A 107,685-nucleotide genomic window follows, 5' to 3' on the forward strand; every position below is an offset into this window, starting at 1 on the left:
TCTTCAAGTGCGGCGACCCGTGGCACAGCCAGACCAACGAGGTGCAGTTCGTGCACAATCCGGGCTGGCGCGTCGCGGTCCCGTCCAACGCCGAGGATGCGGTCGGGCTGCTGCGCATGGCGCTGCGCGGCAACGATCCCACCATCTTCTTCGAACATCGCGCGATGCTCGACGACAGCTGGGCACGGCGGCCCTATCCGGGGGACGGCTATGTGCTGCCCTTCGGCAAGGCGAAGAAGACGATGCAGGGCGACCGGATCACCATCGTGACCTGGGGCGCGATGGTGCCGCGCTGCGAGGCAGCCGCGAAGGACATGGGCGCCGACGTCATCGACCTGCGCACGCTGCAGCCGTGGGACAAGGACATGGTGCTCGAAAGCGTCGCCAAGACGCACCGCTGCCTGATCGTCCACGAGGACCTGCGCACCGGCGGCTTCGGGGCGGAGATCGCCGCGGTGGTCGCCGACGAGGCGTTCCTCGACCTCGACGCGCCGGTCGAGCGGGTGACGATGCCCGACATTCCCTCGCCGCATCACCCAAAGTTGCTCGAAGCCGCGGTCCCCTCGGTCGAGGATATCCGCGCCAAGATCACCGAGATGCTGGAGTTCTGATGATCGACGTTCTCGTTCCCGAGGAACAGGAAGGCACCAAGGCGGTCGTGCGCGGCTGGCTCAAGCAGGTGGGCGAGCGGGTCGAGGAAAACGACCCGCTGGTCGAGCTCGAGACCGACAAGGTGACGCAGGAAGTGCCCGCGCCCGCGAGTGGCGTGCTCACCGAGATCCTGCTCGACAGCGATGCCGAGGCCGAGCCCGGTGCGCTGCTCGCGCGGATCGACGCGGCGGGCGAGGCGAGCGAGCCGGCCGCGAAGCCCGAGGCCGCGACGACACCCCAGCCGCAGGCGCCCGCATCCAAGCCGGCCGCCAAGGCGGAGGTCTTGCGCGAGACGCGCTTGTCGCCCGCGGTCAAGCGCGCGGTCCTGCAACATGGCATCGACCCCGCGCATATCGAGGGCACGGGCCGCGACGGGCGCGTCACGCTCGAGGACGTCGACAAGGCGGTGGCGTCGGCCACGGTCAGCCATGTTGGCGCCCCCAAGACCGCGCAGCCGCGCGTCGTCGAGGGCTTCGATTCGGCCGACATCCCGCACGACCGGATGCGCCGGACGATCGCGCAGAACATGGTCAAGGCGGTCTCGCAGGCGCCGCATGTCACCGCGCTGTTCGAAGCCGATTTCTCCGCGATCGCGGCGCACAAGGCGGCGATGAAGGCGAAGGGGGTCAAGCTCAGCTACACCGCCTACATCGTCAAGGCTGCGGCGGAGGCGATGGCGGTGGCGCCCGCGATCAACGGGCGCTGGGAAGAGGACCGCATCGCCATTTCCGACACGATCGACATCGGCGTCGGCACCGCGCTTGGCGACAAGGGGCTGGTCGTGCCCGTGGTGCGCGATTGCGGCGGCGCGAGCCTCGAGGAGATCGGCAGGCAGCTCGGCGAACTCACCGACAAGGCGCGCGCGGGCAAGCTCGATCGCAAGGACGTGTCGGGGGGCAGCTTCACCATCTCCAACCATGGCGTGTCGGGCAGCCTGCTCGCCGCGCCGATCATCCTGCACCAGGGGCAGGCGGCGATCCTCGGCGTCGGCAAGCTGGAAAAGCGGGTCGTCGTGCGCGAGCTCGACGGGCAGGACGTCATGGTCATCCGCCCGATGGCCTATGTCACGCTGACGATCGACCATCGCGTCGTCGACGGGCACCAGACCAACGGCTGGCTGGCCCGCTTCGTCGAGATCCTCGAGCAGTGGCCGCCCGCTTGAGGCGGTGATCGAACGCCCCCCGCGAAAACCGGCTTAAACCGCGCAAAACCGCCGCTTTTCTGGTGCCTTTTCGCCGCACCCGGGAAGATTATGCCGAATTGTGACAAATCGCCACGCGGCTGTCACATTTCGCGGTTACCGGCCCGGCTGAGCGTCGCTGCGGCTTAGGAGGCGGTGGCGCTTGTAAGTCTTTTTTGCGGGGATCAATCACAATGAAGAAACTTTCCGTCCTGTTGGCGGCGAGTGCGCTCACGACCACTGCCATGGTCGTGGCCACGCCTGCCGCTGCGCAGCAGACCACTTCGGGCATCGAGGGGACCGTGCGTGCCGACACCGGCGCCGCGATCGAGAATGCGACCGTGGTCATCACCGACACGCGCACCGGCGCCACCAGCACCCAGATGACGGGGGCCGACGGCCGCTTCAACACCACCGGCCTGCCGACCGGCGGTCCGTATATGGTCGCGGTCAATGCGCCCGGCTATCAGGGCCAGGTCGTCGAAAACGTCTTCATCAACCTGACCGGTTCGACCAGCTTCAGCTTCGACCTCGCGTCGGCCTCGGACACGGTCACCGAAGAAGCGATCGTCATCACCGGCAGCCGCGCCGGCGAGACCCAGCGCGCGCTCGGCCCGGGCCAGTCGATCAGCCAGGAAGTCCTCGAGACCCTGCCGACCATCAGCCGCGACGTCCGCGACTTCATCCGCATCGACCCGCGCGTCGCGATCGAGACCTCGGGCGACGACGTCGATCGCATCAGCTGCCTCGGCGGCAACGATCGCACCAACGTCTTCACTGTCGACGGCATCGCGCAGGCCGACCTCTTCGGTCTCAACAACACCCCGTTCGCGGGCCGCAACTCGGGCCCGATCCCGTTCGACGCGATCAAGGAAACCGCGGTCGAATTCGCGCCCTTCGACGTCGAATATGGTGCCTTCACGGGCTGCGCGATCAACGCGGTGACCAAGTCGGGTACCAACGAATTCCACGGTAGCGCCTTCTTCGAATATCGCGACCAGGACATGCGCGGCGACACCGCCGGCGGCGAAACCTTCGAAAAGGGCGTGTTCGACGAGAAGCGCTTCGGCGCCACCCTCGGCGGCCCGATCCTCAAGGACCGCCTGTTCTTCTTCGCGGGCTATGAGGAACTCGACGCCGCCAGCGCGATCGACCGTGGCCCCAAGGGCATGGGCTTCGCCAACGAAGTCGACTTCGTCACCGAAGACCAGTTCAACACCTATTCGGACATCCTGAGCCGCGTCTACGGCTACGACATCGGCCCGATTGTCCGCTCGGCGCCCAATACGAACCAGAAGTATTTCGGTCGTATCGACGCCTACATCACCGATGATCACCGCCTCGAGGCGACCTACCAGCACTTCAACGAAGATCGCGTCGAAAGCGACTTCGGTGGCGGTTCCTACGGCGGCCTCAACAGCTACGAGAACGAAGGCACCAACTCGGATTACTATTCGGCGCGCCTGTTCTCGCAGTGGACCGATCGCCTGTCGACCGAAGTGCGCTACAGCCGCTCGGAAATCAGCGACAAGCAGGGCCCCGTCGGTGGCGGCGAGGCGCAGGAAGACAACCCGATCGTCCGTCTCGTCGTCGGCGTGCTCGAAGAGGGCTGCACCGTCCCCGCGGGCCAGACCCTCGAGGACGTGATCGGCACCTCGGGCTGCGAAGCCGGCACGCTCAACTCGGGCCCCGGCATTTTCCGCTCGGCCAACCAGCTCGACTACACCGTCGACCAGGCCAAGGCGCTCGCCAACTATGAAGCGGGCGACCACTTCATCACCGTGGGCGGCGAGATGAACCATCTCGACATCTACAACCTGTTCATCATCAACGCGACGGGCACGCTCTACTTCGAGAACTTCGCGGATCTCGAGGAAGGCCTGCTCGCGGGTGGCCGCGGCTTCTTCCCCGACGGCGAGGACCTCGTCCTCGGTGACGGCTGGGGCGCCGACATCAACGCGACCCCGACGGGTGATCCCAACGAGGCCGCCGCGGAATGGAACCGCACGATCTGGTCGGCCTACGTCCAGGACGACTGGACCGTTACCGACCAGCTCAACGTGCTGTTCGGGCTGCGCGCCGAATTCTACTCGGGCAGCACCCCGCGCGAGAACCCGAACTTCCTCGAACGCTACGGCTTTGCCAACAACCCCTCGTTCGACAATCTCGACCCGCTGGTGATGCCGCGTGTGGCCTTCGCCTACGAGCTCGACAACAACGGGTTCTTCTACAACAGCAAGGTGACCGGCGGGATCGGCCTATTCTCGGGCGGTGATCCGGCGGTGTGGCTGTCGAATGCCTTCTCGAACAATGGCTTCATCGGCAACAGCTCGACCCGCTTCGCGAACTGCTCGGGCGAGAACATGACCAACGGTCAGATCGACGTCGTCGTGAACGGCCAGTTCACCGGGTTCATCGACTGCGTCTTCGACGCGGCGCGTGACCAGGCGGCGCGCGGTCTCGGCGACACCCAGTCGACCGACCAGGATCTCAAGCTGGCCACGGTGACCCGTGCCAACCTCGGCTTCGGGACCCGCTTCGGTGACGGTTCGGGCGGGCTGCTCGACGATTGGAACCTCAACGTCGACTACATCTACTCGCGCTACAACAACCCGTACAACTTCGTCGATCTGATCATGGCTCCCGACCTTGATCGCCTCGCGGCGACGCGCGGGTTCGCGGTCGATGGTCGCCCGATCTACTCGCCGATCGACCCGACCCGTTCGAGCTGCAACGCCGAACTGGTCAAGGTTGACGGCCAGTATCAGTGGACCAACCTGTCGCCGAGCTGCTTCGGCACGGGTCGTGACGATGAAATCCAGCTGACCAACGCCGAGGGCTATGCCAGCCACACCGTTTCGGCGGTGCTGCGCAAGAACTGGCGCGGTGGTCTCGTCACCTCGGGTGGCGGCGGCTACTTCAACTTCGGTTACGCCTTCACCGATGCGTACGAGCGTCGCACCAACGACAACTCGACCGCGACCTCGGGCTACGACCGGACCGCCGCGTTCGATCGCTGGTATCCCGAAGTGCGTCAGTCGAGCTACGTGTCCGAGCATAACTTCTCGGTCTCGGTCGGGCTGCGCGAGGAATTCGTCGAGGACTATCAGACCTCGCTCGGCGTGTTCTTCCGTGCCACCTCGGGTCGTCCCTACAGCCTCGTCTACGGCGAAGGCGCGGACCGCGACTTCGGCTTCCAGGACAGCTCGTCGGGTGACTTCAACGCGCTCGCTTACATCCCCACGGGTGTGAACGATCCGAACCTGTCGCCCTTCTCGGATCCGGCGGCGGTGACCGATTTCCTCGCCTTCGTCGAGGAGAGCAACTGCGAGTATATCGCCGGGCTCTCGATCCTCGCCAACACCTGCCGCAACCCGTGGTACTTCGACATGGACCTGCGCATCGCGCAGGAACTGCCGGGGCCGGGGAACCTGTTCGGTGTCGACGATCGAATCGAACTGTTCGCCACGATGGACAACTTCCTGAACTTCATCGACGGCGACTGGAACGCGCTGCGGACCTACGGGACCACCCGCGGGATGATCGAGGGCGGCGTCGACGATGACGGCCTCTATGTCATCGAGCGGTTCAACAGCTTCCGCGACGAGCCGGCCGACGTTCGCACGAACGCCTCGACCTGGCGCCTCAAGATCGGTGCCCGCTACGAGTTCTAGTCGCTCGTAGGGCTCCGGCCAGAAACGCCCCCGTCCGGTTCGTCCGGGCGGGGGTTTTTCGTTGCGCCGAGCCCGCGCGTGCCGACCCGAGCCGCGTGCCGCCACCCCGCGCGCTGGCGCGCGGCGGTGCGGGAGTCGGAGACATTGAGGGAGGCAAGTTGGCACGCGGGCGCGCGGACGCTGCCAGTACCGGCAGCGCGCGGGGGTCAAGCCCGGATGCGAGGAACCGGCGGCTGGCGCACCCAAGAGGATTCGAACCTCTGGCCTCTGCCTTCGGAGGGCAGCGCTCTATCCAGCTGAGCTATGGGTGCTTTGCCGGCCGGTCCATGGCGCCTAGCCGAGCGGGGGGCCGGGTTCAAGTCCCTACCAACGCACGAGCCTCGCGAGTACGAGCCGCCCGATCAGCGCCCAGGCCGCGACGATCCCGACGTGGAAGAAGGCGAGGTGCGCGAAGGACGACCCCCCGCATTCGAGCGTGATCGCCACCGCGCCCACCGCGCCCGCCGCCAACCCGGTGCACAGCCCCGCCGCCTCGGGCAGGACGGGCGCGCCGCGGCGCAGGTGGCGCACGATCACCGCGGCGGTGAACAGGCTCGCGCCGACCCCGTTGAGGAGGCACATCAGCCCGATCTGCGCCTGCGCATCGGCAGGGCGCCCGACCAGATGCTCGACGAGCGCGATCGCGGGGAACAGGAGCATCGCGACGAACAGCCACAGCGCGCCCCCGCGCGGCGCGCCGACCGCGGGCTGCGCCATGCGGATCGCGCTCAGCCCCGCGGCGAGCGCGAGCAGCGCGAACAGCGCGGTGGTGACGAGGACGAGCGCGTCGGCGACCCCGTTGACCAGCTGCGGGCGCAGCCCGAGCAGCCCGATCACCAGCGCGATGGTGACGAGCGCGGCGGCGAGCGCGGCGCGACGCCCGTCGCGCTCGCGCACCGCGGGCTGCGGCGCCAGCTCGGCGGCAAGGTCGTCGATCATCATGTCGAGGCGTTCGGTCATCGGTTTCTCATTCGCTTTCCACGAGGGCGGCCAGCTTGCGCAGGCCGCGATGGACATTGACCTTCACCGCGCTTTCGCTCTGCCCGGTGAGGCGGGCGGTCTCGGCCACGCTGCGCCCCTCGACCTTGGTCAGGGTGATCGCGCGCGCCTGCGGGGCGGGCAGGTGGCCGATCAGCTGGTCGAGGCTGAGCCGCGCGAGCACCGGTTCCTCGGGCGAGGCGACCGGCGGCTCGGCCTCGAGGCTGGTCTCGGGGCGGCGCGCGCGCGCGCGCAGCGCGTCGATCCAGCGATAGCGCGCGATCGCGGCGACCCAAGGAAAAAACGGGCGGTCGGGATCGTAACTGCTGCGCTTGCGATGCACGCTGAGCAGCGTCTCCTGGACGAGGTCGTCGACCTGCGCGGGAGCGATCCGGCGCGCGAAATAGCCGCCGAGCCAGTCGGCCAGCGCGGCCAGCGCGGCGCGATAGGCGGCACGGTCGCCGCCCTGTGCGGCGCGCATCAGCGTGCGCAAGTCTTGGTCGCTGTGGCGCATCATCTCCTGTCTAGCAGGAAATCGGCGCTGAGGCGCCCCGGCCCCTGCGTGACGAGCACCAGCCCGAGCGCGACCCAGCCCATGTGCGGCACCCACCAGGCGGCGGGATAGACGAACAGTTGGATGACCAGCGTCATCGCCACCAGTCCCGCCGCGGCGAGCCGCGTCGCAAGCCCGAGCGCGAGGAGCAGCGGCAGCAGGTGCTCGGCCACGGTGGCCGCCACCGCCGCCACCGCGGAGGGAAGCAACGGCACCCCCGAATAGTCGTTGGCGAACAGGAAGAAGGTGGTGTCGCTGATGGCGAACAGGCTGCCGTCCTCGACCTTGGTGCGCCCCGACTGCCAGAAGATGGCGCCAAGCCCGATCCGCACGAACAGCAGCACGAGGTCGGTGACGAGCGGGTGGCCGGCGAGGCGGCGAAGGGCGGCGGGCCGGATCATGATGCCGCCGCCGCGCCATCGGGGTCGGTCGCCGGCGCCAGCCCGCCGGCCTCGACCAGCAGCGTTGTCGCCGCGGCATCGCGCTCGAGCAGCGCCGCCATCGGCCGCGGGCGCTCCAGCAGTGCGAGCAGCGCGGCGACCCCGGCGCTCGCAAAATGGTGGCGGCAGCGCGCCTCGGGGCGCGTGAAGAGGAGGTAGCGCGCCGCGCCCGCGGCTTCCCCCTCCCAGCGGAACCGCGAAGGCTCCTCGAGGCGGAGGAGCCGCAGCGCGGGGTGGACCGTCGCCCGCAGCGCGAGCAGCGCCGCCGGGGTCAGCCCGGCGATCGCCGCGAGGTCGAGCGCGGGCGTGTCGGGCGCGCCATGCGCCTCGAGGAACAGCCATTCGGCGCGGGCGAGGTCGCGCTCGTGCGCGCGGGCGAGCTGCTCGGCAAAGCCGGCGCCGATCGCGCGCAACGCCCGGCGGCGCGGCGGCGGGGTCGCGAGAAAGGCGTCGGCGGCGGCATGGAACGCCGCCTTGCCCATCGCCGCGCGGGTGCGCGCATAGCTATCCTCGAGCGCCACGAACCGGGCGTGGCGGATCGTATTGGCATAGGCCTTGAGCCCGCGCAGCTGGGCGCCCCGCGGCCCCGCGAGCAACCCTCCGGGCAGCGCCGCGGGGCCCTGCTCGAGCACGGTGGCGAAGGCGATCTGGGGATCAGGCCGCATGCGACAGCGCTCCCTCGAGCAGCCGTTCGGCGCGCGCCGCCTCGGCGGCGAGGGTGGCGAAGGCGGGCACGTCATTGTCGCGCTCGACCAGTACCGGTCGCGGCCCGCACCGTTCGAGCAGGGCCGCCAGCAGCGCCCAGCATTCCTCGCTGACGGGCGAGCCATGGTCGTCGATCGCGAGCAGCGCGCCCCCCGGGTGGCGCTCGAGCGCATGGCCGGCGACGTGGATCTCGCCGATCGCCTCGAGCGGCAGCGCGTCGAGATAGGCGTGGGGGTCGATGCCGACATTTGTGCGCGCGACGAGGATGTTGTTGACATCGACCAGTAGCCCGCAGCCCGACCGGCGGACCAGCTCGGCGAGGAATTCGGCCTCGTCGTAGCTGTCCTCGGCGAAGGCGACCATCCGGCTCGGGTTCTCGATCAGGATCGGGCGCGCGAGCCGATCCTGGATGCGCCCCACCTCGGTCACGAAATGCGCCAGCGAGGCGGCGGTCATCGGCAGCGGGAGGAGGTCGGGCAGCCGTTCGCCGCCGAGGCTCGACCAACTGAGGTGATCGGACACCATCGCCGGCGCGTAGCGCTCGCACAGCGCGGCGAGCCGTTCGAGCTCGTCGCGGTCGCAGCCGTCGGGGTCGCCGATCGACAGCCCGACCGAATGGAAACTGACCGGCACTGCCGCACGCACCGCGCCGAGCCAGCGGTGCGAGGGGCCGCCCGCCATCATGTAATTTTGCGGATGCACCTCGATCCAGCCCGGACCCTGCCCGCGCTCGCGCGCCTCGAGGAAGGGCGCGAAATGCTGCGGCTTGAGCCCGATGCCGGCGCGGGGCGGCAGCGGGGAGGGGGCGGGTCGGTCGCGGTGGCGGTGGCGGGTCATGCGGCGGTTCCTCGTCGGGACGCAACGGCACCCCGCCCGCCGCGCGTCGCGGGACAGCGGGCGGCGGGGCGGGGCGCCACGATCCGGGCCCTAGGCGGGCAGGCCCGGATCGTTATTGTCCTGCTCGGTCAGCGTGCCGCCCATGGCGTTGCAGCCTTCTTCGCCGCCCTCGACATATTTCCAGGCGTTGCCCTGGTAGTCGACGGTCGAGGTGCCCGCGCAGCTGGTGCCGGGGCCGGCGGCGCAGTCGTTCTTGCCGGCGAGCGCGACGCCGTAGCATTTGACCTTCTCGGCGCTGGCCTCGCTGGTCTGCGCGCCGCGCACCTCGGCGCTCTGGGCATTGCCCTCGGCGGCGGGGGCGGCGGGCTGGTTGCCGCAGGCGGCGAGCGCGAGCAGCGCGGTGGCGGCAGCGGTAGTCTTGGCAAGATCGGTCATCTCTGGCTCCCTTTGTGGCGCGGGAGCGCGTCGTGGTCCCGCACCCCCCTGTTCGTCCAATCCGCGCACGGGGTTACAGCGGGGCGCATTTTGTGCGGCGATTGCTGCACCCGTTGCTGCACGCGCTGCGCTTTTGTTGCAGCGCCACAAGGGCCGGTGCTAGAAGGGCGCCAACAGCGATCATGAAGGAGCGACGATGCCCAAGGTCGTCATCAAGAAATATGCCAACCGCCGCCTCTACGACACCGAACGCTCGAGCTATATCACGCTCGATGACCTGTCGCGGATGATCCGCGAGGGGCGCGAGGTCGAGGTGATCGACGCCAAGTCGGGCGACGACATCACCCACCAGGTGCTCACCCAAATCATCGTCGAGGAGGAAGCCGATGGCGGCGGGATGCTGCCCGTCTCCTTCCTGCGCGAGCTGATCAGCATGTACGGCGGCGCGATGCAGGGCGCGGTGCCGACCTATCTCGAAGCCGCGATGGCCGCGTTTCGCGAGCAGCAGAAGGCGATGGGCGGGGCCTTCGACCCCTCGGTGATGACCGAGATGGCGCGGCGCAACATGGAGATGTTCCAGTCCGCCGCCTCGGCGTTCACCCCCGGCGCGAGCGCGGGCGCGGGCAAGGAGGGCAAGGACGAGGTCGAGAAGCTGCGCGCCGAACTGGCCGCGCTCAAGGCCAAGGTCGACAAGCTCTAGGAACCCTTTCCCCGGCCCGACCGTCTCTTGTCGAAGATTGGCAACGGAGGGAATTGATGGCTGGCAAGGACAAGACCGACCGCAAGGCGCAGGCCGAGAAATTCGCCCGCGCGGCGATGAGCCCCGAGATGATCGCCGCCGGGCTCGCTGCGGCGGCCGCCGCGATCGCGGCCAGCCCGACCGCGCGCCGCAAGATCCAGGAGGCCACGCTCGAGGCCGCCGACAAGGCCAATCGCGCGGCGGCCGAGACGATGACCACCGCCACCCGGATGGGGGCGATGATCGTCGAGGGGCTCGCCGATGCCGCGCAGCGGATGCTGTCGGGCGACTGGGAAGACGCGGTCGCGCCGCGCCAGCCCACCAAGGCGCCGAAAGCGCACCCGGCGGGCGAGCCGGCGCCCGCCGCGAAGGCGCCGGGCAAGCCCGCTGCCGCCAAGAAACCGGCTGCCAAGAAAAGCGCCGCCAAGAAGACCGCGGCCAAGAAAACTGCCGCCAAGCCCAAGTCCTCGGGCAAGCCGAAATCCTCGGCCAAGACCGGGCCTCGAACCGCCAAGGCCAAGGCCGCCGCCGCGGGCGCGGCGCGGGTCAAGACCGCGGCGCGCCGCGCCCCCGCGACCAGCGCCGCGGCGGCCAAGACGGGCGCCGCCGGCAAGGCTGCCCCCAAGAAAAACACGGCGGCCAAGCCCGAGCGCGCGACGCCCCCGGGTGGGAAGGCGAAAAAGTAGGCCGCGAGCGGCTTAAGAGTCTGGAACTTTTAACCTCTTCATGCCATCGGGCGCGGCCATGAACCAGTCTCCCGCCATCATCGTCCTCGCCGCGGGCAAGGGCACGCGCATGAAATCCGCGCTGCACAAGGTGCTCCACCCGATCGCCGGCCGCCCGATGATCGAACACCTGCTCGGCAGCGTCGACCAATTGTCGGCCAGCCGCACGGTGGTCGTCGTCGGCCAGTGGAAGGAACAGCTCGAGGCGGCGCTGGACGGGCGCGGCCTGACCTTCGCCGAACAGACCGAGCAACTGGGAACCGGGCATGCCGTGCAACAGGCGCAGGCGGCGCTGGCGGGGCATGTCGGGCCGGTCATCCTGCTGTTCGGCGATGTCCCGATGGTCCGCGCCGAGACGATGCGCGCGATGGTCGAGCGGCTCGAGGCCGACGACAAGCCCGGGATCGTGGCGCTCGGCTTCGAGCCCGAGGATACCAAGGCCTATGGCCGGATCATCACCATGGGCGACGACCGGATCGACAAGATGGTCGAGCACAAGGACGCCAGCCCCGAGGAGCGTCGCTGCCGGATGTGCAATTCGGGCATGATGGCGGTCGAGGGCGCGAGCCTGTTCGACTGGCTCGCCGAGGTCGACAACGACAATGCGGCGGGCGAATATTATCTTCCCGACATCGTTAACATCGCCAAGCGCGAGGGGCGCCGCCCGGTGGTCGTCAAGGGCGAGGAGCGCGAGGTCACCGGCATCAACAGCCGCGCCGAAATGGCGCAGGCCGAGGCGCAGTGGCAGGCCTTCAAGCGCGAGGAAGCGATGGCCGCGGGGGTGACGCTGCGCGCCCCCGAGACCGTGTTCTTCAGCTGGGATACCGAGCTCGGGGCCGACGTCACGATTGAGCCCTTCGTGCAGTTCGGCCCCGGCGTCCGGGTCGCCGACGGGGCGACCATCCGCGCGCATTCGCACCTCGAGGGGTGCGACGTCGGCGAGGGCTGCGAGGTCGGCCCCTATGCCCGGCTGCGCCCCGGCGCGCGGCTCGAACGCGGCGCCAAGGTCGGCAATTTCGTCGAGATCAAGAATGCGGTGCTCGGCGCGGGCGCCAAGGCCAACCACCTGACCTATGTCGGCGACGCCGCGATCGGCCCGCGCGCCAACCTCGGGGCGGGCACCATCACCTGCAATTATGACGGCTTCAACAAGTGGCCGACCATCGTCGGCGCCGACGCCTTCGTCGGCTCGAACAGCGCGCTCGTCGCCCCCGTGGTGATCGGCGAGCGCGCGATCGTCGGCGCGGGCTCGGTCGTCACCAAGGACGTCACCGCCGACGCGATCGCGATCGCGCGCGGGCAACAGAAGGAACTGGCCGGCGCGGCGAAAAGCTTCCGCGACAAGGCCGGCGAACAGAAGAAAGCGGGCGTGGGCAAGCGGCAGGTCGCCGCCGCGCTCGAAAGCAAAGAGGACCAGAAGTAATGTGTGGAATCGTCGCCATCGTCGGCAAGGAATCCGTCGCCGACCGCCTGTTCGACGGGCTCAAGCGGCTTGAGTATCGCGGCTATGATTCGGCCGGCATCTGCACGCTCGAGGGGGGCGACTTCCAGCGTCGCCGCGCCGAGGGCAAGCTGCAGAACCTCGCCGCGGTGCTCGCCGAACGGCCGCTCGCGGGGGACATCGGCATCGCGCATACCCGCTGGGCCACCCACGGCGCGCCGGTCGAAAAGAACGCGCACCCGCATATCGCGGGCGACGTCGCGATCATCCACAACGGCATCATCGAGAACTTCAAGCCGCTGCGCGAGGAGCTCGTCGCCGACGGCTATGTGATGGAAAGCGATACCGACAGCGAGGTGGTCGGGCATCTCGTCGCGCGCGAACTCAAGCGCGGCAAGACCCCGCAGGAAGCGGTCGGCGCGATCCTCTCGCGGCTCCACGGCGCCTTCGCGATGGGCTTCCTGTTCCGCCAGCATCCCGACATCGTCATCGGCGCGCGGCGCGGCAGCCCGCTCACCATCGGCTATGGCGAGGGCGAGAACTATCTCGGCTCGGACGCCATCGCGCTCGCCCCCTGGACCCAGCGCATCGCCTATCTCGACGATGGCGACTGGGCAGTGCTGACGCGCGACGCGGTGCAGATCTTCGATGCCGACAACCAGCCGGTCGAGCGCGAGATCGTCATCTCGGGCGCCTCGGCGGCGAGCGTGGAGAAGGGCAATTATCGCCACTTCATGCAAAAGGAGATCTTCGAGCAGCCGATCGTCGTCGCGCAGACGCTGCAGAGCTACCTGCGTCCCTATGACGGCGAAGTGGCGCTGCCCGACAGCAGCCTCGACCTGTCGACCATCAACCGCATCACCATCGTCGCCTGCGGGACCAGCTTCTATGCCGGCATGGTCGCCAAATATTGGATCGAGCATTTCGCGCGCATCCCGGTCGACATCGATGTCGCCTCCGAGTTCCGCTACCGCGATCCGATCCTCAAGGAGGGCGAACTGTCGCTCTTCATCTCGCAGTCAGGCGAGACCGCCGACACGCTGGCCGCGCTGCGTCACGCCAAGGAGGAGGGGCAGGTCATCGCCGCGGTGATCAACGTGCCGACCTCGACCATGGCGCGCGAGGCCGATCTCATCCTGCCGACCCACGCGGGTCCCGAGATCGGGGTCGCCTCGACCAAGGCCTTCACCTGCCAGCTCGCGGTGCTTGCCGCCTTCGCCGCCAACCTCGCGCGCGCCAAGGGCAAGATCGACGCCGCCGAGGAGGCCGACATCGTCGCGCACCTCCAGGAGGTGCCCGAGGCAATGCGGCGCGCGCTGGAGCATGACGAGGACATCGCCTCGATGGCGCATCTCGTCAGCCCCGCGCGCGACGTGCTCTACCTCGGCCGCGGGCCCGACTATCCGCTGGCGATGGAAGGGGCGCTCAAGCTCAAGGAAATCAGCTATATCCACGCCGAGGGCTATGCCGCGGGCGAGATGAAGCACGGGCCGATCGCGCTGATCGACGAAAAGGTCCCGGTGATCGTGCTCGCCCCCTCGGGGCCGCTGTTCGACAAGACCGTCTCGAACATGCAGGAAGTGCGCGCGCGTGGCGGGCAGATCATCTTCGTGTCCGACGCCAAGGGGCTCGAGGAGGCCGGCGATGGCTGCATCGCTACCATCGAGATGCCGACCGCGCACCCGCTGATCCAGCCGATCGTCTACGCCATCCCGGTGCAGCTGCTCGCCTATCATGTCGCGGTCGCCAAGGGCACCGACGTCGACCAGCCGCGCAACCTCGCCAAGTCGGTGACCGTCGAGTAGCGGCTCAGCGAAGGCCGAGCCGGGCGGCGCGGCGCACCAGCGCGTCGCCGAAATAGGTCATCGCCGCGCCGATGTGCGGCGACTGGCGGGTGCGCTCGTGGGTGACGATCCACAGCGCCCGCCGCACCGGCCCCGAGGCGAAGCAGGGCTCGAGCGCGGGGTCATCGGCGACCGCGAGGCACGGCAGTGCGGCGAGCCCGAGCCCGGCGCGGACCGCGGCGAGCAGCCCGGTCGAACTGTCGTAGAGCGTCACCGGCTCGAGCCCCGGCGCGTGGTGCGCCAGCCAGCGACCGTAGATGTCCCACACCCCGGGGCCGCCGCCGCCGACCAGCGGATGGTCGGCGAGCGCGTCGATGTCCCGCGGCTTGCCGTTGGCGGCGGCGTAGGCGGCGCTGCAATAAAAGGTCCAGCGATCCTCGCCGATCCGCCGCGCGATCAGCGCATCGCCCTCGATGCGGGTGGCGACCCGCAGCGCGATATCGGCCTCGCCGCGCCCGAGGTCGCGGGTCTCGTGGGCATGGTCGAGCTCGAGCCGGACCTGCGGGTGCGCCGCCTTGAACCCCGCGAGGAGCGGGGTCAGCATCATTTCCGAATAGATCTCGTTAACGGTGAGCCGCACCGTCCCGCTGAGCGCGCGGCGCGCGGCCGCGGCCTCGGCGGCGAAGGCGGACGCCGCCGCCGCGACGGGGCGTGCGTGCGCGAGCAGCCGCTGCCCGACCTCGGTCAGCCGATAGCCCGCGCGCCCGCGCTCGAACAGCTGGTGCCCGAGCGCGCGCTCGAGCGCGGCGATCCGGCGCGCGACCGTCGTCTGGTTGGCGCCGAGCCGGGCGGCGGCCTTGAGCGTGCTGCCCGCGTCGGCGACGCCGACAAAGTAGCGCAGGTCGTCCCAGTCGAACATCGTCACATTCTACGCCGCGCGGGCCGGGGCTGCAAAAATGCAGGACAGGTCGGCGAACTGGTGGCTGCCGCGCCGTGGCGCGCCGGGGTAGAAGCCAAGCCATCGGGCCGCTCGCCGGTCCGCCACCCAGAGGGAGAAGCACCATGACCCGCCTGTTCGCCGCCATCTTCGCCATCGCCCTGTCGAGCACGCTGCTCGCGCCCCATGTCGCGGCCGGACCGGTCGCCGCGGTGGCCGTGGCGCTCGCCTGACCCGCGCCCCGACGCGAACGAAAGGGTGTCGCCCCGCGGCACCCTTTGCCGTACGGGCCGTTGAGAGGGGCAAAGGAGCAGCATGCACGCGACCGAGACCTTCAGCTTCACCGGGGCGGGCGGCCATCGCCTCGACGGCCGCCTCGAGCGCCCGCGTTATGTCACCCCGCGCGCCGTGGCGATCTTCGCGCATTGCTTCACCTGCGGGAAGGACAGCCGCGGCGCGACCCTGATCGCCCGCGCGCTCGCCGCCGAGGGGTTCGCGGTGCTGCGGTTCGATTTTGCCGGGCTCGGCGGCTCCGAAGGCGATTTCGCCGGCTTCGCCACGCAGGTCGCCGACCTCGAGGCGGCCGCCGACGCGTTGCGTGCCGCCGGGCTCGCCCCGGGGCTGCTGGTCGGCCACAGCCTCGGCGGCGCGGCGGTGATCGCCGCGGCCGCGCGGATCGAGGGGATCGGCGCGGTCGCCACCATCGGGGCGCCCTCCGACACCGACCATGTGCTGCGCCATCTCGGCGACCGGATCGAGGAGATCGAGGTCGACGGCGAGGCGGTGGTGCGGATCGGCGGGCGCGACTTTTGCGTCAAGAAGCAGTTCATCGAGGAAACCCGCGGCGCACTCCAGGCCGACCGGCTCGAGCGCTTCGACCATCCGCTGCTCGTGATGCACGCCCCGACCGACCAGCTGGTCGGCATCGAGCATGCCCGCGCGATCTTCGAGGCGGCGCACCACCCCAAGAGCTTCGTCTCGCTCGACGATGCCGACCACCTGCTCACCCGCGACACCGACGCGCGCTATGCCGCGGGCATCATCGCGGCGTGGGCGGCGCGCTATGCCCCGCCGCGCGCCGCCGAGCCCGCGGCGGCGCTGACCGGGACGGTGCGGGTGGAGACGGCGGGGGGCAAGTTCGCGCAGTGGATGATCACCCCGACCCACCGGCTCCTGCTCGACGAGCCCGTCTCCTATGGCGGCAACGATGATGGTCCCACCCCCTATGACCTGCTCCTCGGCGCGCTCGGCAGTTGCACCTCGATGACCATCGCCATGTATGCGCGGCACAAGGGGATCGACCTGCGCCATGTCACGATCGATCTCGAGCACAGCCGCGACCACCATGCCGACACCCGTTCGGACGTCGACGACGAGGGGGCCGAGCGGATCGAGGCGATCGACCGGCACATCCGGCTCGAGGGCAACTTTACCGAGGCACAGCGCCGCCGCATGATCGAGATCGCCGAGCGCTGCCCGGTCCATCGCACGCTGGAGGGCGAGCTGCACATCCACACGACGAGCGCGCCGTGAAGACCCTCGGTGGCTGCCATTGCGGCGTGGTCCGCTGGGAGGCCGAGCTTCCCGACCCGCCGCTCGAGGCGCTGGCGTGCAACTGTTCGATCTGTCGCAAGACCGGGCACCTCCACGTGTTCGTGCCGCACGCGCGCTTCACGCTGCTGCGCGGCGCCGATGCGCTGACCACCTACCGCTTCGGGACGGGCAGCGCAGCGCACCTCGTCTGCCGCTTCTGCGGGGTCAAGAGCTGCTACCAGCCGCGCAGCCACCCTGGCGACTGGAGCCTCAACGCGCATTGCTTCGACGAGGAGGTGGCGCTCGAGTGCCGCGATTTCGACGGCGCCAACTGGGACCTCGCCAAGGCGACCCTCGACGGCACGCCCGAGGGCGGCTAGCGCTGGCCTGATGGTCCACCGCCCGCTTCGCCTGCGCCTGTCGCGCCAAGCCCTCGCCGACAATTGGCGCTTCTTCGCCGCGCGCGGCGGGGTGGAGACGGGCGCGGCGATCAAGGCCGACGGCTACGGGCTCGGTGCCCGCGCGGTGCTCGACACGCTCTACGCCGCGGGGGCGCGCGACTTCTTCGTCGCCACCTGGAGCGAGGCGGCGGCGCTCGGCGAACTGCCCGAAGGGGCGCGGCTGGCGGTCCTGCACGGGCTCGGCCCCGACGACGGGCAGGCCGCGAGCGCCTCGCCCGCGCGCCCGGTGCTTTGTTCGCTCGGGCAGGTCCGCCGCTGGCGCGCCGCATTCGGCGAGCGCCCCTGCGACGTGATGGTCGACAGCGGGATGAACCGGCTCGGGGTGGGGGGCGACGAACTCGACGCGCTCGAGGGGCTCGACATCGACACGCTGCACAGCCATTTGGCCTGCGCCGATGATCCCGCGCATCCGCTCAACGCGGCGCAGCGCGAGCGCTTCGCCGCCGCGCGCGCGCGGGTGCGCGCGCGACGCTACAGCCTCGCCAATTCGGCCGGGATCCTGCTCGGCCCCGACTATGCCTTCGACCTCACCCGCCCCGGCATCGGCCTCTACGGCGGCGCCCCGGCGCCGGGCGCCGAGGCCTTTCTCTCCCCCGTCGTCACGGTCGAGACGCAGGTGCTCCAGCGGCGCGTGGTGCGCGCGGGCGAGGCGATCGGCTATGGCGCGACCTTCGTGGCCGAGCGCGATACCCCGGTCGCGATCCTCAACATCGGCTATGCCGACGGCTATCCGCGCAACATGAGCGGGCAGGGGCACGCGCGCTGGGGCGGCACGCTGCTGCCGCTGCTGGGCCGCGTGTCGATGGACCTCGTCGCCGCCGACGTCACCCGCGCCGACGAGGTGCGCGAGGGCGACTGGCTGGGGCTCGACTTCGATGTCGACGCGATCGCCCGGGCGAGCGGGATCAGCGCCTACGAGGTGCTGACGGGGCTCGGGTCGCGCTTTGCGCGGGACTGGACCGACTAGCGACTAGGACGAGGCGGCGGCGCGGCGCGCGCGCGGCTTGGGCGCGGGGGTCTTCTTCTTGAAGCGGCACAGGTCGGCGACGCGGCAGCGCCAGCATTCGGGGGTGCGCGCCTTGCAGGTGTAGCGCCCGTGCAGGATCAGCCAGTGGTGCGCGTTGAGGAGGAAGGGCTCGGGGGTGACCTTCTCGAGCTTCTTCTCGACCGCGAGCACGGTCTTGCCCGGCGCGAGCCCGGTGCGGTTGGCGACGCGGAAGATATGCGTGTCGACCGCGATCGCGGGGTGGCCGAAGGCGGTGTTGAGCACGACATTGGCGGTCTTGCGCCCGACCCCGGGCAGCCGTTCGAGCGCCTCGCGGTCCTCGGGCACCGCGCCGCCATGCTCCTCGACGAGGATCTGCGCGGCCTTGATGACGTTCTTGGCCTTCTGGTTGAACAGCCCGATCGTCTTGATGTGCTCCTTGAGGCCCTCTTCGCCGAGGTCGAGCATGGCCTGCGGCGTCTTCACCTTCTCGAACAGTGCGCGCGTGGCCTTGTTGACCCCGACATCGGTCGCCTGCGCCGACAAGGCGACGGCGACCAGCAGCTGGTAGGGATTGCCATAGGCCAGCTCGGTCTCGGGGGCGGGGTTGTCCTCGGCGAGGCGCGCGTAGAATTCGAAGATGTCGGCTTTTTTCACGAACAGTCCCAGGTGAAGAGCAGGCGGTCGAACTGGCGCGCGAGCAGGTCGTCGCGGCGGTCGAGGAAACTCGACTCGCCGACGTCGCTGCATACGACTTGCTCGTCGCAGGCCAGCCGGAGAAGGATGCGGCCGAACAGCTGCGGGGTCATTCGGCGGCGATCACGTCGGCCATCGTGTAGAGGCCGGGATCGCGGCCGTGGAGGAATTTGGCGGCGGTCAGCGCGCCGCGCGCGAAGATCGCGCGGCTCTCGGCGCGGTGCGAGAGGATGAGCCGCTCGTCGGGACCGAGGAAGAGCACGTCATGGTCGCCCGCCACCGTCCCGCCGCGCACCGCGGCATAACCGATCTCGCCGGTCTCGCGCGACAGCCCGGTGCCGCAGCGCCCGAGTTCGTCATGCGCGTCCTCGCCGCGCCCGCGTTCGGCGGCGAGCCCGAGGTGGAGCGCGGTGCCCGAGGGCGCGTCGGCCTTGTGGCGATGGTGCGCCTCGACGATCTCGATGTCCCACTCGTCGGGACCGAGGATCCGCGCCGCGCGGGTCACGAGGTCGGCGAGCAGCGCCACCCCGAGCGAGGTGTTGGGCGCCCTGAGGACGGCGATGTCGGCGCTGGCGTCGGCGAGCAGCTGGTCGTGCCCCTCGTCGAGCCCGGTGGTCCCGACCAGCAGCGGCACATTCTCGCTCAACGCGCGATCGATCGAGCCGCGCAGCGCCTGTGGCGCGCTGAAATCGACGAGGACATCGGCGCCGGTGTCGACGATCTCGATGCCCGCCGCAGCGGCGGACTCGGTGATGGCGCGGCCCATCCGGCCGTCGGGAGCGATGAGCGCGATCTTCATGGGCGCCTTGTGCCCGCCCCGGCGGCTCCGCGCAAGCGAGGCCGCGCCGGGGCGGGGCGCTCGATCCTATTTGAAGACCATGTCGCGCAGCAGCACCGTGCTGCCGACGTGGCGGAAGGTGGCGCGCTGCCCGCTTTCCTGCTGCAGCTGCGCGGCGGTCCGCTCCATATGCTGCTGGAACGCCTTGCGGCGGCGCTCGCCTTCCTCGGGCGAGACCATGTCGTCGAAGATGGTCACGATATAGATGTCGGGCTCGTCGTGGCGGGCATGGACATTGTTGAGGATGTGATAGCCCTTGATCCAGCCCTGCTGCTTGGCGAACTCCTGCCCGCGTTTCCAGCTCGAGGCGAGCCAGTTGGCATAGTCGAGCATGTGCCCGTCATCGATGTCAATTCCGGTCACTTCCCAGTAGCTGCCCGGCGTCATCGGCCAGTCCTGCGCGGCGGCGGGCGTCGCCCACATGGTGGCGGCGGCAAGGCCTGCCGCAAGCATCAGTCGTTTCATGATGATCGTCCCCTCTTGGTGCCGACCCCCCACGGACCGGCTTTCGAGCAAGAGAACGGCGGGGCCCGCAGCGCGGGCGGTCGAGCCCGCCCCATGACGCCCCGAGCCAGCGTCGTTCTCGCGACGATGGTTAACGCAAGTTTAACAAAAAAGCTAGTCCGGGCAGCGCGGGGGCGCTAGCGCTCGAGAAACCGCGCAGCGACGTCCTTGGCCAGCCGCGCAGGGCGCTGGCTCACGGCATCGAGGCAGCACCAGACGCTCTTGACCTCGGCGATCGTCTCCTCGCCGCGCTTGATCACCGTGGTGAAGAAGGCGCGCGCGCCCGACACCTTCTCGGCGATCACGTCGGCGACGACGACATCGTCGAGGAAGGTCGGGCGGCGATAGCTGATCTCATGCTTGAGCGCGACCCACAGGTGGCGCGCCACCGCGTCCGGCGGGGCGACCTTCGACCAATAGTCGACGACCGCGTCCTGTACCCATTTGAGATAGACCGAATTGTTGACGTGACCCATATGGTCGATGTCGGCGGGTTCGATCCCGATCGGATGGTGGAAGGCATGCTCGGACATGCCCCCCATGTTGGCGTTATTGACACAAGTGTCAATGGCGAAGCGCGCATCGTCCGCCCCGCGCACGGGTGGCGGTAGGCAAGATCCGCGCGGCGTTGCGCGCGGGCCACGCCCGGCGCGCGCAGCGGGGGCTTTGCAGCGCTGCGTCGGCGCGGCATGGTGGGGGCGATGGATATGCTGCTGTCGCTCCTCGTGCGCCACGACCGCCTGTTCGCGGCGATCGGCTGGACCTGCTTTGCCCTGTCCTGCGCGATCCACGCGCGCTTCGTCTCGCTGCCCGACTGGGCGGCGATCCCCTTCTGGGTCGGGGTCGGGTTGATGGTGGCGCGCTGGGCGATGCTCGAACCGATGCGCGAGCGGCTGCTCGCGCGCGCGAAGGCCGACGGCGATGGCCGCTGACGCCGATGGATAATATCGTCGTCCTCACCGGCGCGGGGATCAGCGCCGAAAGCGGGCTGGCGACCTTTCGCGGTCCCGAGGGCCTGTGGGAAGGGCACCGGGTCGAGGATGTCGCCACCCCCGAGGCCTTCGCGCGCGATCCCGAACTGGTGCACCGCTTCTACGACGCGCGCCGCGCGCAGCTGGCGCAGGCGCAGCCCAACCGCGCGCACGAGGCGCTGGCCTATCTCGACGCCGAATGGGACGGCGAATTGCTGATCGTGACGCAGAATGTCGACGACCTGCACGAGCGCGCGGGCGCGCGGCGGCTGCTGCACATGCATGGCGAACTGACCAACGCGCTGTGCCTCAACTGCGCCGAGCGCTCGCCGGTCGCGGGCGACCTTGCCGACACCCCGCCCTGTCCGTGGTGCCGCGCCCCCGAACTGCGTCCCGACATCGTCTGGTTCGGCGAGATGCCCTACGGGCTCGACCGGATCGAGGAGGCGCTCATGCGCGCCGACCTGTTCGTGTCGATCGGCACCTCGGGCGCGGTCTATCCCGCCGCCGGTTTCGTGCAGTCGGCGCGCTATCGCGGCGCGCATTGCGTCGAGCTCAACCTCGAGCCGAGCCAGGGGTCGAGCTTCTTCCACGACAGCCGGCAGGGGGCGGCGAGCGACCTCGTGCCCGCCTTCGTCGACGAGCTGCTCGACACGCAGGCGTAGCCGCCGCTAGCGCGCGCGATACATGACGGGACGATCGTTGACGAACCCGCGCACCCGGCCGTTGGGGCGGGCGAGCAGCTCGAACCGCAACCCGTCGTCGACCCGTTCGCCCTCGATCCGGCGGCCCGCGGCCTCGTCGGTCACCTGGTAACGATAGGTCATCCCGTCATGCTCGAAGCTGCGCAGCGGGCGCGCGGCGATGACCGTGACGGGTTCGGACTGGAACAGGACCGCGACCGGGAGCGGGGCCGGCTCGGCGGCGAGGAGCATGAGCAGCGTAGGGGCGAACATGGGGCTTCTCCTTGGCAAAGGGAACGCGCATCGCCGCTCGCAGAGTCGATCCACGACCCAAGCGCCCTTCATAGCATGATTCGGGGTCCGAGGCGACGTTTTCGCCTGTCTTTTCAAGGCCTAGTGTCAAGCCGGGGCGTGCCGCCGGGGCGCGCGATCAGGCCTTCCAGTCGAGCCCGACCTCGTCATAGACCTCGCGGTCCTCGTCCCACTTGGGATCGACCTTGACGTGAAGGAAGAGGTGTACCTTGCGCCCGAGATGCTCGGCGATCTCGGCGCGCGCCTTCTCGCCGATCGCCTTGAGCTTGGCGCCGCCCTTGCCCAGCACGATGCCCTTCTGGCTGTCGCGCGCGATGCGGATCTGCTGGTGGATGGCGGTCGAGCCGTCCTTGCGCTCCTCCCACTTCTCGGTGACCACGGTCGAGGCGTAGGGCAGCTCCTGGTGGAGCTGGTTGTAGAGCTGTTCGCGGGTCAGTTCGGCGGCGATCATGCGGTCGGTGGCATCGGACAATTGGTCCTCGGGGAAATGCCAGGGGCCCTCGGGCATGGCCTCGGCGAGATGCTGCTTGAGGTCGCTCACCCCGTCGCCGCTGGTGGCCGAGACGAAGAACACCGCCTCGGGCGCCAGCCGCTCGGACAGCGTCTGCGCCAGTTCGAGCAACTTGGATTTCTTCACGAGGTCGACCTTGTTGAGCACGAGGATGCGCGGTTCCTTGCGCTCGCACACACCCTCGATCAGCATCTCGACGCGCTTGCCGATGCCCGCGGCGGCATCGACGATGACGACCAGCCGGTCGGCGTCCTCGGCGCCGTCCCACGCGGCCTTGACCATCGCCCGGTCGAGCCGCCGCCCGGGGGCGAAGATGCCCGGCGTGTCGAGCAGCAGGATCTGCGCCTCTTCGTGGATCGCGATCCCCATCAGCCGGGCGCGGGTGGTCTGCGCCTTGGGGCTGGTGATCGCGACCTTCTGGCCGACGAGCGCGTTGACGAGGGTCGACTTGCCCGCGTTTGGGGCGCCGAGCACGGCGACGAGACCGCAAGTGGTCATGATGGCTTAAGTTCCTTCAAGAGCGCCTTGGCCGCGGCGGTTTCGGCCTCCTGCTTGGAGGCGCCTTCGGCCTCGGCGACATGGTCGCGCAGCGTGACGCGGACGGTGAAGACGGGATTGTGCGGGGGGCCCTTGGTGCCCGTCCGCTCGTAGCTCGGGGTGCCGAGCTTGCGCGCCGCCGCCAGTTCCTGGAGCGCCGACTTGGGGTGGACGGGGGCCTTGCGCTGGCCCTCGAGCCACGGCGCCCAGTGGGTGCGCACGAAGGTGGCGCACGGCGCGAGCCCCGCCTCGAGGTAGAGCGCGCCGATCAGCGCCTCGACCACGTCGCCGATGACATTGTCGCTCTCCTGCGCCTTGTCGTCGCGCGCCTGTCGCCCGAGGCGGATATGGTCGGGCAGCCCGAGCGAGCGGCCGACCACCGCGCAGGTCTCGCGCGCGACGAGCGCGTTGTAGCGCCGCGCGATCTTGCCTTCCTCTTCCTTGGGGAAGCGCGCGTAGAGCCATTCGGCGACGACCAGCCCGAGCACCCGGTCGCCGAGGAATTCGAGCCGCTCGTAGCTCGCCTCGCCGCGCTGGGTGCCAGCATGGCTGCCGTGGGTCAGCGCAGCCACGAACAGCGCCCGGTCGGCGGGCTCGTGGTCGAACAGCTCGCGCGCGAGCGCGGCGGCGGCGGCGGCGGGATCAGTCGCCATAGCCGACCCCGATCCGGCCGGGTCGCAGCGCGGTCAGCCAGGTCCATGGCAGGAACCAGCTCGCCGACCCGTCGGTCGACCAGAAATTGCCCAGCGCGCGCCCGACGAGGTTCTGCTGCGGCACCAGCCCGACCCCGCCGACCGCGGGAGGGAAGCGCGAATCGAGGCTGTCGTCGCGATTGTCCCCCATCAGGAAATAATGCCCCGCGGGCACGGTCAGCGGTGCGCGGTCGTCGCCGATCGAGGCGCGGCGCTGGTCAAGCACCGTATAGCTGCGCCCCGACGGCAGCGTTTCGCGAAAGGCGGGGTAGTGGCAGCGATCGACTCCGTCGGCCCCGGGCTGGACGAAGCGCTCGCCGCCCTCGACCACCTTGCACGGGCTGTTGGGGGAGATCGGCAGCGCGAAATCGCGCCCCAGCCGCTGCCGCTCGATCGGCGTGCCGTTGAGCACGACGACCCCGTCGCGCAGTTCGATACGGTCGCCCGGCAGCCCGATCACCCGCTTGACATAGTCGGTGTCCTCCTGCCCCGGCGGGCGGAAGACGACGATGTCGCCGCGCTCGGGATCATCGGCGAGGATGCGTCCCTCGATCGGCGGGATGCCGAGCGGGAAGCTGTACTTGGAATAGCCGTAGGGCCACTTGCCGACGAACAGATAGTCGCCGATCCACATCGTCGGCAGCATCGAGCCCGAGGGAATCGAGAAGGGCGCGACGACGAGGCTGCGCAATATCCAGGCGAACAGCGCCAGCCCGAGCAGGAAGCGGGTCATTGAGCCGAGCGTCTCGGGCTTCTTGTCGGGGGCGGTCTTGTCGGTCTTGGCCATATGCGCTGTCCCTTCGACCGCCGCGTGGCCGAGGTCAAGCGGGGATGGCATTCGCCGCCGCCTTCGCTATGGGTGCCCTCGATGACGAACAGCACCGACAACCGCGCCGCCGCCCTCGACCCCATCTTCAATTACGAGGGGCCGCCGATCGGCGCGCTGTTCGATGCCGAACCCGACCGGCTCGAGCGGCTGGTGATCGAGGATTGCGGCATCCGCTTCGACTTTTCCAAGACCCATCTCGATGTCGACCTCGTCGGGATGTTCGAGGAACTGGCGCAGGCGAGCGGGCTCGAAGACGCGCGCAAGGCGCTGTTCGCGGGCGCGGTCGTCAACCCGACCGAGAACCGCGCCGCCACCCATGTCGCCGAGCGCGGCGAGGGGGGCAATGACGACAATGAGCTCGCCGCCGCGATGCGCCGCCGCATGCGCCAGCTGATCGACGCGATCGAGGCCGACGCCTTCGGCGAGATCGAGGCGGTGCTGCATATCGGCATCGGCGGTTCGGTGCTGGGGCCTGCGCTGGTGGTCGACGCATTGGGGCGCGAGGGGCAGAATGTCGACCTGCGCTTCGTCGCCAATATCGACGGCGAGGCGATGGACGAGGCGCTGATCGGGCTCGACCCCGAGACCACGCTGGTCGTCGCCGTGTCCAAGAGCTGGTCGACGATGGAGACGCTGACCAACCTCGACGCCGCGATCGACTGGCTCGAGGGCGCGGGGATGGAAGATCCCTATGGCCGCGTCATCGCCGTCACCGCGAGCCCCGACAAGGCGATCGCGAGCGGTATCGACGAGACGCGCATCCTGCCCTTCGCCGAGAGCGTGGGCGGGCGCTATTCGCTGTGGAGCGCGGTCGGCGTGTCGATCGCGCTGGCGCTCGGCTACGAGAAGTTCGAGGAGCTGCTCGAGGGGGCGGCGGCGATGGACCGCCATTTCAAGCTGCGCCCGCTCGTAAAGAACGCCCCCGTGCTCGCCGCCTTCAGCGACCTCTATTACACGCAGAACCGCGGCGCCGAGACGCGCGCGGTCTTCGCCTATGACGAACGGCTGCGGCTGCTCGCCCCCTATCTCCAGCAGTTGGTGATGGAATCGAACGGCAAGGGGGTGACCGCCGACGGCACCCCGCTCGACCGCCCGACCAGCGCGATCTTGTGGGGCGGGGTGGGGACCGACGGCCAGCACGCGGTCTTCCAACTGCTCCATCAGGGCAGCCACCTCGTGCCGGTCGAATTCGTCGCGGTGATCGAGAATGAGGACAGCCAGGACCCGCGCCAGCACCGCCAGCTCCTCCTCAACGCCTTCGCGCAGGGCGCGGCGCTGATGGCGGGGCGCGCCAATGAAGAGGATGCCGCGCGCGCCTATCCGGGCGACCGTCCCTCGGCGACGCTGTTGCTCGACCGACTCGATGCGCAGACGCTGGGCGCGCTCATCGCCTTCTACGAGCATCGCACCTTCGCCGAGGCGGTGATGCTCGGCATCAACCCGTTCGACCAATATGGCGTCGAACTGGGCAAGGAGATGGCGCGCGCGATCGACGATCCCGAAACCCGCGAGGAGTTCGATCCCTCGACCAAGGCGCTCATCGGAAAGGCCGGGCTGTGAGCAATTACGACTACGACCTGTTCGTGATCGGTGCGGGCTCGGGCGGGGTGCGCGCCGCGCGCATCGCCGCGAGCCACGGGGCCAAGGTCGGGATCGCCGAGGAATATCGCGTCGGCGGGACCTGCGTCATCCGCGGCTGCGTGCCCAAGAAGCTGCTCGTCTACGGGGCGCATTTCGCCGAGGATCTCGAGGATTGCGCGCGCTTCGGCTGGGAGGTGGAGGGCAAGAGCTTCGACTGGGGCAAGCTCAGGGACAACGTCGCCCACGAGGTCGACCGGCTCGAAGGCCTCTATCGCAACACGCTCGGTAGCAACGACGTCACCATCCACGATTGCCGCGCGTCACTCGGCGGCGGGCACGAGGTAACGCTGTCCGACGGCAGCAGCGTCACCGCCAAATATATTCTGATCGCGGTGGGTGCGCGGCCGCATGTCCCCGAGATCGAGGGCTGTCAGGAGCACGCCATCGTCTCGAACGACGTGTTCAAGCTCGACACGCTGCCCAAGCGCATCGCCATCGCCGGGGGCGGCTATATCGCCAACGAATTCGCGGGCATCTTCAACGAGTTCGGCTCGACCGTGACCATCGTCAATCGCGGCGACCGGATCCTGCGCGGCTATGATCACCAGGTGCGCGACCGGCTGCTCCAGATCTCGATGACCAAGGGCATCCGCTTCATCTTCAATTCGACCTTCGACAAGGTCGAGAAGCAGGGTGACGGCTCGCTCCGCCTGACCATGAACGGCTGCGAGGACATGGAGGTCGACGCACTGCTCTTCGCCACCGGGCGCGTGCCCAATGTCGAGGGGCTGGGGCTCGAAGAGGCAGGGGTGACGATGGGCGAGCGCGGCGCGATCTGCGTCGATGACCATAGCCGCACCAGCGTCGATCACATCTATGCGGTGGGCGATGTCACCGACCGTATCCAGCTCACCCCGGTGGCGATCCGCGAGGGGCATGCGGTCGCCGACAACCTCTTCGACGGGCAGGATCGCACGGTCGATTACGCCAATATCCCGAGCGCGGTGTTCAGCCACCCGCCGATCGCGGCGGTCGGGCTGACCGAGAGCGAGGCGCGCGAGCAGCTAGGCGGGGCCTACAAGACCTACACCAGCGATTTTCGCGCGATGAAGAACGTGCTCGCGGGGCGCAACGAGCGCTCGCTCTACAAGCTGGTCGTCGATGCCAATACCGACGTGGTGGTCGGCATCCACATGATCGGCCCCGAGGCGCCCGAGGTGATGCAGGCGGCCGCGATCGCGGTGAAGGCGGGGCTGACCAAGCAGGCGTTCGACGACACCATCGCGCTGCATCCCACGATGGCGGAAGAACTGGTGCTGATGCGCTGATGCACGACGCGGTCGTCATCGGGGCGGGGCACAACGGGCTGACCTGCGCCTTCTACCTTGCCAAGAAGGGGCTCGACGTGCTCGTCGTCGAGGCGGCCGATACCGTCGGCGGCGCGGCGGTGACCGACGAGTTTCACGAGGGATTCCGCAACTCGGCCGCCAGCTACACGGTCAGCCTGCTCCAGCCGCGGATCATTCGCGACATGGAGCTGCACCGTCACGGGCTCGAAGTGGTGCTGCGCAAGCTCGACAATTTCCTGCCGACGCGCGGGGGCGACTACCTGCTCGCCGGGCGCGGCGGGCGGACCCGCGCCGAGCTGGTGCGCCACCACAAGGCCGACGGGCCGGCCTATGACGCTTATGAAACCGAGCTGCAGGGGCTCGTCGCGCTGGTGCGCCGGTGGATGCTCAAGGCCCCCCCGGTGGCGGCCAAGCGCGTCTCGGGGCTCGGCGACTGGCTGCGGCTGGCGCGCGACGTCGTCGGGATGGACCGCGCCGAGGTCGACGCGCTCGCCGCCTTTTTCCTCAAGAGCGCGGGCGACGTGCTCGACGCGCGCTTCGAGGGCGAGCTGGCCAAGGCGCTGTTCGGTTTCGACGGCATCGTCGGCCATTTCGCCTCGCCCTACGAACCGGGCACCGCCTACGTCCTCCTCCACCACCTGCTGGGCGAGGCCAACGGGGTGCAGGGGGCGTGGGGGCATGCGATCGGCGGGATGGGCGCGATCACGCAGGCGATGGCGCGCAGCGTGCGCGAGGCGGGGGGCGACATCCGCTTGGGCGTGCCGGTCGAGCAAGTGATCGTCGAGGGCGGGCGCGCCTGCGGCGTCGTCGTCGGCGGCAAGGCGATCCGCGCGAAAGTGGTCGTGTCCAACGCCAACCCGCGGCTGCTGGCCGACCAACTCCTGCCCGAGGGCGCGCTCCCCGAGGACGCGGCGGCGCATTATGCCGGCTGGGCCTGCGAGAGCGCGACCTTCCGGATGAACGTCGCGCTCAAGCGGCTGCCGAGCTTCACCAGCCTGCCGGGGCGCGGCGATCACCTGACCGCGGGGATCATCATGGCGCCGAGCCTCGATCACATGGCGCGCGCGCATGCCAGCGCGGTGCTCGACGGCTGGAGCCGGGACCCGGTGATCGAGATGCTCCTGCCCTCGACGCTCGACGATACACTCGCGCCCAGGCACAGCCACGTCGCCAGCCTCTTCTGCCAACATTTCCGCTACAAGCTGCCGGGCAAGCGGACGTGGGCCGAGGAGCGCGAGGCGGCGGCCGACCAAATCATCCGGACCGTCGACAGCTATGCGCCCGGTTTCGCCGACAGCGTCATCGCGCGGCAGGTCCATTCGCCCGCCGACCTCGAGAGCCGCTTCGGGCTGGTCGGGGGCGATATCTTCCATGGCAAGATGACGCTCGACCAGATCTTCTCGGCCCGCCCTCGGCTCGGCGACCAGAGCTATCGGATGCCGCTCGACGGGCTCTATCTGTGCGGCTCGGGCGCGCATCCGGGAGGCGGGGTGACCGGCGCGCCGGGGCATAATGCGGCGAAAACCATCTTGTCGGACAAGCGCAAATGGAGGAACGCGGCATGAGTGCGGCGCCGCTCAAGGGACTCAAGGTGCTCGATCTCAGCCGCGTGCTGGCGGGGCCGTGGTGCACCCAGTTGCTCGCCGACCTCGGCGCTGAGGTGATCAAGGTGGAAAAGCCCGGCGCGGGCGACGACACGCGCCACTGGGGGCCGCCGTGGCACGAGCATGAGGGCGAGCGGGTCGCCGCCTATTTCCTCGCCGCCAACCGCGGCAAGAAGAGCGTGGCGCTCGACTTTTCGACGCCGGAGGGGGCGGACGTGGTGCGCCAGATGGCCGCCGGCGTCGATGTGCTGGTCGAGAATTACAAGGTCGGCGGGCTCGCCAGATATGGCCTCGACGCCGCCAGCCTGCGCGCCGCCAACCCGAGGCTCGTCTACGCCTCGGTCACCGGTTTCGGGCAGGACGGGCCCTATGCTTCCCGCGCGGGCTACGACTATATCATCCAGGCGATGGGGGGCATGATGAGCCTCACCGGGCTGCCCGACGAGATGGAAAATGGGGGCCCCTTACGCGTCGGCGTCGCCATCGCCGACATCTTCACCGGCATGTACACCGCCTCCGCGATCCTCGCCGCGCTGCACGAGCGCGAGCGCACGGGGCAGGGCGCGCACATCGACATGGCGCTGTTCGACACCCAGCTCGCGGTGCTCGCCAACCAGGCTTCCAACGCGCTGGTCTCGGGGCGCGACCCCGTGCGACAGGGCAACAGCCACCCCAATATCGTGCCCTACCAGCCCTTCATGGCGAGCGACCAGCCGCTGATCATCGCGGTCGGTAACGATCGGCAGTTCGCGCGGCTCGCCGCGCTTTGCGGCCACCCCGAATGGGCCGAGGACGAGCGCTTCGCCACCAACGCCGCGCGCGTCGCCCACCGCGAGGCGATCGTCGCCAAGGTCGGCGCGGTGATCGCCGACGCCCCCGCCGATCACTGGATGGAAAAGCTTCTCGAGGCGGGCATCCCCGCGGGGCCGATCAATTCCGTGAGCCAGGCGCTCGCCGACCCGCAGGCCGCGCATCGCGGCGCCGCGCAGCAGCGCGGGGCAGGCGCGCTCGGCGAGGTGCCGATGGTCGGTTCGCCGATCCGCCTCGATGGCGCGCGTGCCGATGCCGCGCTCGCCCCGCCCGCGCTGGGCGAACATAGCGAGGAAGTGCTCGCCGAACTGCTCGGCGCCGATCGCCTCGCGGCGCTGCGCGGGGCGGGGATCGTGGGCTAGCCCTCTTCCTTCGCCGCCGCTGGCGCGACCCCGCCGGCCCGGCGCATCGGCGCCTAGCGGTCGAACTCGCTCTTCTTCTCGCCGTAGCGGTTCTTGAGGAAGCGGCCATGGCTCTCGAGCGCGTGGACGTCCTTGCGGGCCAGGCTCTCGCCCAGTTCCTCGAGCGCCTCGCGCCCCGAGCGCAGCCCGTCGGCGAGCCGCTGGTTGGCGGTCAGCCCCTCGTTGTCGCGGGTCAGCCGATAGCTTTCGGGGACCTGCTCGTAGCGCTCGATCAGGAGCGGGAGGTGCTGGCTCATCAGCCGCCGCGCGTCGGCCACCTGCGGGTCGCCCGCATCGGCATTGTCGAGCAGCCGCGCCATCGCCTTGGCGCGCGCGCGCAGCGCATCGAGTTCGGCGCGGGCCACGGTGGGCAGGTCGCGGCGCGCCGCCGCGAGGAAGCGATCGAACCGCGCGACGAGGTCGGCATTGCCGATCCGCGCGCTGATCTCGCCCATCGTCACCGCCGCCCGGCGGGGGAAGAAGGCGACGATCGCGGCAAGCCCGATGGCGATGCCGACCGCGGCGAGGAAGCCGAACAGCCCGATCGGCACGACCATGCCGACGCCGATGGTCAGCAGGCTGACCACCCCGATCGCCAGCCCGGCGCGCACCAGCGCGTTGGTGAGGTCGCGCCCCATCTGCTCGAGGTCGCGGCGCCGCGTCGGGCTGTCGATCCCGCCGAGCACCCGGTCGGCGCGATCGAGCGCGGCGTTGGTGCGCTCCTGGACCGCGGGTAGCCGCTCCATCTCGCGCGCCTGCCGTTCAACCGCGGCAATTCCCTCCTCGATGCTCATCGCCGGTCCCGTCCTATTCGAGCGCCTCGAAGGGCGATTTCTGCGCCTCGAGCTTGGCCTGCTCGACCCCTTCGGCGCGCGCGATATAGCCCTTCGACTTCTCGACCTCGCCCTCGAGCACGTCGACCGTCTGCTTCATGTTGCCGAGCGCGGTCAGCTTGAACTGGTCGATCTGGTCCATCGTGTCGTAGATGTTCTGGAAGGCGCGTTGGAGCGTCTCGAGCGGGATCGTCGAGCTGGCCGCCTGTTCGTGGATCGCGGCGGTGTTCGACTTGAGCAGTTCGCCGGTCGAATCGATCATCCCCGCGGTGGTCTGGTTGAGCGCGGTGATCTGGCCGAGCACCAGCTTCTGGTTGCTCATCGCCTGCGCCACCGTGACCGCGGTGCGTAGCGCGGCGACCGTGGTGGTGGAGGCGCGGTCGACCCCCTTCACCAGCTCGACATTGTTCTTCTTGACGAGGTCGAGCGCGAGATAGCCCTGCACCGTGACCGCCATCTGCGTGAGCAGGTCCTGCGTGCGCTGGCGGGTATAGAAGAGCGCGCTCTCGCGGATCGCCTTGGCCTTGGCGGGATCGGTCGCGTCGAGTTCGTTGGCCTTGGCCTCGAGCGCGGCATCGAGCTGCTTGGAGATGTGGATCATCTGCTCGAGCTTGTGCATCGTCTTCCACAGTCCGGCGCGCTCAGTATCGATCGCGGCATTGTCCATCAGCAGCTCGTCCTTGCCGTTGCCGAGCCGCTCGAGGATCGCGCTGATGTGGCTCTGCGCGGAGCGATACTTGTCGAAATAGCGGTTCACCCGCTTGCCGAAGGGGATGATGCCGAGGAGCTTGCGGCTGGTGAACATCTTCGAATTTTCGGACGGGTCGAGTTCCTCGACCGTCTGCCGCAGCTTGGTGAGGTCGGCGCCGATCCCGGTGTCGGCGTCGATCGCCTTGACCGGGCGGTCGAGGAAGCGCGAGGAGGCGCCCGCCGCCTCGGCGATCTCGCGGCGTCCCATCGCGGTCAACTGGTCGACCTTCTTGCCGAACTCGGGGCTGTTGGCATCGAGCGCGGCAAGCTCCTCGACAAAGCTGTCCACCTTGCTGTCGAGCTGGGTGCGCTCCTCGTCCTTGAGCGGGACCAGCCCCGCCGCCTGCTGGGTGCTCAGCGGCTGCAACGCCTCGGGCGGGTCGAGGTTGATCTTGGTCGGCGTCTGCGTTTCGGTCTGGGTGGCCATGAAATCCCTCTTTTGCGGCGCTTGCCTGGTGTCGTCGGCGAAGGTGACCCATGCGGGCCGGACAAGGCAAGCCATAAAGACTGTATTATTCATGTAGGACGCTCGGGCCCGCGCGGCAAGGGCGCCCCCGCGGGGCGATGGGGGTTACGCGGCGTTAACCATGTCATTCAAGGCTTCGCTCACCATCCGCTTGCTATGGGGTGATCCGATTGGGACACGGCCGGGAGGCGACGGGCATGCGCAAGCTGCTGAACAGAGTATGGAATGACGAGCGCGGCAACGTGCTCGTGGTGATGGGGGCGACGCTGCCGCTGTTCATCGGCGCGGCGGGGCTGGCCACCGACACGATCCAGTGGACGCTGTGGAAGCGCCAGTTGCAGCGCGCGGCGGATTCGGCGGCGATCGCCGGGGTCTACGAGCGCGTCCAGGTCAAGGACGACAAGGACAAGGTTGAGGCCGCGGTCGACAAGGACCTCGCGCTCAACCACCACACGGGGATCCCGCTGTCGTCGGGCTATCCCGAGGTCGACCTGCTGGCCGACGATGGCGACCAGACGCTGCGCGTCTACGTCAAGCTGTCGGTCGCGCGGCCGCTGTCGTTCAGCGGCATGTTCATGAGCGACCCGCCCGAGATCCAGGCCGAATCTATCGCCGCCTCGGTGCCGGGCACCGACGATTATTGCGTCATCAGCCTCGAGGACACCTCGACCACCGGGATTACCGGGTCGGGCAATGCCGGGGTCGAGATGGACTGCGGGATGATCACCAACTCGACCGCCGCCAACTCGGCGATCGCGAAGGGCAATGTGACGATGAGGGCGAGCGTCATCGCCAGCGTCGGTGGCATCCAGGAATCGGACAATTGGGTGGTCGACAAATATGACCCCTATGTCTCGAAGATGAAGGACCCCTATGGCGACGTGAACCCCGATCCCAACGACATGAACTGCACCGCGCAGAAAGTCGTCGTCCAAGGGGGGAAGAACACCACGACCACCGCCGCGCCGGTACTCAACGCCAGCTTCGACTTCGTCAATTCTAAGACCAGCGGCGGCGACCCGATCAACTGTTTCTCGTCGATCGACGTGCAGCCGGGCGACACCATCAACCTGCCGCCCGGTGTCTATTATGTCGACGGCGGAAACGCGAGGGTGCAGGGCAAGCTCACCGGCAAGGATGTCACCATCGTCCTGACCAATTCGAACACGTCGACGACCGCGCCGATCGGTACCTTCGACATGAACGCGGGGGCGGAAATGACGCTGTCGGCGCCGAGCAGCGGCGACTGGGCGGGGCTCGCGATCTTCCAGGACCGGCGGGCGGTCAACAAGAACAAGCTCAACCCCAACAAGATCAACGGCGGCTCGACCGGGATCATCGAGGGGGTGCTCTACTTCCCCAACCAGGGGCTGGCCTACAACGGCAACGGCACGAGCAGCTTCATCTGCACCCGGATCGTCGCGCGCCGCGTCGAATTCTCGGGCAACAACTCGACCGGCAACACCAACAAGTTCGAGAAGGACTGCGCGCACATGGGGATCCCCACCTTCGAAGGCGGACGGCTGATCCGACTGGTAGCCTGACATGATCCACAAGATCCACGCGATGCTCGCCGACAGGCGCGGTTCGGCCACCATCGAGCTGGCGCTGTGCGCGCCGGTGATGGCGCTGATGGTGGTCGGCGTCGTCGACCTGTCGATGGCCTACAGCCGCAAGCTGGCGATCGAGCAGGGCGCGCAGCGCGCGATCGAAAAGGTGATGCAGACCACCACCACCGAGACCGTCCACGGCACGCTCGGCAAGGAGGCCGCCGCCGCCGCGCAGGTGCCCGAGGACCAGGTGACGGTCAGCTACGTACGCGAATGCGACGGCACCGACAGCGACATCAGCGCCGCCGTGGCCGCGGTGCAGGCGCAGCTCGACGCCGGCAAGGCGTGGTCGGAAATCGACACCTCGGCGATGGATTGCCCGAGCGGCACCTCGCTCGAGCGCCGCTATCTCACCGTGACCATCGTCGACGATTTCGAACCGGTCATCAATCCCAGCTACGTCGGCATCGCCTCGAAGGACGGCAAGTTCCCGATCACCGTTGAAACAGGGATCCGCACGCAATGATCAAGCGCTTCATCAAGCGGCTCGGCCGACGCGAAGAGGGTGCCGCGGCGATCGAACTCGCCTTCGCGCTGCCGATCTTCATCATCCTCCTGTGGATGGTGGTGCAGATGGGGCTGGTCATGCGCGCGGTCGCGGGGATGCAGCACGCGCTCGGCGAGGGCGCGCGGCTGGCGACCATCTATCCGACCCCGACCAAGACCGACATCACCAACGAGATCAACCGCCGCGTCTACGGCATCGGCCCCGGCAATTTCACCATTGCCGAGCCGACCTACAACAACATCGGCGGCTATGTGGACCTCGAGGTGACCTACAACCAGAAGACCGACCTGCTGTTTCTGCCCGGCCCCGATATCTCGCTGTCGCGCAACAAGCGGGTCTATGTCGCCAACTAGCCGCGGCTAGGAGCGGTCGCCGCCACCCCCGTCGCCGCCGCCGCTGCGCGCGGCGAAGAAGGCGGCGATGGCGCCCTTGAGTTCATCGGAGGCGAGGCGTTCGGCGAACTTGCCGTTCTCGAGGTCCATCCGCTGCAGGAGCGCCTCGCGGTCGGCGCGCCGCAGCAGCGCCTGCGTGAGCCGCACCGCCTCGGGCGGGCGCGACAGCAAGAGCGCCGCCACCTTCTCGCCCATCGCCTCGAGTTCATCCGCCGGGGCGACATGGCTCGCCAGCCCGATCGCCTTGGCCTCGGCCGCCGAGAAACCCTCGCCCAGCAGCAGGTAGCGCGCCGCCGCGCGCCGCCCCGCCAGTTCGGGCAGGAGCAGGCTCGAGGCCGCCTCGGGCACCAGCCCAAGCTCGGTGAAGGGCATCTTGAAGCGCGCCGCCTCGCTCACCACCACGAGGTCGCAGTGGAACAGCATGGTCGTGCCGATCCCGATCGCATTGCCCTGCACCCGGGCGAGGATCGGCACCACATTGTTGGCGAGCGCGCGCAGGAAGCGCCACACCGGCACGTCGCTGTGGCTGCCCGGCTGCGGCATTTCCTGGAGGAAATCCATCAGGTCGTTGCCCGCGGTGAAGTCCTCGCCCTCGCCCGACAGGGTGATGAGGCGGGTCGCCGCTTCCTCCGCGTTGGCCGCCTCGATCGCGTCCGCCATCGCGTCATACATGGCGATCGTGATGGCGTTGCGCCGCTCGGGACGCGCCAGCCGGATGTCGAGCCGACCGTCCTGCTTGCTGATCCTGATATGCTCGCTCATCATTTTCCTTTCTGGCCGGGTGACGGCGCGTGTCGCTTTGGCTATCGGATAGCCGAAACCTGCGCCACCCCGAGGGAGCCATTGCCATGAAATTCTTCGCCGACACCGCCGACATCGACGCGATCAAGGAGTTGGCCGACACCGGCCTGCTCGACGGCGTCACCACCAACCCCTCGCTGATCAAGAAGTCGGGGCGCGACATCATCGAGGTGACCAGGGAAATCTGCACGCTGACCGACGGTCCGGTCTCGGCCGAAGTGGTCGCCACCGAGCATGGCGAGATGATGCGCGAGGCCGAGGTGCTGCGCAAGATCGCCGACAATATCGCGATCAAGGTGCCGCTGACGCGCGATGGGTTGAAGACCTGCAAGGCGCTCACCGGCGACGGCACGATGGTCAACGTGACGCTGTGCTTCTCGGCCAACCAGGCGCTGCTCGCGGCCAAGGCGGGGGCCAGCTTCATCTCCCCCTTCGTCGGGCGGCATGACGACGTCGGCTATCCGGGTATCGAACTCATCGCCGACATCCGGCTCATCTACGACAATTACGATTTCGACACCGAGATCCTCGTCGCGAGCGTGCGCAACCCGGTGCATATCCACGATTCGGCCAAGCTCGGCGCCGACGTCATGACCGCCCCCCCCGAGGTGATCTGGAAGATGTTCAACCATCCGCTTACCGACAAGGGGCTGGCCGCCTTCCTCAAGGACTGGGAAGCGACCGGGCAGACGATCGGCTGAGCATGGCGGGGGCGCCAAGCGGTGAAAAATCGCGCCGCCCTATCTCGCTCTTAACCCTTCTGGGGTAGAAGGGGCCCATGGCAGAAGTGATTCGCTTCGAGGATCGGGCGCTGAAGAGCCTGCGCGACCGTCTCGGCGCCGCCGAGGTGGCGCGCGACGACGCGATCGCGTTCGCGCGCGGCCATGCCGGCGCGACCGCCTCGATCCACCATGCCGCGCTGTCGCTGATGCGGTGCGAGACAGTGCCCGCGCTGTTCGATACCATCGTCCACGACTGGGCACGGCTGCTCGAGGTCGACCATGCCGCGGTCGCACTCAAAGCGGGCGGCAAGGCCTATCGCATCGATCATGCGGGCAACCACCGGCTCGAGCCCGCGTGGATCACCCGCGCGATGGGGCTGGGCAAGGTGCAGATGCGCGCCACCAACCATGGCGACCCGCTGTTCGGCCGCGCCGCGGCGGCGATCCGCACCGAGGCGCTCATTCCCTTCGAGGCCGAGAAGGGCCGCCTCGCCGGGCTCATCCTCCTCGGGCAGGAAGACAGGCTGCCGCTCGACGGGGCGCATGGCGCCAAGCTCCTCGCCTTTCTCGGCGAGACCCTCGGCGCGATGCTGGTGCGGTGCAGCCGGGGCTGAACGCCCACCCCGCGCGCGCGACCGTCGTGCGCTGGGCCACGCATCTCGAGAACGACCGCCGCCTGAGCGCGCACACGGTGCGCGCCTATCGCGCTACCGGCTTTCGCTTCGTCGACTTTCTCGGGCGCCATCGCGGCGAGGAGATCGGCAAGTTCGCGCTGCTCTCGCTCGCGGCGGTCGACCTGCGGGCCTTCCTTGCACAGCGGCGCAGCGAGGGCCTCGGTGCCGCCTCGGCGGCGCGCGAGCTGTCGGCGGTGCGCAATTTCCTCAAATGGGTCGCGATCGAGGCGGGCGAGCCGCCGCGCGTGCCCACCACCCGCGCGCCCAAGCGACCGCGCACGCTGCCGCGCCCCTCGAGCCCGGCCGACGTCGAGGCGCTCGGGCAGAGCGCCCGCGCGGCCGCCTCGGCGCCGTGGGTGGGCAAGCGCGATCTCGCGATCCTGCTTCTCCTCTATGGCGCGGGGCTGCGAATCGCCGAGGCGATGGCGCTCGACGCGGCGCAGCTGCCGGTGGGCGAGACGATCCGCGTGACCGGCAAGGGGGGCAAGCCGCGCGTGGTGCCGATCGTGCCCGCGGTGGCCGAGGCGATCGCCGACTATGCGCGCGCCTGTCCGTGGCCGCTGGGCGCGGGCGACCCGCTGTTTCGCGGGGTGCGCGGGGGGCGGCTGTCGGCCGACCTCGTGCGCCGCGCGGTGCGCAACGCGCGCGCCGAGCTGGGGTTGCCCGACAGCCTCACGCCGCACGCGCTGCGGCACAGCTTTGCCAGCCACCTGCTCGCCGCCGGGACCGACCTGCGTTCGCTGCAGGAACTGCTCGGCCATGCCAGCCTGTCCTCGACCCAGATCTACACCAGCGTCGATGCCGCGCGGCTGCTCGACGTCTATCGCCACGCGCATCCGCGCGGGCGCTGAGCGTGCCGCTCACTCGGTCGCCATCTGCAGCAGCTCGATCTCGCGGCGCAACCGCTGCAACTCCATCTCGTAGAGCCGCGAACAGTCGAGTCGCCGTGGCTGCCGCCCGAGCGGGAGGGTCATGCGGACATAGCCCGTGACCTGGTCCTCGCGCCCGTCGACGCGGTGGTTCCACGGCCCGACATAGGGGTCGCGGTAATTGCCCGTCGAGCCGACCGCCCCGACATCGAGATAGGCGCCGTTGGCGTTCATGCTCTGGCGGCACCGGGTGCCGTTCTGGGTCTCGATCACGTCTTCCCCGCCGGGACCGCGCGGCGGCGCGGGCAGGTAGACATGTTGCGCCGCGAGCGGCTCAGCCGCCACGAGCGCGACGAGGCAGGCGACGCGCGACAAGCGTCGAGCAGATGCGAGCATAGAGGCTCTCCTCGGGTTGGGGGGCACGCGCTGCGCAGACGCGAACGCGGCGCGTCTCGCCGGGCGCGAGGCCGTCGACGATGACCAGCACGCGGCGCTGGCGCCCGCCGCCGAGCCGGGTGGTCGCGGGCAGGATGGCGAGCCGCGCCGCCGGGGTCACCCCGTCGGCCTCATAGCCGTGCAGTTCGAAGGTCTGGGCGGTGCGATAGGCATTGCGCAGCTGGAGGTAGAACCCCTTGCGCGGCCCGTCGGTCACCCCGGTCTTGGCGAGCGGGCCGAACGAGGTCGCGGCACCCGGCGCGGCGATTGCCGCCAGTGCGAGGGCGAACAGGAGCGCGCGCATCGGCTCAGCCCTGCGAACAGGTGACGACGGTGCGCAGCACATAGTCGCCCGAGGCGAACCCCTCGCTCGCCACGATCCGGCCGTGGACCACGAAGCTGTCGGACAGCGCGCCGACCGCGTGGCTCGTTTCCTGGTCGGTATAGGCCTGGTTGGCGCCCCCGCTCGAGGTATAGGCGATGCCGAGGCTCGGGGTCGCGCTCCAGCCGACCGGCGAGGTGGCCAGGCTCGGCGCCCCGAAGGTGACGGTGGGATTGCTGCCGGTCGCGTTGACGACGAGCGAGGCGGGGCTGCCCCCCGGCTCCTCGGTGCCGAGAGTGGTGCCCTCGGTGCTGACCGCCATCGTCCCGTTGGCGGGCACGGTCATCGTGCAACTGTCGGCGACGGTGGCGTCGAAGTCGATCTGCTGCGCGCCGGCCGCCGCCCTGAACGGGAACGGCGAGGCCAGGGCGAGCGCGAACAGGCGGAAACGGTGCGTCATGTGTCTCTCCCTCGTGACGCGAGCGAGCAACACGGCCAGTCGTTAACGCGGCGGTAAAGCTCCGGATCGGCGCAGTGGCAAATGCCGCAAATCCGCGCCCCGATGATCCTAAACGGAGCCTTTACCAACCTTGCGATGGGTCCACAGCCGCCAGACATAGGCAATCAGGAGGGTGGCCACGATCGCGGTCGAGATCGGCCCGAGGAAGTCGTCGATCTCCTCGAAGTTGGATCCCAGCTGGTAGCCCGCGACCGCGAGGAGCGCGGTCCAGCCGGCGGTCCCCAGCGTCGAGGCGATGAGGAAGCTGCGCCAGCGCATCTTGAGCATCCCCGCGGGGATCGAGACGAGGCTGCGCACGGTCGGCAGCATCCGCCCGAGGAAGACGAAGAAGGTCCCGTAGCGCGCGAACCACTTGCGCCCGCGCTCGACCTCGGGCCAGGTGATGGTGAGCCAGCGGCCCCAGCGGTCGATGATCGGCTTGAACCGCTCGATGCCGAGCCAGCGGGCGATGACGTACCAGAACACATTGCCCGCCATCGCCCCCGCGGTGCCGGCGACGATGATCGCGGTCAGCGACATCTGCCCCTGGCCCGCGCGGATGCCCGCGAGGCTCATGATGAGTTCGGACGGGATCGGCGGGAACACCGTCTCGAGGAACATCAGGAGGAAAACGGCGAGTTCGCCGCCCTTGTCGATGAGATCGACCACCCAGTCGGTCATTTGAGGCGCTCCTCGACCGCGTCCCAGATCAGCCCGGCGCTGTTGATCCCGTCGAACCGGTCGAGCGCGACGAGTCCCGTCGGGCTGGTGACGTTGATCTCGGTGAGCAGGCCGCCGATCACGTCGATGCCCGTGAACAGCAGCCCGCGCCGTTTCAGCTCGGGGCCCAAGGCGGCGCAGATCTCGCGCTCGCGGGGCGTGAGGCCGACCTTGGCCGCCGTGCCGCCGGCGACGAGGTTGGAGCGAAACTCGCCTTGCGCCGGGATGCGGTTGATCGCGCCGATCGGCTCGCCGTCGACGAGGATGATGCGCTTGTCGCCCTCGCTGACCGCGGGGAGGAAGGCCTGCGCGATGAAGGGCTCCTTCATCTCCTGCGCGAAGAAGTCGACGAGGCTCGACAGGTTGCGCGCGTCCGGACCGATGCGGAACACGCCTTCGCCACCCTTGCCGTGGAGCGGCTTGACGACGATCTCGCCATGATCGGCGAGGAAGGCGCGGATTTCCGCCTCCGAGCGCGTGATCAGCGTCGGCGGCATGAAGCGCGCGAAGTCGAGCACGAAGAGCTTTTCGGGGGCCGAGCGGATCGCCTCGGGATCGTTGAGGACGAGGCTCTCGCCGGTCACGCGCTCGAGCAGATGCGCGGCGGTGACATAGGCGATGTCGAAGGGCGGGTCCTGCCGCACCCAGACGACGTCGGTGTCGCGGCCGAGATCGAGATGGCGATAGTCGCCCGCGCGGAAATGACCGCCTTCCTCGCGCTGCACCGTGACCGGGCGCGCCCATGCGCGCACGCGGCCGTCGAGATAGGACAGGGCGCCGGGCTGGTATTCGTAGAGCGCATAGCCGCGCGCCTGGGCCTCGAGCATGAGCGCGAAGGTGCTGTCGCCGGCGATGGAAATGTCCTCGAGCGGGTCCATCTGGAAGGCAATGGTACGGGTCATGGGAGAGCCCCCTAGGATCAATGGGTTAACTTGTCACCAACCCTGCCAGACATTTTCGAGGTGGAGCGGCCGGCGCCCGGGCGCGCAGAGCACCGCGTCGATGCGCACGTCATGGCCCTGCGCGACATAGATCGGCGCGAGCGCCTCGGCGGCGGCGATGACGCGGCGCAGGGTGCGCGGCTCGAGGAAGCCCTGCGCCTCCTCGATGGTCGGGCGGGTCTTGACCTCGACGAAGGCCACGACATTGCCCTTGCGCGCGACGAGGTCGATCTCGCCCACCCCGGTGCGCACGCGCCGCTCGAGGATGCGCCAGCCCTTGAGCCGCAGCCACCAGGCGGCGACGCGCTCGCCCTGCCGCCTGCGCGCCTCGGCCTGCTGCCGGTTCAGCTGGCCACCCTTTGCTGCACGCGCGCATAGACGTCGTTCTTCTTCAAGCCGAAGCGGGTCGCCACCTCCTTGGCGGCGCGGCTCGGGCTGAGGCTTTCGAGCGCTTCGTCGATGGCGGCGTCGATGGCGGCATCGTCGGGCGCCTCGTCCTCGCCCGGCGGGCCGATGACGAGCACGATCTCGCCCTTGGGCGGGGTGTCGGCATAGCGTTGGCCAAGCTCCTCGAGCGTCCCGGTGGCGACTTCCTCGAACATCTTGGTCAGCTCGCGCGCGACCGCGGCGGGGCGGTTGCCGAGCACCTCGGCGGCGGCGGCAAGGCTCTTGGCGAGCCGCGGGCCGGTCTCGAAGAAGACCAGCGTGGCGCGCAGCCCGGCCAGTTCCTCGAACAGGTCGGCGCGCGCCTTGTCCTTGCTCGGGATGAAGCCCGCGAAGAGATAGCGATCGGTCGGCAGCCCCGACAAGGTCAGCGCCATCGTCGGCGCGCTCGGTCCGGGCACCGCGCCGACGGGCAGTCCGCGTGCCCGCGCCGCATGGACCAGCTTGTAGCCGGGGTCGGAGATGAGCGGGGTGCCGGCGTCGGAGACCAGCACCACGACCTTGTCGGCCAGCATCGCGAGGATCGCCTCGCGATCGGCTTCCTTGCTATGGTCGTGATAGGGTCGCATCGGTTTCTTGAGCCCGAGGTGCGCGAGCAGCTTGCCAGTCACGCGGCTGTCCTCGACCAGCAGCAGGTCGGCGGCCGCGATCGTCGCGCCCGCGCGCGCGCTGAGATCGGAAAGATTGCCGATCGGGGTCGCGACGATATAGAGGCCGGGCGAGATTTCGAGATTCTTCATGAGGGACATGAGCCATGATTGACGCAGGCGCGCAAGCGCGAGCCCCCTTCCAGTCCGGCGCGCTGGGCATCGCGGCGTTGTTGCTCGCCGGCTGCCAGGCCACCCCGCGGGTCGAGCCCCCGACCGCGCCGCCGCCCGCCGAGACCGCCGCGCCGCGACCCGACGCGCCCGCGCCCGAGCAGGAGAAGAACCGCGTCGCCGTGCTGGTGCCGTTGAGCGGCGACAATGCCGCGATCGGCCGTTCGATCGCGCAGGCCGCGACGATGGCGCTCACCGACACCAAGGAAGAGACGATCCGGCTGTCGATCTACGACACCGCCGGCGCGGGCGGGGCCGAGGCCGCGGCGCGCACCGCGCTGGCCGAGGGCAACCGGCTCTTCCTCGGCCCGCTGCGGGGCGAGAATGTCCGCCTCGTCGCGCCGCTCGCCGATGCCGCCGACGTCCCCGTCCTCGCCTTCTCCAACGACGAGGGGGTGGCCGGCGACGGGGTCTATATCATGGGGTTCACGCCGACCCAGTCGATCGACCGGATCGTCGACTATGCCGCCAGCCAGGGCGCCGAGGTCTATGCCGGGATGAGCTCGACCGGCGTCTACGGCCAGCGCGCGATCCAGGCCTTCCTCACCGCGGTCGACCGCAGCGGCGGTCGCGTCGCCCGGCTCGAGACCTACGAGCGCAGCCGCGCCGACGTCGAGCGCGCCGCGCGCGCGATCGCGGGGACCGAGGGGGTCGACATGGTGCTGATCGCCGATTCGGGGCGGATCGCGCAGATCGCCGCCCCCTCGCTCCAGCTGTCGGGCACGCTGATGGGGACCGAATTGTGGGCCGCCGACCAAGGGCTCGGCCGCGTGGCGCCGATGCGCGGCGCGGTGTTCGCGGCGGTGCCCGATGCGCGCTTCGACCAGCTCGTCACCCGGTACCGCGCGACCTATGAAAGCGCCCCCTACCGGCTCGCCAGCCTCGGCTATGACGCCACGCTCCTCGTCGTCCGGCTCGCGCGCGACTGGCAGGTCGGGGACGATTTTCCCGAGGCGCGGCTGGTCGATCGCGACGGGTTCGCCGGGGTCGACGGCATCTTCCGCTTCGGTTCCGACGGCATCGCCGAGCGCGCGCTCGAGGTGCGTCGCGTGACCGCGAGCGGCACCGAGGTGGTGAGCCCGGCCTCGACCCGCTTCGACGACTAGAGCGCGATCTCGGCGAGGATCGCGTCGTTGAGGAGGCGACCGGCGGGGCTCAGCCGCAGCCGCTCGTCCCACATGAGCAGCCCCTGGTCGACCAGCCGCCGCGCCGCGTCCTCGTCGATCGCGGGGACCCCGAAGCGCGCCGCCATCGCCGCGGGGTCGATGCCCTCGGCGAGCCGCAGCCCCATGACCAGCGCCTCGCGCGCCGCCTGGCGCGGGGCGAGCGGTGCCTCCTCGCGCAGCCCGTGGCCGTTGCGCGCCACCGCGGCGAGGAAATTCTCGGGCTTGCGGTGCCGGAAGGTGCGCAGCCCGCCGCGGCGTCCGTGCGCCCCGGGGCCGATGCCGGCATAGTCGCGGTAGCGCCAGTAGGCGAGGTTGTGGCGGCTCTCGGCGCCCGGGCGGGCGTGGTTGGAAATCTCGTAAGGGGGCAGCCCCGCCGCGCTCATGCGCGCGCTCGTCAGCTCGAACAGTTCGGCCCCCAGGTCCTCGTCGATCGGCGTGAAGGCGCCCTTGCGCACCATCGTCTCGAACCGCGTCCCCGGCTCGATCGTCAGCTGGTAGAGCGAGACATGCTCGGTGCCCAGCCCGATGGCGCGGTCGAGCACCTTGTCGAAGCGCTCGGGCGTATCGCCGGGCAACGCGGTGATGAGGTCGAAGCTCACCCGCTCCACCGCCGCCTGCGCCGCCTCCAAGGCGCGCAGCCCCTCGGCGGCGCTGTGCAGCCGCCCGAGAAAGGCGAGGCTGGCATCGTCGAACCGCTGCAGCCCGAGGCTGAGCCGGTTGACCCCGGCGCTCGCCAGCGCCCTGAACCCGGCGGCCTCGGCGCTCTGCGGGTTGGCCTCGAGCGTGACCTCGAGGTCCTCGGCGCAAGCCCAGTGGCGAGCGGCCGCATCGATCACCGCCGCCACCGTCTCTGGCGGCATCAGGCTCGGCGTGCCGCCGCCGAAGAAGATGCTGGTCAGCCGGTGGCCGGGGGTCAGCGCGGCCTCATGCGCGAGGTCGGCCAGCAGCGCGGCGCGCCACGCCGCCTGGTCGACCGCCTCGCGCACATGGCTGTTGAAATCGCAATAGGGGCATTTCTTCGCGCAGAAGGGCCAGTGGACATAGAGCGCGAGCGGCGGCGCGTCCGCCGCGGGTCTCGACGGGGCGGGGGCGGGGGCGGTCATGGCGGTGGTCTTGCGGCTTTAGTCGATGAAGCGAAAGCGGTCGTAGGCGAGGATCGCCACCCCGACCAGCGTGAGATAGGCGATCGACAGGCGATCGGGCGCGCCCTCGAGCCCGCACAGGTGCCATGCGGCGCCGATCAGCGCGAGCAGCAGCACCGCCGCGCCGACGCCCGAGTAGATGCTCAGGCGCCGCGTCATTGCCGGGCGTCCAGCCAGGCGAGCAGCTGGGCGAAGGCATCGGCGCGATGGCTCATGCCATGCTTCTTCGCCGGCTCCATCTCGCCGAAGGTCAGCGCGTGGCCGGTCGGCACGAACATGGGGTCGTAGCCGAAGCCGTTGTCGCCGCGCGGGGGCCAGACCAGTTCGCCATGCACCTTGCCCTCGAAGGTCTCGGTGCGCCCGTCGGGCCAGGCGAGCGAGAGCGCGCAGGTGAAATGCGCGTCGCGGCTGACGTCGTCGCCCAACGCCTGCAGCGCGGTCTCGACCTTCTCCATCGCGCGGAAGAAGTCGCGGTTGCCCTCCGCGTCCTCGGCCCAGCGCGCCGAGCGCACGCCCGGATCGCCGTTCAGCGCCTCGACGCACAGCCCGCTGTCGTCGGCGAGCGCGGGTAGCCCCGACAGGTCGGCCGCCTGCCGCGCCTTCAGTTCGGCATTGTCGATGAAGGTGACGCCGGTTTCCTCGGGCTCGGGGAGCCCCGCTTCCTCGGCGCCGACGACCTCGATCCCGAAGCGCGCGACGAGATCGGCGATCTCCTCGAGCTTGCCCTTGTTGTGGGTGGCGAGGACGAGCTTGGGGCCGATCGGCTTCATTTGCCCGCCGCCTGCAGCTGCGCCGCGAAGATCTCCTTGCAGCCGATCTCGGCGAGCCGCATCAGCCGCAGGAGCCCTTCCTGGTCGAAGGTCTCGCCCTCGGCGCTGATCTGCGCCTCGACGATATTGCCGTCGCTGGTCAGGACGAAATTGCCGTCCGAGCCCGCCGAGCTGTCCTCGGGATAATCGAGGTCGAGCACCGGGGTGCCATTATAGACGCCGCAGCTCACCGCCGCGACCTGCGCGAGGATCGGGTCTTCCTCGAGCTTGCCCTCGGCGAGCAGCTTGTCGACCGCGATGCGCAGCGCCACCCAGGCGCCCGAGATGCTCGTCGTGCGCGTCCCGCCGTCTGCCTGGATGACGTCGCAGTCGAGGGTGATCTGGCGTTCGCCGAGCTTTTCGAGGTCGACCACCGCGCGCAGGCTGCGTCCGATCAGCCGCTGGATTTCCTGCGTCCGGCCCGACTGCTTGCCCCGTGCCGCCTCGCGGTTGCCGCGGGTATGGGTGGCGCGGGGCAGCATGCCATATTCGCCCGTGACCCAGCCCTTGCCCTTGCCGCGCAGCCACGGCGGCAGGTTGGACTCGACGCTGGCGGTGACCAGCACCTTGGTGTCGCCGAAGCTGGCGAGCACGCTGCCTTCGGCGTGGCGGGTGAAGCCCGCCTCGAAACTGATGGGGCGCAATTCGTCGGGCGCGCGGCCGGATGGGCGCATGGGGACTCTCTCCTTGTGTTCGCGATCGCCCTAGCCCAAGCTGGGCGCGCCTGAAAGGGGAGGGTGACATGCGGCGAATGGGGCTATTGATGATGGGGTTGGCGCTGGCCGGGTGCGCGAGCCTGCAAAAGCGCCCCGAACCGCTCGCCATCACCTACGAGACCACCCCCTGCCTGGGGAGCTGCGCGGTCTATCGGCTCGGGGTCAACGCCGACGGCATCGCGGTCTGGGAGGGCGGCGAGCACGTCAAGCTGGTGGGGCAGCGCATGTTCGTCGTCAGCCCCGCCGAGTTCGAGCGCTTCCGCGCCGCGCTCGAACCCTATCGCCCCGAGGGGGTGCGCAGCCTCGCGACCCCCGGCGAATGCAACGACCGCTGGACGAGCGACGCGCCCGGGGTCATCGTCAGCTGGACCGAGGACAAGCAGACCGACCGGCTGGTGATCAATTACGGCTGCGACCTCGAGATGAACCGGGCGATGTTCCAGGCGCTGGCCGACGCGCCCGACGTGCTGCCGCTCGATATCTATCTCGACCGTTGAGGATCCGCGCGCGGCGCCCTACATCGCCCCCATGAGCGAGAAGCTGGGCGATCTGACCGAACGCATGCGCGAAATCTTCGGGCAGGTCGTGTCGACCTATCTCGAACAGGGCGCGCCCGTCGGCTCGAAAGCGCTGACCGAGCGGGTGGCGCTGTCGCCCGCCTCGATTCGCGGGGTGATGGCCGAACTCGAGGCGCGCGGGCTGCTCGCCAGCCCGTATACCAGCGCGGGGCGGGTGCCCACCGAGACCGGGCTGCGGCTGTTCGTCGACGGCATGATGCAGGCGCGCAAGGCCCCCGCCGGCGCGCGCCGCGCGATCGAGGAGGAACTCGAGGGCAAGCCCGTCGACCAGGCGATCGCCGCCGCCACCCAGCGACTCTCGGGGCTGAGCGCCTGCGCCGGCATCGTCACCGCGCCCAAGCGCGAGGCGCGGCTGAAACAGCTCGCCTTCATGGCGCTCGACGAGGGGCGCGCGCTCGCGGTGATGGTCGGCGATGACGGCTCGGTCGAGAACCGCATCGTCCCGCTGCCCCCCGGGACCAGCCCGATCGCCTTGAACGAGATCGCCAACTATGTGTCCTCGCGGCTCGCCGGGCGCACGCTCGCCGAGGCCGAGCAGCAATTGCGCCGCGACATCGCCGAACGTCGCGAGGCGCTGGACGATCGCGCCGCCGACCTCGTCGCCGCGGGGCTCGCCGAATGGGGCCGCGACCAGGCCAGCCGCGAGGTGCTGATCGTGCGCGGGCGCGCCAACCTGCTCGACGACCAGACCGCCGAGGACCTCGAGCGCGTCAAGCAACTGTTCGAGGAACTCGAGAACCGCAACGAGATCGCCAAGCTGCTCCACCGCGTGCGCGAGGGGGAGGGCGTGCGCATCTTCATCGGATCGGAAAACCGCATGTTCGCGTTGTCGGGTTCGAGCGTCATCGCCGCGCCCTATCGCGACGCCGATGACAAGGTGGTCGGGGTGATCGGCGTGATCGGCCCGACGCGGTTGAACTATGCGCGGGTCGTCCCGATGGTGGACTTCACCGCCGAAGCGCTTACGAGACGGATGCCATGACCGAAGAGAATCACACCGAGGCCGAAGAGCTTCGCGAGGAAACCGCCGAGGAAAGCCCCGAACTGCAGGAGCATGACCGGCTCGCTACGCTCGAGGCCGAGCTCGAGGAAACCAAGCAGAAGGCGCTCTACGCCGCCGCCGAGGTGCAGAACGTGCGCCGCCGGCTCGAGCAGGAAAAGCAGGACGCGACCAAGTTCGCGGTGTCCAACTTTGCGCGCGACATGCTCAGCGTGAAGGACCACCTCGAGCGCGCGCTCGACCATGTCCCCGACGAGGCGCGCGAGGGGCGTGCCGCCAAGTTCATCGAGGGGATCGAGGCGACGCTGCGCGAGATGGACGCGATCTTCACCCGGCAGGGGATCGAACGCATCGCCGCCAAGGGGCTCGAACTCGACCCCAACGTCCACCAGGCGATGATCGAGATCCCCTCCGACGAGGCGGAACCCGGCACCATCGTCGAGGAAATGCAGCCCGGCTACACGCTCAAGGGCCGCCTCCTGCGTCCCGCCATGGTCGGGGTCGCGAAGAAGCCGTGAGGCCCCGCCTCGCCCTCGTCCTCGCGCTCGCCGCGCTGGCGGGCTGCGGGGACCGGGGCGACCGCGACCCGGCCGCAGGCGCGATCGTGTCCCAGCCGCCCGCGCCCGCCGACCGGCTGCCCCACCTCATCCTCTACAAGCGCGCCGCCGAGGGTGGTCCCGACGTCTTCATGGAAGCGCGGATCGGCGGCACGCTGGTGCTCGGCGGTCCCTGCGTCGGGCTCTACGCCAGCCGCGACGGGCCGCATGCCATCGTCACCACCGCGGGCACGCTCGGGCAGGACGGGGAGGGGATTTTCCTCGACGTCGGCCCGCACCGGTTTCGCGACGGCGACCGCATCGTGAGCGGCGGCGGCTTCATCGGCGAGGCCCCCGCGCGCGCCGACCTGCTCGCCGCGCCGATCCCCGAGGCTTGCGAGGGCATGCCGCTGGTCGAACTCAGCATGATCTATCCCGCCCCGCCCGAGGGACCGCGGCAGGTCCCCGACGCGCCGCCACCGCCGCCGTCGGCGAGCCTGAGCTGATGGACGCCGCCTTCGCCGCACTGGCCGCCGCGATGGAGGAGGCGCGCGAGCCCTGGTGGGTGATCGGTTCGGCCGCGCTCGTCCTCCATGGCATCGACCCCGGCGGTATCGAGGATATCGACCTCCTCTGCTCCAAGCGCGATGGCGAGCGGCTGCTTGCGCGCTGGGGGCTGGCGCACGCCGATCGCCCGCACGCGCGCTATCGCTCGTGCCCCTATGCCCGCTGGTGCGGCGTCTCGCCGCCGATCGAGATCATGGGCGGGCTCGAGCGCTGCGTGGAGGGCGCGTGGACGCCGCTGCGCTTCGCCACGCGCGTCGCGGTCGAGCGCGCGGGCGTGACCCTTTACACCCCCGCGCTCGAGGAGCAGGCGGCGTTGCTGCGCTGGTTCGGGCGCGACAAGGATTTAGGCCGGCTCGCCCGCATTGCCGCCGCTAAAGGGCAATAAAGCGCGCGGGGGGATGGTCTTGGGCTTGCCGCCCTTGTCGGCGAGGAAGCGGTGGCGCACGATCTCGGCCTGCTGCTCGATCCCGTAGCGCAGGAAGGGGCGCCCCTCCTCGAGTTCATAGCCATAGCGGCAGAAGGGGTGACGGATCAGCGGCAGGAACCACTTGCCCCCGCGCTGGGTCTGCCAGACATGCGTCATTTCGTGGATGAACAGCCCCTGCAGCGTAAGCTTCTCCTTGGAAAAGTCGTCCGAATAGCGCTCGCTCCTCGGGTGGAAATGGATGTTGCCGGTGGGCGCCATCACCACCCCCACGGGCTGGAAGAAGATCCATTTCTTGCGGACGATCTCGACCGCCGCATAATCGATCTGCGCCCCGAACATCTCGCGCGCCATCTCGATTTCGCCGGGGGTGAGGGGGCGGCGGCTCAAACCGGCTCGTCCTCGAAGGCGTAATATTTGAGCTGCCGGTTGAAACGATGTTCCTGCCCGGGCGCGAGAATCTCCGGGTCGAGCGCATAAAGCGGGATCGTTTGCGCGCCATCGCGGATGAGCAACGAGGCCAGCGCGCGCGCCGCTTCCGAGGCCAGTGGCGTGATAATGATGACGCAATTGGAGCGCTCGGCCAGCACCCCGGTTCGCATGCTCCCGTCACTGCGGGAAAAGAGTGCGAAGGGGTGGCCGCCCAGATGCTTGTTCTTCGCGCCAACCTTGAGTTCGAGCGCCCCATCGCCGTCCTCCACCGTGCCCGGCACGATCGGCGAGACCTGCCAGGCATGAACCGAAATCCGGGCATAGAAACCCCTTGCGAAGGCATCGTCCTCGCGTAGCCGCGCATGCGCCTCGGCAAGCTTGGCATATAGCCGCGCGTCATAATCGGCGAAGCGCTCATGCTGCTCGAAGTTTCGCGTCAATTCCTTGAGCCGATCGACCGAGGGAAAATGCTGGCGCGGGGTCCAGTCGAATCCCAGCAATTCCTCGAGCCGAGCATGGCGACCGTTGCCGAGCGGCTTGTCGTAATATTTCATCCGCAGCGCTCCCGATGCGCCTCGAGCGCGAGCGCGGTGGCAGCGAAGCGCGGGGGCTGGGCGATGAGCTCGTCATAATCGCTTTTCTCGCCCGCCGAATGCAGCGCGACCGTGTCGAACGGTTGCAACAGTCGGCGTCCCTCCTCGAGGTGCGACTCATGACGCAAGGCGGCGAAGAGCAGGTCGGCGAGGGCGCGATAATGCGCTTCTTCGAGGTTGAGAGCGCGCGGGCCGATCGACAGCGTGCGCCCGAGCAACGGGTCGTCATGCACGTGATACCAGAAGCGCCGCCCGGCGAAATCGAGGCTGCTCGTGCCGCCGCAGTTGGACACGTCTTGCGCCTTGGAGATGCGGAAGTGTTCGTTGCGTGTCGGATCGGTGAAGGTCGCCCAGACGGCCGCGCGGGCGCCGCCGGTCTGTCGGTCGATCCTGTCGGGGTCGATCGCCGCGCGGTCAGTGAAGGCGATATCGTGCAGCGCGCCATGGAGCCACAATGGTGCCCCGCCGATGAGCCGCTCCTCAGTGGCGTAAAGCTGCTCGAACGCTTCTTCCTCGATCCGCATCCGCGCCGCTGCAGCGCGCAGCTTGTCCTGCGCCTTGCGACCGGCGATCACTGCCTCGGCGCGCTGTGCGATATGATCGGTATATTGACGCTGTTCGCCACCGCCAGCGCCCGACTTGGCGCGAGAGCTTTTGCCGTGCCTCTTCCCATTCGTGCCGAAGACCTGTTCGCTGGCATGTTTGGCGAAGAGGCCCGCGACGATCGCGGCCCCGGCGGCGAGGATCTGGGCCGCACCGGGGTCGGGCCCCTTGAAACGCTTGGTCATGCTTGCGGCTCCTCACGCAGACTTTGCCGCCCCACCATATCTCGCGAGCCCCCGAATTCCATGAATAACGACGAATTGGCCGTCATCATCGGTCTTGGTTGAGCTGGCGACCTTCTATCGGCATGTCGGGCGGAGCGGCGAGCAAGCGCCTTTCGGGCAGCGAGGAAGATGGGCGAACGCTAGGGAAACGCGGATCGGCTGTCGACACTCTTGCCCAACGCCCCGGCCCACGCTAGGGCATCCTCCGAATTCTAATGAAAGGGAATATTTCATGAGCGATACTGCCGATCGGGTGAAGAAGATCGTCGTCGAGCATCTCGGTGTTGACGCCGAAAAGGTGACCGAAGATGCCCGCTTCATCGACGATCTGGGTGCGGACAGCCTCGACATCGTCGAACTGGTGATGGCCTTCGAGGAAGAGTTCGGCGTGGAAATCCCCGACGATGCGGCGGAAGACATCGCCACCGTCAAGGATGCGATTACCTACATCGAGAAGAACAAGGGCTAAGCCCTGCTGATGGCTGTGGCACGGACAGGCTCGTTCGCGCGGCAGGCATGACCGGCATATTCGCAGGCTCAGCCCGGTATCCCCGGGTCTGAGCCTGTTGCCGTTTTTAGGAGAATCTTATGCGACGCGTCGTCGTTACCGGTCTCGGCCTCGTCACCCCGCTCGGCGGCGATGTGGAGACCAGCTGGAAGAACATCCTCGCGGGCAAGTCGGGGGCGGGCAAGATCACCCGCTTCGATACCGAGGGCCACAAGTGCCACATCGCCTGCGAGGTGAAGCCCGCCGACCATGACTATGGCTTCGACCCCGACAAGCGCGTCGACAGCAAGGTGCAGCGGCAGGTCGATCCCTTCATCGTCTATGGCATCGATGCCGCGGGGCAGGCGATCGAGGATGCCGGGCTCACCGACATGAGCGAAGAGATGAAGGTCCGCGCGGGCTGCTCGATCGGCTCGGGCATCGGCGGGTTGCCGGGGATCGAGAAGGAGAGCCTCGTACTCGCCAACAAGGGGCCGGGCCGCGTCTCGCCCCACTTCGTCCACGGCCGCCTCATCAATCTCATCTCGGGGCAGGTCTCGATCAAATACGGCCTCAAGGGGCCCAACCATGCGGTCGTCACCGCCTGCTCGACCGGCGCGCATTCGATCGGCGATGCCGCGCGGATGATCCGCGACGACGATGCCGACATCATGCTCGCGGGCGGCGCCGAGGCGACCATCTGCCCGATCGGCATCGCTGGCTTCGCGCAGGCGCGCGCGCTCTCGACCAATTTCAACGACCAACCCGAAAAGGCCTCGCGCCCCTATGACAAGGACCGCGACGGGTTCGTCATGGGCGAGGGCGCGGGGGTCGTCGTGCTCGAGGAATATGAGCATGCCAAGAAGCGTGGCGCCAAGATCTACGCCGAGGTCGTCGGCTACGGGCTGTCGGGCGATGCCTATCACGTCACCGCTCCGCACCCCGATGGCGACGGCGCCTATCGCTCGATGGAGATGGCGCTCAAGAAGGCCGGCATGACGCCCGCCGACGTCGATTACATCAACGCCCACGGCACCTCGACCCCGCTCGGCGACGAGCTCGAACTGGGCGCGGTGCGCAAGCTGTTCGGCGACGCGATCGACCATGTCTCGATGAGCTCGACCAAGTCGGCGATCGGGCACCTGCTCGGCGGCGCGGGCGCGGTGGAGAGCATCTTCTGCATCCTCTCGATCCGCGACCAGGTCGTGCCCCCCACGCTCAACCTCGACAACCCCTCCGAAGGGGTCGCCGGGGTCGACCTCGTGCCGCACGAGGCCAAGCAGCGCGAGGTGCGCGCCGCGCTCAACAACAGCTTCGGCTTCGGCGGCACCAACGCCAGCCTCGTCATGAAGCGGGTCGAGGGCTAGCGGCTTGCTGCGGCGGCTGGTCTTCCTCGTCCTCGTCCTCGTCGGCGCGGCGGCGGCCTTCCTGGCCTTTTCCTGGTGGGGCGGCGGCCCGACCGAGGAGGAGACCGGGGTGATCGTCGCCGAGGGGACCAGCGTGGCCGCGCTCGGCGAGCAGCTCGCCGAGGACGGCCAGATCGACCTGTCGCCGGGGCTGTGGCGGCTCAACGCGCGGCTGTTCGGCGGCGGCGATCCCATCCGCGCGGGCGAGTTCACCATCCCGCCGGGCACCAGCGCGGCGGGGATTCTCGACATCGTCCAGCACGCGCGCCCGGTGCAGCGCTTCATCACCATCCCCGAGGGCATGCCCTCGGTGCTGGTGCGCGAGCGGGTGCAGGCGACCGACCTGCTCGTCGGCGAGGCCCCGCTGCCCGCCGAAGGCACCGTGCTGCCGCAGACCTACAGCTTCCAGCGCGGCGACAGCCGCGCCGCGGTGATCGCCCGGATGCAGGAGGCGATGAGCCAGACGCTGGAAGAGTTGTGGCCGACCCGCACCGAGCGCAGCGTCGTCGAGACGCCGGCGGAAGCGGTCATCCTCGCCTCGATCGTCGAGAAGGAAACCGCCAAACCGTCCGAGCGGCGCATGGTCGCCGGCGTCTATTCCAACCGCTTGCGCATCGGCATGAAGCTCGATGCCGATCCGACGGTCATCTATCCGATCACCAAGGGCAAGCCGCTCGGCCGCCGCATCCGCCGCTCCGAGCTCAACGACGTCAACGACTACAACACCTATGCTATGGCCGGGCTGCCGGCGGGGCCGATCGCCAACCCGGGACGCGAGAGCATCGCCGCGGTGCTCGATCCGGCCGAGACCGACGCGCTCTATTTCGTCGCCGACGGGACCGGCGGGCACGTTTTCGCGAGCACGCTCGAGGAGCATAATCGCAATGTCGCCAAATGGTACGAGATCCGCCGCCGCCGCGGCGAGATGTGAGCGCGCCGCCCGGTCGGCGGCGCGCGGTCAGACCAGCGCTTCTTCCTTGATATAGCCGACCAGCCGGTCGGGACCGCCATAGCCCCAGACCCAGCCGCCGCGGCTGTCGAGCAGTTCGAACGAATCGCCCGCCGCCAGCTGCGTCACCAATTCGCTGTCGCAGTCGGGCTCGGCGCGCAGCGGCGCGGCGCGGCGCATCTCGCGCTTCACGGGAGCGGCATAATGGGAGGCGATGACCGTGCCCGCGAGGGCGACGTCGGCAAGGTCCTTGCGATAGGCATGGCGGCGCGGGTCGGGCAGCTCGGCCGAGGTGCCCGCAAGGTCGAATTCCCTAGTGGGTGGCGGCAAGAGCCTGGCGGTCCCCGTGCTGGTATTCGCGCTCGCGCTCGCGCTCGCGTTCGCGGTCGCGCTCGATGCCGCCATTGCCGCCTTGGGCGCGGAAGAGTTGTCTGAATTCGTCAAGGAAATCGGCCCCGTCGTTGGTGCGGACGATGAAGATGTTGCGTCGATCGTCCTGATCGCGTTCGCGGCGCAGATAGCCGAGGCCGCCCAGGGTATTCAAGGCGCGAGTGATGACCGGCTTGGAGACGCCCAGCGTCTGCGCCAGCCCGCGCACCGTATGCGGCCCGGGAGTGAGGTAGACGACGAGCAGCAGCGCCATCTGTCGATTGGTCAGGTCGGGCGAGCCGGAGCGGACGTAGCCGATGAGGGTCCGCATCCAGGTCGCCAGTGAAAGGTCGCCCATAGATCCCTCGGTTTCATAGTTCTGCCGTCGCGTACTGATGACAAAAACCGCCGAGCGGTGCGCTTTGTTTCGTCGCCTCACCGTTTTCATCGCAAATCCCAACCACTTGGGCGGAAGGGGGCACGGCCTATGGTCCGTAGCGCTCCTCGAGATAGGCGAAGGTGGCGCGCAGCCCGTAGGCCTCGCCCCCCTTGGGGCGCCCGGGCTTGGCGGTGGGGCGCCAGCCGAAGGTATCGAAATGGACCCAATCGCAATCGGGGATGAAGCGCTTGAGGAACAAGGCGGCGGTGATGCAACCGGCAAAGCTGCCCTGCGCGCTGTTCGACAGGTCGGCGATGCCGCTGGCGAGCATCTCGTCATAGCCCTCCCACAGCGGCATCCGCCAGACATCGTCGCCGACCGCGCCGCCGCGCGCGGCGATGGCGGCGGCGAGCGCGTCGTCGGTGGCAAACATCGCGGGGAGGTCGGGCCCGAGCGCGACGCGCGCGGCGCCGGTCAGCGTGGCGAAGTCGACCAAAAGGTCGGGCGCGGCCTCCTCGCCCGCCTTGTGCAGCGCATCGCCGAGGATCAGCCGCCCCTCGGCGTCGGTATTGTCGATCTCGACGGTCAGCCCCTTGCGGCTCGTGATGATGTCGCCGGGGCGGAAGCTCTCCTCGCTGATCGCATTCTCGACCGCGGGGATGAGGAGGTGGAGCCGCACGGGCAGGTTGCGCCCCATGACCATCAGCGCGAGCGCGAGCGCGTGCGCGGCGCCGCCCATGTCCTTCTTCATGAGGCGCATGCCGCTCGCCGCCTTGATGTCGAGCCCGCCCGAATCGAAGGCGACCCCCTTGCCGACCACGGCAAGCCGGGGGGCGTCCTCCTTGCCCCAGGTGAGTTCGATGAGGCGGGGGGCATGCTGGCGGCTCGCGGCCTTCCCGACGGCGTGGATCATCGGATAGCCCTGTTCGAGGGCATCGCCCTTGATGACCTCGACCTCAGCATGGAAGCGATCGGCAACCTCGCGGACCTGCGCCTCGATCCGGTCGGGGCCCATGTCGGCGGTGGGGGTGTCGATCATGTCGCGCACGAGCAGCGTCGCCTCGGCGGCGAGCGCGGTGCGCTCGATGTCGGCGGGGGCGTTGGTGAGGAGGGTGCGGGCCCCGCGCTCCTCCACATCGCTCTTGTAGCGGCCATAGCGGTGCTGGGCGAGGATCCAGCCCAGCTTGGCGGGGCCGGGGTCCTTGTCGCCCGCGAGCCGGTAGCGGCCCTCGGGCAGCTCCTCGGCGAGCTTGGCGAGGCACCAGGGGGACAGGTCGTCGACGTCGGCGACGGTGGTCACGACCGACCAGTCGTCCTCGCCCTCGCCCGGCAGCACCAGCCACTGATAGCCCTGCTTGCCCGTGTAGCGGCTGGCCTCGAGCAAGGTGCGGATGCGCGGCGGCTGGCTTTTCTTCCAGTCGTCGAAGCTGCCCTCGTCGACGAGGTGGATGGGATGGGCGTCCTGCCCCTGATCGGCGTTCAGAAGATCGGTCATGGTGGCTCAAAGCTTAGGGGCGTCGCTGCGGTCCGGGCAAGGGCGATCGAGCAGCGCTGGGGGACCATCGTCCACTTTGTCCACTTGTGGAACTTCGCCGCGGCCGGCGGCGATCACGGCATCGAGCGCGCGGTCGAAGGCGGGGGCATAGTCGCCCGCGCGCGCGGTGCCCGCGGCGATCGCCGCCGCGCGCGCCTCGGCCTTGCGGTCGAGGCGGCGCAGGAGCGCGAGGCCGAGGTGGCTGTCGTAGGTCTTCTTCTCGCCCACCAGTTCGCCGTCGCGATAATAATATTCGGTCTGCCCGCCAAGGCTGCGCTCGAGCAGCGTGTCGGCGAGCTTTTCGCGCGCCACGCTCAGCGCCTCCTCCCACGCGGCGGCGAAGAGTCGGTTGCGGCGGCGAAAGGCGTAGGCGGCGCTCGAGCTGCGGTCGGCGATACGGCACGCCTCGGTGACGATCCCGGTGGCCGCGAGGGTCTCGAGGAAGGCGATCTGCGCCAGGGTGGTCCAGCCGTCGTGGCGCGGTTCGGCGGGGAGCGGGGTCAGGTCGTCATGCGGCTCGGTCATGGCGCGCATTGAATCAGGAAAGGGGCGTGTAGGACAGGGGGCGGCTAGTCTGCCGAGGGATGGGTGCTAGCAACCCCGAAGCGAACTTAACTTCCGACCGGGCTGCAAACGACCCCAACAAGCGTACAGACACGATCAAGTGTGATCTGGGACTGCGGGAGACAACAAACCGTCCAAGATTTCGCCAAGACTCTAGCTATCACAATATAAAAAGACCGATTGGCTCGCGTCACAACGTCGAGCCAATCGGTCCTGTAGATCATCAGCTATATTGATCAGCGATCTGTGGGAACTTCTCTAAAACGAAACCGATCACTTTTCCCGGTCTCCTTACTTCGTGTAGAAAACCAAATGTCTGGCAGAGGTGTGATGTTTCCTGCTCGACCGGACGCGAAAATGATGAAGCTCCCGTCCCAGCTGATATAGGGCCGCGCGTCGAATCCGGGTCCGCTGAGTTCGGAGAGGTGGATAGCAGGTCCGAAATCCTCGGAGGTGCTTTCACGCGTTGCGTAAGGGCCCGCCGTCGATGCTCATATAAAGCCTACCACCTTGCCCCGCCAGACCGCTGGGTGGACGACGCGTGAAGATCATCACCTCTTGCCCGTTTTCCTCGTAAAAGGTTGGCGTTTCCTCCAACATCCCTGGCGTATTGATGTTGGGCCCGAGGCGGGTGGGTACGCTCCAGCCGTCCCGGCCCATTCGAGTGACATAGATATCATAGGCGAGGTCATCGCGATCACTGGAGAAGTATAATTTCTTGCCCGGCATCAAGGTGGGGCAGGCCTCGTTTGCGTCCGGTCGATTGACTGGCGCAGGCAGAGGAGAAGCTGGACCGAATTCGTCAGCACGGCTGTTCCGGCTGGCCATGAAAAGGTCCTGGCTGCCGTTGCGATTCGAGTTGAAGACGATGGTCAGGCCATCAGGCGAATGGCTGGCGCATCCATCGACTACGGCCGTGTTGATATCGGGATTCGATATGACGTTGAGGTTTTGAGGAGGATTCCAAACCTGCCAGTTTTTCGCGGTAGCGCCGGAAACGCAGAAAAAAGCGAACAAAGACGATGTGATTAGAAGCTTTTTAGTCATGACATCACTCCTAAGTTCACCCTGCGGGGGATGTGCGCGAACGACACCCCGGCTTTGAGTCGAAGGCGTCTCGGCACATCGACCTGGAAAGAGCGCCTAGATTTCTGGAAAGTCAAATATAACTAACGCAGATCAATGTTTGCATTAGTATATTGGCCGAGCATTTTTACGCTTCCCAGCCCCTTCACTGCGTTCGTCACTCGCTCGGGATGAGCGTGATCGCGTCCTGCCGCCCGTCGAGGTAGCGCACGGTTTCGCCATCGAACCATGCGTCTTCCTCGCTGCGGAAATCGACCCGTCGGCCGCCCCATTCGGGGACCGCATTGTAGGTGGTCAGCTCGATCGACCAGGCGGTGTCGGCGCGGACCGGGGCGGCGCCGCGCGGGTCGGCCTCCTGATTGTCCCAGAAGCCGATGGCGGGGCCGGCGCCGTGGCCGTGCAGCCCGATGGGGTGCGAGTAGATCGACGGGTCGTAGCCCTCGGCGATCGCCTGTGCACGGGCGCGCGCGAGGATGGTATTGCCGGGCTCGCCCTCGCGAAAACTTTCCCGCAGGATGTCGGCGACGCGCTTGGTGGCCTCGAGGCCTGCGCGAAGGCCCGCGGGGGCCTGCGTCTCGCCGGGCTTGAGGACGTAGGCAAGGTGCTGGGTGTCGGTGTTGAGGCGCAAATAGGTGAGGCCGAAGTCGGTCCACAGCAGGTCGCCGGGCTCGATCACCCGATCGTTGTAGAGCATGCCCTCTTCGCCCTCGCGCTGGATGGCGACGCTGGGGTGGAACCACGGCTGGAGCCCGAGGCGCGCGAGCCGCTCGCGCATCCACCAGCGCACTTGCGAGGTGGTGGTCACGCCGGGGGTGATGACCTGGCGGGAGAAGGCCTCGGCGATGATGGCGTGGGCGATGCGCACGATGCCGGGGTAGAGGGCGAGCTCGGTCGGGGTGCGGGTCTCGAGCCAGCGGATGGAGAGATCCTCGCCCGAGATGATGCGCTCTTCCAGATGGTCGGGGAGCGCGTCCATCATCAGCTTCCACTGGCTGTGGGTCATGCCGTCAGCGAAGGCCGAGAGGTCGGAGGTGTTGACGGCGATGGTCTCGGGATCGCGGTCGGCGATGAGCTCGGCGAGCGCGGCCCACTGGTCGGGCTGGTCGGCGGGATCCCAGCTGACCTCGAAGAAATCGGCGATGCCGTAGCGCGAGACGCTAAGCCGCTCGATCGGCTGGCCCTCGCCGGGGTCGTGGAAGACGAGGATGGTGCGGCGGCGCGCCGAAAATTCCTCGCCGCTCAACATCGAGGCGGTGACGGGGTCCTCGAAATACTCGCGCGCCATCAGTACCCACAGGTCGACGCCCTCGGCGCGCATGACGGCTGGCAGGACGGTCTCGAAACGCTCGGCGAGGATGCGGTCGATGACCTCGGCGCGCTCCTTCATCGGCAGGATGGCGGGAAGGGAGGGCGCGGGGTCCTCGACGTCAGTGAGCGGGAGGATGGGCTGGGCGGCGCCTAGGGCGAGGGCAAGGCTGAGCATATACGGTCCCGACTGTTCGTGTCGGGACCGTTATAAGCGTGGATGAGGGCGAGGCTAGAGGCTAGGCGACGGGCGCGCCAAACAGGTCGTGCTCGTCGGCGTCCTCGATCGTCACGCGGGCAAAATCGCCGGGCTGGAGGTGGCCGGCGTCGCGCAGGTGCACCTCGCCGTCGATCTCGGGCGCGTCGGCCTTCGAGCGGCCGGTGGCACCGCCGGTCTCGGGATCGACGAGGTCGATGATGACGTCCTGCGTGGAGCCGATCTTGGCCTTGAGCTTGTCGGCGCTGATCTTCGCGGTGAGCTCCATCAGGCGGGCGTAGCGCTCTTCCTTGACCTCTTCGGGGACCGCGCCGGGCAGGTCGTTGGCCGCCGCGCCCTCGACGGGTTCGAAGCGGAAGGCGCCGACGCGGTCGAGCTGCGCTTCGGTGAGCCAGTCCATGAGATATTGGAAGTCTTCCTCGGTCTCGCCGGGGAAGCCGAGGACGAAGCTCGAGCGCACCGCGATGTCGGGGCAGATCGAGCGCCAGTGCGCGAGGCGCTCGAGCACCTTGGCCTCGTTGGCGGGGCGGCGCATCGCCTTCAGGACCTTGGGGCTGGCGTGCTGGAAGGGGATGTCGAGATAGGGGGTGAGCTTGCCCTCCGCCATCAGCGGGATGACGCGGTCGACATGGGGGTAGGGGTAGACATAGTGGAGGCGGATCCACGGGGTCTCGCCCTCGGGGGTCTTGAGGTTGCCGAGATGCTCGGCCAGGTCGAGCATGCGGGCGGAAATTTCCTCGCCCTTCCAGTTCCACGTCTGGTTCTTGAGGTCGATGCCGTAGGCCGAGGTGTCCTGGCTGATGACCAGCAGTTCCCTGGTGCCCGCGGCGACGAGCTTCTCGGCCTCGCGCAGCACCGCATCGGGGCGCCGGCTGGCGAGGTCGCCGCGAATGCTCGGAATGATGCAGAAGCTGCAGCGGTGGTTGCAGCCTTCGCTGATCTTCACATAGCTGTAGTGGCGCGGGGTGAGCTTGGCCTCGGGCAGCTGCGGGACGAGGTCGACATAGGGGCTGAGGCTGGGCGGGACCGCCTCGTGCACCGCGCCGACGACCTGTTCGTACTGCTGGGGGCCGGTGACCGCGAGCACCTTGGGGTGCGTCTTCATGATGAGGTCGGCCTCGTTGCCGAGGCAGCCGGTGACGATGACGCGGCCGTTTTCGGCGATCGCCTCGCCGATCGCCTCGAGGCTTTCCTCCTTGGCGCTGTCGAGGAAGCCGCAGGTGTTGACGAGCACGACGTCGGCGCCGTCATAGTCGGGGCTCATGGCATAGCCGTCGGCGCGCAGCCTGGTGAGGATGCGTTCGGAATCGACCAGCGCCTTGGGACAGCCGAGCGAAACCATGCCCACTTTGGGCGGCGAGGGGATCTTGGTTGCCATGATGGCCGCGCCCTTACGGACAAATTGCGGCGAAATCCAGAACCTTCAGATGCTTAATAGGTCTCGGCGGTCAGCTCGACCGCGTCGAAGTTGCCTGCGGCAAGGTCCTCGGGCCGGATCCAATATTGGTAGACGCCCTCGTCGAAATGATGGCCGATCGGGATATTGGCCCCCAGTTCGAGGAGCAGCAGCCATTCGCCGACGCGTTCCTCGGCCTCCATCTGCACGAAGGTGGGGGCGGAAAAGGCGCGCGCGTCGCCGGCGCTGAAGCGGTGGCGGTGGCGCACCATGGCGAGCGCGGCTTCCCCGACCGGCTCGCCCGCCGACAGGCTGGCCTCGATCGCGTCGACCGTGATCGCCTCGAGGCAGGGGGCCGAGAATTTGTGGTGGCGGCGCAGCAGCTTCCAGAAGTCGTTGGCAGCGGTGCGCGACAGGTCGCGGCCCGCCTTGTGCGCGCGCTCGATCTTGCCGCGCCAAGTCTTGAGATCGGCGGCGAGCGCCTTGGCTTCCTTCTGGTTGCCGGGGCGCTCGGCGCTGGCCTGGAGCCGCGCGAGGTGGCCGCAGGCGATGCGGATCGAGCGCCAGCTGGCGGGGAAGGCCTCAAAGGGGCGGTTGGGCTTGCCCTGCGCGTCGAGGCTGACCTTGAAGGGCGCGCAATCGCCGAGCTCGGATTCGAGCGTGGCGACCTGCGCGGCGGCGGTGTCGCGGTCGATCGCGCCGGGCCAGAAGGGCTGGTCCTGCATCTCGTCGCGGTCGGGGCGGGCGTGGAGGACGACCGGCTCGAAGCTCCAGTAGGGGAGCAGGCGCGGCCAGTCCTCGGCCGTCGACGGCCAGCCCCAGACGGCAGGGCTTTCATAGAGGTGGGGGAGCGCGGCGGGGGCGAGCGGCTGGTCGGCGGCGACATGGACGACCTTCCACTGCCAATAGGCGCCCCAGTGCAGGTCCATGAAGAAGAGGAGGCGGCCGCTGGCGGGGAGCAGCTGGAAGCTGGCCGCGGCGGGCACCTCGGCGCAATCGAGCGAGGCGATGAAGGACAAGGCGCGCTCTTCGCCCTCGGGGGTGGTGAAGGTGGGCCATTCGAAGCCCTCGGGGACCTGCGGCACGCCGCCCCAGTGGCTGCCATGGTCGAGGAGGGGCGGGAGGTGCTGACGGAACATGACCGCCTGTTCGCGCGCCCGGCGCAGCGCGGGATGGGCGCGGCGCGGCCGCGGCGGGGCGGCGGGCGCGGTGGCGGCGTCAAGAGGCTCGATCGCGTCTACGGGCGCGAGTTCGGTCTCGATCCGGTCCTGGAGGTCGTGGACCTCGTTGGATTCGGGCGGCGCGGTCGCCGCATCCTCGGCGGGTCGCGGGGCCGGGCGCGCGGGCCGGGGCGGGAGCTTGGGGGGCTTGGCGAACTTTTCCTCGGCGGCCATTTCCTGCGCCTGTCCGGCGAGCCGCGCGAGCCGCGTCGCGGCCTGTTCGGGCGCATCGCGGTGATCTGGCGTTGAACGGCGCTTGCCGAATGTCTTCCTAATCATGGCCACCCCTTATCTGATGGGATGGTGACGAGAAGAGGTTTCGGAAGTGTATACTTTGGCGGAACGACCGGCGTAGAGTTTCAGCCGGTCTTGCAGGCGGGGAAGGCGTGGCCGGGGATGATTTCGATGATGCGGTCGCCGGCGCGCAGTTCCTTGGCGCCTTCTTCCCAGAAGCCGATCGCCTTGCCCTCGCGCAGGATGCGCACCCCGAGCCCGATTGCGGCGTCGGACAGCGACTTGCCGATCTCGAACTTCTCGATCTCGCGTTCGTGCAGGCGGACGCGGCCGGTAGCCGAGGCGAGGTCGGCCATATAGTCGGCGATCCCCGCGCCATGCGCGCTGCCCGCGAGCAGGAGGCCGGCGAAGCTGGTCGGGTTGATCACGGTGGTGGCCCCCGCCGCGCGGGCGGGAAACTCGTTGTCCTCGGCGCGCACCGCGAGGCTGATGTGCAGCTTGGGACACAAATGGCGCGCGGTCAGGCAGATGAGGATCGAGGTATCGTCGCGCCCTGCCGAGATGATCATCGTCGAGGCCTGCCGCAGCCGCACCGCCTCCATCGTCTCGTCGCGAGTAGCGTCGGCCTGGAGGACGATGCAGCCCATCCGCTCGGCCTTGGCGATGCTGTCGGGGTTGAGGTCGACGACCACGATCTTGCGCGGGTCCTCGCCGCGCGCGATGAGTTCATCGACCGCCTCGCCGCCGGAGGTGCCGAAGCCCGCCACCACGATATGGCCGGTCAGGGTGCGTTGCAGTCGTCGCATGAGGAAGGTGTCCCAGGTTCGCTTGATGACGAAGGTGTAGGCGGTGCCGGCGAGGATCAAGATGAAGAAGATGCGCGCGGGCGTGACGACGAGCGCGTCGAACAGGCGCGCGCGTTCGGTCACCGGCACGATGTCGCCATAGCCGGTGGTGGTCGCCGAGATCATCGTGAAATAGATCACGTCGGCGAAGGACAGCTGCCCGTCGGCATGGTCGACGAAGCTGTCGCGTTCGATCCAGTGGACCGCGATGATGAAGGACAGGAGCGCGAACAGGAGCCCGATGCGGATCCCGAACTGCGCCCAGCCCGACAGCGGGCTCTTCTGGCGCAGGAGGGGAATCTGCTGCCCGAGGCGGGGCGCCGGGGCAGTGGCGGGGCGCTCTTTGCGGTCCATCCTCGTCCCTTAAGCGGCTTTTGAAGGCGAGGAAAGATGTCTCTGCGCGGCGGGCGCGGCGGCCAAAGGGGGGCTATCGCCCAGGCGCGCCGCGGCCTCCTCGCGCCGTGCCTCCCATGCCGCGACGCGACGGCATCGCTCAGACGTCGATCGCGCCCTCGTCGAGCCCGGGGGCCTCGGCCTGGATGAAGGCGAAGCGATGCTCGGGTTTCTTGCCCATCAGCCGGTCGACCACGTCGCGCGCGGGCTGCTGGTCCTGGTAGTCGGCGGGCAGGGTGATGCGGATGAGGCTGCGGCTCGCGGGATCCATGGTGGTCTCCTTGAGCTGGCCGGGGTTCATCTCGCCGAGCCCCTTGAAGCGCGCGACCTCGACCTTCTTGCCCTTGAAGTGCTTTTCCTCGAGCTCGGCGCGGTGCGCATCGTCGCGCGCGTAGAGCGATTTCGACCCCGAGGTCAGGCGGTAGAGCGGGGGCTGCGCGAGGAAGAGCCGCCCGCGCTTCACCAACTCGGGCATCTCCTGGAAGAAGAAGGTCATCAGCAAGGTGGCGATATGCGCGCCGTCGACGTCGGCGTCGGTCATGATGATGATCTTGTCGTAGCGCAGCGCGTCATCGTCATAATCGTCGCGCAGCCCGCAGCCGAGCGCGAGGCTCAGGTCGGCGATTTCCTGGTTGGCGCGGATCTTGTCGCGCGTCGCGCTGGCGACGTTGAGGATTTTGCCGCGGATCGGCAGGATCGCCTGCGTCTTGCGATTGCGCGCCTGCTTGGCGCTGCCGCCCGCCGAATCGCCCTCGACGATGAATAGTTCGGTCTCGCCCTCGTCGGAGCCCGAATTGGCGCAGTCGGTGAGCTTGCCGGGCAGGCGCAGCTTCTTGGCGCTGGTCGCGGTCTTGCGCTTGACCTCGCGCTCGGCGCGGCGCCGGAGGCGCTCGTCCATCCGTTCGAGCACGGCGCCCAGCAGCGCGCGCCCGCGGTCCATGTTGTCGGCGAGATAATGGTCGAAATGGTCGCGCACCGCATTCTCGACGAAGCGCGCCGCCTCGAGGCTGGTCAGCCGGTCCTTGGTCTGGCTCTGGAAATGGGGATCGCGGATGAAGACCGAGAGCAGGCACTCGATCCCGCCGAACAGGTCGTCGGCGTTGATCTTGGCCGCCTTCTTCTCGCCGACGAGGTCGCCGAACGCGCGCAGCCCCTTGGTCAGCGCGGCGCGCAGCCCCGCCTCGTGGGTGCCCCCGTCGGGGGTGGGGATGGTGTTGCAGTAATAGCGCTGATAGCCGTCGGTCCACAGCGGCCAGGAGATCGCCCATTCGCAGCGGCCCTGCCCGTCGGGAAAGTCCTGGCTGCCGGTGAAGGGCGGGGTGGTGATCATCCCGCGCTCGCCGAGCATCTCGGCAAGATGGTCGGCGAGCCCGTTGTCGAACTTGAAGACCGCCTGCTCGGGCACCTCGTCGGTGGCGAGCGCGGGAGCGCATTTCCAGCGGATCTCGACCCCGCCGTAGAGATAGGCCTTCGAGCGCGCGAGGTCGTGCAGCCGCTTGGGGTTGAAGCGCGCCTCCTTGCCGAAGATCTCGGGGTCGGGGGTGAAGCTGACCTTGGTGCCGCGGCGGTTGGGGGCGGCGCCGACCTCCTCGAGCCGGCTCGTGGCATGCCCCCGCGCGAAGCATTGGCGGTAGAGCGTCTTGTCGCGCGCGACCTCGACCACCGTGTCGCTCGACAGCGCGTTGACGACGCTGACCCCGACCCCGTGAAGGCCGCCCGAGGTGGCATAGGCCTTGCCCTCGAACTTGCCGCCCGAGTGGAGCGTGGTGAGGATGACCTCGAGCGCCGACTTGTCCTTGAACTTGGGATGCGGGTCGATCGGGATGCCGCGGCCGTTGTCAGCGATCGTCAGCCGGTTGCCCTCGTCGAGTTCGATCTCGATCCGGCTGGCGTGCCCGGCGACCGCCTCGTCCATCGAATTGTCGATCACCTCGGCGGCGAGGTGATGGAGCGCGCGCGCGTCGGTGCCGCCGATATACATGCCGGGGCGGCGGCGCACCGGCTCGAGCCCCTCGAGGACCTCGATCGAGGAGGCGTCGTAATCGGACGGGGTGGCGGGCGTGTTGGATTCGAACAGGTCTGACATCAGGCACCGGGTATAGGCGGGGCGACGCGCGCGTGCCAAGCGCCAAGCGGCGAGCGCGACAATGCCCCCCGCAAAGACGCGCAATCACGCGATATTTGCATTTGCCCGGCGCTCGTCAAGATCTTGAAATCGGGGAATTCCGAACAAAATTCCTTGCTGCGCCGGATGCCAATCGGGTCCGGCGGCGGGTCGGTGCGAGACAGGCTCGTCCGCCCGCATCATGTTGCTCAATCAAGGAGGACATCCCATGCGTAGTGCATTCGACTTTTCGCCTTTCCGCCGTTCGACGATCGGGTTCGATCGCCTGTTCGACCTGCTCGAGAACCAGACCGGGAACACGGGCGAGAACTACCCGCCCTTCGACCTCGTCAAGACCGGCGAGAACGATTACCGCATCGACATCGCGGTCGCCGGCTTCACGCGCGAGGAAATCGACATCACCGCCCAGCAGAACCAGCTGGTGGTCACCGGGCGCAAGCGCGACGACGAAGAGGTGGACTATGTCCATCGCGGGATCGCGACGCGCGCGTTCGAGCGCCGCTTCGGGCTGGCCGACCATATCCGCGTGACCGATGCGGACATGGCCGACGGGCTGCTGTCGATCAGCCTCGTGCGCGAGATCCCCGAGGCGATGAAGCCGCGCAAGATCGCCATCGGCGGCGACGAGCAGCGGCAGATCGAGGGCAAGGCGTCGAAGAAGGAAAAGACCGACGCCTGATCCGCGTTGACGGAAAGACGCTTCGGACCGGCGCGCCCCTCGGCGCGCCGGTTTTTTCTTGTGCGCGCGCAAGGGCGATCGACCCCCCGTCGGCTTGCATCGGGCGACGGACGGGGACAAAGCTCGCTGTCTGAAAAGGGGGAATGATGGGAGCGATCGGATGGAGCGTGGTGGCGGCGGTGCTGGTGCTGGCCGCGCCCTTCATGCTCGGCGCGCTGGCGGCGGGGCCGGTGGGGATCGGGGTCGGCACGCTGTTCGGGCTGTTCATCGGCATTCCCGCCGCCATCGCGTTCGGGGCGCTGTTCTTCACGCTGTCATACTGGCCCTGGCACCCACTATTGTTGCCGCCGGTGGCGGCGGCGGTGCCGCCGTTGCTCCTGTGGGCGCAGGCGCGCTGGAAGTGGCCGCTGGACGGCGACCTGTTCGGGATGATGCGGCTGGCCGCCATCGCCGGAATGGTCGGCGGGATCGTGCTGATCCGCCTCGATCCGCAAGGGCTTTGGACCTAGTGGGGGTCGTGCTTGCGGCGCTGGCGTCCTTTGCCGTGCTGGCGGGACATTGGGTGTGGCGGAACGGGCGGTCGACCGCGGGCGAGATCATCGGCTTCGGCCTCATGATGGCGGTGCTCATCGGGCTGCCGGCGCTGGTCGGCTATGGTTTGCTGTTCCTGCTGCTCGCGCTGGTCGGCCCGCCGGGACCGCTGGTGCCGGTGCTCGCTGCGGTCGTCCCGCCGCTCGCGCTGGCGGTGAAGATCAGGGAAGTGCCGCGGCGCTCGCTTTTCCATGGCGCGATGGCGGGGCTGGTTGGCGGGCTCGTGCTGCTGCACTTCGACCCCTTGGGTCACAGGGGTTGAAACGACGAAGGCCCCGGCAATTCGCCGAGGCCTTCATCGTTGTCCGGTCGCCTAGCGGACCCGCGGGCCGCCGAAGGGCAGCGGGGGCGGGGGCTTGCGGTCGCGGCGCGGCAGCTGCGCCTGGTAGGCGACCCCGCAATGGTCGACGCAATAGGGAAAGCCGGGGTTGGCCTTCTGCCCGCAGAAGTGGAAATCGGGTTCGCCCGGATGCCCCATCGGCCAGCGGCACACGCGGTCGTTGAGGTCGAGCAGGCTGGTCTTGTCCGCCACCTCTTCGGACGGCTTGGCGGGGATCAGCCGGCGCGGCGGGGCGGGCGGGATCGGCGCCTGCTGGTCCGAGGGACCCTGCCGCACGAAGCCGCCGGGGCCGACCGAGCGATATTGCGGCCCCTTGTCGCTCTTGCCGCTCGCGCTCGCCTTTTCGGGCGTCGGCTTGGCGGCGCGCTCGGGCGCGGGGCGGGCGGGCGCCGCCTTCTTCGCGGCGGGAGCGACCGCGGGGGCGTCCTTCTTGGGCGCGGGCGCCTTCTTGGGCGCCGCCTTGCGGGTGCCGGCCTTGGGCGCGGCGGCCTTCTTGGCGGGGGCCTTCTTGGCCGCCGCCTTCTTCTTGTCGCCCGACTTGACCGGCGAGGGGCGCGATTCGAGCCCGAGCCGATGCGCCTTGCCGATCACCGCGTTGCGGCTCACGCCGCCGAGGTCCTCGGCGATCTGGCTGGCGGTCTTGCCTTCGGCCCACATCGCTTTCAGCCGTTCGATCCGCTCGTCGGTCCAGCTCAATTTTCTCTCCACCCTCTGGGGTTCATCATTGTCTTCGTCGCGGCCCCCCGATAGGCGAGGCGGCCATGGACGAAAACCAAAATCCGCAATGGTCGAACGCCCCATATGGCAAGCCGATCCTCGGCGCCATCAACACGGGCGGTCTCAGGACCCTCTATATCAAGGAGGTGCGGCGGTTCTTCAAGGTCCAGCTGCAAACTGTCTGGGGCCCGGCGGTCACGACGCTGCTCTATCTCGCCATCTTTACTATCGCGCTGGGGCGCGGCGGGCGCGAGGTGCTGGGGGTGCCGTTCGCCGATTTCCTCGCCCCCGGGCTGATCGTGATGGGGATGATCCAGGCCGCCTTCGCCAACGCCAGCTTCTCGTTGCTGGTGGGCAAGATCCAGGGGACGATCGTCGATTACCTGATGCCGCCCTTGTCCACCGGCGAACTGATGGCGGGGCTGGTCGGCGCCTCGGTGACGCGCGGTTTCCTCGTCGGCGGCGCGGTGTGGCTGGTGATGGCGCTGTGGCCCGGCGTGCGCGTGGTGCCGGTGGCGCCGCTCGCCGCGCTCTATTTCGCGCTGATGGGCACGCTGATGCTCAGCTTCCTTGGGCTGCTCACGAGTTTCTGGGCGGAGAAGTTCGACCATGCCGCGATGGTGACCAATTTCGTGGTCGCGCCGCTCGCGCTGCTGTCGGGCACCTTCTATTCGGTCGAGGCGCTGAGCGAGGGGTTTCAGGCGGCGAGCCACGCCAACCCCTTCTTCTACGTCATCTCGGGGTTTCGCTACGGCTTCATCGGGGTCGCCGACTCGCCGGTGACGGTGGGGGCGATCGTGCTGGCGCTCCTGAACGCCGCGCTCCTCATCCTGTGCTACCGGCTGCTCGACACGGGCTGGAAAATCAAGAATTAGGGCGATCAAGTGATTGAAACGGAGGCGTTTTCATCCGCCTGAACGCCGACTGACAGCCATATTCAGCGAGACCACATCGGGCATCTTGCAGCCTGCGGGACATCAAGAGATTTCGCCGCAGTCCAGGAGTAGCCCCATGCGAAAGATGTTTATCGGCCTGAGTGCCGCCCTCGCGGCCGGCATGGTCGCCCTTCCCGCCGCCGCCGCCGCCGCCGCCGCCAGCGCGGCGCCCGCCGCCAGCGCCGCGATCGGTGTCGGCAGCGCCTATCAGCCCTATTATCGCGGCGGCGACCGCTACGACCGCTACGATCGCCAGGGTTATGATCGCGGGTACGACCGCCGCGGCCATCATGATTATCGCCGCCACTTCGCGTGGGGCAAGGTACGCGAATTGCACAACCGCGTGGCCCGGATGCGGCAGGACATCCGCTATTTCGCCCGGCAGGGCGCGTTCGATCGGGACGATTTTCGCAAGCTCGACCGCAAGGCGGAGCGGCTCCACTATCGCATCGACCGGATGAGCCGCCACGGGCTCAACCGCGGTGAATATCGCGCCGCGGTTCGAGGCATCCGCAACCTGCGCCGCGAGATCCGCCACGAACTGCGCGACGGGCGGCGCTGGGAAAATCACGGCTATGGCTATCGCGGCGATCGCGACCGCTACTGGCACGACGACGATCGCTGGGAGCGCGACAGCCGCTGGGACCGGCGCGGGGACGACCGCGACGATGACCGCCGCTACGAGCGCCGCCGCGACTGGGACGATCGCGACGACGACTGATCGCCCGAGGGGCGACCGGCCCCCGTGCAGCGCCCCGACGAGGCGTCGCCCCCCGCTTGCGGGTGGCGGCGCCTTTTCTTTGGCGCTAGGGACCCCACATTGACGTGAACCCAAGCGCGCCGCCCGCCCCGCCGGGGCGCGCTACCCTTAAGAGGAGCATTGAATGTCGATTCCCGCGCTGATGCCGGTCTATCCCCGTTGCGACGTCCGGCCGGTGAAGGGCGAAGGCCCCTACCTGTTCGGTGAAAACGGCGAGAAGTGGCTCGACTTCGCCAGCGGCATCGCGGTCAACCTCCTCGGCCATGACCACCCGCACCTCGTCGGCGCGATCCAGAAGCAGGCGGCCACGCTGATGCACGTCTCCAACCTCTACGGCAGCCCGCAGGGCGAATCCTGCGCGCAGCGGCTGGTCGACAACAGCTTTGCCGACACCGTCTTCTTCACCAACTCGGGCGCCGAGAGCGTGGAGTGCACGATCAAGACGATGCGCCGCTACCATGTCGTCGACGGCAACCCGCACAAGAAGGACATCATCACCTTCAAGAACGCCTTCCACGGGCGCACGATGGCGACGATCAGCGCCGCCAACCAGGAAAAGCTCCACGACGGGTTCGAGCCGCTGCTGCCCGGCTTCACCTATGTCGACTTCGACGATCTCGATGCCGCGCGCGCGGCGATCACCGACCAGACCGCGGGCTTCCTCGTCGAGCCGGTCCAGGGCGAGGGCGGCATCCGTCCGGCGAGCCAGGCGTTCATGACCGGGCTGCGCGAGCTGGCCGACAAGCACGGGCTGCTGCTCGGGCTCGACGAGGTGCAGTGCGGGGTCGCGCGCACCGGCACGCTCTATGCCTACGAGCAATATGGCATCACCCCCGACGTCCTCGCCTCGGCCAAGGGGCTGGGCGGCGGCTTCCCCGTCGGCGCCTGTCTCGCCACCGAGGCGGCGGCCAAGGGGATGACCTTCGGCACCCATGGTTCGACCTACGGGGGCAACCCGCTGGCGATGGCGGCGGTGGAAGCGGTGCTCGACGTCGTCGCCGACGAGGAATTCCTCGCCGGGGTGCGCGCGAAGGGCGAGCGGCTGCGCGCCAGCCTCGAGCAGATGATCGGCAACCATCCCGAGCTGTTCGAGAGCGTGCGCGGCATGGGGCTGATGCTCGGGGTGCGGATGACCGACCAGGTGGTGGTCCGCGACTTCGTCGGCTGGCTGCGCGGCGAGGGGCTGCTCGCGGTCGCGGCGGGCGACAATGTGATGCGCGTCCTGCCCCCGCTCAACATCACCGAGGCGCATATCGCCGAATTCGTCGAGCTCCTGTCGGCGGCGGCGGCCAAGTACGAGATCCCGGCGCGCTGATGGCCGACGCCAAGCCCACCGGCCTCCTCGAGGATGCCGTCGTCGGCGCGATGCTGCCTACCCGCGGCGCGCGCGGGCGGCTGGTGCGGCTGACGCACGTGCTCGACGCGATCCTCGCCCCGCACAACTATCCCCCCGTCATCGAGAAGCTGCTCGCCGACGCGCTCGCGCTGACCGCGCTGCTCGGCTCGCTCCTCAAGGACGAGAAGGGGCAGATCACGATGCAGGCGCAGACCGAGAGCGGGGTCGTCGACCTGCTGGTGTGCGACTATCTGGCGGGGCAGCTGCGCGGGCATGTCAAATATGACGGCGATCGGCTCGCCGAGGCGGGCCCCGCGCCGACGCTGTTCCAGCTGTTCGGCAAGGGCTATCTCGCGATCACCTTCGACCAGCCGAGCCGCAAGGAACGCTACCAGGGGATCGCGCCGATCGAGGGCGAGGACATCGGCGAGGTGGCGCAGAGCTATTTCGCCCAGTCCGAGCAGATCCCCAGCCTGGTGCGGGTGGCCGCCGAGAAGCGGGACGGCCACTGGGTCGCGGGCGGGCTGATGTTCCAGCACCTGCCCGAGGGCGAGGAGGGGCGCGACCGGCTGCACACCAAGCTCGACCATCCCGACTGGCCGCATGTCGCCATCCTCGCGGGGTCGGTGAAGGCGGGCGAATTGACCGACCCGACGCTGGCGCTCGACGCGCTGCTGTGGCGGCTGTTCCACGAGGAGGACGAGGTGCGGCTGCTCGCCAGCACCGCGCTGACCAAGGGGTGTCGCTGCAGCCCCGACTATATCAAGAGCGTGATCGCGCGCTTTCCCCCCGAGGAACAGGCGCACATGGTCGCCGACGACGGGTTCATCCGCGTCGATTGCGCCTTCTGCGCGACCAGCTTCCCGATCGCGCCAGCGGCCCCCGGCGCCGCGCCCGATGGGGCGACCGACGAGCGCGGCGATGACGCCGTTTAACCGCGGTTCATCGGGCGCTGGTAAAGACGGCGCGATGAAACGAGTGATTCGAGCGATGATCGGTGTCGCCGCGCTGGGGCTGGGCCTCGGCGGGACGGCGGCGCTCGCGTTCGAGCACCAGGGCCGGCCGCACCTGTTGAGCGCGATCGAGGCGGGCTTGTGGGAGGTCAGCTACCCGGCGCGCAAGATCGCCCCCAAGCGCTTCTGCGTGGCCGATGTCTCGCTGCTCGCGCAGGTCGAGCATATCGGGCGCCAGTGCACCCGCATGACGGTGTCGGAGGACGCCGACAGCGCGCTGATGCGCTATACCTGTACCCGCGGCGGCTTCGGCTCGAGCGACATGCAGGTGGTGACCCCGCGCTCGCTCAGGATCCAGACGCAGGGCATCAAGGACGGGCTGCCGTTCCACGATACGCTGCACGCGAGGCGCATCGGTTCCTGCTAGGGCGCGGGCCATTGGCGGCCGCTGGACGTCGTTGCGCGATCGCTGGCGATGCGCTGCATCGCGGCGCTCCTCGCGCCTAGCCAGCAACCGCCACTGACCCGCTTGTGTCCTGCATTTGTGGGTTCAGCTGTTTTTCCCTAAGGGGCCGTTCCATGAAGAAAAAAGCGGTCATCCTGTTGTCGGGCGGGCTCGATTCGATGGTCTGCGCGGGGCTCGCGCGCGAGGCGGGCTATGCGATCCACGCGCTCACCATCGATTACAACCAGCGCCACCGGGTCGAGCTGGAAGCGGCCAAGCGCATCGCCGCCGAGGTCGGCGCGGCCGAGCATGTGGTGCTCCCGCTCGACCTTACCGCCTTCGGGGGCTCGGCGCTGACCGCCGATATCGACGTCCCCAAGGAGGGGGTGGGCGAGGGCATCCCGGTGACCTACGTGCCCGCGCGCAACACCGTCTTCCTGTCGCTGTGCCTCGCTTATGCCGAGACGCGCGGCGCCAACGACATCTTCATCGGCGTCAACAGCCTCGACTATTCGGGCTATCCCGACTGCCGCCCCGACTTCATCGCCCAGTTCGAGCGGTTGGCGCAGCTTGCGACCAAGGCGGGCGACGAGGGGCAGGTGATGCGCATCCGCACGCCCTTGCAGGACATGACCAAGGCCGACATCGCGCGCGAGGCGCACCGGCTCGGGATGGACGCGGGGCTGAGCCACAGCTGCTACGATCCCGGCCCCGATGGCGGCGCCTGCGGGGCGTGCGACAGCTGCCGGCTGCGCCACAAGGGGTTCGTCGAGGCGGGGCTCGATGACCCGACGCGCTATGCGCAAGGGGTGGAGCCCGCCTGATGGCCTATGCGGTCAAGGAGATGTTCCTCACCCTGCAGGGCGAGGGGATGCAGGCGGGGGCGCGCGCGGTGTTCCTGCGCTTTGCCGGGTGCAACTTGTGGACCGGGCGCGAGGAGGATCGACGCAAGGCGGTGTGCCGCTTCTGCGATACCGAGTTCGTGGGCACCGACGGGGTCAATGGCGGCAAGTTCGCCGATGCCGCGGCACTGGCGGCGCAGGTCGCGCGGCTGTGGGGCGAGGACAAGGCGCAGCGGATGGTGGTGGTCACCGGGGGCGAGCCGCTGTTGCAGCTCGATGCCGCGCTGATCGACGCGCTGCATGCGCAGGGGTTTCGCATTTCGGTCGAGAGCAACGGGACGCTTCAGGCGCCCGAGGGGATCGACTGGCTGTGCATCAGTCCCAAGTACGGCGCCGAACTGGTGCAGCGCTCGGGGGATGAGTTGAAGCTCGTCTGGCCGCAACCGTTCGATCTCGACGAACTGGAAGCGCTCGACTTCAATCATTTCCTCCTGCAGCCGATGGACGGGGAGATGATCGAGGACAATACCGAGGCGGCGATCGCGCTGGTGATGGAGCGGCCGAAGTGGCGGCTCACCCTCCAGACGCACAAATTGCTGGGGCTGGCCTAGTCCTCGTCGGCCTCGTCGGCAGCGGCGCGGCGCCCCGGCACCTCGTCATCGACCAGCCCCGCGTCATTGTCGGTGGCGGCGTCGATCGCGGTGATGTCGCGGCCCTCGATGGCGACGACCTCGGGCGCGTCGGCCTGTTCCTCGACCGCCACGCCATCGTCGGTCCCGCCGCACGCGACGAGGCACAGGGCTAGCAGGGCGGGGGACAGGCGGTGCATCATCGGGTCTCCGGTCTTCGTCAAGGGGAACAGGCGCCTTGCTCGCACTTGTCGTCGAGGCTGGCAAGGAAGGATTGGGCATGGTGCTCGAGCGCGGCATCGAGCGCGGCCATGTCGGCGCCCACCCCCAGCTGCTCGAGGCTGGTCACCCCGAACTCGCTGATCCCGCACGGCACGATCCCGCCGAAGTGCGAGAGGTCGGGGGCGACGTTGATCGAGAAGCCGTGGAGCGTGACCCAGCGTTTGACCCGCACCCCGATCGCGCCGATCTTGGCCTCGTGCGCGCCGTGGCCGGTCCAGATACCGATGCGACCGGGCTCGCGCCGCGCCTCGACGCCGAGCTCGTCCAGCGCGGCGATCATCCAGCCCTCGAGCTGGTGGACGAAGCGGCGGATGTCGCGCCCCCGCCTCGCGAGGTCGAGGTTGAGGTAGCCGACCCGCTGGCCGGGGCCGTGGTAGGTGTAGCGCCCGCCGCGCCCCGCCTCGTAGACGGGAAAGCCGTGGGGGTTGAACAGTTCGGCCGGATCGGCACTGGTGCCCGCGGTGAACAGCGGCGGGTGCTCGAGCAGCCAGATCCGCTCCTTGGCGCGCTCCTCGCGGATCGCGGCGGCGCGCGCGGTCATGTCGGCGAGCGCCGCCTCATAGGGGACCAGGCTGTCCGAAACCCGCCATTCGATCGTCATGCGGCGCGCTGTGCCGCGCAGCGCCGCGCTTGGCAAGGGCGCGGCCTTTGCTATGGTCGCGGCGGACGACCACTCAGGGGGAATTTGCAAGAATGGCCAATCTGTCGATCAGCAAGGCGTGGGACGACAGCCGTCCGATCATCGCGCGCGACGGGCGACTGATGTTCAGCGTGGCGCTGGCCACCGTGGTGCTGCCCGGCAGCGTGCTGATGACCATCGCGCCGGGCGAGACCGACCTGCAGATGGGCGGGGTGACGGTCGACGGCGGCGAGGCCGGCGCGGGGGTGCTCGTCCTCAGCTTCCTCTTCTCGCTGATCAACCTCATCGGCTCGATCGCGATCAGCTACCTCGCGCTGTTCCGCGGCGCGAGCGTGGCGGGGGCGCTCGGGCGCGGGGTGCGGCGGCTGGGCGCGGTGATCGGGATGGTGCTGCTGCTCCTCGTCCCGCTCGCGCTGATCGTCATCCTGTTCGCGCTGCTGGTGGTGCCGGGCGGCGAGATCGGCGCGATCGGGGAGCCGCAGGCGATGCAGGGGCTGTCGGCGGGGGCCGCGTTCGGCGCGCTGTTCCTGCTCGCCGCATTGCTCTACGTCGGCGTGCGGCTGATGGTCATCACCCCGGTGGTGGCCGCCGAGGACGTCGGGCCGATCGGGATCGTCAAGCGCGGCTGGGCGCTGACCCGCGGCCATTTCTGGCGATTGTTCGGCTTCCTCCTCCTGTTCGCGATCGGGGTCGTGCTGGTGATGGGGACGGTCGGGCTGATCGCCGGGCTGGCGATCGAGCTGGCGCTGGGGCCGGTCGAACCGATGACGGTGGCGGCGCTCCTCGCCGCGCTCGTCTCGACGCTGGCGCAGGCGGCGGTGACGATCGTCTATTCGACGATCCTCGCGCGCATCTACCTCCAGCTCGCGGGGCAGCCCGCCGACCCGGCGGTGGGGGTGCCCCCGGTGAGCGCCGAACCGCCGACGCCCTGAGCGAGCCGCGTTACGCCCATCGCGCGAGCGGGGGTAGGCTCATCAGGATGGCATCGACATTGCCGCCGGTCTTGAGCCCGAACAGCGTGCCGCGGTCGTAGAGCAGGTTGAATTCGACATAGCGCCCGCGGAAATCGAGCAGCCGGACCATGTCGTCCTCGGTCCAGTCGCTGTCCATCCGCCGCCGCACGATCTGCGGGAAGATGTCGAGGAAGGCCTCGCCGACGTCGCGGGTGAAGGCGAAATGCGGCTCGAACAGCTCGCCCGCGGCGTCGAGGCGATCGTAGAAGATGCCGCCCACCCCGCGATGGCGCTGGCGGTGGGGCAGGTAGAAATAGTCGTCCGCCCACCTCTTGAACTTGTCGTAATAGGTGGGGTCGTGCGCGGCGCAGGCGGCGCGCAGCCGGGCGTGGAAGGCGGCGGTGTCCTCTTCATAGGGGATCGCCGGGTTGAGGTCGGCACCGCCGCCGAACCAGCGCTTGGTGGTGGTGATCATGCGCGTGTTCATGTGCACCGCGGGGACGTGCGGGTTGGCCATGTGTGCGACGAGGCTGATCCCGGTGGCGAAGAAGCGCGGGTCCTCCTCGGCGCCGGGAATCGAGGGCGCGAATTCGGGGCTGAACTCGCCGCCCACGGTCGAGACGTTGACCCCGACCTTCTCGAACACCTTGCCCTTCATCGTGCCGCGGGTGCCGCCGCCGCCGTCGGCGCCCGAGGGATCCTCGCGCTTCCAGTCGGCAAAATCGAAGGTGGCGTCGGACCCGGCCTCGCGTTCGATTTCCTCGAAGGCGGCGCAGATGCGGTCGCGCAGCGCCTCGAACCAGTCGCGGGCGGCCTGTTGCTGATCGTCGAGCTCTTGCATGCGCCCGCTTTATCGTCTCGCCCGCCGGGCGCAACCCGCGGTCGCGGCAGCAAAGACAAAATCCGGCCTTGGCAAACGGGGACCTTCGCGTCTATCAGGCGCCCAACCGTGCGGGTCCCCATGTCTGTGAGGGCCCCTTTTTCGCGAAGCCAAGACTAGGGATCATCCATGGCAACGGTCGAACAGCCTGACCCCCTCCTCAACGAAGACAAGACTGACGGGGCCGGCGACGGCGTGCGTCGTCGCGACTTCCTCGATATCGCCGCCGTCTCGTTCGGCGCGGTCGGGGTCGGCGCGGTGGCCTTCCCGCTGCTCAACCAGATGAGCCCGCCCGCCGACGTGCTGGCGCTGGCCTCGATCGAGGTCGACATCTCGAAGGTCGAGCGGGGGCAGGCGATCAAGACCAGCTGGCGCAAGCAGCCGGTCTTCATCCGCAACCTCACCGAGGCCGAGATCGCCGAGGCCAACGCGGTCCCGCTGTCGGCGCTGCGCGAGCCGCAGACGCTCGCCGAGCGGACCAAGGAAGGCAAGCAGAACTGGCTCGTCACGATGGGCGTGTGCACCCACCTCGGCTGTGTCCCGCTGGGCGCCGCCGAGGGCGAGAACAAGGGCGACTACGACGGCTATTTCTGCCCCTGCCACGGGTCGCATTACGATACCGCCGGGCGCATCCGCAAGGGACCCGCGCCGACCAACCTCGTCGTACCTGATTTCGAGTTCGTCTCCGACACGCTCATCCGGATCGGATAGGAAGAAAAAACATGAGTTTCGCCTGGGCTAAGCCTTACGAACCCAAGACCCAGCTGGGTCACTGGATTGACCAGCGGCTGCCGCTGCCGCGTATGGTTCACGGTGCCGTCGGCGGGGGGTATCCCGTGCCGCGCAACCTCAACTATGCGTGGAATTTCGGGGTCCTCGCGGGCGTCTTCCTGATGATCCAGATCGTCACCGGCATCGTCCTGGCGATGTGGTACAACAGCGGCATCGCGACCGCCTTTTCCTCGGTCGAGCATGTCATGCGCGACGTGAATTCGGGCTGGTTCCTGCGCTATGCGCACGCCAATGGCGCGAGCTTCTTCTTCATCGTCGTCTACATCCACATCTTCCGCGGGCTGTTCTACGGCTCGTACAAGGCGCCGCGCGAGCTAGTGTGGATGCTCGGGCTGGTGGTCTACCTGCTGATGATGGCGACCGCCTTCATGGGCTATGTCCTGCCGTGGGGGCAGATGAGCTACTGGGGGGCGCAGGTCATCACCGGCTTCTTCTCGGCCTTCCCGGTGGTCGGCGAACCGCTGCGCGTCTTCCTGCTCGGCGGCTTCGCCCCCGACCAGGCCGCGCTGACCCGCTTCTTCTCGCTCCACTACCTGCTGCCCTTCGTGATCGCGGCGGTGGTGATCCTCAAGACCTGGGCGCTGCACATCCCGGGCTCGTCCAACCCGACCGGGGTCGACGTGAAGACCGAGAAGGACACGCTGCCCTTCCATCCCTTCTTCACCGCCAAGGACGGCTGGTTCGTGCTCGCCTTCCTGATGCTCTACGCCGCGGTGCTGTTCTTCGCGCCCAATGCGCTGGGCCACCCCGACAACTATATCGAGGCCAACCCGCTGGCGACGCCCGCGCACATCGTGCCCGAATGGTACTTCCTGCCCTTCTACGGCATCCTCAAGGCGTTCACGGTGGACTTCATCCTGCCCGCCAAGCTGTGGGGCGTGATCGCGATGTTCGGCTCGATCCTGCTGCTCTTCCTGCTGCCGTGGCTCGACCGTTCGCCGATCCGTTCGGGGCACTATCGCCCGATGTTCAAGGTGTTCTTCGCGATTCTGATCGTCGACGTGCTCCTGCTCGGCTGGGCCGGCGGTGCCGAACCGACCGCCCCGGTGGTCGCGGTGATGCAGATCGCCACCGCTTACTATTTCGCTCACTTCCTCATCATCCTGCCGCTGATCTCGAAGTTCGAGAAGCCGCTGCCGCTGCCCAACTCGATCTCGAGCTCGGTGCTGCACGGCGAGGCGGAGGAAAGCGCGCCCTACGGGCTCGCCAAGGCTTAAGAACGAAGGAACCGACACGACCATGGGTCAGCTTCTGAAATTCATCGGCATCCGCGGCTTTGCGTTCCTGATCGGCCTCGGCTTCATCGGGGTGCTCGTGATCGCCTTCATCACCGACGCGGTGAACTACTTCAAGGAACCGCCGGCGGAGAGCGCCGAGCATGCGCTGCACAAGGCCAACAAGGACGTCGACTTCTCGTTCGAGGGGCCGTTCGGTCGCTACGACCAGGCCCAGCTGCAGCGCGGCTTCGCGGTGTTCCAGAACGTCTGCGCCTCGTGCCACGGCATGCAGTATGTCGCGTTCCGCAACCTCGAGGACCTCGGTTACACCCCCGAGCAGGTCAAGGCGTTCGCCGCCAACTGGCCGATCGAGGTGCCGACCATCAACCCCGACACGGGCGAGCGGGCGACGCGCCCGGCGCTGCCCGCCGATCGCTTCCCGAGCCCCTATGACAACGAGATCGCGGCGCGCGCGGCGAACAACAACGCCTATCCGCCCGACATGAGCCTCATCGCCAAGGCGCGTCCCGACGGGGCCGCCTACATCTACTCGCTGCTGACCGGCTACCAGGAGCCCTACCAGGGCTATGACGAGCCGGCGGCCGAGCTGGCCGAGCGCTTCCCCGAGGCGCAGCCGGGCGACGGGCTCTACCACAACCCGTGGTTCCCCAACCTCAACATCGCGATGCCCGCGCCGATCACCGCCGACGGGCAGGTCGAATATCCCGAGGGCGCGCCCGAGGCCACCGTCGAGCAGATGAGCGCCGACGTTGCGGCCTTCCTGATGTGGGCCGCCGAGCCCAAGGCCGACACCCGCAAGAATGCCGGGCTCGCGGTGCTGATCTTCCTCGCCTTCGCGACGACCTTCGCCTATCTGAGCTATCGCCAGATCTGGGCCGAGGCGAAGCGCAAGGTCGTCGCCAAGGGGCCACTCGATCCCGAGCATATGGCCGAGCGCGAAGAGGCCAAGGCCGAAGCCGCCGAGGCGGGTCGCGGGGTCAAGGGCTAGGCGCCCTTCGCTCCGGCGAACAAGAAAAGGGGCCCGGTGGAGCGATCCATCGGGCCCTTTCTTGTCGGGGTCGGAGGCCGACCTTGAGCGTCGGCCCAACGAAGGCTGAGGCCTATCGCTGCGACGACTGGCAGGCGAGCTGGCATGGATCCCAGCCTTTGCTGGGATGACGGGGAGGGCCGGCGGGCTAGTCGGCGCTGGTGCGCTTGAGGACGAGGAGGATGGTCTCCATCGACAGGACCTTCACCCCGTCCTGGTTCACCGCCTCGATGCGGCTGCGCGCGGAGCCGAGCCCGGGCTTGGAGCGCGAGGGGGTAAGCTCGAGCGTCTCGCTCGTCACGGCGAGCGTGTCGCCGGGAAAGACGGGCTTGAGCCAGCGCAGGTTATCGACCCCGGGCGAGCCGACGCTGACGAGCTGGCGCTCGGTGAAGCTGTCGACGATGACGCGCATGACCATCGCGCAGGTATGCCAGCCCGAGGCCGAGATCTTGCCGAAATGGGTCATCGCGGCGGCATTGTCGTCGAGATGGAAGGGCTGGGGGTCGTAGCGCTCGGCGAAGGCGATCACCTCTTCGCGCGTCACTTGCGCGGTGCCGAGGTCACAGGTCTCGCCGACCTTGAGATCGTCCCAGAACAGCATCAGACGTTGAACTTGAAGAGCATGACATCGCCGTCGGCGACGACATAGTCCTTGCCTTCCTGCCGCAGCTTGCCGGCATCGCGCGCCGCGCTTTCGCCGCCGAGCGCGACATAATCGTTATAGGCGATGGTCTCGGCGCGGATGAAGCCGCGTTCGAAATCGGTGTGGATCTCGCCCGCCGCCTGCGGGGCCTTGGCCCCCTTTGCCACGGTCCAGGCCTTGGCTTCCTTGGGGCCGGCGGTGAAGAAGGTGTGGAGGTTCAAGAGGTCGTAGCCGGCGCGGATGATGCGGTTGAGGCCGGTTTCCTCGAGCCCCATTTCGGCGAGGAACTCGAGCTTTTCCTCGCGCTCCATCCCGACCATGTCGGCCTCGATCGCGGCCGAGACGATGACCGCCTCGGCGCCCTCGGCCTTCGCCTTCTCGAAGACGCGCGCCGAATATTCGTTGCCGTTGGCGGCATCGTCCTCGTTGACGTTGCAGACGTAGAGGACGGGCTTGGCGGTCAGCAGCTGCGCCTGGCGGAAGTGGCGGGCCTCTTCCTCGTCGTTGGGCTGGGTCAGCCGCGCGGGCTTGCCCTCGCGCAGGAGGTCGAGCGCCTGCCCGAGCACGCTGGCCATGATCTTGGCGTCCTTGTCGCCCCCGGTGGCGCGTTTTTGCGCGTTGGGCACGCGTTTCTCGAGGCTCTCGAGGTCGGCGAGCAGCAATTCGGTCTCGACCACCTCGGCATCGGCGATCGGGTCGACGTGGTTGGAGACATGCTGGATGTCGTCATCCTCGAAGCAGCGCAGCACGTGTACGATGGCATCGACCTCGCGGATGTTGGCGAGGAACTGGTTGCCGAGGCCTTCGCCCTTCGAGGCGCCCTTCACGAGGCCCGCGATGTCGACGAAGGCGAGCTGGGTCGGGATGACCTTGGCGCTGCCCGCGATGCCGGCGATCTTGTCGAGCCGTTCGTCGGGCACCGCGACCTGCCCGACGTTGGGCTCGATCGTGCAGAAGGGATAGTTGGCGGCCTGCGCGGCCTGCGTCTCGGTGAGCGCGTTGAACAGGGTGGACTTGCCGACGTTGGGCAGCCCGACGATGCCGCATTTGAAACCCATGGAACCCTCGGAATTGGAAAGGTGCGCTTCCCCTAGTCGCTGGGGCGACGGGGCACAAGCGATGGCGCGCGGCGGGCGTTAACCCGATGCCAAGATCGGCGGGTTAATCGCGGGCGTCGTTGATTCCGCGTAACGAGGAGGATGCCGATGTTCGGGCGCCGCAAGACCCCGCCGACCCCGCCGCAACAGCCGCCGGGTGGCGACAAGCCCGGACATGCGCATGTGCTGGCGCATCTCGACCGGGAGGAGGCCGACAAGCCTTATCAACGCACCCAGCTGGTCGGCAACATCCTGTTCGAAACCACGCAGGAAGCCGTCGCGCAGGATGGCCGCATTCGTGTCGAGAATGTCATCGTGACGCTCGCGTCGATCGGCGGGCAGCAATGCCTCGCCCCGCTGCTCCAGCGGCTCGCCGAAGAAGGCAAGCAGCTGCAGGACGTCGGCATGACCGTGCTCAAGGGCGATGACGGTCACCTCTATTTCTTCGGTGACCTGCCCAACCAGATGCTTGCCGAAAAGCAGACCTCGCTCATCAGCCTCGCCTTTGGCGCGGCGGCGCAGATCGGCGCCAGGGTCAGCGTCGAGATGATCATGCAAGAGATGAAGACGGTGGCGCAAAAAGCGGGGACGGGGGATGCCTTCCTCGAGCTCGACCTGCCGCCGCAGCACCAGGTCGACAGCCCGCTCGAGATCGTCGCAGCTTTCGGGCCCCGGCTGGTCGAGATTTGCGACCTCTATCGCGTGCCGCCGCTCGATCGGCAGGTTGCCTTCGGGTTCGCGCTGCAGCGGGTGCTGACCATGACCAAGGGCGTGATCGATCCCGACCTTGCGGTGAGCATCATCCTGCAGGCGGCGGTGCGGGCGTCGAAGATCGATCCCAACCGGGTCGCGCAGCGGCGCTCGGAGATGCTCCGCTAGGCGCTCGGCGGCAACGGGGTCAGGACGGCCTCGACGGCGGGGCCCCAGGCCTGGCTTTGGCCGACCCAGCCGAGCTGGGTCTCGGCAGACACGCGGTTGATCGCCATCTGCGGCTTGTTGCCGGGGTGGATGGCGCGGCGCAGCGGGCGTTCGGCGGCGGGGAGCATGGCGATCTCGGCGATGGCGCGCGGCACGTCCATCGGGTCGGCGCTGCGGCCCGAGCCGTCCTCGGTGCCCATGCGCGCGACCATCTCGGGATAGCCCGCGGCATGGACGGGCTCGATGCGCTCTTTCAGGGCCGTGTTGTAGATGTTGCGGTTCTTTCAGATCTCGGTGGGATAGCCGCCGGGCTGAAGGATGGTGACGCCGAGGCCATGGGGCTGGATCTCGTAGGCGAGCTGTTCGGCCATGGCCTCGACCGCGAACTTGGTGGCGCAATAATGGCCCGCGCCCGGGGCGATGACGCGGCCCAGTTGCGAGGAGACGAAGAAGAGGTGGCCGCTGCCTGCCTCGCGCATCATCGGCAGGAAGGCGCGCGCGACGCGGTGATGGCCCATGACATTGGTATCGAACTGGAGGCGGATGGCCTCTTCGTCCTGCACTTCCACGGGGCCGGTGATGCCGATGCCCGCATTGTTGACGAGGATGTCGAGCCCGCCGTCCTCGGCCACCTTGGCGGCGACGCCCGCGACCTCGTTTGGGCGGAGCACGTCGAGCGCGAGGGTGCGCAGGTCGAGCGCCTCGGCCTCGGCGACCTGCGTCAGCTCGGCCGCTTCGATGCGGGGCATGTTGCGCATGGTGGCATAGACGGTGGCACCGGCACGGGCGAAGTGGAGCGCGGTGAGGCGGCCGAAGCCCGAGGAACAGCCGGTAACGAGGATACGATTGCCTGCGAGCGCGCCGGGCGCTGCGGCGGCGCTACCGGGGAGGCTGGCGGCAAGGCCGGTGGCGGCAGCGGCCTGCATCAGCTGGCGGCGGGTGAGGGTAGGCATGACGCGTCTCCTGCTAAATCGCAGGGCAGCCTAGGTCTTCCTCAGGCGAAATTGAAGCTGATCGAGAGGCGCTCGGTCTCGCCATGGTTGGGGAGCACCTCGTGGCGCAGGAAGCTTTCCCAGAGCAGCAGCGTTCCGGCCCGCGGGCGCAGCGTGACGAACGGCTGGAGATGCTCGGGCGCATCCTCCTCGCGCAAGGGCGCGGCCATCATCATCGGCAGCCGCGGGTCCTCGAAGCGGATCGCGCCCGCGCCCTCGGGGATGTCGACGTAGAGCGTGCCCGACAGGACGCTGTGCGGGTGGATGTGCGCGCTGTGGTGCGCGCCGGGGTCCATGAGGTTGACCCAGAGATGATCGAGCGTGGGTCGATGGTCCCAGCCGAGTTCCTTCGCGAAGGCTCGCGCATGCTTCTCGAGCAAGGGCACGAGGTCGCCGATCGCGGGGTCGCGGGTGGGCAGGTCATCGAGGCTGGCGTAGCTGGTATAGCCCCAATAGTCCTTTTCCTCGGCCCAGCGCTGTCCTGCCTCGTCATCCTCGGCGAGGCTGCGCACGGTGCGGGCGAGCGCGGCGAGGTCGACCTTCAGCGGGGCCTCGTAGAGCGGGGAGGCGAAGAGGAGGCGGGTGCGGCTCATTCGCCCTGCCGCAGCGCGATGTCGTTCATGAAGCGGGCAAGATCGCGCTCGGCGAGCCATTCGGCCTCGCTCGCGATCGCGCCGAGCATGTGGACGAGATCGTCGATCTCGGCCTTGGCATAATTGCCGAGCACGTGGCCGGTGACGCGCTCTTTCGCGCCGGGATGGCCGATGCCGATGCGCACGCGGGTGAAGTCGGGGCCGAGGTGCCGGTTGATCGAGCGCAGCCCGTTGTGCCCGGCGAGCCCGCCGCCGACGCGCGCCTTGACCTTCATCGGCGCCAGGTCGAGCTCGTCGTGGAAGACGGTAAGGTCGTCCGCGCCCAGCTTGTAGAAGTCGAGCGCGGCGCGGACCGACCCGCCGCTCTCGTTCATGTAGGTGGCGGGCTTCAAGAGCAGGAGCTTGTGGCGGCCGATGCGTCCCTCGCGCACCTCGCCGCGAAACTGCTTTTTCGGCGGCGAGAAGCCGTACATCTCGGCGATCGTGTCGACCGCCATGAAGCCGACATTGTGCCGGTGCATCCGATATTTCTCGCCCGGATTGCCGAGCCCCACCCACATCTGCATGCGGGCGGGCTTAGCCCAATCGCGCGCGCCGACCAAGCGGTCAGCTCGAGAGGAACAGGGCGACGAGGAAGAGCATGAGGTTGGCGATCAGGAGATAGGTGCGGGCGCGGGCGATCCGGGCGGTCCGGATCGCCAGCACGAGCGGCGCGAGGAAGATGGCGAGCACCACCAGGCGGTACAGCCAGTCGGAGGCCAGGTCCTCGCCGAACACCACGACATCGGCGAAGAAGGTGATGAAGCCGACCAGCCCGACCGACTTTGCGCGATGCCGCATGAACCAGGCATCGAGATCGTCCTGCTCTTCGCTCGCGCCGGGGAAGGCGAAACTGGCGGCGAGGTAGAAGGCGACCGACAGGACAAGCGCGATCAGGATGTTGAGGAGCGAGACCTCGAAGCGGTGCTGGTTGTTGTACAGATTCCAGAAGATGACCACGAGGTTCTGGAGGAGGAGGAGCGCGACCAGCGGGGTCAGCCACCCGATCGCGCGCGCATGGCGCTTGAGCGCGTCGGCGAGCCCCTGCGCGATCTCGACCAGCGCGAGGCCGAGCGGGATGACGCACACCAGCGCCAGATATTCGAAATCGTTCACGCCACCCCCCACAACGCCCTGCGCCGGGAAGCATGGCCTGCCGCGCCCCAAAAGAAAAGCGCCGCCCACCCCGGCGGGGTGGACGGCGCCCTTGTCTTCGCGAGGAAGGAAAGCGCGGGCTTATTCGCCCTTGTCGGCGTCGCCCTCGGCGGCGCCGTCTTCGCCTTCGTCACCGGACTGCTCGGTCGCGGGGACCTCGTCGGCGGCGACTTCCTCTTCACCTTCCTTGTCGTCCTGGCTCTTCATGGCCGAGGGGGCGACGAGGGTGGCGATGGTGTAGTCGCGGTCGATCGCGTTGGTCGCGCCGTCGGGCAGCTCGACCGAGTTGATGTGGATCGAATCGCCGATGTCGAGACCGGCGAGGCTGATCACGATCTCGTCGGGGATCTTGGCCGCGTCGCAGAGCAGCTCGAGCTCGTGACGCACGACGTTGAGCACGCCGCCGCGCTTCATGCCCTTCGATTCCTCTTCGTCGACGAAGCGGACCGGGACCTGCACCTCGACCGAGGCGCCCTTGGCGAGGCGGAAGAAGTCGACGTGGATCGGACGGCTGGTGACCGGGTGGAACTGGACGTCCTTGGGCAGGGTACGGTGCTTGTCCTTGCCGACGGTCAGTTCGACCACCGAGTTCATGAAGTGCCCGGTTTCCATCATCTTGCGGAGGAGCTTCTCCTCGACATGGACACCCAGCGGTTCCTTCTTGCCACCATAGATCACGGCGGGGACCCGGCCCTCGCGGCGCAGTGCACGGGCGGCTCCCTTGCCGGTCCCTTCGCGCAGCTCGGCGGGCAGCGTCAGCTGATCGCTCATAGTCTTCTTCCTTATATATCTGTTGCGAGACGAGAAATTTCGTCGCGTTCGCCCACGCCTCCAGGGATGACCATGGGACGAACCGGCGCGCTATAGGGGGCAAGGCCCTCGGATGCAAGGGAAAGCCGGGCGCGGCGGGGCCCCTCCCGGTCAGTCGATCGGGCGCAGCGGCAACCCGCGGGCGCGCACCTCGTCGATCACCGAGCGCGCGCCCGCCAGGTGCCCCGCGCCGACCGCGACGAACAGCGTGCCGGGGGCCGCGAGCCGGGTCTCGATCCAGTCGACCCAGCGCCGGTTGCGGGCATAGAGGAGATGCTCGAGATATTCCTCGGTGAGGCGCGCATCGCGCGCGGCATCGCGGCGGTCGAAGGCGCCCCCCGTGGCGGCGAGATGGGCGGCGATGTCGAGCGGGACGCCGGTGCGCCACTGCTCGAGCATCGCGTCCCAGCCCGCGCCCGCGAAGGCCCCGGCGGCGTGCCCCTCGCGCCGCGCCGCGAACCAGCTGTCGAGCCAGGCAGCTTGCAGTTCGAGCGAATAGGCGTCGGACATCTGGATCTGGAAGGCGAGCGTCTCGAGCGCCGAGTGCGGCTTGCCTGCCGCCTCGAACTGCAGCGCGAGCTCGTGCTCCACCCCGCTGTCGGCGCCCGCCTCGGCGCCGACGAGCAGCCCGTCGAGGAGGAATTCGGCGAGCGCCCAGGTGTCGATCTTGTCGTAGAAGCTCTCGGGCAGCGGCATCGGCTGTCGCGCCAGCAGCCGGTCGAGCGTGGCATGGTGCGCCGGGTCGAGCCGCGCGCGCAGCGGCGGGTTGGCGGGGTCGAAGGCGACCTCGGCGAGCAGCCCGACGATGGCCAGCGGGCCCGGGTCGGTGCGCACCTCGGTGACGAGTTCGTCGGCGGCCGCGATCGCGCGGGTGACGCGCGCGTCCTGCCAGCAGGTCGTGGACGCCAGCAGGTGGACCGTCCCGAACAGGTAGATGGTCGTGTCCGCGTCCTCGACCGCCCAGAGCGCGGGGCGGGGCGGGGGCTCGGTCCCGCTGAAGCAGGGGCCCGCGGGGTCGATCTTGCGCGCGATCAGCTCCACGCTCGGTTGCGCCGCGGCGGGCGCGGCCGCCAGCGCGGCGGCCAGCAGCGCGACGAGGGGGCGCCGCGCGCCGCGCACCCCCGCGCCCCCGCTCACTCGTCGAGCCGGGTCACCGGATGCCCGGCCGCCTCGAGCATCAGCAGCAGGCTGTCGCCCCCCGCCAGATGCCCCGCGCCGACCGCGACGAAGACGGTCCCGGGGGTGTCGAGCCGCGCCGCGATCCAGTCGGCCCAGTCGCGGTTGCGCCGGGTCAGGATGGCGCTGCGGATTTCGGTGCCCATCGGCATGCCTTCGTTGAAGGTCGCGGCGATGGCGTCGGTGTCGCCGCGGGTCCAGGCCGCGAGCATCGCGCCGAAGGCGGCCTTGGTCTGTTCGTCCGAGACGATCACCGATTCGAGGAAGTCGCGCTGCGCCTCGAGCGAGAGCGTGTCGAAATAGGTGAGCTGCTGCTCGTTGGTCTCGAGCTGCTCGATCGCCTTGCCCTGGAGCGCGAAGGCCGCGCGCAGGTCGGTCTCGACCCCGGCCTCAGCGGTCAGCCCCAGCTGGGTCGCGGTCAGCCCGAACAGCGTGAGCCCCGCGGCCCAGCTTTCCATCAGGTCGAAGGCGCTCTCGGGCAGCCCGCTGCGGGCGATCTTCTGGCGCAGCAGCGGGCGCTTGGCGGGGGCGACCCGCTGGACGATCGGGGGCAGGTCCTGCGCCATCCCCATCCGCGCCATCAGGAGCCCGAGCGCCTCGGGCTCGTCGCGATCGATGATCGTTTCGACGACCAGCGTGTCGCTCGCCGCGATCGCGCTGTCGATCGTCGGGGTGCGCCACTCATAGTCTTCGGGGAGGAGGTGGAAGGTGCCGAACAGGTAGATGGTGGTATCGTCGTCGCGCGTGACCCACAGCGCGGGGTCGATCGCGTCGGTGGTGTCGGCGGCGCTGCGCGCCTCGCCGACCGGGATCGCGGCGGCGCGGTCATAATCGTCGAGCCCGCGATCGACCGCCGCGCACCCCGCGAGCGCAACCGCCAGCAGCGCGGGTCCAAGGGTCTTGCCGATCGTCATCGTCGCTCTCCTCCTGATGTCCCCGACGCGGCGGGGCCCCAACGAAACAAGGGCGCCTTCCCCACGGAAAGCGCCCCTGCTCGCCGGTCGTGCCGGTCAGGATGCTAGTTCACGCGACGCGACGCAATGCCTTTGTCGGTGAGGAAGCGCTGGACGCTGTCGGCGCCCATGAGGTGGCCCGCGCCGACCGCGACGAACACGGTGCCGGGGGCGTCCATGCGCGCGTCGATCCACTCCGCCCAGTCGGCATTGCGCTCGGTCAGGAGCGCCTCGTAGAAGGCGGCGCTGCTGTCGTTCATCTCGGCGAACAGCTCGGCGAAGACCGCCTCGTCGCCGCTCTTCCACGCGGCCAGCATGGTCTCGAGCGTGTCGTCCATCTCGTCGAGCTCAAGCAGCATTTCCTCGAGCAGCCTGATCTGCTCGGCCTCGTCGATCTTGACGGTGAACAGCGCCAGCTGCTCCTCCATCGTCTCGAGCTCGGTGATCGGCTTGCCGTCGGCATTGGCGGCGGTGATGATCGCCTTGTCGACCCCGAGGCCTTCCTCGAACCCCATCTTGGGCATCAGCCCGGCGGTCAGCGCGGCGCTGGCAAAGCCCGGCTTGAACATGTCGAAGGCCTGCGCTGGCGCGCCCATCTCGGCGAGCGTGGCGTGCAGCTCGGTGCGCGCTTGCGCCGACAGCTTGGCGGACAGCGGGGTGCCCGACCGGTCGACCGCATATTGCATGATGATCGGCTGCATCTCGGCGGGATCGGTCGGCGGGACCAGTTCGACCACCACCTCGTCGGCGGCATCGTAGGAGGTGCGGACCTCGTCGTTGAACCAGTCGACCCCCGGCTTCATCGCGTGGAAGGTGCCGAACAGGTAGATGGTGGTGTCCTCGTCCTCGACCACCCACAGCGCGGGATCGGCATCGACCGCGACGAGCGCGTCGGCGGCGGCGGCATCGGCGTTGGCAGCGGCGACGGCATGGTCGTCGGCCAGCGCGGGCGCCGCGGCGAGCGACAGGGCGGCCAGCGCGGTGCCGGCAAGGGTCTGGATACGCATCTTCATCTCTATTCCTTTCGGGTTTAAAACTTCTCGACAATTCATTTTCGGATCAATGGGAAGCGGTTAGCGCGCGGGGTGGCAAGGGGCGGCGCGACCGTTCGCCCCGCTTTTCGACCAACGGCGCGCGATCTTGCGCCCCTTGTGGCCGCCGCGCCACGGTGCGCCCCGCGCGCCGCGCGTCAGCGGAAACGGTGGAAGACATAGCCCGCGACCAGCGGCGCGAAAAAGCCGAGCCAGAGCACCTCGTGCCCGGGCTCGGGGACAAGGCCGCCCTTCCACAGCGCGTACCAGGCGGGGTAGCCGCACAGCAGGACGAACCCGCCGACCTGCATGCCGAACGCCTGGTGCGCCATCTCGAGCTCGTCCGCGGTACGGGTCGCGGTGAGCATCAGCAGCGGCATCACGACGAGCACGCCCGCCGCCACCGCGATGGCGAAGCCGGTGGGCCACTCGCGGCCCTCGGCGAACGCGTCCTCGCCGCCTACCGACAGGAGGCCGAAACCGATGCCCATTCCCATGCCGAGGAGCAGCGCGAGAGCGATGACGATCTTCTGCAGCCGGACGCGGCGCGCCTCGCGCCGTTCGCCGGGCGAAGCGGTAGGGGGCGTTGCATCCATCAGTCGGATCCTTTGCAAGCGCGGCGGGCCGCGGGAAGGGGGTCAGCCCTGGTCATCGAAAATCTCCTCGATCGGCTTGCCGAACAGCCGCGCGATCCTGAAGGCGAGGGGGAGCGAGGGGTCGTGCTTGCCGGTCTCGATGGCGTTGACTGCCTGGCGCGAGACCTCGAGCCGCCCGGCCAGTTCGGCCTGGCTCCAGCCGTGCACGGCGCGCAGCACCCTGAGCTGGTTCTTCACCGCGTCGATCAGGCGAGGCCGGCGAGCAGCTGCCCGAGCGCATAGCCCGCGCCGAACAGGACGAGCCCGGTAAACAGCGCCAGCGCGATGCCGCTGCGCCAATCCAGCTTGAGTTCGATGGTCATGTTGTCGGTCCCCGTTGTCATGTTGTGCTGACACTATGTCGCGATTCGCTGACACTTGTCAAGACAAGCTGACAAATTGTCGCGTTAACCGAACTTTTTGGCAGGAAAGCGCGACTTGCTTGACCTCGGCCACGCCACCCGCCAAAGCCACGATCATCATGCTGAGCTTCCAAGACCTTATCCTGCGCCTGCACGCCTATTGGGGCGCGCAGGGCTGCGCGATCCTCCAGCCCTATGACATGGAGATGGGGGCGGGGACCTTCCATCCGGCGACCACGCTGCGCGCGCTGGGACCCAGGCTCTGGAAGGCGGCCTATGTGCAGCCGTGCCGCCGCCCGACCGACGGGCGCTATGGCGAGAACCCCAACCGGCTGGGGCATTATTACCAGTACCAGGTCATGCTGAAGCCCAGCCCCGAGAACCTCCAGGAGCTCTATCTCGGCAGCCTCTCCGAAATCGGGATCGATCCCTTGAAGCACGACATCCGCTTCGTCGAGGACGACTGGGAAAGCCCGACGCTGGGCGCCTGGGGGCTGGGCTGGGAAGTGTGGTGCGACGGCATGGAGGTGACGCAGTTCACCTATTTCCAGCAGGTTGGCGGCTTCGACTGCAAGCCGGTGGCGGGCGAGCTGACCTACGGGCTCGAGCGGCTGGCGATGTATATCCAGGGCGTCGACAATGTCTTCGACCTCGCCTTCAACAACGACGGCACCACCTATCGCGACGTCTTCCTCGAGAATGAAAAGCAGATGAGCAAATATCATTTCGAGGTGGCCGACACCGAGATGCTGTTCGATGCCTTCAAGAAGGCGGCGGGGGAAGCCGAGAACTGCCTGCGCAACGCGGTGCCGCTGGCCGCCTACGAGCAGGCGATCAAGGCGAGCCATATCTTCAACACGCTGCAGGCGCGCGGGGTCATCTCGGTCGCCGAGCGGCAGGCCTATATCGGCCGCGTGCGCGACCTCGCGAAGGGGGCTTGCGCCGCCTGGCTCGAGCATGAGCTGGAGGAGGCGGGCCGATGACCGACTTCCTGCTCGAACTCTTCTCCGAGGAAATCCCCGCGCGGATGCAGGCGAAGGCGAGGATGGACCTCGAGCGGCTCTTCACCGCGCAGCTCGCCGAGGCGGGGCTGGAGGCGGACAGCATCCGCACCTACTCGACCCCGCGGCGGCTGGCGCTGATCGCGAGCGGGCTGCCGGGCGAGACCGAGGCGGTGCGCGAGGAGACCAAGGGTCCGCCGACGGCGGCGCCCGAACAGGCGGTCGAGGGCTTCCTGCGCAAGGTGGGGCTCACCAAGGACCAGCTCGAGGTGCGCGACGTGAAGGGGCGCGAGACCTATTTCGCGGTGGTCGACAAGCCGGGGCAGCCCACCGCCGACATCCTCGGCCCGGCGATCGCCAATATCGTGCGCGACTTTCCGTGGCCCAAGTCGATGCGCTGGGGCGCGGCCTCGGGCGCGGAGGGCGCGCTGCGCTGGGTGCGTCCGTTGCACCGGATCGTCGCGCTGCTGGGCGAGGACATCGTGCCGGTCGACGTGGAGGGGGTGACCTGCGGCGCGGCCAGCCTCGGCCACCGCTTCCACCACCCGCACGAGATCACCTTCGGCGGCGCGCACGACTATGTCGAGAAGCTGCGCATGGCGCATGTGCTGGTCGACCATGAGGAGCGCGAGGCGATCGTGCGCGACGGCGCCAAGAAGGCCGCCGCGGCGGCGGGCTATACGCTGATCGAGGACGAGGGGCTGGTGATCGAGAATGCGGGGCTGACCGAATGGCCGGTGCCGCTCCTGGGCAATTTCGACCCCGACTTCCTCGACGTGCCCGAGGAGGTGATCCAGCTGACCGCGCGCACCGACCAGAAATATTTCGTGATGCGCGATGGCGAGGGGCGACTGGCGCCCGCCTTCATCTGCACCGCCAATATCGAGAGCAGCGACCCGCAGGCGGTGGTCGACGGCAACCAGCGCGTGCTCGCCGCGCGGCTGAGCGATGCGCGCTTCTTTTGGGAAAACGACCTCAAGGCCAGCCTCGGCGATCTCGCGCGCGATCTCAATCGCAGCGTCTTCTTCGAAGGGCTCGGCAGCTATGCCGAGAAGGCCGAGCGCATCGCCGTGCTGGCGGGCAAGGTCGCGACCCATGTCGACGGCGTTGATCCGCACGAAGCCGAAGAGGCGGCGCGGCTGGCCAAGGCCGACCTGACCAGCGGCACGGTGGGCGAGTTCCCCGAATTGCAGGGCGTGATCGGTGGCTACCTCGCCCGCGACCTCAGTTCGGAACAGGCCGAGGCGATCGCCTACCAGTATCGCGACGACCCGCCGGGCAAGCTGGCGCAGGTCGTCGGCCTCGCCGACCGGCTCGACACGCTCGTCGCCTTTTTTGCCAAGGGGCAGAAGCCGACCGGTTCGAAGGATCCCTTCGCACTGCGCCGCGCCGCGCTGCATTCGATCAAGATTATCACCGACAACGACCTTCGCGTGCCGCTGTCGAAGGCGTTCGAGGAGGCCGCCAAGGGGGTGCCCGGCGCCGAGCTCGACGGCGAGGAACTGCTCGCCTTCTTTGCCGACCGCCTCAAGGTGCAGCAGCGCGAGGCGGGGGTACGGCACGACCTCATCGACGCGGTGTTCGCGCTGGGCGGGGAGGACGATCTCGTCCGCTTGCTCGCGCGGGTGAAGGCGCTGCAGGCGTTCGTCGAGACCGAGGCGGGGGGCGACCTGCTCGCCGCCTACAAGCGCGCCGCCAACATCCTCAAGAAGGAGGGGGTGGAAGGCTCCGGCGCGATCCCCGGCAGCGTCGAGCAGACGGGCGAGGAAGACCCGCTCGCGCTGGTCGGCGAGAGCGCGGGCTTCGACCATGCGGTGGCGCAGTGGGACCATGAGACGCTCGCGGGCGAGGAAGCCGCGCTGGCCGATGCGCTGGTGAAGGCCGGCCCGGTCGCGGCCCAGGCGCTCGAGGAAGAGGATTTCACCACCGCGATGGAGGCGCTGGCGTCCTTGCGCGGGCCGATCGACGCCTTCTTCGACAAGGTGACGGTCAACTCCGAGGTGCCCGAGGAACGCGCGCGCCGGCTCGGGCTGCTCGCGCGGTTCCGCAGCCTCGCCGACAGCATCGCCGACTTCGGCCGCATCGAGGGCTAGGCGGGCTCAGTCGGCGGGGTCGGCCCGGCCCTCGCTGCGCAACGCGGCGGCGCGCAGGCTGTCCTTCTCGCGCCATTCCTTCTCGGCGGCGGCATAGTCGGCCTCGACCGCCTCGCGGCGCTCCTTCTCGGCGCGATAGCGCTCCTTCCACTTGCGCCCGCCGCCGGCGAGCAGGAAGGCGCCGATGATCAGCCCCATCACGAAGACGAGCCCGATGATGATCCACTGGTCCTGCGTGAATTGCGTCATCTCTTTTCCCCTTTGCTCGCCAACCGCGAAGGGGGGCGGGGAGTTCCCATAACGCGCCCGCAACGAGCCGCGCGCGCGGGGGAGGGGCGAACGAAAACTGCCGCCCCGGGCCCGTAGGCTCGAGGCGGCAGCTCCTTCCCCCCACCAGGGAAGCTCGGGCGATCGCGGAGCCTATTTGCTGATGAAGCTATCCGAGATCGAACAGGCGGCCGGGCCGAGAATGACGACGAACAGGCACGGCAGGATGAAGAGGATGAGCGGGACGGTCATGATCGCGGGCAGGCGCGCGGCCTTTTCCTCGGCGCGCATCATCCGCTGGTTGCGGAATTCGGCCGACAGGACGCGCAGCGCGCTGGCGAGCGGGGTGCCGTATTTCTCGGTCTGGATCATGGTCGTCACGACCCCGCGCACCGCCTCGAGATCAACGCGGTTGGCGAGGTTCTCGAACGCCTGGCGCCGTTCGTTGAGGAAGCCCAGCTCGATCGCGGTGAGGCCGAACTCGTCGCCCAGTTCGGGATAGGCCTTGCCCAGTTCCTTGGCGACGCGGTTGAAGGCGGCATCGACGGTCAGCCCTGCCTCGGCGCAGATCACGAGCAGGTCGAGCGCGTCGGGCAGGCCCTTCTGGATCGCCTTCGAGCGCTTGTCGACGCGGTTGTCGAGCCACATGTCGGGGGCCTTGTAGGCGAGCCCGACGGTGCCCGCGACGGCGAGATATTTCTTGAGCGCCGACCAGTCGGGCTTGATGTCGACGACATAGATCAGCACCACCGCCACGATGCCGAGCACGACCGGCAGTACGAAGCGCGCGAAGATGATGAAATAGGCCAGTTCCTTCGAGCGGATCCCGGCCTGCCCAAGGCGCTTCTGCGCCTTTTCGACCTGTTCGCCCTGGAGCATCTTGAACGAGGCGAGCAGCCCGCGCACGCGGTCGGCGGCCTGGTTCTTGTTGGTCAGTTTCTTGCGCTTGTTGGTCGAGGCGACGATGCCCGCCTTGAGCTGTTCGCGGCGGTCGTTCAGCGCCTTGACGCGCTTGGCCATCGGGTCCTTCACGGTGGTCGCGGCATAGACCGCGACGAGCACCGCGAAGACCGCGACCGCCGAGAGCAGCGTGGCGACCCACATGACGTCGACGCCGAGGAGGGTGGGACCGGTGGTTTCCATTGTCTCTCTCTTCTTCCCGCGTCAGATTTCGAAGCTGACCATCTTGGCCATCACGAACACCCCGATCGACATCCACAACAGCCCGCCCATGCCGGCGATCATCAGTCGCTCGTCCTCGAAGAAGCCCATCATGTAGTCGGGGTTGACCATCATGATCAGCACGAAGACGATGAAGGGAAGCGCGCCGACGATATAGGCCGAGGCCTTCGATTCCGAGCTCATCGCGCGGATCTTGAGCTTCATCTGCGCGCGCTTGCGCAGCACGTCGGCGAGGTTGGCGAGCGTCTCGGCCAGGTTGCCCCCGGTCTCGCGCTGGATCGACAGGGTGATCACGAAGAACTGGAATTCGGGGGTGCCGAGGCGATCGGCGACCTCCTGCAGCGCGGCCTCCATCGTGGTGCCCACCTTCATGCGGTCGGAGACCAGCTTGAATTCCTCGGCGACCGGGCCCTGGATCTCGGTCGCCACGACCCCGAGCGTCTCGGTGATCGGCAGCCCCGAGCGCAGCCCGCGCACCATCAGCTCGATCGCGTCGGGGAAGTTGACGTTGAAATTGTTGAGCCGCTTGTTGATCAGATAGCCGATCGCGAAGTGCGGCACGCCGATGCCAACCAGCATCCCGAGCAGGATGGCGAGCAGGAGAGGCGCCCCCTGGAGCGCGATGACGAAGCCGATGACCGCGGTGATCGCGGCGTTGATCATCGCATATTTGCCAAGGTCGATCTTCTTGCCGGTGCGGTCGAGGCGCTTTTGCATCTCGGCCGGGCGCGGCACCAGCGAGGTGAAGACGTCGTTGACCCCGCTCTTCTTGCGATCCGCCATCAGCTTGCGGATCCGCATCTGGGCATTGGCCTTGAGCGCGCCGTCCGCCGCATGCCGTTCGCGCACCATTTCCATGCGCCGCTTGGCCGTCTTCTCGGGGCTCGGCCCCTGGAAGGCGAACGCGACGAGGACGATGGCCCCGAACAGCCCGGCGATCATGACGTACAGCATGGGCGTGACCCCTTCGAATAAAGCGTGGCGGGAGGGAGGGGCGACATGGGGATCGCCCCCCCTTTCCCGGTCTCGTTACGCGGCCTCGGACTTCTTGAGCATGCCTTTGAGGCCGGCCATCAGCGAGCTCTTGGTGGCGCTCACCGAATCGATCTTCTCGCCGCCCTCGTCGCTCGAATGGCTCAGCACCATGTTCGACAGCTGCGCGAAGGGCTGCGCGAGCTTGCCGGTCGCGATCTCGGCGAGCGGCTTGCCCAGCTTGGCGGCCTGCGCGGCGGCCTTGGGATCGGCGGGGAAGACGATGTCGACCTCGCGTTCGATCGACTGCTCGAAGTCCTTGCGGCTGATCTCGAGCGCGCCGCCGGTCGGCACCGCGTTGGCGGTGACGATCACCTTGGTCTGCGGCGCGTTGGACTTGAGCCAGGCGAGCAGGCGGATGGTGTCGCGGGTCGCCGCCAGCGTGAGCTCGGACACGAGCACCGCGACATGCGCGTCGTGCACCATGTGCGGATATTGGATCAGCATGTGGCGCGGGGTGTCGATCACGGTCGATTCGAAAGCGTTCTTCATCTCCTCCTGGAGCTGGAAGAAGGCGGTCCCGTCGGTCAGCAGCGGCTGGCTGATCGGGGCCTCCGCCGAAAGCACCGAGAGGCGTTCGTTGGCGCGCACCATCGCGCGCTCGATGAACAGCCCGTCGATCCGGCTGGGGTTCTCGATCGCGTCGGTGAGCCCGCGCCCCGGTTCGAGGTCGAGCGCCAGCGCGCCGGTACCGAAATGGATGTCGAGGTCGAGCAGCGCGGTCGAGCGGTTGGCCTTCTCGCCGAGCAGCCAGGCGAGGCTGGTGGCGATGGTCGAGGCGCCGACGCCGCCGCGCACGCCGATGACCGAACTCATGACGTGGGGCTTTTCGACCTGCGCCTCGCCGCGCGGGCCTGACAGGATCGACTGCGCCTGCGCGAAGGTCTCGCGCAGCTGGTCGACGGTGAAGGGCTTGAGCAGATAGTCGTGGATGCCCGAGGCGACGAGGTCGCGGTACAGGCGCACGTCGTTGACCTGCCCTGCCGCGATCACGATCGTGCCCGGTTCGCACACCTCGGCGAGGCCGTTGATGTCGGTCAGCGGGTCGGCGCTCTCGGACAGGTCGACGAACAGCACGTTGGGGCTGGCCGAGACCGAGAGCGACTGCACCGCGTTGCGCAGCCCACCCAAGTTGACCTTGTCGGGCGACCAGCCGTGCTCGACCGCCACGGGACGGAGCATGTCGGCGGTTTCTTCGTCGCAGACGAAGGCGGTGAACGGTTCGCGAAGCCCCGCTCTGGCCTGGAAGGGCGCGTTCATATTAGTTCTCCGTGGTGGTGACGTCGTCGAGACCCTTGTCGCCGGTCGGAGCGGCGTCTCGATAGGACTGGATGGCCCGCGCCGCGGTGCGGCTGTCGGCGACGCCCGAGCCGGCGCGGCCGTAGACGAGGTCGTTCGGATTGGCGATCATCGCGGCGAGCGCCCCGTTGACCCCGCAGCCGAAATTGGCGTTGGCGAGGTTCTGGAGGTTGGGCTGGTCGGCGCGCGTCCAGTTGGGGCAGCCGGGCACCGAGGCGGTGGCCCGCCCGACGATGACGCGGACCGCGCCCGCGGGGACCGCCCCCGAGGTCACCGGCGCACCCTCGGCGAGGAGCAGCCCGTAGCGCCCGGCGAGCGCGGCGACGTCGGCGCGCGCGCTGGCCGCGGCGGGACCGTCGACATAGACGACGTCGCCATATTGCAGCCCGAGCGAGTCGAACCAGGCGGCAAGCCGGGCCTGCTCGGTGCCGGGCAGGGTGCCCGCCGGGGCCGAGACGTCGAAGGCGTAATTGGTCTGCGCGACCACCGGGACGTTGACCGCCCCGAGACCGGCGGCATCGTCGCGCCCTTCGTAGATCGCGGTCTGGCAGCCCGACAGTCCGGTCAGCGCGACGGCGGCGAGGAGAAGCTTGTGCATCATCGGTTCAAATCCTTCCTGTGCGCCGCGCCTAGAGGCTGAAGCCGGGCTGGGCGGGAGCGGCGGCGGCCGGCTGGGCGGCCCCGACACGCGCGGTGGGGACGACGCCCTGCGGCCCCGAGACGCCGACATAGGTCTGCCCCTCGATCACGCGTTCGACGTCGTTGGGATAGCGGAAGCCGTCGGTCGGCAGCGGGATCTGCCCCGACACCGGGCGAACGAGATAGGGGGTGACGATGATCACCAGCTCGGTCTCGTTTTTGCGGAAGCTCGAGGAGCGGAACAGCGCGCCGAGGATCGGCAGGTCGCCGAGGAAGGGCGCCTTGTTGATGTTGTTGGCACCGTTCTGGCGCAGCAATCCGGCGATCATGAAGCTCTGTCCCGAGCCGAGCTCGACGGTGGTCTCGGCGCGCCGGGTGACCAGCGCGGGGACGTCGAAGCCGTTGAGCCGGATCGAGCCCTCGGTCGACAGTTCGCTGACCTCGGGGCGCACGCGCATCGAGATCCGCCCGTCGGCGAGGACATAGGGGGTGAAGGCGAGCCCGACCCCGTAGGACTTATATTCGATCGACACCGCGCCGAGCGACTGCGAGATCGGGATCGGGAATTCGCCCCCCGCGAGGAAGCTCGCGGTCTCGCCCGACAGCGCAGTGAGGTTGGGTTCGGCCAGCGTGGTCACGAGACCGTCGGTCTCGGCGAGGTCGAGGCTGGCGATCATGTCGAGCCCGAGCAGCCCGCCGGCGATGCCGACCACGGTGCCGCCCGTGGGCGAGGCCAGCTCGAGCGGGTCGCGCTGCCCGAAGACCGAGCCCTGGCCGATGGCGAACTGCGTGCCGCCGCTCGAATCCGAGCTCAGCAGGTTGACCCCGACCGACTTGAGGAGGGTGCGGTTCACCTCGGCGATCCGCACCTTGAGGTTGACCTGGAGCGGGGTCGCCTGGCGCAGCCGGCTGACCACCTCGAGGCCCTCGCCGACATAGGCGCGCACCAGCCGTTCGGCTTCCTGCGCATCCTCGGGGCTGGCGACGGTGCCGGTCAGCAGGAGCAAGTTGTTCATCGGCGTGGCGGTGATGTTGGCCTCGGGCATCGCCAGGTCGAGCATGGCGTCGACCGAGCTGATATTGCTCCCTACCTGCACCTCGGCGGCGTAGACGACCTGCCCGCCCGCGCCGGTGGCGTAGATGGTGGTCTTGCCCGCCTGTTCGCCGAAGATGTAGATCTGGCGGTTCGAGCGGACGGTCACGTCGGCGATGCTTTCATCGGCGATGAAGACGTCGGTGATCGCGCCCGGCAGCCGGACCAGCGTGCCTTCGCCGGTGGCCAGCGTCAGCGTCTCGGAGGGCTGCACCTGCTGCATCGCGGCGGCGGGGGCCGGCTTGGCGACCGGGGCGAGGGCCAGCGCCGCGACCGCGACACCCAGACCCAGCGTGTTCTTCTTGAGGATGGTCATCTTAATTGCTCCCGACGGGCACGACGGTGACGGCATTGCCACGTGCGATACGGACGCTCGGACCGGCGCTCGGCGCGGGCGCGGCACCCGCGGCGGGGGCGGCGGCCGGCTGCGCGGCGGTCTGGGCAGGACGGTTGCGGGCCGACGGGTTGCCGTCGCGGACGAGCCGCGAGACCTGGCCGCCAGTGGTGTAGGTGGTGTTGCTGTCGACCGGACGGTTGGCGACCTGGAGCAGGATGCGGCGCTCTTCATCGGGCGTGGCATCCTCGGGCAGGTCGACTTCGCCGGCGGCGACCGCGCGCTCGAGCTCGGCGCCATTGTCGGCGATCGAGCGCAGCACCAGGCTCAGCTTGCCGAGCGACTGCGCGACGCTGACCTTTTCGGCGATCTTGGGGGTCACCTCGAGGGTCGCCGAGGCGATGTTGGCGTTGGCGGTCTGGACGCCCTCGGCGTTCTTGCCGTCGACGCTCTGGTTGATCGCCAGCACGCGAACGTTGCGCACGATGGTCTCGGAGGCATCGAGCTTGCCGTTGTCGGACTCGACCGCGTGGGTGACGACGATGTCGACGCGGTCCCCCGGGAAGACGAAGCCCGACACGCCGGTGGTGGCGCTGATCGGGACCGACACGGCGCGCATGCCCGGGCCGAGCGCGGCGGCGAGGAAGCCGCGGTCGTTGGGACCGACCAGCGCGCCGCGCGTGATCGGCTGCCCCGCGCTGATCGCATTGCGCACCACCGTGCCGATGAGCGCGGACGGGTCGGCGTCCTCGTCGGTCTCGGTGTAATAGACGTTCTGGACGAGTTCCTCGGGCCAGGGCTGGAAGGTCAACGCCTCGGCGTCGATGATCGTGCCCACGGGCAGCGGCTTGTTGGCCACCATCACCTTGGGCCCCTGCGGGACGGCCGCGGCCTGAGCCTCGGCAGTCGCTTCCCCGCTGAACAGGCTCCGGGCCATGAATGCGGTAACCACCGCAATGACCAACGCTCCAACGAGCAGCATGAGTTTCTTCGCGTTCATGGCGCTTTCGCCTCCCCCATCTGGGTCTATTCAATGGTGCCTAGTCATCCGGCAAAATGGTTAAGAAAGCGTTGGGTGAGTAACCACAATCCACCGACCGCGATCGCCACCCCGTAAGGAACCTCGGCTTTGCCCGCTTTTCCGCGCAATTTATGGTTGAGGACCGCGAGCAACGAGACGATCCCGCCGGCCAGCGACATGATCACCACGAATTGCAGCGTGCCCGCCCAGGGGAACCAGAGCGCCAGCGCGGCGGCCAGCTTGACGTCGCCCCCGCCCATCACCCCGAGCGCGAACATCGCCGCGAACAACGCGAAGACCAGCAGCGCCATCCCGGCGCGGATCGCCATCTCGGCCCAGCGCAGGTCGATCGACCACCAGTAGGCGAGCGCGCCGATCGCGGTGAGCGCGACGATCCAGTTGGCGATGCGATAGGTCTGCGTGTCGCGCCACGCCATGTAGACGAGGAGCAGCGCGAGCGCGGCGTTGAGAGCCAGGGTAAAGTCGACGTTCATCATGCCAACGGGTCTAGACGGGCCGCCTTTCCAAACCGTAACCAGCGTCGCGTGAGCAGGATCGACCCCTTTGACGTCGCGATCGTGGGCGCCGGGATCGCGGGCACCGCGCTCGGCGCGCACCTCGCGCGGCGCGGACTCTCGGTGTGCGTGCTCGAGGCCGAGCCGCAGCCGGGCTACCATGCCACCGGGCGCTCGGCCGCCTTCTGGCTCGAGAGCTATGGCGGCGCGGCGGTGCTCCCGCTCTCGCGCGCCAGCCGCGATTTCCTCGACCAGCCGCCGGCCAATTTCTCGGCGCGCGGCTTCCTGCGCCCGCGCGGCGCCATCCATCTCGCGCGCGGTGGCGGCGAGGATGCGTTCGCCGCGCTGCCCGCCGAGGCGACGACCGAGCCGCTCGACCCCGACCGGCTCGCCGCGCTGATCCCCGGGCTCCGTCCCGAGTGGCGCCACGGGGTCGCCGAACCCTCGTGCCGCGAGATCGACGTCGCCGGGCTGCACCAGGCCTATCGCGCCTCGCTGGTGCGCGCGGGCGGGCGGATCGAATGCAACGCCGAGCTGGTCGCGGCGCGACAGGCGGGCGGCGGCTGGGCGATCCGCCTCGCCGACGGGCGCGAGCTGCGCGCGGCGCGGCTGATCAACGCCGCCGGGGCCTGGGCCGACCGCGTCGCCGAGCGCTGCGGGCTGGCCCCGCTCGGGATGGCGCCCAAGCGGCGGACGATGGTCCAGCTGCGGGTGGCGGGGATCGAGGCCCGGCGGCTGCCGCTCGTCAGCGCCATCGACGGCAGCTTCTACTTTCGCGGCGAGGGCGCGCACAGCGTCTGGCTCAGCCCGCACGACGAGGTCGACAGCCCGCCCTGCGATGCCGCCCCCGAGGAGCTGGCGGTGGCGACCGCGATCGACCGGCTCGAGGCGGTGGTCGACTGGACGATCGAGGCGGTCGAGCGCAAGTGGGCGGGGCTGCGCACCTTCGCGCCCGACCGGGTGCCGGTCATCGGCGCCGACCCCGATTGCCCGTCCTTCTTCTGGTACGCGGGGCAGGGGGGCACCGGGATCCAGACCCAGCCCGCCGCCGCCGCGCTCGCACGCGCGCTGTTCCTCGGCGAGCCGCCCGCGGGGATCGCGGCGGGGATCGACCCCGCGCCCTTTGCCCCCTCGCGGCTGCGCTAGCGCCTGAGGGCCAGGAGCGGCGGCCTAGCGCAGCGCCTCGGCGGCGGCGCAGGCGAGCTGGTCGGCGCGTTCGTTCTCGGGGTGCCCGGCGTGGCCCTTGACCCAGTGCCATTCAACACTGTGCGGCGCGGCGGCGGCGGCGAGCCGCTGCCACAGCTCGGCGTTCTTGACCGGCTTCTTGGCAGCGGTCTTCCAGCCGTTCTTCTTCCAGCCGTGGATCCACTTGGTGATGCCGTCGCGGACATAGACGCTGTCGGTCGTCAGCTGCACCTTGCAGGGACGCTTGAGCGCCTCGAGCGCGGCGATCGCGGCCATCAGTTCCATGCGGTTGTTGGTGCTGTCGCGCTCGCTGCCCGACAATTCCTTCTCGTGGCTGCCCGAGCGCAGCACCGCGCCCCAGCCGCCCGGGCCCGGGTTGCCCTTGCACGCCCCGTCGGTGAAGATCTCGACTTCCTGCACGTCGCGAGCCGTCAGGCGACCAGCGAGCGCGGCAGCTTGAAGACCATGTTTTCCTCGACGTGCGCGACCTCGCGCTCGGCCACGGTGAAACGGTCGCCGAGCGCATCGACGACCTCGCGCACGAGGATCTCGGGGGCCGAGGCGCCGGCGGTGATGCCGACCCGCGTCGGGGTGCCGAGCCAGTCCCAGTCGATGTCGGCCGCGCGCCCGATCAGCCGCGCCGGCGTGCCGAGCCGCTCGGCGGTCTCGGCGAGGCGGCGGCTGTTGGAGCTGTTGGGGGCGCCGATGACGAGCAGGCGATCGACCTGCGGCGCGACCTGCTTGACCGCCGCCTGCCGGTTCGAGGTGGCATAGCAGATGTCCTCGCCCTTGGGGCCCTGGATCGCGGGAAAGCGCTCTTTCAGGATGGCGATGATCGCGTCGGTATCGTCGACCGACAGCGTGGTCTGGGTGAGGAAGCCGAGGCGGTCGGGATCGGCGACCGCGACGCCGCGCGCGTCGGCCTCGGTCTCGACCAGCGTCATGTGCCCCTCGGGGACCTGCCCGAAGGTGCCGATCACCTCGGGGTGCCCGGCGTGGCCGATGAACAGGATGTGGCGCCCGTTCTCGATCATCCGCTCGGCCTGGCGATGGACCTTGGAGACGAGCGGGCAGGTGGCATCGAGATAGTCGAGCCCGCGCGCCTCGGCCGCCTGCGGCACCGCCTTGGGCACGCCGTGCGCGGAAAAGACGACCGGGCGATGGCCGGGCACCGCGTCGAGCGTCTCGACGAACACCGCGCCCAGACCGCGCAGCCGGTCGACCACGAAGCGGTTGTGGACGATCTCGTGCCGCACATAGACTGGCGGGCCATAGCGTTCGAGCGCGAGCTCGACGATCTTGATCGCGCGATCGACACCGGCGCAAAAGCCGCGCGGCGCGGCGATGAGGACTTCGAGGTCGGGAGCGTTGCTCATGCGGGCGATGTAAGCGATCGCTTGGCAAGCGTGAAGGGCCTTCCTATGGAGAGGCAGACTTTTCTGGCAATCCAAGGTATCCGACATGGTTCGCAAGCTGCTTCTCGCCTCCTCCACCCTGCTGCTGGCCGCCTGTGCGGGCGAGGGGCGGATCGAAAATGGCGGCATCGTCGTCGCCCGCAGCCTGTGCCCGCAGGTCGGCATCCCCGCCGGGACCGGCTCGGTCACGCTGTTCGATCCGGCGGATTCGACCCGCGCCGAGGCGATCGACGTCACCGCCGCGATCACCAACCTCGACGGCCAGTGCGCCGAGGACCAGCAGTTCGTGACCTCCTCGGTCAGCTTCGACGTGCAGGCCGCGCGCCGCGTCCCGGGACCCGCGCGCACCCTCACCCTGCCGATCTTCAACGTCGCGGTGCAAGGCGGCGACACGGTCGTCGCCAAGCGCGTCGGCAGCGTCCGGCTCGACTTCGCGGAGGGCGCGCTGCGCACCGAGACGCGCGGGCAGGCGAGCATCCGCGTGGCCCGCGCCGCCGCAACCCTGCCCGACGCGGTGCGCGCCGAGCTGACCCGCAAGCGCCGCGCCGGCGACGTCGATGCCGCGATCGACCCGCTCTCGCGCCCCGAGATCCGCAGCGCGGTCGCGCGCGCCAGCTTCGAGCAGCTGGTCGGCTTCCAGCTTACGCCCGAACAACTGCGCTACAACGCGACCAAGTGATTTTTTCGCACCATCGCCCGCGCAAGGGCGATTGACAGGCGGGGGGTGCGGGGCCAAAGCCGGACCCGTCTCCGGCGCGTGCCCCACGCGCGTGCCGGGGGGCCATGCGGGAGAGACCCCGGGCAACCGGGGCGCCGAAGGAGCAACCGCCCCCGGAATCTCTCAGGCAGAAGGACCGTTTGGCCCCGTGACAGTCTGGAAAGCGCGGCGCGCCCGTCACCGGGCCGCGACGCCACCGACGGGGTAGGCGGGACGAGCCGGCAGGAGAGGCGGCCAGTCTTCGTCGAAACTCTCAGGTCCATGCGACAGATGGGGGTCCGGTTTTCTCGGCGCGCGGGCGTTTTTCCCCCGCGCGTCACGGACCTTGAAAGGCGCTGCTTGGCATGACCGACACTCTTCCCCTCGACCGCTGGCACGTCGCGCACGGCGCGCGCATGGTCGAATTCGCCGGCTATGCGATGCCGATCCAATATGAGGGCATCATCGCCGAGCATAAGTGGACGCGCGAGCAGGCGGGGCTGTTCGACGTCAGCCACATGGGCCAGCTCACCGTGAAGGGGCCCGGTGCCGCCGCCGCGCTCGAAGCGCTGATGCCCGGCGATTTTGCGGGCCTCAAGCCGGGGCGCGCGCGCTACTCGATGCTGCTCGCCGACGATGGCGGTATCCTCGATGATCTCATCGTCACCCGCGTGCCCGACGCGGACAGCGACGAGGCCTTCGCGCTCGTCGTCAACGGCGCGGTCAAGCATGACGACATCGCGCACCTGCGCGCGCGGCTGCCCGAGGAGGTCGAGATGACGCACCACGAGGAGCGCGCATTGCTCGCGCTGCAGGGCCCCGCCGCCGCCGCGGTGCTCGAGCGGCTCGTGCCCGGCGTCGCCGACCTCGCCTTCATGCAGGGCGCGGGGTTCGACCATGAGGGCGATTTCCTGTGGATCAGCCGGTCGGGCTATACCGGCGAGGACGGCTTCGAGATCTCGATCGCGCCCGCGCAGGTGGAAGCCTTTGCCGAGGCGCTGGTCGCCGACGGTCGCGTCAAGCCGATCGGGCTGGGGGCGCGCGATTCGCTGCGGCTCGAGGCGGGGCTGCCGCTCTATGGTCACGACCTCGATCCCGAGATCACCCCGATCATGGCCGACCTCGGCTTCGCCATCTCCAAGCGCCGCCGCGAGGAAGGCGGCTTCCCGGGCGCCGAGCGGATCCTCGAGGAACGCGCGAAGGGCGCGCTGGTCAAGCGCGTCGGCTTCTTCGTCGAGGGCCGCCAGCCGGTGCGCGAGGGCGCGCCGCTGCTCGATGGCGAGGGCAATGTCGTCGGCAAGATCACCTCGGGTGGCTTTTCGCCCACCTTGGAGCGGCCCATCGCCATGGGCTATCTCGCCACGCATCTCGTCGATGACGCCGACGCGGTGGTGAAGGCGCAGCAGCGCTCCAAGCTTTTCGACGTGACGGTCACCGACATGCCGTTCGTCCCGCATAACTACCATCGCAAGCAGGGGAAGAAGTGATGACCCTCTATTACACCAAGGAACATGAGTGGCTGCGCGTCGAGGGCGATGTCGCCACCGTCGGCATCTCCAACCACGCGCAGGAAGCGCTGGGCGACATCGTCTTCGCCGAGGTGCCCGAGGCCGGGCGCACCGTGTCGAAGGGCGACGATGCCGCGGTGGTCGAGAGCGTGAAGGCGGCGAGCGACGTCTACGCCCCCGTGTCGGGCGAGGTGGTCGAGGGCAATGAGGCGCTCGACGGCGACCCCGCGCTGGTCAATTCGGACCCCGAGGGCGAGGGCTGGTTCTTCAAGATCAAGCTGTCCGACCCGTCGGAACTCGACGGGCTGATGGACGAGGCCGCCTACAAGGAATTCCTCGGCACCCTCTAGGCGCAACGCCGGCGCGAGCAACCTGTCCCGCGCGACAAAGGATGAAGTGATGCGATACCTGCCGCTCAAGGACACCGACCGGGCCGCGATGCTCGAGAAGGTCGGCGCCGCCACCATCGATGACCTGTTCGTCGACGTGCCCGAGGAAGCGCGGCTCGACGGGCCGATCGACGGGCTGCCGATGCACGCCAGCGAGATGGCGGTGGAAAGGCACATGCGCCGCCTGTCGAAAAAGAACCTCGCGGCGGCGGATGCGCCCTTCTTCCTCGGCGCGGGCGCCTATCGCCACCACGTCCCCGCGAGCGTCGATCACCTCATCCAGCGCGGCGAGTTCCTCACCGCCTACACGCCCTACCAGCCCGAGATCGCGCAGGGCACGCTGCAGATGCTGTTCGAGTTCCAGACGCAGGTCGCGCGGCTCTACGGCTGCGCGGTGGCCAACGCCTCGATGTACGACGGCTCGACCGCCTGCTGGGAAGCGGTGGCGATGGCGAGCCGCGTCGCGCGCGGCAAGAAGAAGAAGGTCGTGCTCTCGGGCGCGCTCCACCCGCATTATGCCGAGGTGGTGCGGACGATGGCCAAGTTCACCGAGGACGAGATCGCGGGCGCGCCCCCGAGCCTCACGCCGCGGCCCGACGACGACGGCCTCATCGCGCGGATCGACGACAATACGAGCTGCGTGGTGGTGCAATATCCCGACATCCTCGGGCGCATCCCCGACCTCCAGCGCATCGCCGATGCCGCGCATGCCAAGGGCGCGCTGCTCATCGTCGTCAACACCGAGCCCGTCGCGCTCGGCGCGATCGAGGCGCCGGGCAACCTTGGCGCCGACATCGTCGTGGGCGAGGGGCAGGCGATCGGCGTCGGCCTCCAGTTCGGCGGGCCCTATCTGGGGCTGTTCGCGGTCAAGGACGAGAAGCATGTGCGCATGATGCCGGGGCGGCTGTGCGGCGAGACGGTCGATGCCGAGGGCAAGCGCGGTTACGTCCTCACCCTCTCGACGCGCGAGCAGCATATCCGCCGCGAGAAGGCGACCAGCAACATCTGCACCAACTCGGGGCTGTGCGCGCTGGCCTTCAGCGTCCACATGACGCTGCTCGGCGAAAAGGGGCTGCGCGCGCTGGCGGCGGAGAACCATCGGCTCGCCTGCCTCGCCGCCGACAGGCTGGCCGCGGTGCCGGGCGTGACGCTGCTCAACGAACATTTCTTCAACGAATTCACGCTGAAGGTCGGGCGCGATGCGCGCGCGCTGGTGCGCGAGCTCGCCGACAAGGGCATCCTTGCGGGCGTGTCGCTCGGCCGGCTCTATCCGGACAGCGAGGGGCTCGACGATGCGTTGCTCGTCGCGCTCACCGAGACGACCAGCGAGGAGGACATCCAGACCCTCTGCGATGCGCTGACGGAGGCGCTATCATGACCAAGACCAACGAGAGCGGCTGGAAGCCCGGCACCCCGGTCGAGGGGCATAATGCGATGAGCGGACCCGACACCACCACCGGCAACCGCGCGCTGATGCTCGAGGAACCGCTGATCTTCGAGATCGGCGACAGCCAGACCACGGGGGTCGATTTCGAATTCGCGGGCAAGCTCGACCTCGCGGGCGTCGAGCAGCCGGCAAGCCCCACGCCGATGAGCGCGACGACGAGCCGTCTCGGCGGGTTCGAGCGCAAGGGCGAGATCGGGCTGCCGGGGCTCACCGAGCCCGAGACGGTGCGTCACTATACGCGCCTGTCGCGCCAGAATTACGGCATCGATCTCGGCCTCTTCCCGCTCGGCAGCTGCACGATGAAGCACAACCCGCGGCTCAACGAGAAGGTCGCGCGGATGCCGGGCTTTGCCGACGTCCACCCGCTGCAGCCGGTCGATACGGTGCGCGGCGCCTTGGAAGTCATCAACGAACTCGCCTTCTGGCTGGTCAAGCTGACCGGCATGCACAGCGTGGCGATGAGCCCCAAGGCGGGCGCGCATGGCGAATTGTGCGGCATCCTGTGCATCCGCGCCGCGCTCGAGGCGAAGGGCGATGCGCGCGAGGTCATCCTCGTCCCCGAGAGCGCGCACGGCACCAACCCCGCCACCGCCGCCTTCGCGGGCTA

General features: G+C 68.8%; 124 protein-coding genes, 1 tRNA gene and 1 riboswitch (2 of these 126 only partly in view). Of the genes, 54 read left to right on the forward strand and 71 right to left on the reverse strand.

All coding sequences use genetic code 11. The features are described from left to right. The 3 genes from L8951_RS09095 to L8951_RS09105 form a co-directional block, all read left to right on the forward strand. Positions 1-611, forward strand: partial view of an alpha-ketoacid dehydrogenase subunit alpha/beta gene (locus L8951_RS09095; protein WP_244382697.1) — the end only. Its footprint begins 1,435 nt before the window's first position; the window shows 611 of its 2,046 coding nt (coding positions 1,436-2,046); the start codon falls outside the window, past its left edge; it ends in the stop codon at positions 609-611. Beyond that, positions 611-1,813 carry a dihydrolipoamide acetyltransferase family protein gene (locus L8951_RS09100; protein WP_244382698.1) on the forward strand — a complete coding sequence of 401 codons (1,203 nt, stop codon included), beginning with the start codon at positions 611-613 and terminating at the stop codon, positions 1,811-1,813. Before L8951_RS09095 ends, L8951_RS09100 begins: the two co-directional genes overlap by 1 nt. A 212-nt stretch (positions 1,814-2,025) precedes the next feature. Next, positions 2,026-5,505 (forward strand): TonB-dependent receptor, encoded by a 3,480-nt coding sequence (locus tag L8951_RS09105; protein WP_244382699.1) that lies wholly within the window; start codon positions 2,026-2,028, stop codon positions 5,503-5,505. Positions 5,506-5,739: 234 nt separating this feature from the next. On the opposite strand, the gene L8951_RS09110 is transcribed toward L8951_RS09105, so the two are convergent. The 7 genes from L8951_RS09110 to L8951_RS09140 form a co-directional block, all read right to left on the reverse strand. Continuing rightward, positions 5,740-5,816 (reverse strand) — tRNA-Arg (locus L8951_RS09110). Between the two features lie 52 nt (positions 5,817-5,868). Continuing rightward, positions 5,869-6,504 (reverse strand): NrsF family protein, encoded by a 636-nt coding sequence (locus L8951_RS09115; RefSeq protein WP_244382700.1) that lies wholly within the window; start codon positions 6,502-6,504, stop codon positions 5,869-5,871. A gap of 7 nt (positions 6,505-6,511) precedes the next feature. Then, positions 6,512-7,039 (reverse strand): sigma-70 family RNA polymerase sigma factor, encoded by a 528-nt coding sequence (locus L8951_RS09120; protein WP_322597141.1) that lies wholly within the window; start codon positions 7,037-7,039, stop codon positions 6,512-6,514. Beyond that, positions 7,036-7,476: a DoxX family membrane protein gene (locus tag L8951_RS09125; protein WP_244382701.1), complete on the reverse strand. Its 441-nt coding sequence runs from the start codon at positions 7,474-7,476 to the stop codon at positions 7,036-7,038. Before L8951_RS09125 ends, L8951_RS09120 begins: the two co-directional genes overlap by 4 nt. Then, positions 7,473-8,180, reverse strand: coding sequence for an HvfC/BufC family peptide modification chaperone (locus L8951_RS09130; protein WP_244382702.1), 708 nt, complete (start codon positions 8,178-8,180; stop codon positions 7,473-7,475). The genes L8951_RS09125 and L8951_RS09130 overlap by 4 nt, the downstream gene beginning before the upstream one ends. Further along, positions 8,170-9,057 carry an MNIO family bufferin maturase gene (gene bufB, locus L8951_RS09135; RefSeq protein WP_244382704.1) on the reverse strand — a complete coding sequence of 296 codons (888 nt, stop codon included), beginning with the start codon at positions 9,055-9,057 and terminating at the stop codon, positions 8,170-8,172. The genes L8951_RS09130 and bufB overlap by 11 nt, the downstream gene beginning before the upstream one ends. 90 nt (positions 9,058-9,147) lie before the next feature. Beyond that, a complete protein-coding gene (locus L8951_RS09140; protein WP_244382705.1) occupies positions 9,148-9,492 on the reverse strand; it encodes a BufA1 family periplasmic bufferin-type metallophore in 345 nt (114 codons plus the stop codon). Positions 9,493-9,688: 196 nt separating this feature from the next. Between L8951_RS09140 and phaR the strand changes: the two genes are divergently transcribed. From phaR to glmS, 4 genes are read left to right on the forward strand one after another with little or no spacing between them, the layout of a single operon-like run. After that, on the forward strand, positions 9,689-10,192 hold the full coding sequence (phaR, locus tag L8951_RS09145) for a polyhydroxyalkanoate synthesis repressor PhaR (protein ID WP_244382706.1): 504 nt from the start codon (positions 9,689-9,691) through the stop codon (positions 10,190-10,192). Between the two features lie 56 nt (positions 10,193-10,248). Continuing rightward, positions 10,249-10,917, forward strand: coding sequence for a hypothetical protein (locus L8951_RS09150; RefSeq protein WP_244382708.1), 669 nt, complete (start codon positions 10,249-10,251; stop codon positions 10,915-10,917). A 58-nt stretch (positions 10,918-10,975) separates the two neighbouring features. Then, a complete protein-coding gene (gene glmU / locus L8951_RS09155; RefSeq protein WP_244382709.1) occupies positions 10,976-12,379 on the forward strand; it encodes a bifunctional UDP-N-acetylglucosamine diphosphorylase/glucosamine-1-phosphate N-acetyltransferase GlmU in 1,404 nt (467 codons plus the stop codon). Next, positions 12,379-14,202 carry a glutamine--fructose-6-phosphate transaminase (isomerizing) gene (gene glmS / locus L8951_RS09160; protein ID WP_244382710.1) on the forward strand — a complete coding sequence of 608 codons (1,824 nt, stop codon included), beginning with the start codon at positions 12,379-12,381 and terminating at the stop codon, positions 14,200-14,202. Before glmU ends, glmS begins: the two co-directional genes overlap by 1 nt. A gap of 4 nt (positions 14,203-14,206) precedes the next feature. Here the strand turns inward: glmS and L8951_RS09165 are convergent, their stop codons facing one another. After that, a complete protein-coding gene (locus L8951_RS09165; protein ID WP_244382712.1) occupies positions 14,207-15,100 on the reverse strand; it encodes a LysR family transcriptional regulator in 894 nt (297 codons plus the stop codon). Positions 15,101-15,433: 333 nt separating this feature from the next. Here L8951_RS09165 and L8951_RS09170 point away from each other — a divergent pair, with 333 nt between their 5' ends. Genes L8951_RS09170 through alr form a run of 3 tightly spaced genes read left to right on the forward strand, consistent with a single transcriptional unit; the run spans position 15,434 to position 18,079 of the window. Continuing rightward, the gene (locus L8951_RS09170) at positions 15,434-16,651 is read left to right on the forward strand and encodes a bifunctional alpha/beta hydrolase/OsmC family protein (RefSeq protein WP_244382714.1); all 1,218 of its coding nucleotides are present in this window, start codon (positions 15,434-15,436) and stop codon (positions 16,649-16,651) included. Beyond that, positions 16,648-17,031 (forward strand): GFA family protein, encoded by a 384-nt coding sequence (locus L8951_RS09175; RefSeq protein WP_244382716.1) that lies wholly within the window; start codon positions 16,648-16,650, stop codon positions 17,029-17,031. Before L8951_RS09170 ends, L8951_RS09175 begins: the two co-directional genes overlap by 4 nt. Positions 17,032-17,041: 10 nt before the next feature. Continuing rightward, entirely contained in the window at positions 17,042-18,079 is a 1,038-nt protein-coding gene (gene alr, locus L8951_RS09180) for an alanine racemase (protein WP_244382718.1), read from the forward strand. Between the two features lie 3 nt (positions 18,080-18,082). Here alr and nth read toward each other — a convergent pair whose 3' ends face one another. The 5 genes from nth to L8951_RS09205 form a co-directional block, all read right to left on the reverse strand. After that, positions 18,083-18,754, reverse strand: a complete 672-nt coding sequence (gene nth / locus L8951_RS09185) for an endonuclease III (protein ID WP_244382720.1) — start codon at positions 18,752-18,754, stop codon at positions 18,083-18,085. After that, positions 18,751-18,906 carry a DUF1963 domain-containing protein gene (locus L8951_RS09190; protein ID WP_244382721.1) on the reverse strand — a complete coding sequence of 52 codons (156 nt, stop codon included), beginning with the start codon at positions 18,904-18,906 and terminating at the stop codon, positions 18,751-18,753. Before L8951_RS09190 ends, nth begins: the two co-directional genes overlap by 4 nt. Next, positions 18,903-19,592: a 4-hydroxy-tetrahydrodipicolinate reductase gene (gene dapB / locus L8951_RS09195; protein WP_244382722.1), complete on the reverse strand. Its 690-nt coding sequence runs from the start codon at positions 19,590-19,592 to the stop codon at positions 18,903-18,905. Before dapB ends, L8951_RS09190 begins: the two co-directional genes overlap by 4 nt. 66 nt (positions 19,593-19,658) lie before the next feature. Continuing rightward, complete coding sequence (locus tag L8951_RS09200) at positions 19,659-20,096, reverse strand: hypothetical protein (protein WP_244382723.1); 438 nt, start codon at positions 20,094-20,096, stop codon at positions 19,659-19,661. Between the two features lie 176 nt (positions 20,097-20,272). Then, positions 20,273-20,677: an acyl-CoA thioesterase gene (locus tag L8951_RS09205; RefSeq protein WP_456115178.1), complete on the reverse strand. Its 405-nt coding sequence runs from the start codon at positions 20,675-20,677 to the stop codon at positions 20,273-20,275. Between the two features lie 159 nt (positions 20,678-20,836). Here L8951_RS09205 and L8951_RS09210 point away from each other — a divergent pair, with 159 nt between their 5' ends. Then, entirely contained in the window at positions 20,837-21,067 is a 231-nt protein-coding gene (locus L8951_RS09210; protein ID WP_244383250.1) for a hypothetical protein, read from the forward strand. Between the two features lie 5 nt (positions 21,068-21,072). Next, a complete protein-coding gene (locus L8951_RS09215; RefSeq protein ID WP_407696404.1) occupies positions 21,073-21,771 on the forward strand; it encodes an NAD-dependent deacylase in 699 nt (232 codons plus the stop codon). Positions 21,772-21,777: 6 nt separating this feature from the next. On the opposite strand, the gene L8951_RS09220 is transcribed toward L8951_RS09215, so the two are convergent. The 4 genes from L8951_RS09220 to lepB form a co-directional block, all read right to left on the reverse strand. Continuing rightward, positions 21,778-22,062 carry a hypothetical protein gene (locus L8951_RS09220; RefSeq protein ID WP_244382726.1) on the reverse strand — a complete coding sequence of 95 codons (285 nt, stop codon included), beginning with the start codon at positions 22,060-22,062 and terminating at the stop codon, positions 21,778-21,780. A gap of 157 nt (positions 22,063-22,219) precedes the next feature. Beyond that, positions 22,220-23,110: a GTPase Era gene (era, locus tag L8951_RS09225; RefSeq protein WP_244382727.1), complete on the reverse strand. Its 891-nt coding sequence runs from the start codon at positions 23,108-23,110 to the stop codon at positions 22,220-22,222. Continuing rightward, positions 23,107-23,802, reverse strand: a complete 696-nt coding sequence (gene rnc / locus L8951_RS09230; protein ID WP_244382728.1) for a ribonuclease III — start codon at positions 23,800-23,802, stop codon at positions 23,107-23,109. Before rnc ends, era begins: the two co-directional genes overlap by 4 nt. Further along, positions 23,792-24,628, reverse strand: a complete 837-nt coding sequence (lepB, locus tag L8951_RS09235) for a signal peptidase I (protein WP_407696405.1) — start codon at positions 24,626-24,628, stop codon at positions 23,792-23,794. The genes rnc and lepB overlap by 11 nt, the downstream gene beginning before the upstream one ends. 81 nt (positions 24,629-24,709) lie before the next feature. Here lepB and pgi point away from each other — a divergent pair, with 81 nt between their 5' ends. Genes pgi through L8951_RS09255 form a run of 4 tightly spaced genes read left to right on the forward strand, consistent with a single transcriptional unit; the run spans position 24,710 to position 30,376 of the window. Next, positions 24,710-26,230 carry a glucose-6-phosphate isomerase gene (gene pgi, locus L8951_RS09240; RefSeq protein ID WP_244382729.1) on the forward strand — a complete coding sequence of 507 codons (1,521 nt, stop codon included), beginning with the start codon at positions 24,710-24,712 and terminating at the stop codon, positions 26,228-26,230. Next, positions 26,227-27,579 (forward strand): glutathione-disulfide reductase, encoded by a 1,353-nt coding sequence (gene gorA, locus L8951_RS09245; protein WP_244382730.1) that lies wholly within the window; start codon positions 26,227-26,229, stop codon positions 27,577-27,579. The genes pgi and gorA overlap by 4 nt, the downstream gene beginning before the upstream one ends. Further along, entirely contained in the window at positions 27,579-29,165 is a 1,587-nt protein-coding gene (locus L8951_RS09250; protein ID WP_244382731.1) for a phytoene desaturase family protein, read from the forward strand. The genes gorA and L8951_RS09250 overlap by 1 nt, the downstream gene beginning before the upstream one ends. Further along, the gene (locus L8951_RS09255; protein WP_244382733.1) at positions 29,162-30,376 is read left to right on the forward strand and encodes a CaiB/BaiF CoA transferase family protein; all 1,215 of its coding nucleotides are present in this window, start codon (positions 29,162-29,164) and stop codon (positions 30,374-30,376) included. The genes L8951_RS09250 and L8951_RS09255 overlap by 4 nt, the downstream gene beginning before the upstream one ends. 53 nt (positions 30,377-30,429) lie before the next feature. On the opposite strand, the gene L8951_RS09260 is transcribed toward L8951_RS09255, so the two are convergent. Further along, positions 30,430-31,209 carry a hypothetical protein gene (locus L8951_RS09260; protein WP_244382734.1) on the reverse strand — a complete coding sequence of 260 codons (780 nt, stop codon included), beginning with the start codon at positions 31,207-31,209 and terminating at the stop codon, positions 30,430-30,432. Positions 31,210-31,222: 13 nt separating this feature from the next. Then, the gene (locus tag L8951_RS09265; RefSeq protein WP_244382736.1) at positions 31,223-32,425 is read right to left on the reverse strand and encodes a toxic anion resistance protein; all 1,203 of its coding nucleotides are present in this window, start codon (positions 32,423-32,425) and stop codon (positions 31,223-31,225) included. A 236-nt stretch (positions 32,426-32,661) separates the two neighbouring features. Here L8951_RS09265 and L8951_RS09270 point away from each other — a divergent pair, with 236 nt between their 5' ends. Genes L8951_RS09270 through L8951_RS09280 form a run of 3 tightly spaced genes read left to right on the forward strand, consistent with a single transcriptional unit; the run spans position 32,662 to position 34,935 of the window. Then, positions 32,662-34,008, forward strand: coding sequence for a pilus assembly protein TadG-related protein (locus tag L8951_RS09270; protein WP_244382737.1), 1,347 nt, complete (start codon positions 32,662-32,664; stop codon positions 34,006-34,008). A gap of 1 nt (position 34,009) precedes the next feature. Further along, complete coding sequence (locus tag L8951_RS09275) at positions 34,010-34,540, forward strand: TadE/TadG family type IV pilus assembly protein (protein ID WP_244382739.1); 531 nt, start codon at positions 34,010-34,012, stop codon at positions 34,538-34,540. Further along, the gene (locus L8951_RS09280) at positions 34,537-34,935 is read left to right on the forward strand and encodes a TadE/TadG family type IV pilus assembly protein (protein ID WP_244382740.1); all 399 of its coding nucleotides are present in this window, start codon (positions 34,537-34,539) and stop codon (positions 34,933-34,935) included. Before L8951_RS09275 ends, L8951_RS09280 begins: the two co-directional genes overlap by 4 nt. A gap of 6 nt (positions 34,936-34,941) precedes the next feature. Here the strand turns inward: L8951_RS09280 and L8951_RS09285 are convergent, their stop codons facing one another. Beyond that, positions 34,942-35,739 (reverse strand): enoyl-CoA hydratase-related protein, encoded by a 798-nt coding sequence (locus tag L8951_RS09285; protein WP_244382742.1) that lies wholly within the window; start codon positions 35,737-35,739, stop codon positions 34,942-34,944. 83 nt (positions 35,740-35,822) lie between these two features. On the opposite strand from L8951_RS09285, the gene fsa reads away from it, so the two are divergent. From fsa to L8951_RS09300, 3 genes are all read left to right on the forward strand, one after another. Continuing rightward, positions 35,823-36,476, forward strand: coding sequence for a fructose-6-phosphate aldolase (gene fsa / locus L8951_RS09290; protein ID WP_244382743.1), 654 nt, complete (start codon positions 35,823-35,825; stop codon positions 36,474-36,476). 77 nt (positions 36,477-36,553) lie between these two features. Continuing rightward, the gene (locus tag L8951_RS09295) at positions 36,554-37,111 is read left to right on the forward strand and encodes a DUF484 family protein (RefSeq protein ID WP_244382744.1); all 558 of its coding nucleotides are present in this window, start codon (positions 36,554-36,556) and stop codon (positions 37,109-37,111) included. Continuing rightward, positions 37,096-38,022, forward strand: coding sequence for a tyrosine recombinase XerC (locus L8951_RS09300; protein ID WP_244382745.1), 927 nt, complete (start codon positions 37,096-37,098; stop codon positions 38,020-38,022). Before L8951_RS09295 ends, L8951_RS09300 begins: the two co-directional genes overlap by 16 nt. A 9-nt stretch (positions 38,023-38,031) precedes the next feature. Here the strand turns inward: L8951_RS09300 and L8951_RS09305 are convergent, their stop codons facing one another. The 7 genes from L8951_RS09305 to rsmI all read right to left on the reverse strand — a co-directional run bounded on the left by L8951_RS09305 (position 38,032) and on the right by rsmI (position 42,141). After that, complete coding sequence (locus L8951_RS09305) at positions 38,032-38,436, reverse strand: hypothetical protein (RefSeq protein WP_244382746.1); 405 nt, start codon at positions 38,434-38,436, stop codon at positions 38,032-38,034. Continuing rightward, a complete protein-coding gene (locus L8951_RS09310; RefSeq protein WP_244382748.1) occupies positions 38,375-38,779 on the reverse strand; it encodes a hypothetical protein in 405 nt (134 codons plus the stop codon). The genes L8951_RS09305 and L8951_RS09310 overlap by 62 nt, the downstream gene beginning before the upstream one ends. A 4-nt stretch (positions 38,780-38,783) precedes the next feature. Beyond that, a complete protein-coding gene (locus tag L8951_RS09315; RefSeq protein ID WP_244382749.1) occupies positions 38,784-39,257 on the reverse strand; it encodes a hypothetical protein in 474 nt (157 codons plus the stop codon). 108 nt (positions 39,258-39,365) lie between these two features. Continuing rightward, positions 39,366-39,977, reverse strand: a complete 612-nt coding sequence (locus L8951_RS09320) for a DedA family protein (RefSeq protein WP_244382750.1) — start codon at positions 39,975-39,977, stop codon at positions 39,366-39,368. Next, positions 39,974-40,918 carry a glutathione synthase gene (gene gshB / locus L8951_RS09325; RefSeq protein ID WP_244382751.1) on the reverse strand — a complete coding sequence of 315 codons (945 nt, stop codon included), beginning with the start codon at positions 40,916-40,918 and terminating at the stop codon, positions 39,974-39,976. Before gshB ends, L8951_RS09320 begins: the two co-directional genes overlap by 4 nt. Before the next feature lie 33 nt (positions 40,919-40,951). Next, on the reverse strand, positions 40,952-41,305 hold the full coding sequence (locus L8951_RS09330) for a YraN family protein (protein WP_244383228.1): 354 nt from the start codon (positions 41,303-41,305) through the stop codon (positions 40,952-40,954). After that, the gene (rsmI, locus tag L8951_RS09335) at positions 41,302-42,141 is read right to left on the reverse strand and encodes a 16S rRNA (cytidine(1402)-2'-O)-methyltransferase (RefSeq protein WP_244382752.1); all 840 of its coding nucleotides are present in this window, start codon (positions 42,139-42,141) and stop codon (positions 41,302-41,304) included. Before rsmI ends, L8951_RS09330 begins: the two co-directional genes overlap by 4 nt. Before the next feature lie 14 nt (positions 42,142-42,155). Here rsmI and L8951_RS09340 point away from each other — a divergent pair, with 14 nt between their 5' ends. Further along, the gene (locus L8951_RS09340; protein ID WP_244382753.1) at positions 42,156-43,325 is read left to right on the forward strand and encodes a penicillin-binding protein activator; all 1,170 of its coding nucleotides are present in this window, start codon (positions 42,156-42,158) and stop codon (positions 43,323-43,325) included. On the opposite strand, the gene hemW is transcribed toward L8951_RS09340, so the two are convergent. From hemW to rph, 4 genes are read right to left on the reverse strand one after another with little or no spacing between them, the layout of a single operon-like run. After that, complete coding sequence (gene hemW / locus L8951_RS09345) at positions 43,322-44,488, reverse strand: radical SAM family heme chaperone HemW (RefSeq protein WP_244382754.1); 1,167 nt, start codon at positions 44,486-44,488, stop codon at positions 43,322-43,324. The two genes, L8951_RS09340 and hemW, sit on opposite strands and share 4 nt — an antisense overlap. An 18-nt stretch (positions 44,489-44,506) precedes the next feature. Continuing rightward, positions 44,507-44,686 (reverse strand): hypothetical protein, encoded by a 180-nt coding sequence (locus L8951_RS09350; protein ID WP_244382755.1) that lies wholly within the window; start codon positions 44,684-44,686, stop codon positions 44,507-44,509. Continuing rightward, positions 44,683-45,297, reverse strand: a complete 615-nt coding sequence (gene rdgB / locus L8951_RS09355) for an RdgB/HAM1 family non-canonical purine NTP pyrophosphatase (RefSeq protein WP_244382757.1) — start codon at positions 45,295-45,297, stop codon at positions 44,683-44,685. The genes L8951_RS09350 and rdgB overlap by 4 nt, the downstream gene beginning before the upstream one ends. Further along, a complete protein-coding gene (rph, locus tag L8951_RS09360; protein WP_244382759.1) occupies positions 45,294-46,010 on the reverse strand; it encodes a ribonuclease PH in 717 nt (238 codons plus the stop codon). Before rph ends, rdgB begins: the two co-directional genes overlap by 4 nt. An 89-nt stretch (positions 46,011-46,099) precedes the next feature. On the opposite strand from rph, the gene L8951_RS09365 reads away from it, so the two are divergent. From L8951_RS09365 to L8951_RS09385, 5 genes are read left to right on the forward strand one after another with little or no spacing between them, the layout of a single operon-like run. Then, positions 46,100-46,549, forward strand: coding sequence for a DUF6438 domain-containing protein (locus L8951_RS09365; RefSeq protein WP_244382761.1), 450 nt, complete (start codon positions 46,100-46,102; stop codon positions 46,547-46,549). A 31-nt stretch (positions 46,550-46,580) separates the two neighbouring features. Continuing rightward, complete coding sequence (gene hrcA / locus L8951_RS09370; RefSeq protein ID WP_244382762.1) at positions 46,581-47,612, forward strand: heat-inducible transcriptional repressor HrcA; 1,032 nt, start codon at positions 46,581-46,583, stop codon at positions 47,610-47,612. Then, entirely contained in the window at positions 47,609-48,148 is a 540-nt protein-coding gene (gene grpE, locus L8951_RS09375) for a nucleotide exchange factor GrpE (protein WP_244382764.1), read from the forward strand. The genes hrcA and grpE overlap by 4 nt, the downstream gene beginning before the upstream one ends. After that, positions 48,145-48,672 carry a hypothetical protein gene (locus tag L8951_RS09380; RefSeq protein WP_244382765.1) on the forward strand — a complete coding sequence of 176 codons (528 nt, stop codon included), beginning with the start codon at positions 48,145-48,147 and terminating at the stop codon, positions 48,670-48,672. Before grpE ends, L8951_RS09380 begins: the two co-directional genes overlap by 4 nt. After that, positions 48,672-49,118: a hypothetical protein gene (locus L8951_RS09385; protein ID WP_244382766.1), complete on the forward strand. Its 447-nt coding sequence runs from the start codon at positions 48,672-48,674 to the stop codon at positions 49,116-49,118. The genes L8951_RS09380 and L8951_RS09385 overlap by 1 nt, the downstream gene beginning before the upstream one ends. Here the strand turns inward: L8951_RS09385 and L8951_RS09390 are convergent. Genes L8951_RS09390 through L8951_RS09400 form a run of 3 tightly spaced genes read right to left on the reverse strand, consistent with a single transcriptional unit; the run spans position 49,077 to position 50,970 of the window. Further along, positions 49,077-49,547 (reverse strand): vgr related protein, encoded by a 471-nt coding sequence (locus tag L8951_RS09390; RefSeq protein WP_244382767.1) that lies wholly within the window; start codon positions 49,545-49,547, stop codon positions 49,077-49,079. The genes L8951_RS09385 and L8951_RS09390 overlap by 42 nt on opposite strands. Further along, positions 49,544-50,143 carry a hypothetical protein gene (locus L8951_RS09395; protein WP_244382768.1) on the reverse strand — a complete coding sequence of 200 codons (600 nt, stop codon included), beginning with the start codon at positions 50,141-50,143 and terminating at the stop codon, positions 49,544-49,546. Before L8951_RS09395 ends, L8951_RS09390 begins: the two co-directional genes overlap by 4 nt. After that, positions 50,140-50,970 carry a hypothetical protein gene (locus L8951_RS09400; protein WP_244382769.1) on the reverse strand — a complete coding sequence of 277 codons (831 nt, stop codon included), beginning with the start codon at positions 50,968-50,970 and terminating at the stop codon, positions 50,140-50,142. Before L8951_RS09400 ends, L8951_RS09395 begins: the two co-directional genes overlap by 4 nt. Before the next feature lie 271 nt (positions 50,971-51,241). Between L8951_RS09400 and L8951_RS09405 the strand changes: the two genes are divergently transcribed. From L8951_RS09405 to mltG, 3 genes are all read left to right on the forward strand, one after another. After that, entirely contained in the window at positions 51,242-51,478 is a 237-nt protein-coding gene (locus L8951_RS09405; protein ID WP_244382770.1) for an acyl carrier protein, read from the forward strand. A gap of 119 nt (positions 51,479-51,597) precedes the next feature. Then, positions 51,598-52,863 carry a beta-ketoacyl-ACP synthase II gene (gene fabF / locus L8951_RS09410; RefSeq protein ID WP_244382771.1) on the forward strand — a complete coding sequence of 422 codons (1,266 nt, stop codon included), beginning with the start codon at positions 51,598-51,600 and terminating at the stop codon, positions 52,861-52,863. A 4-nt stretch (positions 52,864-52,867) separates the two neighbouring features. Then, positions 52,868-53,833, forward strand: coding sequence for an endolytic transglycosylase MltG (mltG, locus tag L8951_RS09415; protein WP_244382772.1), 966 nt, complete (start codon positions 52,868-52,870; stop codon positions 53,831-53,833). A gap of 27 nt (positions 53,834-53,860) precedes the next feature. Here mltG and L8951_RS09420 read toward each other — a convergent pair whose 3' ends face one another. The 10 genes from L8951_RS09420 to parE form a co-directional block, all read right to left on the reverse strand. Next, positions 53,861-54,181 (reverse strand): hypothetical protein, encoded by a 321-nt coding sequence (locus L8951_RS09420; protein ID WP_244382773.1) that lies wholly within the window; start codon positions 54,179-54,181, stop codon positions 53,861-53,863. After that, positions 54,165-54,578, reverse strand: coding sequence for a MarR family transcriptional regulator (locus L8951_RS09425; RefSeq protein WP_244383229.1), 414 nt, complete (start codon positions 54,576-54,578; stop codon positions 54,165-54,167). The genes L8951_RS09420 and L8951_RS09425 overlap by 17 nt, the downstream gene beginning before the upstream one ends. Before the next feature lie 127 nt (positions 54,579-54,705). Beyond that, complete coding sequence (locus tag L8951_RS09430) at positions 54,706-56,094, reverse strand: leucyl aminopeptidase family protein (RefSeq protein ID WP_244382774.1); 1,389 nt, start codon at positions 56,092-56,094, stop codon at positions 54,706-54,708. Positions 56,095-56,100: 6 nt separating this feature from the next. Then, positions 56,101-56,658, reverse strand: a complete 558-nt coding sequence (locus L8951_RS09435) for a hypothetical protein (RefSeq protein WP_244382776.1) — start codon at positions 56,656-56,658, stop codon at positions 56,101-56,103. Positions 56,659-57,156: 498 nt separating this feature from the next. Then, the gene (locus L8951_RS09440) at positions 57,157-57,744 is read right to left on the reverse strand and encodes a TolB family protein (RefSeq protein ID WP_244382777.1); all 588 of its coding nucleotides are present in this window, start codon (positions 57,742-57,744) and stop codon (positions 57,157-57,159) included. A 196-nt stretch (positions 57,745-57,940) separates the two neighbouring features. Continuing rightward, positions 57,941-59,266 (reverse strand): M24 family metallopeptidase, encoded by a 1,326-nt coding sequence (locus L8951_RS09445; RefSeq protein WP_244382778.1) that lies wholly within the window; start codon positions 59,264-59,266, stop codon positions 57,941-57,943. A gap of 61 nt (positions 59,267-59,327) precedes the next feature. Beyond that, a complete protein-coding gene (rimO, locus tag L8951_RS09450; RefSeq protein ID WP_244382779.1) occupies positions 59,328-60,683 on the reverse strand; it encodes a 30S ribosomal protein S12 methylthiotransferase RimO in 1,356 nt (451 codons plus the stop codon). A 53-nt stretch (positions 60,684-60,736) separates the two neighbouring features. Further along, the gene (locus L8951_RS09455; protein WP_244382780.1) at positions 60,737-62,200 is read right to left on the reverse strand and encodes a DUF1963 domain-containing protein; all 1,464 of its coding nucleotides are present in this window, start codon (positions 62,198-62,200) and stop codon (positions 60,737-60,739) included. Positions 62,201-62,280: 80 nt separating this feature from the next. After that, positions 62,281-63,354 carry a potassium channel family protein gene (locus L8951_RS09460; protein WP_244382781.1) on the reverse strand — a complete coding sequence of 358 codons (1,074 nt, stop codon included), beginning with the start codon at positions 63,352-63,354 and terminating at the stop codon, positions 62,281-62,283. A 139-nt stretch (positions 63,355-63,493) separates the two neighbouring features. Further along, a complete protein-coding gene (gene parE / locus L8951_RS09465) occupies positions 63,494-65,482 on the reverse strand; it encodes a DNA topoisomerase IV subunit B (RefSeq protein ID WP_244383230.1) in 1,989 nt (662 codons plus the stop codon). A 244-nt stretch (positions 65,483-65,726) separates the two neighbouring features. On the opposite strand from parE, the gene L8951_RS09470 reads away from it, so the two are divergent. The 3 genes from L8951_RS09470 (at position 65,727) to L8951_RS09480 (ending at position 67,050) form a co-directional block, all read left to right on the forward strand. Further along, complete coding sequence (locus L8951_RS09470) at positions 65,727-66,197, forward strand: Hsp20 family protein (RefSeq protein ID WP_244382783.1); 471 nt, start codon at positions 65,727-65,729, stop codon at positions 66,195-66,197. 143 nt (positions 66,198-66,340) lie between these two features. Beyond that, entirely contained in the window at positions 66,341-66,706 is a 366-nt protein-coding gene (locus tag L8951_RS09475; RefSeq protein WP_244382785.1) for a hypothetical protein, read from the forward strand. After that, on the forward strand, positions 66,706-67,050 hold the full coding sequence (locus L8951_RS09480; RefSeq protein WP_244382787.1) for a hypothetical protein: 345 nt from the start codon (positions 66,706-66,708) through the stop codon (positions 67,048-67,050). Before L8951_RS09475 ends, L8951_RS09480 begins: the two co-directional genes overlap by 1 nt. Before the next feature lie 51 nt (positions 67,051-67,101). Here L8951_RS09480 and L8951_RS09485 read toward each other — a convergent pair whose 3' ends face one another. Then, positions 67,102-67,824, reverse strand: a complete 723-nt coding sequence (locus L8951_RS09485; RefSeq protein ID WP_244382789.1) for a GcrA family cell cycle regulator — start codon at positions 67,822-67,824, stop codon at positions 67,102-67,104. 65 nt (positions 67,825-67,889) lie between these two features. Here L8951_RS09485 and L8951_RS09490 point away from each other — a divergent pair, with 65 nt between their 5' ends. The 7 genes from L8951_RS09490 to queE all read left to right on the forward strand — a co-directional run bounded on the left by L8951_RS09490 (position 67,890) and on the right by queE (position 73,727). Further along, positions 67,890-68,720 (forward strand): ABC transporter permease, encoded by an 831-nt coding sequence (locus tag L8951_RS09490; protein ID WP_244382790.1) that lies wholly within the window; start codon positions 67,890-67,892, stop codon positions 68,718-68,720. A gap of 136 nt (positions 68,721-68,856) precedes the next feature. Then, positions 68,857-69,501: a hypothetical protein gene (locus tag L8951_RS09495; RefSeq protein ID WP_244382792.1), complete on the forward strand. Its 645-nt coding sequence runs from the start codon at positions 68,857-68,859 to the stop codon at positions 69,499-69,501. Positions 69,502-69,664: 163 nt separating this feature from the next. Further along, positions 69,665-70,855 carry an aspartate aminotransferase family protein gene (locus L8951_RS09500; protein ID WP_244382793.1) on the forward strand — a complete coding sequence of 397 codons (1,191 nt, stop codon included), beginning with the start codon at positions 69,665-69,667 and terminating at the stop codon, positions 70,853-70,855. Then, a complete protein-coding gene (gene hslO, locus L8951_RS09505; RefSeq protein ID WP_244382794.1) occupies positions 70,855-71,811 on the forward strand; it encodes an Hsp33 family molecular chaperone HslO in 957 nt (318 codons plus the stop codon). Before L8951_RS09500 ends, hslO begins: the two co-directional genes overlap by 1 nt. A gap of 34 nt (positions 71,812-71,845) precedes the next feature. After that, on the forward strand, positions 71,846-72,256 hold the full coding sequence (locus L8951_RS09510) for a DUF3617 domain-containing protein (protein ID WP_244382795.1): 411 nt from the start codon (positions 71,846-71,848) through the stop codon (positions 72,254-72,256). Between the two features lie 152 nt (positions 72,257-72,408). Then, a complete protein-coding gene (gene queC / locus L8951_RS09515; RefSeq protein WP_244382796.1) occupies positions 72,409-73,098 on the forward strand; it encodes a 7-cyano-7-deazaguanine synthase QueC in 690 nt (229 codons plus the stop codon). After that, positions 73,098-73,727, forward strand: coding sequence for a 7-carboxy-7-deazaguanine synthase (queE, locus tag L8951_RS09520; protein ID WP_244382797.1), 630 nt, complete (start codon positions 73,098-73,100; stop codon positions 73,725-73,727). Before queC ends, queE begins: the two co-directional genes overlap by 1 nt. Here queE and L8951_RS09525 read toward each other — a convergent pair. Both L8951_RS09525 and lipB read right to left on the reverse strand, forming a co-directional pair. Next, a complete protein-coding gene (locus L8951_RS09525; RefSeq protein WP_244382799.1) occupies positions 73,724-73,969 on the reverse strand; it encodes a hypothetical protein in 246 nt (81 codons plus the stop codon). The genes queE and L8951_RS09525 overlap by 4 nt on opposite strands. Beyond that, on the reverse strand, positions 73,966-74,628 hold the full coding sequence (gene lipB / locus L8951_RS09530) for a lipoyl(octanoyl) transferase LipB (RefSeq protein WP_244382800.1): 663 nt from the start codon (positions 74,626-74,628) through the stop codon (positions 73,966-73,968). The genes L8951_RS09525 and lipB overlap by 4 nt, the downstream gene beginning before the upstream one ends. A gap of 92 nt (positions 74,629-74,720) precedes the next feature. Here lipB and L8951_RS09535 point away from each other — a divergent pair, with 92 nt between their 5' ends. Then, positions 74,721-75,599, forward strand: coding sequence for a glycerophosphoryl diester phosphodiesterase membrane domain-containing protein (locus L8951_RS09535; protein WP_244382801.1), 879 nt, complete (start codon positions 74,721-74,723; stop codon positions 75,597-75,599). A 10-nt stretch (positions 75,600-75,609) separates the two neighbouring features. On the opposite strand, the gene hemF is transcribed toward L8951_RS09535, so the two are convergent. After that, positions 75,610-76,461 carry an oxygen-dependent coproporphyrinogen oxidase gene (hemF, locus tag L8951_RS09540; RefSeq protein WP_244382802.1) on the reverse strand — a complete coding sequence of 284 codons (852 nt, stop codon included), beginning with the start codon at positions 76,459-76,461 and terminating at the stop codon, positions 75,610-75,612. A 168-nt stretch (positions 76,462-76,629) separates the two neighbouring features. On the opposite strand from hemF, the gene petA reads away from it, so the two are divergent. Genes petA through L8951_RS09555 form a run of 3 tightly spaced genes read left to right on the forward strand, consistent with a single transcriptional unit; the run spans position 76,630 to position 79,518 of the window. Next, a complete protein-coding gene (gene petA, locus L8951_RS09545; protein ID WP_244382803.1) occupies positions 76,630-77,211 on the forward strand; it encodes a ubiquinol-cytochrome c reductase iron-sulfur subunit in 582 nt (193 codons plus the stop codon). Between the two features lie 11 nt (positions 77,212-77,222). Continuing rightward, on the forward strand, positions 77,223-78,509 hold the full coding sequence (locus L8951_RS09550) for a cytochrome b (RefSeq protein ID WP_244382804.1): 1,287 nt from the start codon (positions 77,223-77,225) through the stop codon (positions 78,507-78,509). A gap of 22 nt (positions 78,510-78,531) precedes the next feature. Beyond that, on the forward strand, positions 78,532-79,518 hold the full coding sequence (locus L8951_RS09555) for a cytochrome c1 (protein ID WP_244382805.1): 987 nt from the start codon (positions 78,532-78,534) through the stop codon (positions 79,516-79,518). A 187-nt stretch (positions 79,519-79,705) separates the two neighbouring features. Here L8951_RS09555 and L8951_RS09560 read toward each other — a convergent pair whose 3' ends face one another. Together L8951_RS09560 and ychF are read right to left on the reverse strand one after the other, a co-directional pair. Next, positions 79,706-80,158, reverse strand: a complete 453-nt coding sequence (locus tag L8951_RS09560; RefSeq protein ID WP_244382806.1) for a MaoC family dehydratase — start codon at positions 80,156-80,158, stop codon at positions 79,706-79,708. Beyond that, positions 80,158-81,258: a redox-regulated ATPase YchF gene (gene ychF, locus L8951_RS09565; protein ID WP_244382808.1), complete on the reverse strand. Its 1,101-nt coding sequence runs from the start codon at positions 81,256-81,258 to the stop codon at positions 80,158-80,160. The genes L8951_RS09560 and ychF overlap by 1 nt, the downstream gene beginning before the upstream one ends. A gap of 147 nt (positions 81,259-81,405) precedes the next feature. Between ychF and L8951_RS09570 the strand changes: the two genes are divergently transcribed. Then, on the forward strand, positions 81,406-82,176 hold the full coding sequence (locus L8951_RS09570) for a hypothetical protein (RefSeq protein ID WP_244382810.1): 771 nt from the start codon (positions 81,406-81,408) through the stop codon (positions 82,174-82,176). Here L8951_RS09570 and L8951_RS09575 read toward each other — a convergent pair. The 11 genes from L8951_RS09575 to L8951_RS09625 all read right to left on the reverse strand — a co-directional run bounded on the left by L8951_RS09575 (position 82,173) and on the right by L8951_RS09625 (position 89,797). Continuing rightward, on the reverse strand, positions 82,173-82,427 hold the full coding sequence (locus tag L8951_RS09575; protein WP_244382811.1) for a hypothetical protein: 255 nt from the start codon (positions 82,425-82,427) through the stop codon (positions 82,173-82,175). The two genes, L8951_RS09570 and L8951_RS09575, sit on opposite strands and share 4 nt — an antisense overlap. Before the next feature lie 72 nt (positions 82,428-82,499). Further along, positions 82,500-83,168: an SDR family oxidoreductase gene (locus L8951_RS09580; RefSeq protein ID WP_244382812.1), complete on the reverse strand. Its 669-nt coding sequence runs from the start codon at positions 83,166-83,168 to the stop codon at positions 82,500-82,502. Positions 83,169-83,209: 41 nt separating this feature from the next. Then, positions 83,210-83,800 carry a TIGR02466 family protein gene (locus L8951_RS09585; RefSeq protein WP_244382813.1) on the reverse strand — a complete coding sequence of 197 codons (591 nt, stop codon included), beginning with the start codon at positions 83,798-83,800 and terminating at the stop codon, positions 83,210-83,212. Beyond that, entirely contained in the window at positions 83,797-84,366 is a 570-nt protein-coding gene (pth, locus tag L8951_RS09590; protein ID WP_244382814.1) for an aminoacyl-tRNA hydrolase, read from the reverse strand. Before pth ends, L8951_RS09585 begins: the two co-directional genes overlap by 4 nt. A gap of 40 nt (positions 84,367-84,406) precedes the next feature. After that, a complete protein-coding gene (locus L8951_RS09595; RefSeq protein ID WP_244382815.1) occupies positions 84,407-84,955 on the reverse strand; it encodes a hypothetical protein in 549 nt (182 codons plus the stop codon). A gap of 120 nt (positions 84,956-85,075) precedes the next feature. Continuing rightward, complete coding sequence (locus tag L8951_RS09600; RefSeq protein WP_244382816.1) at positions 85,076-85,765, reverse strand: 50S ribosomal protein L25/general stress protein Ctc; 690 nt, start codon at positions 85,763-85,765, stop codon at positions 85,076-85,078. A gap of 150 nt (positions 85,766-85,915) precedes the next feature. Beyond that, positions 85,916-86,941 (reverse strand): TraB/GumN family protein, encoded by a 1,026-nt coding sequence (locus L8951_RS09605; RefSeq protein ID WP_244382817.1) that lies wholly within the window; start codon positions 86,939-86,941, stop codon positions 85,916-85,918. After that, positions 86,938-87,894, reverse strand: a complete 957-nt coding sequence (locus tag L8951_RS09610) for a TraB/GumN family protein (protein WP_244382818.1) — start codon at positions 87,892-87,894, stop codon at positions 86,938-86,940. The genes L8951_RS09605 and L8951_RS09610 overlap by 4 nt, the downstream gene beginning before the upstream one ends. Before the next feature lie 104 nt (positions 87,895-87,998). After that, entirely contained in the window at positions 87,999-88,946 is a 948-nt protein-coding gene (locus tag L8951_RS09615; protein ID WP_244382819.1) for a TraB/GumN family protein, read from the reverse strand. A 176-nt stretch (positions 88,947-89,122) separates the two neighbouring features. Continuing rightward, positions 89,123-89,560, reverse strand: a complete 438-nt coding sequence (locus L8951_RS09620) for a hypothetical protein (protein ID WP_244382821.1) — start codon at positions 89,558-89,560, stop codon at positions 89,123-89,125. A 42-nt stretch (positions 89,561-89,602) separates the two neighbouring features. Continuing rightward, complete coding sequence (locus L8951_RS09625; RefSeq protein ID WP_244382822.1) at positions 89,603-89,797, reverse strand: helix-turn-helix transcriptional regulator; 195 nt, start codon at positions 89,795-89,797, stop codon at positions 89,603-89,605. Between the two features lie 283 nt (positions 89,798-90,080). Here L8951_RS09625 and L8951_RS09630 point away from each other — a divergent pair, with 283 nt between their 5' ends. Further along, positions 90,081-90,944, forward strand: coding sequence for a glycine--tRNA ligase subunit alpha (locus L8951_RS09630; protein ID WP_244382823.1), 864 nt, complete (start codon positions 90,081-90,083; stop codon positions 90,942-90,944). Continuing rightward, on the forward strand, positions 90,941-93,055 hold the full coding sequence (glyS, locus tag L8951_RS09635) for a glycine--tRNA ligase subunit beta (RefSeq protein WP_244382824.1): 2,115 nt from the start codon (positions 90,941-90,943) through the stop codon (positions 93,053-93,055). Before L8951_RS09630 ends, glyS begins: the two co-directional genes overlap by 4 nt. A gap of 6 nt (positions 93,056-93,061) precedes the next feature. Here glyS and L8951_RS09640 read toward each other — a convergent pair whose 3' ends face one another. The 8 genes from L8951_RS09640 to L8951_RS09675 form a co-directional block, all read right to left on the reverse strand. Further along, entirely contained in the window at positions 93,062-93,304 is a 243-nt protein-coding gene (locus tag L8951_RS09640; RefSeq protein WP_244382825.1) for a hypothetical protein, read from the reverse strand. Positions 93,305-93,475: 171 nt separating this feature from the next. Further along, positions 93,476-94,465 (reverse strand): type II secretion system F family protein, encoded by a 990-nt coding sequence (locus L8951_RS09645; RefSeq protein ID WP_244382826.1) that lies wholly within the window; start codon positions 94,463-94,465, stop codon positions 93,476-93,478. 21 nt (positions 94,466-94,486) lie between these two features. Beyond that, complete coding sequence (locus L8951_RS09650; RefSeq protein ID WP_244382827.1) at positions 94,487-95,458, reverse strand: type II secretion system F family protein; 972 nt, start codon at positions 95,456-95,458, stop codon at positions 94,487-94,489. A gap of 75 nt (positions 95,459-95,533) precedes the next feature. Then, positions 95,534-96,796, reverse strand: coding sequence for a pilus assembly protein CpaE (locus tag L8951_RS09655; RefSeq protein ID WP_244382828.1), 1,263 nt, complete (start codon positions 96,794-96,796; stop codon positions 95,534-95,536). Position 96,797: 1 nt separating this feature from the next. Then, positions 96,798-97,436 carry a CpaD family pilus assembly protein gene (locus L8951_RS09660; RefSeq protein ID WP_244382829.1) on the reverse strand — a complete coding sequence of 213 codons (639 nt, stop codon included), beginning with the start codon at positions 97,434-97,436 and terminating at the stop codon, positions 96,798-96,800. A 28-nt stretch (positions 97,437-97,464) separates the two neighbouring features. Then, positions 97,465-98,883 (reverse strand): type II and III secretion system protein family protein, encoded by a 1,419-nt coding sequence (locus L8951_RS09665; RefSeq protein WP_244382830.1) that lies wholly within the window; start codon positions 98,881-98,883, stop codon positions 97,465-97,467. 1 nt (position 98,884) lies between these two features. After that, complete coding sequence (cpaB, locus tag L8951_RS09670; RefSeq protein WP_244382831.1) at positions 98,885-99,901, reverse strand: Flp pilus assembly protein CpaB; 1,017 nt, start codon at positions 99,899-99,901, stop codon at positions 98,885-98,887. Positions 99,902-99,945: 44 nt separating this feature from the next. Further along, positions 99,946-100,419: an A24 family peptidase gene (locus tag L8951_RS09675; protein WP_244382832.1), complete on the reverse strand. Its 474-nt coding sequence runs from the start codon at positions 100,417-100,419 to the stop codon at positions 99,946-99,948. Positions 100,420-100,476: 57 nt separating this feature from the next. Here L8951_RS09675 and L8951_RS09680 point away from each other — a divergent pair, with 57 nt between their 5' ends. Then, on the forward strand, positions 100,477-101,583 hold the full coding sequence (locus L8951_RS09680) for an NAD(P)/FAD-dependent oxidoreductase (RefSeq protein WP_244383231.1): 1,107 nt from the start codon (positions 100,477-100,479) through the stop codon (positions 101,581-101,583). Between the two features lie 24 nt (positions 101,584-101,607). Here the strand turns inward: L8951_RS09680 and rnhA are convergent, their stop codons facing one another. Beyond that, positions 101,608-102,042 carry a ribonuclease HI gene (gene rnhA / locus L8951_RS09685; RefSeq protein ID WP_244382834.1) on the reverse strand — a complete coding sequence of 145 codons (435 nt, stop codon included), beginning with the start codon at positions 102,040-102,042 and terminating at the stop codon, positions 101,608-101,610. Positions 102,043-102,053: 11 nt separating this feature from the next. After that, positions 102,054-102,998 carry a 4-hydroxy-3-methylbut-2-enyl diphosphate reductase gene (gene ispH / locus L8951_RS09690; RefSeq protein WP_244382835.1) on the reverse strand — a complete coding sequence of 315 codons (945 nt, stop codon included), beginning with the start codon at positions 102,996-102,998 and terminating at the stop codon, positions 102,054-102,056. A gap of 85 nt (positions 102,999-103,083) precedes the next feature. Here ispH and L8951_RS09695 point away from each other — a divergent pair, with 85 nt between their 5' ends. From L8951_RS09695 to gcvPB, 5 genes are all read left to right on the forward strand, one after another. After that, a complete protein-coding gene (locus L8951_RS09695) occupies positions 103,084-103,716 on the forward strand; it encodes a hypothetical protein (protein ID WP_244382837.1) in 633 nt (210 codons plus the stop codon). A 97-nt stretch (positions 103,717-103,813) separates the two neighbouring features. Continuing rightward, positions 103,814-103,904, forward strand: a riboswitch (glycine riboswitch). Between the two features lie 195 nt (positions 103,905-104,099). Next, positions 104,100-105,221: a glycine cleavage system aminomethyltransferase GcvT gene (gene gcvT, locus L8951_RS09700; RefSeq protein ID WP_244382838.1), complete on the forward strand. Its 1,122-nt coding sequence runs from the start codon at positions 104,100-104,102 to the stop codon at positions 105,219-105,221. Further along, on the forward strand, positions 105,221-105,592 hold the full coding sequence (gene gcvH, locus L8951_RS09705; RefSeq protein WP_244382839.1) for a glycine cleavage system protein GcvH: 372 nt from the start codon (positions 105,221-105,223) through the stop codon (positions 105,590-105,592). The genes gcvT and gcvH overlap by 1 nt, the downstream gene beginning before the upstream one ends. 49 nt (positions 105,593-105,641) lie before the next feature. Further along, complete coding sequence (gcvPA, locus tag L8951_RS09710; protein WP_244382840.1) at positions 105,642-107,009, forward strand: aminomethyl-transferring glycine dehydrogenase subunit GcvPA; 1,368 nt, start codon at positions 105,642-105,644, stop codon at positions 107,007-107,009. Continuing rightward, positions 107,006-107,685, forward strand: partial view of an aminomethyl-transferring glycine dehydrogenase subunit GcvPB gene (gcvPB, locus tag L8951_RS09715; protein ID WP_244382842.1) — the 5' portion only. 1,000 nt of this gene lie beyond the right edge of the window; 680 of the gene's 1,680 nt are visible here — the first part of the coding sequence; it begins with the start codon at positions 107,006-107,008; the stop codon falls past the right edge of the window. The genes gcvPA and gcvPB overlap by 4 nt, the downstream gene beginning before the upstream one ends.

It is taken from the genome of Sphingomicrobium astaxanthinifaciens (genome assembly GCF_022865105.1).
Lineage (GTDB): Bacteria > Pseudomonadota > Alphaproteobacteria > Sphingomonadales > Sphingomonadaceae > Sphingomicrobium > Sphingomicrobium astaxanthinifaciens.

Coding starts and splice junctions, on each gene's coding strand:
- L8951_RS09600 (WP_244382816.1), bottom strand. CDS start 85,765: ATGAGCGATCAGCTGACGCTGCCCGCCGAGCTGCGCGAAGGGACCGGC.
- L8951_RS09255 (WP_244382733.1), top strand. CDS start 29,162: ATGAGTGCGGCGCCGCTCAAGGGACTCAAGGTGCTCGATCTCAGCCGC.
- L8951_RS09580 (WP_244382812.1), bottom strand. CDS start 83,168: ATGCCTACCCTCACCCGCCGCCAGCTGATGCAGGCCGCTGCCGCCACC.
- L8951_RS09665 (WP_244382830.1), bottom strand. CDS start 98,883: ATGACCATCCTCAAGAAGAACACGCTGGGTCTGGGTGTCGCGGTCGCG.
- bufB (WP_244382704.1), bottom strand. CDS start 9,057: ATGACCCGCCACCGCCACCGCGACCGACCCGCCCCCTCCCCGCTGCCG.
- L8951_RS09115 (WP_244382700.1), bottom strand. CDS start 6,504: ATGACCGAACGCCTCGACATGATGATCGACGACCTTGCCGCCGAGCTG.
- L8951_RS09550 (WP_244382804.1), top strand. CDS start 77,223: ATGAGTTTCGCCTGGGCTAAGCCTTACGAACCCAAGACCCAGCTGGGT.
- L8951_RS09285 (WP_244382742.1), bottom strand. CDS start 35,739: ATGATGAGCGAGCATATCAGGATCAGCAAGCAGGACGGTCGGCTCGAC.
- rph (WP_244382759.1), bottom strand. CDS start 46,010: ATGCGCCCATCCGGCCGCGCGCCCGACGAATTGCGCCCCATCAGTTTC.
- L8951_RS09105 (WP_244382699.1), top strand. CDS start 2,026: ATGAAGAAACTTTCCGTCCTGTTGGCGGCGAGTGCGCTCACGACCACT.
- L8951_RS09315 (WP_244382749.1), bottom strand. CDS start 39,257: ATGACGCACCGTTTCCGCCTGTTCGCGCTCGCCCTGGCCTCGCCGTTC.
- era (WP_244382727.1), bottom strand. CDS start 23,110: ATGACCACTTGCGGTCTCGTCGCCGTGCTCGGCGCCCCAAACGCGGGC.
- L8951_RS09200 (WP_244382723.1), bottom strand. CDS start 20,096: ATGAAACGACTGATGCTTGCGGCAGGCCTTGCCGCCGCCACCATGTGG.
- dapB (WP_244382722.1), bottom strand. CDS start 19,592: ATGAAGATCGCGCTCATCGCTCCCGACGGCCGGATGGGCCGCGCCATC.
- L8951_RS09470 (WP_244382783.1), top strand. CDS start 65,727: ATGCGTAGTGCATTCGACTTTTCGCCTTTCCGCCGTTCGACGATCGGG.
- rdgB (WP_244382757.1), bottom strand. CDS start 45,297: ATGAAGCCGATCGGCCCCAAGCTCGTCCTCGCCACCCACAACAAGGGC.
- L8951_RS09500 (WP_244382793.1), top strand. CDS start 69,665: ATGTCGATTCCCGCGCTGATGCCGGTCTATCCCCGTTGCGACGTCCGG.
- L8951_RS09575 (WP_244382811.1), bottom strand. CDS start 82,427: ATGGTCGCGCGCATGGGCACCGAGGACGGCTCGGGCCGCAGCGCCGAC.
- L8951_RS09210 (WP_244383250.1), top strand. CDS start 20,837: ATGGATATGCTGCTGTCGCTCCTCGTGCGCCACGACCGCCTGTTCGCG.
- ispH (WP_244382835.1), bottom strand. CDS start 102,998: ATGAGCAACGCTCCCGACCTCGAAGTCCTCATCGCCGCGCCGCGCGGC.
- L8951_RS09215 (WP_407696404.1), top strand. CDS start 21,073: ATGGATAATATCGTCGTCCTCACCGGCGCGGGGATCAGCGCCGAAAGC.
- queC (WP_244382796.1), top strand. CDS start 72,409: ATGAAGAAAAAAGCGGTCATCCTGTTGTCGGGCGGGCTCGATTCGATG.
- gcvPA (WP_244382840.1), top strand. CDS start 105,642: ATGCGATACCTGCCGCTCAAGGACACCGACCGGGCCGCGATGCTCGAG.
- L8951_RS09405 (WP_244382770.1), top strand. CDS start 51,242: ATGAGCGATACTGCCGATCGGGTGAAGAAGATCGTCGTCGAGCATCTC.
- gcvT (WP_244382838.1), top strand. CDS start 104,100: ATGACCGACACTCTTCCCCTCGACCGCTGGCACGTCGCGCACGGCGCG.
- L8951_RS09640 (WP_244382825.1), bottom strand. CDS start 93,304: ATGACGCAATTCACGCAGGACCAGTGGATCATCATCGGGCTCGTCTTC.
- L8951_RS09510 (WP_244382795.1), top strand. CDS start 71,846: ATGAAACGAGTGATTCGAGCGATGATCGGTGTCGCCGCGCTGGGGCTG.
- L8951_RS09260 (WP_244382734.1), bottom strand. CDS start 31,209: ATGAGCATCGAGGAGGGAATTGCCGCGGTTGAACGGCAGGCGCGCGAG.
- L8951_RS09400 (WP_244382769.1), bottom strand. CDS start 50,970: ATGACCAAGCGTTTCAAGGGGCCCGACCCCGGTGCGGCCCAGATCCTC.
- L8951_RS09440 (WP_244382777.1), bottom strand. CDS start 57,744: ATGACTAAAAAGCTTCTAATCACATCGTCTTTGTTCGCTTTTTTCTGC.
- hslO (WP_244382794.1), top strand. CDS start 70,855: ATGGCCGACGCCAAGCCCACCGGCCTCCTCGAGGATGCCGTCGTCGGC.
- L8951_RS09205 (WP_456115178.1), bottom strand. CDS start 20,677: ATGGGGGGCATGTCCGAGCATGCCTTCCACCATCCGATCGGGATCGAA.
- L8951_RS09645 (WP_244382826.1), bottom strand. CDS start 94,465: ATGGAAACCACCGGTCCCACCCTCCTCGGCGTCGACGTCATGTGGGTC.
- pth (WP_244382814.1), bottom strand. CDS start 84,366: ATGCAGATGTGGGTGGGGCTCGGCAATCCGGGCGAGAAATATCGGATG.
- petA (WP_244382803.1), top strand. CDS start 76,630: ATGGCAACGGTCGAACAGCCTGACCCCCTCCTCAACGAAGACAAGACT.
- L8951_RS09555 (WP_244382805.1), top strand. CDS start 78,532: ATGGGTCAGCTTCTGAAATTCATCGGCATCCGCGGCTTTGCGTTCCTG.
- L8951_RS09250 (WP_244382731.1), top strand. CDS start 27,579: ATGCACGACGCGGTCGTCATCGGGGCGGGGCACAACGGGCTGACCTGC.
- L8951_RS09220 (WP_244382726.1), bottom strand. CDS start 22,062: ATGTTCGCCCCTACGCTGCTCATGCTCCTCGCCGCCGAGCCGGCCCCG.
- L8951_RS09695 (WP_244382837.1), top strand. CDS start 103,084: ATGGTTCGCAAGCTGCTTCTCGCCTCCTCCACCCTGCTGCTGGCCGCC.
- L8951_RS09140 (WP_244382705.1), bottom strand. CDS start 9,492: ATGACCGATCTTGCCAAGACTACCGCTGCCGCCACCGCGCTGCTCGCG.
- L8951_RS09460 (WP_244382781.1), bottom strand. CDS start 63,354: ATGGACCGCAAAGAGCGCCCCGCCACTGCCCCGGCGCCCCGCCTCGGG.
- pgi (WP_244382729.1), top strand. CDS start 24,710: ATGACGAACAGCACCGACAACCGCGCCGCCGCCCTCGACCCCATCTTC.
- L8951_RS09120 (WP_322597141.1), bottom strand. CDS start 7,039: ATGATGCGCCACAGCGACCAAGACTTGCGCACGCTGATGCGCGCCGCA.
- rsmI (WP_244382752.1), bottom strand. CDS start 42,141: ATGAAGAATCTCGAAATCTCGCCCGGCCTCTATATCGTCGCGACCCCG.
- queE (WP_244382797.1), top strand. CDS start 73,098: ATGGCCTATGCGGTCAAGGAGATGTTCCTCACCCTGCAGGGCGAGGGG.
- L8951_RS09620 (WP_244382821.1), bottom strand. CDS start 89,560: ATGGATGCAACGCCCCCTACCGCTTCGCCCGGCGAACGGCGCGAGGCG.
- lipB (WP_244382800.1), bottom strand. CDS start 74,628: ATGACGATCGAATGGCGGGTTTCGGACAGCCTGGTCCCCTATGAGGCG.
- L8951_RS09275 (WP_244382739.1), top strand. CDS start 34,010: ATGATCCACAAGATCCACGCGATGCTCGCCGACAGGCGCGGTTCGGCC.
- L8951_RS09425 (WP_244383229.1), bottom strand. CDS start 54,578: ATGGGCGACCTTTCACTGGCGACCTGGATGCGGACCCTCATCGGCTAC.
- L8951_RS09340 (WP_244382753.1), top strand. CDS start 42,156: ATGATTGACGCAGGCGCGCAAGCGCGAGCCCCCTTCCAGTCCGGCGCG.
- L8951_RS09125 (WP_244382701.1), bottom strand. CDS start 7,476: ATGATCCGGCCCGCCGCCCTTCGCCGCCTCGCCGGCCACCCGCTCGTC.
- L8951_RS09265 (WP_244382736.1), bottom strand. CDS start 32,425: ATGGCCACCCAGACCGAAACGCAGACGCCGACCAAGATCAACCTCGAC.
- L8951_RS09475 (WP_244382785.1), top strand. CDS start 66,341: ATGATGGGAGCGATCGGATGGAGCGTGGTGGCGGCGGTGCTGGTGCTG.
- L8951_RS09570 (WP_244382810.1), top strand. CDS start 81,406: ATGTTCGGGCGCCGCAAGACCCCGCCGACCCCGCCGCAACAGCCGCCG.
- L8951_RS09650 (WP_244382827.1), bottom strand. CDS start 95,458: ATGCTGTACGTCATGATCGCCGGGCTGTTCGGGGCCATCGTCCTCGTC.
- L8951_RS09560 (WP_244382806.1), bottom strand. CDS start 80,158: ATGCTGTTCTGGGACGATCTCAAGGTCGGCGAGACCTGTGACCTCGGC.
- L8951_RS09190 (WP_244382721.1), bottom strand. CDS start 18,906: ATGACCCCGCAGCTGTTCGGCCGCATCCTTCTCCGGCTGGCCTGCGAC.
- L8951_RS09280 (WP_244382740.1), top strand. CDS start 34,537: ATGATCAAGCGCTTCATCAAGCGGCTCGGCCGACGCGAAGAGGGTGCC.
- L8951_RS09610 (WP_244382818.1), bottom strand. CDS start 87,894: ATGACGATCGGCAAGACCCTTGGACCCGCGCTGCTGGCGGTTGCGCTC.
- L8951_RS09430 (WP_244382774.1), bottom strand. CDS start 56,094: ATGACCGATCTTCTGAACGCCGATCAGGGGCAGGACGCCCATCCCATC.
- cpaB (WP_244382831.1), bottom strand. CDS start 99,901: ATGAACGCGAAGAAACTCATGCTGCTCGTTGGAGCGTTGGTCATTGCG.
- rimO (WP_244382779.1), bottom strand. CDS start 60,683: ATGGCAACCAAGATCCCCTCGCCGCCCAAAGTGGGCATGGTTTCGCTC.
- hemF (WP_244382802.1), bottom strand. CDS start 76,461: ATGCAAGAGCTCGACGATCAGCAACAGGCCGCCCGCGACTGGTTCGAG.
- L8951_RS09395 (WP_244382768.1), bottom strand. CDS start 50,143: ATGAAATATTACGACAAGCCGCTCGGCAACGGTCGCCATGCTCGGCTC.
- gcvH (WP_244382839.1), top strand. CDS start 105,221: ATGACCCTCTATTACACCAAGGAACATGAGTGGCTGCGCGTCGAGGGC.
- glmU (WP_244382709.1), top strand. CDS start 10,976: ATGAACCAGTCTCCCGCCATCATCGTCCTCGCCGCGGGCAAGGGCACG.
- L8951_RS09660 (WP_244382829.1), bottom strand. CDS start 97,436: ATGATGCACAAGCTTCTCCTCGCCGCCGTCGCGCTGACCGGACTGTCG.
- hrcA (WP_244382762.1), top strand. CDS start 46,581: ATGAGCGAGAAGCTGGGCGATCTGACCGAACGCATGCGCGAAATCTTC.
- glmS (WP_244382710.1), top strand. CDS start 12,379: ATGTGTGGAATCGTCGCCATCGTCGGCAAGGAATCCGTCGCCGACCGC.
- hemW (WP_244382754.1), bottom strand. CDS start 44,488: ATGACCGCCCCCGCCCCCGCCCCGTCGAGACCCGCGGCGGACGCGCCG.
- phaR (WP_244382706.1), top strand. CDS start 9,689: ATGCCCAAGGTCGTCATCAAGAAATATGCCAACCGCCGCCTCTACGAC.
- L8951_RS09655 (WP_244382828.1), bottom strand. CDS start 96,796: ATGAACGCGCCCTTCCAGGCCAGAGCGGGGCTTCGCGAACCGTTCACC.
- alr (WP_244382718.1), top strand. CDS start 17,042: ATGGTCCACCGCCCGCTTCGCCTGCGCCTGTCGCGCCAAGCCCTCGCC.
- L8951_RS09385 (WP_244382766.1), top strand. CDS start 48,672: ATGGACGCCGCCTTCGCCGCACTGGCCGCCGCGATGGAGGAGGCGCGC.
- L8951_RS09170 (WP_244382714.1), top strand. CDS start 15,434: ATGCACGCGACCGAGACCTTCAGCTTCACCGGGGCGGGCGGCCATCGC.
- L8951_RS09675 (WP_244382832.1), bottom strand. CDS start 100,419: ATGATGAACGTCGACTTTACCCTGGCTCTCAACGCCGCGCTCGCGCTG.
- L8951_RS09305 (WP_244382746.1), bottom strand. CDS start 38,436: ATGCTCGCATCTGCTCGACGCTTGTCGCGCGTCGCCTGCCTCGTCGCG.
- L8951_RS09320 (WP_244382750.1), bottom strand. CDS start 39,977: ATGACCGACTGGGTGGTCGATCTCATCGACAAGGGCGGCGAACTCGCC.
- L8951_RS09295 (WP_244382744.1), top strand. CDS start 36,554: ATGGCAGAAGTGATTCGCTTCGAGGATCGGGCGCTGAAGAGCCTGCGC.
- gshB (WP_244382751.1), bottom strand. CDS start 40,918: ATGACCCGTACCATTGCCTTCCAGATGGACCCGCTCGAGGACATTTCC.
- L8951_RS09100 (WP_244382698.1), top strand. CDS start 611: ATGATCGACGTTCTCGTTCCCGAGGAACAGGAAGGCACCAAGGCGGTC.
- L8951_RS09150 (WP_244382708.1), top strand. CDS start 10,249: ATGGCTGGCAAGGACAAGACCGACCGCAAGGCGCAGGCCGAGAAATTC.
- L8951_RS09435 (WP_244382776.1), bottom strand. CDS start 56,658: ATGACCGAGCCGCATGACGACCTGACCCCGCTCCCCGCCGAACCGCGC.
- rnc (WP_244382728.1), bottom strand. CDS start 23,802: ATGGCGACTGATCCCGCCGCCGCCGCCGCCGCGCTCGCGCGCGAGCTG.
- L8951_RS09535 (WP_244382801.1), top strand. CDS start 74,721: ATGGCCAATCTGTCGATCAGCAAGGCGTGGGACGACAGCCGTCCGATC.
- lepB (WP_407696405.1), bottom strand. CDS start 24,628: ATGGCCAAGACCGACAAGACCGCCCCCGACAAGAAGCCCGAGACGCTC.
- L8951_RS09350 (WP_244382755.1), bottom strand. CDS start 44,686: ATGACGCGGCGCCTGAGCATCTACTCGGGCGTCGGCGCGGCGGTGCTG.
- fsa (WP_244382743.1), top strand. CDS start 35,823: ATGAAATTCTTCGCCGACACCGCCGACATCGACGCGATCAAGGAGTTG.
- L8951_RS09270 (WP_244382737.1), top strand. CDS start 32,662: ATGCGCAAGCTGCTGAACAGAGTATGGAATGACGAGCGCGGCAACGTG.
- L8951_RS09165 (WP_244382712.1), bottom strand. CDS start 15,100: ATGTTCGACTGGGACGACCTGCGCTACTTTGTCGGCGTCGCCGACGCG.
- L8951_RS09490 (WP_244382790.1), top strand. CDS start 67,890: ATGGACGAAAACCAAAATCCGCAATGGTCGAACGCCCCATATGGCAAG.
- L8951_RS09615 (WP_244382819.1), bottom strand. CDS start 88,946: ATGAAGATGCGTATCCAGACCCTTGCCGGCACCGCGCTGGCCGCCCTG.
- L8951_RS09445 (WP_244382778.1), bottom strand. CDS start 59,266: ATGCTCAGCCTTGCCCTCGCCCTAGGCGCCGCCCAGCCCATCCTCCCG.
- L8951_RS09130 (WP_244382702.1), bottom strand. CDS start 8,180: ATGCGGCCTGATCCCCAGATCGCCTTCGCCACCGTGCTCGAGCAGGGC.
- glyS (WP_244382824.1), top strand. CDS start 90,941: ATGACCGACTTCCTGCTCGAACTCTTCTCCGAGGAAATCCCCGCGCGG.
- ychF (WP_244382808.1), bottom strand. CDS start 81,258: ATGGGTTTCAAATGCGGCATCGTCGGGCTGCCCAACGTCGGCAAGTCC.
- L8951_RS09495 (WP_244382792.1), top strand. CDS start 68,857: ATGCGAAAGATGTTTATCGGCCTGAGTGCCGCCCTCGCGGCCGGCATG.
- L8951_RS09585 (WP_244382813.1), bottom strand. CDS start 83,800: ATGAGCCGCACCCGCCTCCTCTTCGCCTCCCCGCTCTACGAGGCCCCG.
- fabF (WP_244382771.1), top strand. CDS start 51,598: ATGCGACGCGTCGTCGTTACCGGTCTCGGCCTCGTCACCCCGCTCGGC.
- L8951_RS09310 (WP_244382748.1), bottom strand. CDS start 38,779: ATGCGCGCGCTCCTGTTCGCCCTCGCACTGGCGGCAATCGCCGCGCCG.
- L8951_RS09365 (WP_244382761.1), top strand. CDS start 46,100: ATGATGGGGTTGGCGCTGGCCGGGTGCGCGAGCCTGCAAAAGCGCCCC.
- L8951_RS09455 (WP_244382780.1), bottom strand. CDS start 62,200: ATGATTAGGAAGACATTCGGCAAGCGCCGTTCAACGCCAGATCACCGC.
- L8951_RS09630 (WP_244382823.1), top strand. CDS start 90,081: ATGCTGAGCTTCCAAGACCTTATCCTGCGCCTGCACGCCTATTGGGGC.
- grpE (WP_244382764.1), top strand. CDS start 47,609: ATGACCGAAGAGAATCACACCGAGGCCGAAGAGCTTCGCGAGGAAACC.